The sequence below is a fragment of the Caulobacter sp. GW821-FHT10E02 genome, from assembly GCF_059415225.1.
Window position 1 is genome coordinate 1257808 of the sequence record NZ_JBWKMV010000001.1, and the last position, 111322, is coordinate 1369129.

The following is a 111322-nucleotide window of genomic DNA, read 5'->3' on the forward strand; positions in this document are numbered from 1 at the left end:
CGCATATCCCTTCGCCGAAGCGAAAGTGCGACCCGCCCTGCGGCGAGGGGCGTCTGATATGTCGGCCGAAGACTCGTGTCAACGGCGATATCGAAGAAGCGTCAAATAGCCCGCCAGGGCTGAGCTATTTCATGTGGATGGAGCAGAGCAGGGCAGTCGCGCCGGTCCTTTCAGGCACAGAGGAAAGCGTTCGTGTGCAATCGATCGCCGTTAGCGGAAACAGCTCTAGTTGCGATCGTTTCTCAATGTGGTCTGGGGTGTTTGAAGCGCTGGCGACAGTGGGCTACAACCCGCTCGATTCAAGCCAAGGGCTGTCATGACCGCCTTCCTTCTCCAGTATCTGCCGATCGTGATCTTCCTAGGGATCGCGGCGGCTATCGGCATCGTCTTCATTCTGGCGGCAGCCGTGTTCGCGCCGAAGGCGCCGGACCCGGAAAAACTGTCCGCGTACGAATGCGGCTTCAACGCCTTCGACGACGCGCGCATGAAGTTCGACGTCCGGTTCTATCTGGTGTCGATCCTCTTCATCATCTTCGACCTGGAAGTGGCGTTCCTGTTCCCGTGGGCGGTCACGCTGATGAAGCTGCCGCACGACGCGGCCCAGTTCGCCTTCTGGTCGATGATGACCTTCCTGGGCGTGCTGACCGTCGGCTTTATCTACGAATGGAAGAAGGGCGCCCTCGAATGGGAGTGATCGTTCCCGCCACCACCGTTCCGGCGCTTTCGGGCGGCCGCTCGACGGTCGAGGGCTATGACCCCAAGCTGCACGACCCGTTCTTCGACGGCGTCTCGCAACAGCTGGCCGACAAGGGCTTCATCACGGCCGCCGCCGACGACCTAATCACCTGGGCCCGCACGGGCTCGCTGATGTGGATGACGTTCGGCCTGGCCTGCTGCGCCGTCGAGATGATGCACTCGGCCATGCCGCGCTACGACCTGGAGCGCTTCGGCTTCGCGCCGCGCGCCAGCCCGCGTCAGTCGGACGTGATGATCGTCGCCGGCACGCTGACCAACAAGATGGCTCCGGCCCTGCGCAAGGTCTACGACCAGATGCCGGAGCCGCGCTACGTCATCTCGATGGGCAGCTGCGCCAACGGCGGCGGCTACTACTATTACAGCTACAGCGTCGTGCGCGGCTGCGACCGTATCGTGCCGATCGACATCTACGTGCCGGGCTGCCCGCCCACGGCCGAAGCCCTGGTCTACGGCGTGCTGCAGCTTCAGAAGAAGATCCGTCGCACGGGGACGATCGAGCGATGACCGACGTGGCTCCGACTGAAATCACTATTTCGCCGCTCGAGGCCCTGGGCCTGGACATCGTCGCCCGCGCGCCCGGCGTGCTGGGTCATTCGGTGGCGTTCGGCGAGCTGACGATCGTGGCCAAGGCCGCGACCGTGGTCGAGACCCTGCTGTTCCTGCGCGACGACGCCGCGACCCGCTTCCATCAGCTGGTCGACCTGACGGGCGTGGACTATCCGGAGCGCGCCGCGCGCTTCGACGTGGTCTACCACCTGCTGTCGATGGTGAAGAACACCCGCATCCGCCTGAAGGTGATGACGGACGAGGACACCCCGGTGCCCAGCGCCACGCCGGTGTTCCCGGTCGCGGACTGGTTCGAGCGCGAGGCGTTCGACATGTACGGCATCTTCTTCGAAGGCCATCCGGACCTGCGCCGGATCCTGACCGACTACGGCTTCCACGGCCATCCGCTGCGGAAGGACTTCCCCATGACGGGTTATGTGGAAGTTCGCTACGACGACGAGCTCAAGCGCGTCGTGTACGAACCCGTCAAGATTACCGAGTTCCGTGCGTTCGATTTCCTCTCGCCCTGGGAAGGCGCCAAGTACGCGCTCCCCGGTGACGAGAAGGCTCAATAGCGAGCAGGGGATGACTAACCATGGGTTTGCGACGGCCGACGTTCCGTTCCGCCACCTCGTTCTTTCTGGTCGCCTTTTCGACCGCGTTCCTGATGACCATCGGGATGCGGCTGACGGGGTGGTTCACGAAGGCGCCGGTGATCAGCGCGGATCAGAACAAGTCGTTGGGCGTCGCGATCATGGTTTCGGTGATCATGCTGGCCGTCGGCGCCAGCATCCGGCGGATGGAAGTGGCCGAGCTGCGCAGCGCGCTGCTCGGAGCGGCTTCCGTCCTGTTGGCTCTGCCGCTCTCACAGGCCGCGATTTCCCAGAGCTGGGACGTCGCGACCACCATCATCACCTTGCTGGGCGTGGTTCTGCTGATCGCAGGACTGCTTGTGTCGCTCAGCATCGAGCAGCGTAACGAAGGTCCGTAGCCATGACCGGCACGAACTCGCCCGCCGCGGCGACCGACTTCTTCCGTGACGAACCGACGACTCCGGCCATCCCGGAGACGCCCGTCCGCAAGTTCAACATCAACTTCGGCCCGCAACACCCGGCCGCGCACGGCGTGCTGCGCCTGGTGCTGGAGCTGGACGGCGAAATCGTCGAACGCGTCGATCCGCACATCGGCCTGCTGCACCGCGGCACCGAGAAGCTGATGGAAGCGCGGACCTATCTGCAGAACATCCCGTACTTCGACCGCCTCGACTACGTGGCGCCGATGAACCAGGAGCACGCGTTCTGCCTGGCCATCGAGAAGCTGCTGGGCGTCGAGGTGCCGCGTCGCGGCCAGATCGTGCGCGTGCTGTTCTGCGAGATCGGCCGGGTCCTCAATCACCTGCTGAACGTGACGACCCAGGCCATGGACGTCGGCGCCCTGACGCCGCCGCTCTGGGGCTTCGAGGAGCGCGAGAAGCTGATGATCTTCTACGAGCGCGCCTGCGGCGCTCGTCTGCACGCCAACTACTTCCGTCCGGGCGGCGTCCACCAGGATCTGACGCCCGAGCTGATCGACGACATCGAGACCTGGGCGAAGGCTTTCCCCAAGATCTGCGACGACATCGAAGGCCTGATCACCGACAACCGCATCTTCAAGCAGCGCAACGTCGACATCGGCGTCGTGAGCAAGGAAGACGCCTGGGCCTGGGGTTTCTCGGGCGTGATGGTGCGCGGTTCGGGCATCGCCTGGGACCTGCGCCGCAACCAGCCGTACGAGAACTACAACGAGTTCGAGTTCGACATCCCGCTGGGCAAGAACGGCGACTGCTACGACCGCTATCTCTGCCGCATGCAGGAAATGCGTGAGTCCACCAAGATCATCCTGCAGGCCGTCGCCATGCTGCGCGGCACGCCGGGCCCGGTGCTGACCGAGGACAACAAGGTCAGCCCGCCGCGTCGCGCCGAGATGAAGCGCTCGATGGAAGCCCTGATCCACCACTTCAAGCTCTATACCGAGGGCTTCAAGACGCCGGAAGGCGAGGTCTACGCGGCCGTCGAGGCGCCCAAGGGCGAGTTCGGCGTCTACGTCGTCAGCAACGGCACCAACAAGCCGTACCGCTGCAAGATCAAGGCGCCGGGCTTCTCGCACCTCGCGGCCATGGACTGGATGAACCGCGGCCACCAGCTGGCCGACGTCTCGGCCATCCTGGGCTCGCTCGACATCGTGTTCGGCGAGGTCGACCGGTGAGCCTGGAAGCTATCGCCCAAGCTCAGCTGGACGCCTACAACGCCCAGGATCTGGACGCGCACTGCGCCCACTTCGCCGACGACGTGGTCGTGGCGGGGCTGAACGGCGATGTGGCGCGTACGGGCCTGGACGCCTATCGCGCCTTCTACGAGAAGACCTTCGCCGAGTTCCCCAGGAACAAGGCGGAGCTGCTGAACCGCATCGTGGTCGGTGCGAACGTGATCGACCACGAGCATGTCGACCGCGGCAACGGCGATGCGCCGTTCCAGGTCGCCGCCATCTACACTTTCAAGGGCGACAAGATCGTCCGCGTGGATTTCGCCCGATGAGCGTACGTCGTCTCGCCAAGGAACAGCCCGCCAGCTTCGCCTTCTCGGCTGACAGCCAGGCCAAGGCCGACTGGTGGAAAGCCAAGTATCCCGCCGCCCGCAAGCAGTCGACGGTGATCCCGATGCTGTGGCTGGCCCAGAAGCAGGAAGGCTGGATCTCCGAGCCGGCGATCCAGGAGATCGCCAAGCAGCTCGAGATGCCGGTCATCCGCGTGCTGGAAGTCGCCACCTTCTACGTGATGTTCCAGCTGCAGCCAGTCGGCAAGGTCGCCTTCGTCCAGCTGTGCGGCACCACGCCGTGCCAGCTGCGCGGCGCGCTGGACCTGAAGGCCGTGCTGAAGGCCAAGATCGGCGACGCCAACCACGTCTCGGCCGACGGCAAGTTCAGCTGGGAAGAGGTCGAGTGCCTGGGCGCGTGCTGCAACGCCCCGATGGCCGCGATCAACGACTACTACTACGAGGACCTGACGCCGGAGAGCCTGGCCCAGATCCTCGACGACTTCGCGGCCGGCAAGGACCCGAAGCCGGGCAGCTACGACGGCCGCGGCGCCTCGGAGCCGAAGGGCGCGATCCACACGCTCACGGACCCGAAGCTGTACGACGGCTCGTACGCCAAGAAGATCAAGATCCCGAACCTGCCCGAGAAGCCGAAGGCTACGAAGGCAAAGCCGGAGCCGACCGCCTGACATGAGCGCCGACGCCACCCTGCAGAAGAAGCGCCTGACCACGATGCTCGCCATCGATGTGGTCTGCTTCCTGCTGGCTGGCGTGGCGATCTATGGCGCGGTGTCGCTGGGACTGGGATGGGCCAAACCCGTCTTCATCCTGGCCATCGTGGCGGGCCTTGGGGCGCAAGTCTGGTTCATCCTGGGCTGGATGCGCGCGACCAAGGGGGAGGGCGCTTCGTCATGATCGACGACAGCGAACTCAACACCCGCCGCGCGGCCTATGCCGACACCATCCGGGGCCTCTACCGCCGTGAACGCGGTATCGGCTTCGTGGCGTGCCTGCTCGGCGCGATCCTGCTGATCTGGGGTCGCACCGTGGCTGGAGCGCCGTTCCTGGCGGTCGTCGCCGGTCTCGTCACGATTGGCGCAGGCTGGCTGCTTTTCGCCTATGTCATCATTCGTCGGACGCGCTATGTGCGCGCCCATCCATTCGATCCGCAAAGCTGAGTCATGGTCGGTATCCTCGAAGACAAGGACCGCATCTTCACGAACCTCTACGGTCTCCATGATTGGGGCCTTGAAGGTGCGAAGAAGCGCGGCTGCTGGAATGGCACCAAGGACATCCTGGACGCGGGTCGCGACTGGATCATCGACAACATGAAGAACTCCGGCCTGCGCGGCCGGGGCGGGGCGGGCTTCGGCACCGGCCTGAAGTGGTCGTTCATGCCCAAGGAAGTGAAGGACGGTCGTCCGCACTACCTGGTCGTCAATGCCGACGAGTCCGAGCCTGGCACCTGCAAGGACCGGGAGATCATGCGGCATGACCCGCACCTCCTGATCGAAGGCTGCCTGATCGCCTCGCGCGCCATGCTGGCCCACGCCTGCTACATCTACATTCGCGGCGAATACGTCCGTGAGCGTGAAGTGCTGGAAGAGGCCATCAAGCAGGCCTACGAGGCCAAGCTGGTCGGCAAGAACAACGTCCACGGCTGGGACTTCGACATCTACGTCCACCACGGCGCCGGCGCCTATATCTGCGGCGAAGAGACGGCCCTGCTGGAAAGCCTGGAAGGCAAGAAGGGCCAACCGCGCCTGAAGCCGCCGTTCCCGGCCGGCGCGGGCCTCTACGGCATGCCGACCACGGTCAACAACGTCGAGAGCATCGCCGTCGCCGGCACGATCCTGCGTCGCGGCGCCGCGTGGTTCGCCGGCTTTGGCCGCCCGAACAACGCCGGCACCAAGCTGTTCTGCGTCTCGGGCCACGTGAACCTGCCCTGCAACGTCGAAGAAGCCATGAGCATCCCCTTCCGTCAGCTGATGGAAGACCACTGCGGCGGCATCCGCGGCGGCTGGGGCAACCTCAAGGCCGTCATCCCGGGCGGCTCGTCCGTGCCGATGATCCCGGCCGAGCAGTGCGAAGACCTGCCGATGGACTTCGACGCCCTGCGGAACCTGAAGTCGGGTCTGGGCACGGCCGCCGTCATCGTCATGGACAAGTCCACCGACCTGGTCCGCGCCATCGCCCGCCTGTCGTACTTCTACAAGCACGAGAGCTGCGGCCAGTGCACGCCGTGCCGCGAAGGCACCGGCTGGATGTGGCGCGTCATGGAACGCATGGCGACCGGCGAGGCCGATCCGAAAGAGATCGACACCCTGCTGGACGTCACGACCCAGGTCGAAGGTCACACCATCTGCGCCCTGGGCGACGCGGCCGCCTGGCCGATCCAGGGTCTGTTCCGTCACTTCCGCCACGAGGTGGAAGACCGGATTGCTTCCTATCGTAGCGGTCGCCTGCACGTGCAGGGCGCCAAGCTGATCGCGGCGGAGTAACGATTATGGCTATCGCCAAGGTCAACGGCGTCGAAGTCGAGTTCGAGCCCGGCATGACGGTTCTGCAGGTCGCGGAACTGGCTGGGGAAGAGATCCCGCGCTTCTGCTACCACGAACGTCTGTCCATCGCCGGCAACTGCCGGATGTGTCTGGTCGAGGTGAAGCCCGGTCCGCCGAAGCCGCAGGCCTCGTGCGCCCTGCCGGCCGCCGAGGGCCAGGAGATCTTCACCAAGACTCCGATGGTCAAGAAGGCCCGCGAAGGGGTGATGGAGTTCCTGCTCATCAACCACCCGCTGGATTGCCCGATCTGCGACCAGGGCGGCGAGTGCGACTTGCAGGACCAGGCCGTCGGCTACGGCCGCGACGACAGCCGCTACGACGAGAACAAGCGCGCGGTCGAAGAGAAGGCCATGGGCCCGCTCATCAAGACCGTGATGACGCGCTGCATCCAGTGCACGCGCTGTGTCCGCTTCATCACCGAAGTCGCCGGCTCGCCGGAAATCGGCCTGATCTCGCGCGGCGAAGACGTTGAAATCACGACCTATCTGGGCGCGGCGGTGACGTCGGAACTCAGCGCCAACGTCATCGACCTTTGCCCGGTCGGCGCGCTGACCTCCAAGCCCTACGCCTTCGAAGCCCGTCCTTGGGAACTGAAGAAGACCGAGAGCGTCGACGTCATGGACGCCCTGGGCTCGTCGATCCGTATCGACAGCCGCGCCGCCGCCGTGCTGCGCGTGCTGCCGCGCATCAACGAGGACGTCAACGAAGAGTGGATCTCGGACAAGACGCGCTATGCCGTCGACGGCCTGGGCCGTCAGCGCCTGGACCGTCCCTATGTCCGCGTCGGCGGCAGCCTGAAGCCGGCCACCTGGGCCGAGGCTTTCGCCGCCATCGCCGGCAAGATCAAGACGACCGCGCCTGAGCGCATCGGCGTCATCGCCGGCGACCTGCAGGACGCCGAGAGCCTGAAGGCGACCAAGGACCTCTTCACCGCCCTGGGCGTGAAGAACCTCGACGCCCGCCAGGACGGCGCCGCCCTGGGCGCCGGCCCGCGCGAGAGCTGGCTGTTCAACTCGACGATCGCCGGCATCGAGAACGCCGATGTCGTGCTGTTCGTCGGGGCCAATCCGCGCACCGAGGCGCCGGTCCTGAACGCCCGCTTCCGCAAGCAGTGGATCGCCGGCAAGACCCGCTTCGGCGTCATCGGCGAGCAAGCCGACCTGACGTTCGACTACGACTACATCGGCGCCGGCGCCAAGACGCTGTCGGGCCTGGCCAAGAGCAAGAGCGACTTCGTCGCCGCCCTCAAGGCCGCCGAGCGTCCCGCGATCATCATCGGTCAGGGCGCTTTGGCCCGCGCCGACGGCGCGGCGATCCTCAAGGCCGCCGCCACCCTGGGCAAGACCATCAAGGTCGTGCGCGAAGGCTGGAACGGCTGGAACATCCTGCACACCGCCGCCGCGCGCGTCGCCGGCCTCGACATGGGCTTCGTCCCGGCCGAGGGCGGTCTGGCCGCTGGCGACATGCTGAAGCCGGGCGCCCTGGACGTCCTGTTCCTGCTGGGCGCCGACGAGTGCGAGGCCTCGGCCTCGGACGCCTTCAAGATCTATCTCGGCACGCACGGCGACAACGGGGCCCACAAGGCCGACGTGGTCCTGCCGGGCGCGGCCTACACCGAGAAGAACGGTCTCTACGTGAACCTCGAAGGCCGCGTGCAACAGGGCCGTCGCGCCGTGTTCCCGAAGGGCGAGGCCAAGGAAGACTGGTCGATCCTGCGCGCCCTGTCGGAAGTGCTGGGCCATAAGCTGCCTTATGACAGCCTGGACCAACTGCGCGCCAAGCTGTTCGCCGACCACCCGACCTTCGGTCAGATCGACTATGCGCCGGGTTCGGTCGCGACCTCGTTCGATGTGGGCGCCCTGGGCGCTGACGGCGAAGTCTCGGACGCGCCGTTCGAAAGCCCGATCAAGGCTTTCCACCTGACCAACCCCGTCGCGCGCGCCAGCGTGACCATGGCCGAATGCGCGGCCGTGGCTTCCGGCGCCGCCAAGATCGCTGCGGAGTAAATCGTGGGCTCGACTTCTCCGCTTCTCTGGTTTGGCCTGACGACCGGCGGCATCCTGCTGGTCGTGATCTGGGTCCTGCTGAGCCTGGCCTTCCTGCTGCTGGCCGACCGCAAGATCTGGGCCGGCGTCCAGATGCGCAAAGGCCCCAACGTGGTTGGCCCGTTCGGCCTGCTGCAGTCCTTCGCCGACTTCCTGAAGTTCGTTCTGAAGGAAATCGTGATCCCCGCCGGCGCCGACAAGGTCGTCTTCATGCTGGCGCCGCTGCTGAGCCTGGTCCTGGGCTTCGTCGGCTGGGCCGTGGTGCCGTTCGCGCCTGGCTGGGTCGTCTCCAACCTCAACGTCGGCATCCTGTACCTGCTGGCCATGAGCTCGCTCGGTGTCTACGGCATCATCATGGGCGGCTGGGCTTCGAACTCGAAGTATCCGTTCCTGGGGGCGCTGCGTTCGGCGGCGCAGATGGTGTCGTACGAAGTCTCGATCGGCCTGATCATCATCACGGTGATCCTGCTGGCCGGTTCGATGAACCTGTCGACCATCGTCGAGAAGCAGTCGGGCTGGTTCTGGAACTGGAACGTCTTCGGCGGCGGCCTGAAGAACATCATCCTCGTGCCGATCATGATCGTCTCGATGGGCATGTTCTACATCTCGGCCCTGGCCGAGACGAACCGTCCGCCCTTCGACCTTCCGGAAGCCGAATCCGAACTCGTGGCCGGTTACCAGGTCGAGTACAGCTCGACCCCGTACCTGCTGTTCATGGTCGCCGAGTATTCGAACATCGTCCTGATGTGCGCCATGATCAGCGTGCTGTTCTTCGGCGGCTGGAATCCCGGTTTCCCGACCGACTTCCTCAAGAGCTGGGGCTGGTGGGGCAATCTGTTCCTGGCCTTGGTGTTCTACGCCAAGATCTGCTTCTGGTTCTTCATGATCGCCATGGCCAAGGCCATCGTGCCTCGCTACCGCTACGACCAACTGATGCGCCTGGGTTGGAAGGTGTTCCTGCCGACCTCGCTGGTGCTGGTCGCGCTGGTCGCCGCCTGGCGCGTGTTCGGTCCGGGGGCGTGATGCGCCGCGCCGCGATCCTTGCGCTGGGTTTGTCCGGCCTTGCCCTCACGGCCTGCGCCGTGGCGGCGCAGGACAAGTCCTATTCGCTGGGCGACGGGACCGTCAGCTATGACGACCTCCGTCGCGAAGGCGACAAGTGCAAGGCTTCGGGCGGCGTGATCCGGGCCAAGCAGGACGGGGGCGACCCCGCTCAGCTGTCGAACTACACCTGCGTGATCCCACGCGAGGCGAAATAGGGGCTTTTGGCCCGATCGAGACGGGGAGGGGCCAACGCACCTCCTCGGAAGTATAGGTTTTAGGAGAGCTCTGGTGTTCCAGCGCATCACTCAAGCGGTCAAGGGCGCTGCCCTTCTGGACTTCGCCGGCGCCTTCGGCCTGGCCATGAAGTACATGATCGCGCCGAAGAAGACGGTGATCTACCCGAACGAGCGCGGCCCGCAGTCGCCGCGCTTCCGGGGCGAGCACGCCCTGCGCCGCTATCCGTCGGGTGAGGAGCGCTGCATCGCGTGCAAGCTCTGCGAGGCCATCTGCCCGGCCCAGGCGATCACCATCGAGGCCGAACCGCGCGAGGACGGCAGCCGCCGGACGACCCGCTACGACATCGACATGGTCAAGTGCATCTACTGCGGTCTGTGCCAGGAGGCCTGCCCGGTGGACGCCATCGTGGAAGGTCCGAACATCGAGTTCGCGACCGAGACCCGCGAAGAGCTCTACTACGACAAGGAACGTCTTCTCGATAACGGCGACCGCTGGGAGCGCCTGATCGCGAAGAATCTGGAGTTGGACGCGCCCTACCGCTAAGAGACGGGCGAATCCGAAGCAGGCGTTGCGCCGTAAGGCGTCGACGTCATCGAACGTAAGATTTCAGGGGAGCCCTGGGCCAATGCCCTTGCAGGCGATCGCTTTCTATCTGCTGGCATTCACGACCATCGCGGCGGGTCTTCTCGTCGTGTCGGCGCGGAATCCCGTGCACTCGGTGCTCTTCCTGATCACCGCCTTCTTCTCGGCCGCCGGCCTCTTCGTCCTGCTGGGCGCTGAGTTCCTGGCGATGCTGCTCATCGTCGTCTACGTGGGCGCCGTCGCGGTGCTGTTCCTGTTCGTCGTCATGATGCTGGACGTGGACTTCGCCGAGCTTCGTCAGGGCTTCGTGCAGTACCTGCCGTTCGGTGGGGCGATCGCCCTGGTCATCGCCACCGAGATGGTGATGGTCGTGGCCGCGGTCGCCACCAACGGCGCGGCCTCGCGGAACGCTCTGCCGAACGCCTCGCCGGGCGGCGTGCCCAACACCGAAGCGATCGGCCAGGTGCTCTACACCGATTACGTCTTCTTCTTCCAACTGGCGGGCCTGGTGCTGCTGGTCGCCATGATCGGCGCCATCGTCCTGACCCTGCGCCACAAGCCGGGCGTCAAGCGCCAGGACATCGGCAAGCAGGTGGCCCGCACCCCCAAGACCGGCATGGAGCTGGTCCAGATCAAGCCGGGCGAGGGGATCTCCGAATGATCGGGCTGTCGCACTATCTCGTCGTCGCCGCGATCCTGTTCACGATCGGCGTCTTCGGCATCTTCGTGAACCGCAAGAACGTCATCGTCATCCTGATGTCGATCGAGCTGATCCTGCTGGCGGTGAACATCAACCTCGTGGCGTTCTCGGCCTTCCTGCACGATGTGGCGGGGCAGATCTTCGCCATGTTCGTGCTGACCGTCGCCGCCGCCGAGGCGGCCGTGGGTCTGGCCATCCTTGTGACCTTCTTCCGAAACCGCGGCGACATCGCGGTTGACGACGCCAGCATGATGAAGGGCTAAGCGACGTCATGCAGACGCTTGTCACCATTCTCGTTTTCGCGCCGATCATCGCCGCGGCCATCGCCGGCCTGTTCGGCCGCCGCATCGGCAACGTCGCGTCGCAGTCGGTCACCACCGGCGCGCTGATCCTGGCCTGCGGCCTGTCCTGGTACACGTTCAGCCAGTGGACCTGGGGGCACATGGAGGCCTTCACCGTCCACCTGCTGCCGTTCATCAGCATTGGCGACTTCCAGGCCAACTGGTCGATCCGCATCGACGCCCTGTCGGCGACCATGCTGATCGTGGTCACGACGGTCTCGGCCCTCGTGCACATCTATTCCTGGGGCTACATGGCCGAGGACGACAGCAAGCCGCGCTTCTTCGCGTACCTGTCGCTGTTCACCTTCGCCATGCTGTCGCTGGTCACCGCCGCCGACTTCATGCAGCTGTTCTTCGGCTGGGAAGGCGTGGGTCTGGCCTCGTACCTGCTGATCGGCTTCTGGTTCAAGAAGCCCTCGGCCAGCGCCGCGGCCATCAAGGCCTTCGTGGTCAACCGCGTCGGCGACTTCGGTTTCGCCCTCGGCATCATGACCACCTTCTGGGCCTTCGGCACGATCCAGTTCGCCGAGCTGTTCCCGATGATCGCCAGCCACGCCGGCAAGACCTGGGAATTCGCGGGCCACACCTGGCCGCTGATGGATATCGCCTGCTTCCTGCTGTTCATCGGCGCGATGGGCAAGTCGGCGCAGTTCTTCCTGCACACCTGGCTTCCGGACGCCATGGAAGGCCCGACCCCGGTGTCGGCCCTGATCCACGCGGCCACCATGGTGACCGCCGGCGTCTACATGCTGTGCCTGCTGTCGCCGATGTTCGAATACGCCCCGGTGGCCAAGAACATCGTCACGGTGATCGGCGCGGTGACGGCCCTGTTCGCCGCCACGGTCGGCCTGACCCAGAACGACATCAAGCGCGTGATCGCCTACTCGACCTGTTCGCAGCTGGGCTACATGTTCTTCGCGGCCGGCGTCGGCGCCTATCAGGCGGCCATGTTCCACCTGTTCACGCACGCCTTCTTCAAGGCGCTGCTGTTCCTGGGCGCCGGTTCGGTGATCCACGGCATGCACCACGAGCAGGACATGCGTCGCTACGGCGCCCTGGCCAAGCTGCTGCCGGTGACCTTCATCGCCATGACGATAGGCACGATCGCCATCACGGGTCTGGGCCTGCCGCCGCTGCACCTCGGCTTCGCCGGCTTCTATTCGAAGGACACCATCATCGAAGCGGCGTTCGCCGCCGGCCAGCACAACGGCATCGGCATGTTCGCCTGGGTGATCGGCGTGCTCGTCGCGGGCCTGACCTCGTTCTACTCGTGGCGCCTGGCCTTCTTCACCTTCAACGGCAAGGCGCGCTGGGGTCATGACGACCACCACGCCCATGGCGACGCGCACGCGGCCCATGGTCACGACGACCATGCGCACGAGACGCACGACGAGCCGCTCGCGGACGACCACGCTCACGACGATCACGGCCATGGTCACGACCACAAGCCGCACGAAAGCCCGTGGGTGATGCTGTTCCCGCTGGTGGTGCTGTCGCTGGGCGCGATCTTCGCCGGCTTCGTGTTCACCGACTACTTCGTCGGCCACCACCAGGAAGAGTTCTGGCGTGGCGCGATCTACAACGCCCCGACCAACCACGTCCTCCACCAGGCGCACGAAGTGGCCGAGTGGGTGAAGTGGAGCCCGCTGATCGCCTCGATCCTGGGCCTGCTGGTCGCGGTCTATGTCTATCTGCTGAAGGGCGACGAGCGCCTGGGCCTGAAAATGGCCGAGCGCAAGGGTCCGCTGTACGTCTTCTTCTACAACAAGTGGTTCTTCGACGAGCTTTACGACGCCACCTTCGTGCGCTTCGCCAAGTTCCTCGGCGACCTGTTCTGGAAGGGCGGCGACCAGAAGATCATCGACCGGCTGGGCCCGGATGGCGTCTCCAACCTCTCGTATGAGGTCGGCAAGCGCACCGGCAAGCTGCAGACCGGCTATCTCTACCACTACGCGTTTGTCATGCTGCTCGGCGTAGCCGGTCTGCTGACCTTCGCCCTGTACGCCTTCCGTTGAGGGGGACGGAGCTAATGAGCGGCCTTCTCAGCCTTACGACCTTCGCGCCGATCGTCGGCGTCGCGGTGATCCTCGCCGCGCGCGCCTTCAACGGCGAGAGCGCCAAGACCGACACGCTGGCCAAGTGGATCGCGCTCGTGACCACGCTGGTCACGTTCGGCCTGTCGATCGTCCTGACCCTCCAGTTCGACCCGAAGAACGCGGGCTTCCAGTTCGTGGAAGACTTCGCCTGGTTCGCGGGCATCCACTACCGCATGGGCGTGGACGGCATCTCGGTGCTGTTCGTCCTGCTGACCGCGTTCCTGCTGCCCATCTGCATCATCGCCAGCTGGAAGTCGGTCGAGAAGCGCGTCGTCGAGTACCTGATCGCCTTCCTGGTCCTGGAGACCCTGGTGATCGGCGTGTTCTGCGCGCTGGATCTGATCCTCTTCTATCTCTACTTCGAGTTCAGCCTGGTCCCGATGTTCCTGATCATCGGCATCTGGGGCGGCAAGCGCCGGATCTACGCGGCCTACAAGTTCTTCCTCTACACGCTGCTCGGCTCGATCCTGATGCTGGCCGCCATCCTGGCCATGATCAACATCGCAGGCACCTCGTCGATCCCGGCGCTGATGACGTTCAAGTTCGCGCCGTGGCTGCAGACCTGGCTGTGGCTGGCCTTCTTCGCCTCGTTCGCGGTGAAGATGCCGATGTGGCCGGTGCACACCTGGCTGCCCGACGCCCACGTGGAAGCTCCGACGGCCGGTTCGGTCATCCTGGCCGGCATCCTGCTGAAGCTGGGCGGCTACGGCTTCATGCGCTTCAGCCTGCCGATGTTCCCCAACGCCTCGGAGATGTTCCAGCCGCTGGTGTTCGCGATGTCGGCCATCGCCATCGTCTACACCTCGCTGGTCGCCTTCCGTCAGACCGACATCAAGAAGCTGATCGCCTATTCGTCGGTCGCCCACATGGGCTTCGTGACCATGGGCATCTTCTCGGGCAACGCGGCCGGCGAGCAGGGCGCCCTGTTCCAGATGCTGAGCCACGGGGTGATCTCCGGCGCGCTCTTCCTCTGCGTCGGCGTCGTCTACGATCGCATGCACACCCGCGAGATCGCCTTCTACGGCGGCCTGACCAACCGCATGCCGCACTACGCTTTCGTGTTCCTGCTGTTCACGATGGGCAATGTCGGTCTGCCGGGCACCTCGGGCTTCGTCGGTGAAATCCTGACCATGACCGGCGTCTACAAGGCCTCGACCTGGACGGCGATCGTGTCGGCCACCGGCGTGATCCTGTCGGCCATGTACGCCCTGACCCTGTATCGTCGGGTCATGTACGGCGAGATCACCAATCCCGAGCTGAAGACCATCACCGATCTGGACGCGCGCGAGATCCTTCTCTTCGTGCCGCTGATCGCGATGACCCTGCTGCTGGGCATCTACCCCAATCTCGTGTTCAACCTGACCGCGACGTCCGTCGACGCGCTCGTCGGCGCCTGGCGCGCCGCCGTGGGCGGGTGAGGAGCCTATGACCTTTTCCGCCCACTTCACGCTCGTCCTGCCTGAGATCGTTCTCGCGATCGCGGCGCTGGTTCTGCTGGTCGCCGGCGCCTTCCGGGGCAAGGTCGGGGCCATCTTCACCCTGGCCGCCGTCGCGGCGCTGATCGCGGCCGCCGCTACGGCCGTCCTCGGTCCGCACGGCCGCGCCTTCGGCGGCGTCTACGCGGCCGACGCCGCGGCGACCTACGCCAAGGTGGCCATCTATCTGTCGAGCGCCATCGCCGTGGTGCTGGGCGACCGCTGGCTGGCCCAGCGCGACGACCAGAAGTTCGAATACGCCGTGCTGGTGATCCTGGCCGCTCTGGGCATGGGCGTCACCGCCTCGGCCGGCGACCTGATCAGCCTCTATGTCGGCGTCGAGCTGCAGTCGCTGGCCCTTTACGTTCTGGCCGCCATGCGCCGTGACGACGCCAAGTCGTCGGAAGCGGGCCTGAAGTACTTCGTGCTGGGCGCGCTGTCGTCGGGCTTGCTGCTGTATGGCAGCTCGCTGATCTACGGCTTCACCGGTTCGACCCACTTCAGCCAGATCGCCATGGCCGCCGCCCACGGCGGTTCGCACGGCACGGGCCTGCTGTTTGGCCTGGTGTTCCTCATCTGCGGCCTGGCGTTCAAGGTCTCGGCCGCGCCGTTCCACATGTGGACCCCGGACGTCTACGAAGGCGCCCCGACCCCGGTCGTCGGCTTCTTCGCCGCCGCGCCGAAGCTGGCGGCCATGATGATGTTCGCTCGCGTGCTGGGCGACGCCTTCCCGACCGCCACCGACCAGTGGCGCCAGATCCTGGTGATCGCGGCCCTGCTGTCGATCTTCGTCGGCGCCTTCGCGGGCCTGGCCCAGACCAACCTCAAGCGCCTGTGGGCCTATTCCTCGATCGCCAATGTCGGCTATGCCCTGCTGGGCGTCGCGGCCGGCGGCGAGGTGGGCCTGCATGCGATGCTGGTCTTCATGGTGCTCTACATGGTCGACGTCACCGGCTTCTTCGCCTGCCTGCAGGCGCTGAACCGGAACGGCAAGCCGATGGAGACCATCGAGGACATGGCGGGCCTGATCAAAGAACGCCCGGGTGTCGCCCTGGCCATGACCGCGTTCTCGCTGTCGGCCCTGGGCCTGCCGCCGTTCTCGGGCTTCTGGTCGAAGTACTATGTGTTCAAGGCGGCCATGGGCGCAGGCGACGTGGTCCTGCAATGGGCCGCCGTGCTGGGCTTGGTCGGTTCGGTCGTCGCGGCGTTCTATTACCTGCGCCTGATCAAATCGATGTGGTTCGACGCGCCGGCCGGTTCGGTGGACGCCCCGTCGCCTTCGGCTCGCGCCGTCGGCATCGCGGCCGCGTTCTTCTCGTTCCCGATCGTGCTCGTGGCGCTGGTCTGGCTGGATCCCGCCGCCAAGGCCGCCGCGGCCGCCTTTGGTCACGCGTGACGTGACGGGCGTTCCGCCCGTCGTCGTCCTCGACGAGATCGACTCCACCAACGCCGAAGCCCGTCGTCGGGCCGAGGCGGGCGAGGCCGGCCCCGTGTGGCTGGTCGGCCTCTGCCAGACCGCCGGCCGCGGACGTCGCGGCCGGGCCTGGGAAACGGGCGAGGGCAACCTCGCCGCCACGCTGCTCCTGCGCACCGACAAGCCGCCGGGCGAGGCCGCCCAGCTCTCGTTCGTCGCCGCCCTGGCCGTCGCCGACATGCTGGGCCACTACGTGCCCGCGTCCCTCGTCAGCCTGAAATGGCCCAATGATCCGCTGTTGGGCGGCCTGAAGGTCAGCGGCATACTGATCGAGTCCGGCGCGTCGCCGTTGGGCGGCCTGTGGCTGGCCGTCGGCATCGGGGTCAACCTGGCCCGCAAGCCGATCGACAGCGAGCGCCCCGGCACCTCGATCGCCACCTATCGCGAAGTCCCGCCGCCGACGGCGCCTGAAGCCGCCCAATGCTTGGCCGAGGCCTTCGAGCGCTGGCAGCGCGTCTGGAGCTCGCTGGGCTTCCCCGCCATCGCCGACGCCTGGACGGCTCGAGCCCATGGCCTGGGCGAGACCTGCATAGCCCGCCTGGGGACCGAGACGGTCGAGGGGATCGCCGAGGGGCTGGACGGCGACGGGGCCTTGCGCCTGCGTCTGGACGACGGCCGTGTCCGCCGGATCACCGCCGGCGATGTCTTCTTTGGAGCTGCCTGATGCTTCTCGCCATTGAACAGGGCAACACCAACACCATGTTCGCCATCCACGACGGTCAGTCGTGGCTGGCCCAGTGGCGCGCGGCGACCGAGAGCACCCGCACGGCCGACGAATACGTGGTCTGGCTCTCGCAGCTGCTGTCGATGCAGGGCATCGGCTTCCGGGCCATCGACGCGGTGATCATCTCCAGCGTCGTGCCGCAGTCGATCTTCAACCTGCGCAACCTCAGCCGTCGCTACCTCAACGTCGAACCGCTGGTGATCGGCGAGAACGCCAAGCTGGGCATCGACGTCCGCATCGAGAAGCCGTCCGAGGCCGGCGCCGACCGCCTGGTCAACGCCATCGGCGCGGCGATGGTCTATTCCGGCCCGCTGATCGTCATCGACAGCGGCACGGCCACCACCTTCGACATCGTGGCGGCCGACGGCGCGTTCGAGGGCGGGATCATCTCGCCCGGCATCAATCTTTCCATGCAGGCCCTGCACGAGGCGGCGGCCAAGCTGCCCCGGATCGCCATCCAGCGGCCGGCCGGTAACAGGATCGTGGGGACGGACACCGTCTCGGCCATGCAATCGGGCGTCTTCTGGGGGTATATCTCCCTGATTGAGGGCCTCGTCTCGCGCATCAAGGCCGAGCGCGGCGAGCCCATGACCGTAATCGCCACCGGCGGCGTCGCCTCGTTGTTCGAGGGCGCCACCGACAGCATCGACCACTTCGACTCCGACCTGACGATACGGGGTCTTCTCGAAATCTATCGTCGAAACACCATTTCCGAGACCTGATGAAAAAATCCAAGAGCGACGAGCTCGTCTTCCTGCCGCTGGGCGGGTCGAACGAGATCGGCATGAATTTCAATCTGTACGGCTTTGGCCCGTCGCACGATCGCAAGTGGATCGTGGTCGACCTGGGCGTGACCTTCGGTGACCAGACGACGCCCGGCGTCGAGATCATCCTGCCGGACCCGTCCTATATCGAGCCCTACGCCAAGGACATCATCGGCATCGTCCTGACCCACGCCCACGAAGACCACCTGGGCGCGGTGCACTGGCTGTGGCCGCGCCTGAAGGCGCCGGTCTACGCCACGCCGTTCACCGCCTTCCTGCTGCGCGAGAAGCTGCGTGACGCGGGCATCCTGGACGACGTGCCGATCACCGAGGTGCCGCTGGGCGGCAAGTTCTCGCTGGGTCCGTTCGACCTGGAACTGATCACCCTGACGCACTCGATCCCCGAGCCGAACGGCCTGGCGATCAAGACGCCGCTGGGCACGATCCTGCACACCGGCGACTGGAAGATCGATCCCGAGCCCCAACTGGGCGCCCCGACCGACGACGCTGCCCTCCGCCGCCTCGGCGACGAGGGCGTGCTGGCCATGGTCTGCGACAGCACCAACGTCTTCGTCGAGGGCGAGGCCGGTTCGGAAGCTGACGTCCGCGAGGCGCTGGGTGGCCTGATCAAGAGCCTGTCGGGCAAGATCGCCGTGGCCTGCTTCGCCTCGAACGTGGCGCGCATGGACACCGTGATCCGCGCCGCCCAGGCTTGCGGCCGCAAGGTCTGCCTGGCCGGCCGCTCGATGCACCGCATGGCCGCCGCCGCGCGGTCGGTGGGTCTGCTGCAGGGCCTGGAGCCGTTCGTCAATGACGACCAGGCCAAGCACCTGCCGGAGGATCAGGTCCTGTTCCTCTGCACCGGCAGCCAGGGCGAGGCCCGCGCGGCCCTGTCGCGCATCGCCGACGGCAGCCACCCGCACGTAAAGCTGGGGCAGGGCGACCACGTGGTCTTCAGCTCGCGCGTCATCCCGGGCAACGAGATCCCGATCCGCAACCTGCAGAACAAGCTGGCCGACCGCGGCGTGCGCCTGCACACCGAGCGCGATACGCCCGGCATCCACGTCTCGGGCCACCCGTGCCGTGAAGAGCTGCGCCAGATGTATGCTTGGGTGCGTCCCACGATCGCCGTGCCGACCCATGGCGAGCGCCGCCACCTGATCGAGCACGCCGCCTTCGCCAAGGATCTGCAGGTCCCGCACGCCGTTAGCCCGCGCAACGGCGACATGGTGCGCCTGGCGCCGGGCCATCCGGAGATTATCGACGAGGTGCCCGCTGGTCGCCTGTACGTCGACGGCGGCGTGGTGACGCCCGAGAACGGCGACGCCCTGCGCGAGCGCCGTCACGCGGCGTTCAACGGCATGCTGGCCGTGTCGATCGTGCTGGACGGCCGCAACCGCATCGTCTCGGGCCCGCAGGTCCGGGGCATCGGCCTGACCGGCGACGAGGAGTACAGCCTCGACGACGCCCTGGACGACCTCGCCGAGGAAGCCGAGACCGCCTACAAGAAGCTCGCCGGCGACACCCGCGAGCAGGACGAGGCGATCGAGAGCGCCATCTCCCGCGCCGTGAAGAAGGCCGCGTTCCGCATCTGGGAACGCAAGCCGGTCGTGGAAACGACGGTCCTGCGCCTGTGATCTTCCGCCGTAGCCGTTCCGCCGAGCCTCAGACGTCGGCCCCGCCGATCGAAGCGGCCGGCGAGAACGGCTACGCCGGCCAGATCGTCCGCCACCTCTACCAGGACCTGCTCAAGCGCGAGCCGGATCCCGACGCCCTGGCCGCCTGCGTGGCCTGGATGGGGCGGGGCGCGACGATCGAGGACATCAAGGCCGAGATCATCAGCTCGCCGGAATATCGCGAGCGCGTCTCGGGCCACCCGATCGCCAAGTTCCCGGCCATCTATCGGCCCGAGCGGATCTCGTACTTCACCCACCGGGGCCGCTTCCGTCCGCTGGCGATCAGCATCGAGACGGTCAATATCTGCAACAACGACTGCGTGATCTGCCCGTACTCGATCCAGACCCGCAAGAAGCAGGGCATGGACATGGCGGTGTTCGCCAAGGTCGTGGCCGACTACGCGGCGCTGGGCGGCGGGCCGGTGACCCTGACGCCGATGGTCGGCGAGATGCTGCTGGACAAGCAGCTGCTGGAGCGCCTGAAGCTGCTGCGCGCCACGCCGGCGATCTCACGCGTCTCGGCGATCACCAACGCCACCATGGCCTATCTCTATACGGACGAAGAGCTGGCCGAGCTGGCCGGCTATTTCGACCGCATCACGGTGTCCGTGTACGGATTGGACGCCGAAGAGTTCGCGCTGATGACCCGCAAGGACCAGTACGACCAGTTCATGGAGTCGCTGGGCCGGCTGATCCGCATCTTCGGCGTGGCCAAGGTCGGCCTCGGCGCGCGGCACCTGCGCGACCGTACGGCTGACGAGGTCGAGGCCTGGCTGGCCGATGTGGCCGAGCGCGCCGGCGTCGAACCCGGCCAGTTGTCGCTGCCGGGCACCAAGACCTATGCCAACTGGACCGTCTTCGACACGTCCAAGCCGCTGCCGCTGGACGCCGAGTGGATGCCTGCCCAGCAGAACACCGAGCAGTGCGCCCTGCCGCTGATCAGCCTGCAGGTGCTGTCGAGCGGCAAGGTGTCGTTCTGCGGCTGCGCCGACTTCGACGGCAAGACGGCCCTGATGCTGGGCGATATCCGCGAGGCCAGCCTGGCCGAGCTGCTGGGCTCGGAGCGCGTGAAGGCGCTGTGGGATTGGCAGGGCTGCGGCGTGCCCGAGCCGTGCAAGGGCTGCAGCTTCTACATGCCGATCAGCCGGCTGAACGATCTGCACTCGGCTTTCAGCGACCCGATTGGTACGTTCGGCGGCTAGGGAGAAGACACCATGATCGGCAAGCTCAATCACGTCGGCGTCGCCACGCCCTCGATCGACGACTCGGTGAAGATGTACCGCGACCTGCTGGGCGCCACCTCGGTGACCGAGAAGTGGGCGATGCCGGAGCAGGGGGTCTGGGTCTGCTTCGTCAATCTGCCCAACAGCCAGATCGAACTGATCGAGCCGTATGGCGAGAGCTCGCCGATCCACGGCTTCCTGGCCAAGAACCCGAAGGGCGGCCAGCACCACATTTGCTTCGAGGTCGAGAACATCTACGAAGCCCGCGACGATCTGGTGGCCAAGGGCGCGACCGTGCTGGGCGAGCCCCGCATCGGCGCCCACGGCACGATGATCATCTTCGTTCACCCCAAGGACATGGGCGGCCTCTTGGTCGAGCTCATGGAAACCCCCAAGGAAGCTCACTGATGAGCCCGATCACCTGGTTCGCGATCTACCTGACCATCTGGTGGACGGTGCTGTTCGCCGTTCTGCCGCTGGGCTCGCGCAGCTACCACGAGGCCGGTATCAAGCCGCCGGGCGGCGGCGACCCGGGCGCGCCGATCAATCCGAACCTGAAGCGCAAGTTCATCACCACGACCTGGGTCTCGGCCGTCGTGTTCGTGCTGCTGTTCCTGACCATCCACTTCAACCTGATCAACTTGCCCGACCTGCCGGACTGGAAGTGACCACGGCGCAGGCGTGCGGATGCACAAGCCTTGGGCGCGAGGTGGGCAATCTGCCTTCAATCGCCCAAGGCTTGGGCGAACGGCCTCATTGTTAGCGCTTCCCTCGCAGGATCGTGCCCCAACACATGTTCGGTTGGTAAGGTGACTTCAGGAGATCGGCCTTGCCGGTCTCGCTCTGTGGCGTCTTCCCCGACGATGACTTGAAAGGCCGCGCGGCGATCCGCGCGGCCTCTCTTTTATTCAGGCTCGGAGCCTTACTTTAGCCTCGCGCGTTGCCAAGCTGTCGGACGAGAGGCTATCTCAGGCCTCCTTGAATTCCCCGGAGTTTCCACGCGCATGCGCATGTCGCGCTATTTCCTGCCGGTGCTGAAGGAAGCACCGTCCGACGCCCAGATCGTCTCGCACCAGCTGATGCTTCGCGCCGGCATGATCCGCCAGGAAGCGGCGGGCATCTATGCCTGGCTGCCACTGGGCTTCCGCGTGCTGAAGAAGATCGAACAGATCGTCCGCGAGGAAATGGATCGCGCCGGCGCCATCGAACTGCTGATGCCGACGCTCCAGCTGGCCGACCTGTGGCGCGAGTCGGGGCGTTACGACGCCTATGGCCCGGAGATGCTGCGCATCACCGATCGCCACGAGCGCGAGCTGCTGTACGGGCCCACCAACGAGGAAATGATCACCGAGATCTTCCGCGGCTCGGTGCGCAGCTACCGCGACCTGCCCAAGAACCTCTATCACGTGCAGTGGAAGTTCCGCGACGAGACCCGCCCGCGCTTCGGCGTGATGCGCGGCCGCGAGTTCCTGATGAAGGACGCCTATAGCTTCGACCTCGACGCCGAGGGCGCGCGTAAGGCCTACAACCGCATGTTCGTGGCCTATCTGAACCTGTTCGAGCGCATGGGCCTGAAGGCCGTGCCGATGCGCGCCGACACCGGTCCGATCGGCGGCGACCTCAGCCACGAGTTCATCGTCCTGGCCGAGACGGGCGAAAGCGCCGTCTTCTGCCACAAGGACCTGGTCGAGATGCCGGCCCCGGGTCCGGACGTCGACTGGTACGGCGACCTGCAGCCGCTGGTGAACCAGCGCACGGCGCTCTACGCCGCGACCGAGGAAATGCACGACGAAGCCGCCTTCGGCGCGCTGCCGGAAGGCGATCGCCTGTCGGCTCGCGGCATCGAGGTCGGCCACATCTTCTCGTTCGGCACGAAGTACTCCGAGCCGATGAAGGCCGTGGTCACCGGTCCGGACGGCAAGGACGTGCCGGTGCAGATGGGCAGCTACGGCGTCGGCGTTTCGCGCCTGCTGGGCGCGATCATCGAGGCCAGCCATGATGACGCCGGCATCATCTGGCCGGAAGGCGTCGCGCCGTTCGATGTCGGCATCGTCAATATGCGCCAGGGCGACGCCGCCTGTGACGCGGCCTGCGAGACGGCCTACAACGCGCTCAAGGCCGCCGGCAAGGACGTGCTCTACGACGACACCGACGCCCGCGGCGGCGCCAAGTTCGCCACCATGGATCTGATCGGTCTGCCCTGGCAGCTGGTCGTCGGTCCCAAGGGCATCGCCGAGGGCGTGGTCGAGATCAAGAACCGCAAGACCGGCGAGCGTCACACCGCCTCGCTGGAATCGGTCCTCGACGGCCTGACCAAGAGCAAGACCGCCTGATGCCAGACATCCGCGCCGCCGGTCCCTTCAGTCGCTGGGAGCGCTCTGTCGCTGCCCGGTACCTGTTCGCCAAGCGCAAGAACGGCGGCGTGGCGCTGATCGCGGTCATCTCGTTCTGCGCGGTGATGCTGGCGGTCTTCGCCCTCATCACCGTGATGAGCGTCATGAACGGCTTCCGGGCCGAGCTGCTGGGCCGCATCGTCGGCTTCAACGGCCACCTCTACGCCCAGTCGCCGCTGATCAATGGGCCGGATCGCGACACCATCATCCGTCGCATCAAGGCCGCGCCGGGGGTCACCCAGGCCGCGCCGATGGTCGAGGCCCAGGCCATGGTCATCGGCCCCACGCAGGTGACCGGCGCCATCGTGCGCGGCGTGACCGCGGGCGACCTGCGCCACATGTCGTTGATCTCCAGCAACATCAAGAAGGGCTCACTGCAGGGCTTCGGCCAGGGCGAGTACGGCGGCGACATCGTCCTGATCGGCGACCGCATGGCCCAGACCCTGGGCGTGCAGCCCGGCGACCCGATCACCCTGATCTCGCCCTCGGGCCCGGCCACGGCGTTCGGGACCTCGACCCGCGAGAAGAACTACATCGTCGGCGGCCTGTTCAGCGTGGGCATGAGCCAGTTCGACGAGGCCTTCATCTACATGCCGCTGGAGCAGGCTCAGCTTTTCTTCGGTCGCGACACCTCGGTCGACTATGTCGAGATCAAGGTCGACGACCCGGACAAGGCCAAGGAATACAAGCACGACGTCGAGGTCGCCTCCGGCCCCGGCGCGCTGGTCAGCGACTGGCAGGACAAGAATCACAGCTATTTCACCGCGCTCCAGGTCGAGCGGAAGGTGATGCGGCTGATCCTGTTCTGCATCGTCGCCATCGCCACCCTGAACATCATCTCCAGCCTGGTCATGCTGGTGAAGAACAAGGGCAAGGACATCGCCATCCTGCGCACCATGGGCGCCAGCCAGGGCGCTGTGCTGCGCATCTTCGTCATGGCCGGCGCCTCGATCGGCGTCGCCGGCACCCTGTGTGGCCTGGCCCTGGGCGTGGTGTTCTGCGCCTACATCACCCCGATCCAGAACTTCGTGGAATGGGTCAGCGGCACCGCCGTGTTCAGCGCCGACGTCTACATGCTCTCGCACATCCCGGCGAAGATCGACTGGACCGAGGTCGGCGGCATCGTCGCGCTGTCGGCCCTGATGAGCATCCTGGCGACCCTGCCGCCGGCCATGCGCGCCTCGCGCCTCGATCCGGTGGAGGCGCTTCGCTATGAGTGATCCCATCCTGGCCCTGCGCGGGGTCGAGCGCGTCTACAAGACCGAGGCCGGTCCGCTGCCCGTGCTGCGCGGCGTCGATATCGACGTCTATCCGGGTGAAGTCGTCGGCCTGATCGGGCCCTCGGGCTCGGGCAAGTCGTCGCTGCTGCACTCGGCGGGCTTGCTGGAGCATCCCGACGCCGGGCTGGTGGCCCTGGAAGGCCGCGACTGCTCCAAGCTCTCCGAGCGCGCCCGCACCCGCATCCGCCTCGGCACGGTCGGCTTCGTCTACCAGTTCCACCATCTCCTGCCCGAGTTCTCGGCCCTCGAGAACGTGGCCATGCCCCTGACCATCGCCGGCAAGAGCCGCCGCGAGGCCGAGGCGCGCGCCAAGGAACTGCTGGAGGGCCTGGGCCTGGGTCATCGCATGACCCACCAGCCGGCCCAGATGTCCGGCGGCGAACAGCAGCGCGTCGCCATCGCCCGGGCGCTGGCCAATCGCCCCAAGCTGCTGCTGGCCGATGAACCGACCGGCAACCTCGATCCGGCAACCTCCTCGGCGGTGTTCCAGGCGCTGTACCAGACCTGCCGCGAGCAGGGCGTCGCGGCCCTGATCGCCACGCACAACATGGAGCTGGCCCGCTACATGGATCGCGTGCTCGCCCTCAAGGACGGGCACCTGGAAGCTCAGCGGTTCAGCTAGAACTGATGGCGGAAGGCCGTCTGCAGGACCGTCTGGTCCTGGGCGGGCGCCAGGCCCAGCCGCGCGCGGTCGCGGCGGAAGCTGTCGATATACAGCGCCTCGACCACGATCTGGGCGTTGGGCCGCACATCCCAGCGATAGGCCGCCAGGGCCGACCAGCCGTGCTCGGCGTTATTGTCCGTCGCCTTGTTGGTGCGGTCGGTCGTCGAGAAGTGGTCGTAGCGCACGGTCGCAGACCCTGGTCCCAGCGCCTTGGTCGCCGAGACATAGGCCGCCTCGAACCCCATGTCGGCCCACAGGCCCAAGGCGTTCGAATAGCCCATCAGGGTCTCGCCGGTCATGACCTGGGCCTTCACGGCGACGGAGTCGAGGTCCAAGCGCATGCCCAGGTTCCAGAACCGCGTCTCCCATGACCACTCACGGCGGTCGTCGACGCTGGTCCGGTCGCCTTCGTTCTCGTAGCGGAAGAGATCGAAGGCCAGCCGCGACGACGGCCGCCACTCGATGCGGCCATAGTAGCCGAGCCGTCCATCGATCTCGGCCAATGGCGTGGTCGACGGCGCCTGGCGCATGGCCATGCGGGGGCTCAGCGGCGGCAGCGGGAAGCGGCCGAACACCGGCGATTTCAGGTCGTGCAGCGCCCAGCCGCGGAAGGTCAGTTCGGTGCCCGAGGTGTCGCCGTTCTTGAAGCCGCCGGCGGTCAGGCTGAAGGTCTGGCCAGCGATCGTGCGCCGGAGCGTGGCTTCGATCCCGACGACCTTGGTCTCCTCGGCCACCCAGGTGTTGATCGCCGAGGGCGTGATGGTGTCGGGCACGGACCAGTCCAGGCCGTCATGCTCCAGCGAGATCGGCGGGTAGAACACGCCGGCGCGGGCCGATAGCCGCAGGGCCGAGCCGGGGCGGGAGCGGTAGGCCAGATAGCCTTCGCCAAGGTCCACCAAATGCCGCTGGCCGTCCTGGCTTTCGCCGACGACCACGGCCGAGACGGTGTGAGAGAAGCGCGGGTTCCAGACCAGGGCGGCCTCACCCAGCCGCGGGCCCTGATGGCCGTCGCCGAACCGAGCCTTGCCGACCGCGCCGTCGACCCAGGAGGTTTCGCCATTCGCCGCGACGAGACGCAGATCGACTAGGCCGGAGATGGTGTCGCGAGAGAACAGGTCGGCTTCGCCGTGCGCCGTACCGGCGCCCGCCAAGCTCAGCCATAAGACCAGAAGTGATACGCCGTTCCGTCCCATGGCCCGAAATCTGGGCCGAAGCGCCTTCGATAAGGTTAAAGCAGCGCGCTCTTCATGGCCTCGAAGAAACCGGCATGGTCGATCTTCTTGATGACCCTTGCGTTGGGTAGTCGACGTTTCAGGGCCGGGTCCGCGATCTCGATATCCGGCAGGATCGAGTGCGAGACACTCAAATAGCCCCGCGTCAGTTCGCCCATCGTCTCGACATCGACCACGCAGTCCTCGGCTTCCAGGATCAGGCTTTCGTCCAAGGCGATGGCGCAGGTGAGGGCGTCCGGGTGCAGGCTGCCGTCCAGCCCCTCGGTTTCGCGGGCGAAGGCGAGGGAGGCGCGGTTCACGTCGGTGAAGAACCTGGCCTTGTCGGTGCCCAGGGCTTCCAGCTCAGCCAGTTGCGCCGTGTTCCACAGGCCGTCCTGAAGAGTAAGGGTCCAGGTGGCGATCGACAGGTTGAAGCCGGCGTTGACGACGATCTTGGCCGCCTCCGGATCGACATAGAAATTGTACTCGGCCGCCGGGGTGACGTTGCCGACGCCGTTGTCCGTGCCGCCCATGACCCAAAGGTGCTTCAGCGCCTTGGCGATGCGCGGCTCGCGCAGGTAGGCGAGGGCGATATTGGTCAGCGGGGCCTGCGCGATCAGGGTGATCTCGCCGGGCGCAGCCATGATCCGTCGCACCAACTCGTCGACCGCGTGGCCGTCGGCGGGACGCTGGGCGGCCTTGGCGAACCCGCTGTCGCTCATGCCGTCGTGGCCGAAGACATAGGCCGCGTCGAGCGGCGCGCGGGTGAACGGGGCCTGGGCGCCCAGATAGACCGGAACCTCTCCGGCCTTGCCGCACATCTCCAGCGTCACCAGCGCGTTTTCGGCGTGCTGGACGAAGCCGACATTGCCATGGGCGATCGTGATCGCCTCGACCGTAACGTCGGGGCGGGTGAGGGCGAGCATCAGCGAGAAGACGTCGTCGCCGGCGGTGTCGGTGTCGATGATCAGGCGCATGGGCCCGGTCTGAACCGATCCGCGCGCCTTGGCCATATCGATTATCGCTGCGGCTGGCGGCCTATCGAGTGACTCGGCTCAAGAAAATGCGGTGGAACGTCGCGGAACATCTTGTGAACAGAACAAAAGCGGAATATGGAACAAAACAAGAAATCTGTGGAGGCTCCTATGATCCGTATCGCCCGTGAGTCTTTGGCCCTTGTGTCGGTCGCCAGCTTCGTCTGGATGATGTGTACGGTCGCCAACCTGGTGGCTTGAGTCGTGTAGCGGAGGTCGGTCAGATGGCGGAGGGGGAAGGACAAGGCTTCGTCCACCTGCGGGTCCGGTCGGCCTATTCGCTGCTGGAAGGCGCCATCAAGGCCGATCAGATCGGCAAGCTGGCCGCCGGGATCGGCATGCCGGCAGCGGCTATCGCCGACCGCGCCAACCTGTTCGGGGCGCTTGAATATTCGTCCTACGCCAAGGACGCGGGGGTCCAGCCGATCATCGGTTGCGCCATCCCGATCACCGGCATCGGCGGCGGCCCGACCGAGCGCTGGGCCCGGGCCCCGACGATCATGCTGCTGGCCCAGAACGAGCGGGGCTATCTGAACCTCTCGGAACTGTCGTCGATCGCCTATCTCGACAGCGCCGAACTGCCCGAGCCGATCGTGCCCTGGGCCAAGGTCATCGAATACAGCGAAGGCCTGATCCTGCTGTCGGGCGGCACCGACGGTCCGGTGGACGCGCTGTTCGCCGCCGGCAAGACGGCCGAGGCCTCGGCGGCCCTGGCCGAGATGCAGCGGGTGTTCGGCGACCGCTTCTATGTCGAGCTCCAGCGCCATGGCCTGCCCAAGCAGGCGGCGGCCGAGCCGGGCCTGGTCAACTGGGCCTACGAGCACGACGCGCCGCTGGTCGCCACCAACGATGTCTATTTCGCCAAGGAAAGTTTCTACGACGCGCACGACGCGCTGCTGTGCATCTCCGACGGCTCGTTCGTCGGACAGGACGAGCGTCGCCGCGTTACGCCCGAGCACTGGTTCAAGCCGGCGGCGGACATGCGCAAGCTGTTCTCCGACCTGCCGGAAGCCTGCGACAACACCCTCGATATTGCCCGCCGCTGCGCCTTCATGGTGCACAAGCGCGACCCCATCCTGCCCAGCTTTCCGACCGGCGATGGCCGCAACGAGGCTGAGGAGCTGACGCACCAGGCTGAGGAAGGCCTGAGGATGCGTCTTGAGGGCCTGACCCTCGCGGCACCTGAGGAAGAGTACTGGAAGCGGCTCGCGTTCGAGCTCGACATCATCAAGAAGATGGGTTTCCCCGGCTACTTCCTGATCGTGTCGGACTTCATCAAGTGGGGGAAGAACCACGGCATCCCAGTCGGTCCCGGGCGGGGTTCGGGCGCTGGTTCGCTGGTCGCCTGGGTGCTGACCATCACCGACCTCGATCCGCTGCGCTTTGGCCTGCTGTTCGAGCGCTTCCTCAATCCCGAGCGGGTCTCCATGCCCGACTTCGACGTCGACTTCTGCCAGGAGCGGCGCGAAGAGGTGATCGTCTACGTGCAGGAGAAGTACGGCCGCGACCGCGTGGCCCAGATCATCACTTTCGGTTCGCTACAGGCGCGGGCCGTGCTGCGCGACGTCGGTCGCGTGATGCAGCTGCCGCTGGGTCTGGTCGACCGCCTCTGCAAGATGGTGCCCAACAACCCGGCCGCGCCGGTGACCCTGGCCCAGGCCATCGATCTTGAGCCGCGTCTCAAGCAGGCCAAGAAGGAAGACGCCAACGTCTCGGCCTGTCTGGACGTGGCCCTGCAGCTGGAAGGCCTGTTCCGCAACGCCTCGACCCACGCCGCCGGCGTGGTCATCGGCGACCGGCCGCTGACCCAGCTGACCCCGCTCTACAAGGATCCGCGCTCGGACCTGCCAGCCACCCAGTTCAACATGAAGTGGGTCGAGAGCGCCGGCCTGGTGAAGTTCGACTTCCTGGGCCTGAAGACCCTGACCGTGCTGGACCGCGCGGTGAAGCACCTGAAGAAGCGCGGCTTCGAGATCGATCTGGGCAAGCTGGCCTTCGACGACACCAAGACCTACGAACTGCTCGCCTCCGGCCAGACGGTCGGCGTGTTCCAGCTTGAAAGTCAGGGCATGCGGGACACGCTGCGCAAGATGCGCTGCGGCTCGATCGAGGAGATCACCGCGCTGATCTCGCTCTATCGCCCTGGCCCGATGGATAACATCGACACCTTCGTCGACTGTAAGTTCGGCCGCAAACCCGTCGATACCCTGCACCCGTCGCTGGAGACGGTGCTGAAGGAGACCTACGGCGTCATCGTCTACCAGGAACAGGTGATGCAGATCGCCCAGATCCTGGCGGGCTACAGCCTGGGTGAAGCCGACCTTCTGCGTCGCGCCATGGGTAAGAAGAAGAAGGAGGAGATGGATCTCCAGAAGATCCGTTTCGTCTCCGGGGCCAAGGAAAAGAACGTCCCCGAGGAACAGTCGGGCTCGATCTTTGAACTGGTGGCCAAGTTCGCCGGTTACGGCTTCAACAAGTCGCATGCCGCCGCCTACGCCTTCATCTCGTACCAAACGGCCTGGCTGAAGGCCAACACGCCGGTCGAGTTCTTCGCCGCCTCGATGAGCCTCGATCTGTCGAACACCGACAAGCTGGCCGTCTTCCACCAGGACGCCCGCAAGTTCGAGATCAATGTCCGGGCCCCGGACGTCAATGTCTCGGGCGCCGACTTCGAGGTCGAGAACGGCGAGGTGCTCTACGCCCTGGGCGCCATCCGCAACGTCGGCCTCGAGGCCATGAAGCATCTGGTGGCGATCCGCGAAGAGGGCGGGCCGTTCCGCGACATCTTCGACTTCGTCGAACGGATCGACCCCAAGCAGGTCAACAAGCGCGCCATCGAAAACCTGGCCCGGGCCGGAGCCTTCGACCAGATCCACAAGAACCGCGCCCAGATCGTGGCCTCGGCCGACGTGCTGATCGCCCACGCCCAGAGCTGCCACGCCGACCGCCAGGGCGGGCAGGGCGGGCTGTTCGGCTCGGACCCCGGCGCGGGCCGTCCGCGCCTGGCGAAGACCGAGAACTGGAACCAGGTCGACCTGCTGGACGAGGAACTGTCGGCCGTCGGCTTCTACCTGACCGGTCACCCGCTGGAGGACGTGGTCGGCATGCTGCGCCGCAAGCGCGTGGCGCTGGTGACCGAGGCCATGGGTCAGGCCGAGGCCGGCATGGAAGCCCTGCGCATGTGCGGGGTCGTCCGTCGTCGCCAGGAGCGCGCCTCGCAGAGCGGCGAGAAGTTCGCCTTCGTCTCGCTGTCGGACCCGTCCGGCGAGTACGAGGTGCTGTTCCCCCCCGAGAGCCTGCGCAAGTGCCGTGAGGTGCTGGAGCCGGGCAAGGCCGTGGTCATCAAGGTCCGCGCCAAGGCCCGCGACGGCGAGGTCCGCTTCTTCGGTGACGACGCCGAGCCGCTCGAGAAGGCCATCGAGAACGTCGTGGCCGGCCTGCGCGTCCACCTGTCGCCGTCGGCGACCGAGATCGAAGCGCTCCGGCGCCGCCTCGAACCCGCCCAGGGTCAGAAGGGCGGGGAGGTGACCTTCATCGCGGCTATCGGCGGCGGCCGCGAGGTCGAGCTGCGTCTGCCAGGTCGCTACACGCTGGATGCCGCTCTGCGCGGGGCGCTGAAGACCGCGCCGGGCGTGGCGCTACTGGAAGACGTTTAGGAATATATTCCTATTTCGGTAAGTGAGAGCCCGAAGCGGGCCGATGTGGGAGAGAACGATGGCCAAGCATGAAGGCGGTTGCCAGTGCGGGCGCGTGCGCTATGCGGTCGATGTGTCGCTGGACAATGTGATCAGCTGCAACTGCTCGCGCTGCGGCAAGCTGGGCGCGATCATGGCGTTCGCGCCGGAGAGCGCCTTCGAGCTCCAGAGCGGCCAGGACGCCCTGACCGAGTACCAGTTCAACACCCACAAGATCTCACACCTGTTCTGCGAGACCTGCGGCATCCAGTCGTTCGGCCTGGGTACGGCCCCGAACGGGGACAAGATGGCGGCCATCAATGTCCGCTGCCTGGACGGTGTCGACGTCTTCGCGCTGAAGCCGCAACAGGTGGACGGTAAGTCGTTCTAGGAGCTGGCGGCCGGCGCTGTCTGAGAGCGCGGCCGGTTCAGAGGATGCTCGCCGTCGTTCAGTGCGCCGCTCTAGGCGTCCCGGTAGGCGTCGAGCGCGGCCCTGAGCTCGGACTGCTCCTCGTGCTCGAGTTGCGTGGTGACGGCGTCAACCGCATCGACCAACGCCCTGAAGCGCTGGGCCAGAGCGGGTTGACCGCTCCAGAAGTCCAGCGGGAGTCGCAGTGCGCTCGCCAGGACGTCGCCATGGTGGAAGTCGCCGGAGCGGAACGGATCTTCCTCCAGGCGCAGCATCGCGAGTTCCGCGATCCAGGGTAGGCCTAGGCTCTGGCTCAAGGCTAGGCGCAACTCTTCGTCGGAAAGAGCGCTAAGGGGCTTCTTGCGCAGAGCGTGGGCCGTACGAACCACATAGGATCCATACTCCGGCTCGCCCCATGTTTCTCCATCGAGCTGCTCAAGCGTTTTGTCCAGATAGCTTGGACCTGTCCCAGGGCTGGTCCTTGATCGCTTCTTGCTCATCCGTTGAATAGAGCGGGCGCAAGGATGACAGGCAAGTTCGGCATGGGGTGAGGGGGAAGGTTCGTTAGGGCGATCAACCTTACCGCCTGATCACCAAGCCGCCGCCCGTCCATTGGCCAACCCCGCCCGGAACAGCCGCCGCTCGGCCTTCTTGCCGCCCTTGACGATCACCGGCGTCTCCGCGCCACGCAGCAGGGGCAGGTCGTCGAGGCTGTCGGTATAGGCATAGGCCCAGCGCGCGCCGTGGCCGGCCTCGGCCAAGGCCTGGCACTTGCGCTGGTTGCGGCAGTGGACGTCGGCGACCCAGCCGCCGCCGCGGCGCTTCAAGGAGGTGCCGATCACCTGGATCGGATGACCCAGCGGCCCGATCAGCGCTTCGGCCAGAATGACAGGCGCGGCGGTGACCACCACGACCCGGTCGCCGGCGTCCAGATGGTCCTTCAGGGCCGTGAGGCCGCCGGCGCGCCAGGCCAGAGCGCTGTCGCCCGCCCGGAAGGCCTCTCCGAACCGCGCGCACGATTCGCGTAGGGCCCGCTCGCCGAGACCGGCCGTGGCGATCCATAGCAGGATGGAGGCGCCGAGCCGGCGCGTGCGCGGGATGATCACCAGGGGCGCGGCGATCGGCGCCACGGCCAAGACCGCCAGGGCGCGTAAGGGCGAGCGCTTGACCCGACCCCAGAGCCACAGGCCCGTGGAATCACCGTCCAGCAAGGTTCCGTCCAGGTCGAAGACCGCGAGCATGAGGCGTCCTCCAGCTATGCCGTGGTAACGACGTCGCCAGATCGAGCGGGCCACATCAGTATGTCGGAATGGCGACAGCCTTCCGGCCTGTCTGTGGAACGTCGGTGGATGGCCCCAGGTTTCGGGGGATGGATCTTGCGATCGACGGTCCGGCGGCGGATCAACCGTGCCGGCGACGCGAGCGATCACGCCGAGGGCTTGCTTTTTCTCCGCTGAGAGACTATCTGCGCGGCCATTCCACACGTGGACGTTCGGTTGCATCGGGGAGACATCCCGGCGTCGCCGTTCCGGTCCCGCTCCAGAATGGTCTGGAACGGGGGTGTCCGCGGAGGTTCAACCGGAAAAAGGATATAGGCCCGATGGCTCTTCCCGAATTCTCCATGCGTCAGCTCCTGGAAGCCGGCGCCCACTTCGGTCACCAGACGCACCGCTGGAACCCGAAGATGGACCGCTACATCTTCGGTTCGCGCTCGAACATCCACATCATCGACCTGTCGCAGTCGATCCCGCTGCTGCACCAAGCCCTGGTGAAGGTCCGTGAAGTCGCCGCCGCCGGCGGCCGCGTGCTGTTCGTCGGCACCAAGCGCCAGGCCAGCGACCCGGTCGCCACGGCCGCCAAGCGCTGCGCCCAATATTATGTGAACCACCGTTGGCTGGGCGGCACGCTCACCAACTGGCGCACCGTCTCGGGCTCGATCGCGCGTCTGCGCGAGCTGGAAGGCGTCCTGGCCGGCGAAGGTCAAGGTCGTTCCAAGAAGGAACTGCTGCAGCTGACGCGCGAGCGCGACAAGCTGGAACTGTCGCTGGGCGGCATCAAGGACATGGGCGGCATCCCCGACATCATGTTCGTGATCGACACCAACAAGGAAGCGATCGCGATCCTGGAAGCCCGCAAGCTGAACATCCCGGTCGTCGCCATCCTCGACACCAACTGCGATCCGGACGGCATCACCTACCCGATCCCGGGTAACGACGACGCCGCCCGCGCCCTGCAGCTGTACTGCGACCTGATCGCCGACGCCGTCCTGGACGGTCTGGCCGCTGGCCAAGCCGGCTCGGGCGTCGACCTGGGCGCCGCCGTGAACCCGACCGAGCCGGCCCTGGCTCGCGCTCTGGCTCCGGAACCGGTTGCCGAAGCCGCCCCGGAAGCTGCTGTTGAAGCCGCTCCGGAAGCGCCGGTTGAAGCCGCCGCCGAAGCTGCTCCGGAATCGGCCGAAGGCTGATTTCCCACGCGTCCCCACCGGGCCTGGCCCGGGACCGGGGACCGTCGCGACCCTGACATGCGACCGGGCTAACAAGCCCGGTCGCTTACGCATTAGAGATTACGACTGGGTGCAGGCTCGGTCGCTAACCGTTTGAATATGGAGATTTTCCATGGCTGAGATCACGGCTGCGCTGGTCAAAGAACTGCGCGAAAAGTCCGGCGTCGGCATGATGGACTGCAAGAAGGCGCTGTCGGAGAACAACGGCGACATCGAAGCGTCCATCGACTGGCTGCGCGCCAAGGGCCTGTCCAAGGCCGCCAAGAAGGCTGACCGCGCCGCCGCCGAAGGCCTGGTGGCCGTCGCCACCGCCGACCAAGGCGCTGGCGAAACCGCCACGGCCGTCGAAGTGAACGCCGAAACCGACTTCGTGTCGCGTAACGACCTGTTCCAGGGCGCTGCCCGTCAGATCGCCGGCGCCGCCCTGGCCACCGACGGTTCGGTCGACGCCATCACCGCCGCCAAGCTGGCCGGCGGCGAAAGCGTGCAGGACCACCTGACCAACCTGATCGCCACGATCGGCGAGAACATGATGGTGCGTCGCGCCGCCAAGTGGACGGTCGAGAACGGCGTCGTCGCCTCGTACATCCACAACGCCACCGCGCCGGACCTCGGCCGCATCGGCGTGCTGGTGGCCGTCGAGTCGACCGGCGACAAGGCCGCCCTGCGCGAGCTGGGCCGCAAGATCGCCATGCACGTCGCCGCGACCGCCCCGCTGTCGCTGTCGCCGGACGATCTGGACCCGGCCGCCATCGAGCGTGAAAAGGCCGTGTTCACCGAGCAAGCTCTGGAGTCGGGCAAGCCGGCCGCCGTCGTCGAGAAGATGATCGAAGGCCGCATCCGCAAGTTCCTGGAAGAAGTCGTGCTGCTGAAGCAAGCCTTCGTCATGAACCCGGACCAGACCGTCGAGCAGCTGGTCGCCGAGACCGGCAAGACCCTGGGCGCGCCGATCACCATCAAGGGCTTCACCCGTCTCGCCCTGGGCGAAGGCGTGGAAAAGAAGCAAGACGACTTCGCTGCTGAAGTCGCTTCGATGACCGGCCAGGCCTAAGGCTTGACCGCTGGGGCCTTAGGGGCCCAGCAGACAATCAGGGCGCGGCGCGTCTAGACGCGCGCCGCGCCCTTTTTGCGCCTACCGTTCGACAGCCCCGGCAGAGGGCGAGGACGGTTGGCAAAACCCACCCCACTTCTGTAGAACGCACGTAATGTGCGTGCCGACGACTCAGGAATAGCGGTCCCATGTCCGATACCAACGCACCTCAGAAATACCGCCGCATCCTGCTGAAAGTGTCGGGCGAGGTCCTGATGGGCGATACGCCCTACGGCATCGACACCAACACCGTGCAATCCGTCGCCCAGGACGTGGCCGAGATCGTCAAGTCGGGCGTCGAGCTGTGCCTGGTGATCGGCGGCGGCAACATCTTCCGCGGCATGGCCGGCGCGGCCAAGGGCATGGAGCGCTCCAGCGCCGACTACATGGGCATGCTGGCCACCGTGATGAACGCCTTGGCCATGCAGGACGCCCTGGAGCGCATCGGCGTCGAGACGCGCGTGCAGTCGGCTATCCCGATGGCCACGGTCTGCGAGCCCTACATCCGTCGCCGCGCCCAGCGTCACCTGGAAAAGGGCCGCGTCGTGATCTTCGCCGCCGGCACCGGCAACCCGTTCTTCACCACTGACACCGCCGCGGCCCTGCGCGCCGCCGAGATGCAGTGCGACGCCCTGTTCAAGGGCACCAGCGTCGATGGCGTCTACACGGCCGATCCCAAGAAGGATCCGTCGGCCGAGCGCTACGACCGCCTGACCTATATGGACGTGCTGGCCAAGGACCTGCGGGTCATGGACGCCTCGGCCGTGGCGCTCATGCGCGACAGCAACATTCCGATCGTGGTCTTCTCGATCAAGGGGCGCGGCAACCTGCTGACCGTCCTGCGAGGCGAGGGGACCCACACCGTGGTCGCCGCCGACCGCGCCGCCTGAAGATAGAGAACCGCGAGGAGAGCCCGCCATGGCCGCCGCCGAGAAACCCGTCCTGCAGCGCTACCGCGACCGCATGGACAAGACCATCGCCGCCCTGAAGGACGAGTTCGCCAGCCTGCGCACCGGTCGTGCGTCGGCCAGCCTGCTGGACCAGGTCATGGTCGAGGCCTATGGCTCGACCACGCCGCTAAACGCGGTGGCCTCGGTCAGCGTGCCCGAGCCGCGCCAGATCAATGTCAGCGTATGGGATCGCGGCGTCGTCGTCTCGGTCGAGAAGGCCATCCGCGCTTCGGGCCTGGGCCTGAACCCGGTCGTCGAAGGCCAGAACCTGCGCATCCCGATCCCGCCGCTGACCGAGGAGCGCCGCAAGGATCTCTCCAAGATCGCCGGCAAGTACGCCGAGCAGCAGAAGATCGCCGTGCGCAACGTCCGTCGGGACGCCAACGACGACCTGAAGAAGGCCGAGAAGGACGGCGCCATCGCTGAGGACGAGCGCAAGAAGATGGAAACCGAGGTGCAGAAGATCACCGACGAGGCCATCAAGCGGGTCGACGAGGCCTTGAAAATCAAAGAGCAAGAGATCATGCAGGTTTAATCGCCCCCTCTTCGAGTGGGTGGGGAGCGATGAGGGAAGGTTGAAGCGAATGCCGGCGACCACCGGTCCGCAGAACGTGTCGGGGCGCGCCGGGGGCGAAGCGACCGACCAACGTCTGCACGTGGCCATTATCATGGATGGTAACGGCCGCTGGGCGAAGCAGCGGGGGATGCCGCGCGTCCTCGGCCATCGCGCCGGCGTCAACGCGCTGAAGCGCACCGTTGAAGGCGCGCAGGCTCAGAACGTCGGCGTGCTGACGGTGTTCGGCTTCTCGACCGAGAACTGGCGCCGGCCGGCGCACGAGGTCTCCGAGCTGATGAGCCTGCTCAAGGCCTATGTGGAATCGGACCTGGAGCGCCTGGCCAAGGCGGGCGTCCGCGTCCGCATCATCGGTCGTCGCACCGGGCTCTCGGCCGACATCGCCGAGGTGATCGAGCGGGCGGAGAAGCGCACCGAGGGCAATACCCAGTTCACCCTGCAGGTGGCCTTCAACTATGGCGGCCAAGCCGACATCACCGACGCGGCCCGCGCCTTCGCCGAGAAGGTCGAGCGCGGCGAGGCCAAGGCCTCGGACCTGACCGAGCAGACCTTCGAGCGCTTCCTGTCGACGGCTTCGGCTCCCGCGCCCGACCTGATCGTGCGCACCAGCGGCGAGCGCCGCATCTCGAACTTCCTGCTTTGGGAATGCGCCTACGCCGAGCTCGTCTTCCAGGACGTGCTGTGGCCCGACTACGGCCCCGAGGCCCTGGCGGCGGCCATCGCCGAATATCGCCGTCGGGATCGACGCTACGGAGGGGTCGCTGCCGATGACGTCGCCGTCGCCGGCTAAGCGCTTCAACTGGGGTAATCTGAAGACGCGCGTGGTTTCGGCCACCGTGCTCGTACCTATGGTCGTGGCCGCCGTCTGGCTGGGGAACTTCTGGTTCCTGGCCCTGGCCCTGGTCTGCACGGCGCTGCTGGCCCGTGAGTGGGGCAAGATCAGTGCGCCCAAGTCGCCCAACGCCGTTGGCACCGTGGTTGGCCTGTTCTGCGCGGTCGCGGTCGTCGCCGCCTATCTGCATCAATTTCTCATCGCCTGGTCGGTTGTGCTGGCCGGCGCCTTCCTGGCCGGCCTGATCGCGCGCGGCGCGGTCGAGCGTCGGGCCGATGCTGCCTATGGCGTGGTCTATATCGCTCCGGCGGTCATAGCCCTGGTCTGGGTCCGCTCGCTGCCCACCGACGGGCTTTACTGGACGCTGCTGCTGTTCGTGGTGACCTGGTTCGCGGACATCTTCGCCTATGTGACGGGAAGCCTGCTGAAGGGGCCCAAGCTGTGGCCCCAGATCTCGCCCAACAAGACCTGGTCCGGCTTCATCGGCGGCCTGGTGGCGGCGACCATCGGCGCGGTCCTGGTAGCCCACTTCGCGCACCTGAGGCTGGTGTGGCCGGCCGCGGCCCTGGTCGGCTTCCTGGGCGGCCTGGCGACCATGGCCGGCGACCTGTGGGAATCGATCCTCAAGCGTCGCTTCGGCGTGAAGGACAGCGGCGACATCATCCCGGGCCACGGCGGCCTGCTGGATCGCGTCGACGGCCTGATGTTCGCGGCGATCGTCATCGCCGCCGTCCGGCTGATCGACCACGTGGGATGGGCGCATTGACCTTACCCCGCAAGGTGGTGGTGCTGGGCTCGACAGGTTCGATCGGCCTTTCGACCCTGAGCCTTTTCGAAGTATCCGGCGTCGACGTCGAGATCCTGGCCCTGACGGCCGGACGCAATGTCGAGCGCCTGATCGAACAGGCCAAACGCTGGACGCCGCAGGTCGCGGTGATCGAGGACGAGAGCAAGCTCCAGAGGCTGAAGGACGGCCTGGCCGGCACCGGCGTGCGCGCCGCCGCCGGCGCGACCGCCGTGGCCGAGGCCGCCGCCATGGGCGCGGACTGGGTGATGTCGGCCATCGTCGGCGCGGCGGGCCTGCCCCCCACGGTCGCGGCCGCCCGCACCGGCGCGATCATCGCCCTGGCCAACAAGGAAAGCCTCGTCTGCGCCGGACCGGCGCTGCTGGCCATCGCCAAGGCGGCCGGCGGCACGGTGATCCCGGTCGACTCCGAGCACTCGGCCATCTTCCAGGCGCTGCAGCCCGACTGCGCCCACCGCGTGGCGCGCCTGATCCTGACGGCCTCGGGCGGTCCGTTCCGCACCTGGGACAAGGCGGCCATGGCCACCGCGACCCCGGAACAGGCCATCGCCCATCCCAACTGGAGCATGGGCGCCAAGATCTCGGTCGATTCCGCGACGATGATGAACAAGGGGCTCGAGATGATCGAGGCCTCGTACCTGTTCAACACGCCCGAGGATCGCATCGACGTGGTGGTCCACCCGCAATCGGTGATCCACAGCCTGGTGGAGTATGTCGACGGCTCGACCCTGGCCCAGCTGGGACCGCCCGACATGCGCAGCCCGATCTCGTGCGCCTTCGCCTGGCCGGACCGTCTGCCGTGGCCCGCGCAGCGCCTGGACCTGGCCGCCTATGGTCAGCTGACCTTCGAATCGCCCGACCTGGATCGCTTCCCGCTGATCGGAGTCGCCCGCGAGGCCCTGCGCCTGGGCGGGGGCGCGCCGACGGCGATGAATGCGGCCAATGAGGTCGCCGTGGCCGCTTTCCTTGACCGGGGGATTGGCTTTCTCGATATTGCCGCCGCGGTGGCGGGAACCCTTGAGCGTATGAACAGTCTTGGCAACCTGGCCGTCGATGAAAACGACGCTGTCGAAAACGCGATGATGATCGACGCCAGCGCTCGCCGCATTGCGGCCGAGGTTGTCGCGCAAAAGCATCGCCGGCTCTGATCCGGGGGACCGGCCAACCTTATGACTGACGTCTTGATCTTCATCCTGTCCACGGCCTTCGTGCTGTCCGTCGTGGTGACCATCCACGAGCTGGGGCACTACTGGGCCGCGCGCGCGTGCGGGGTGGCCATCGACTGCTTCTCGATCGGCTTCGGCCCGCCGCTGCTGTCGTGGACCGACAAGCATGGCGTTGAGTGGCGCCTGGCTTCGATCCCCCTGGGCGGCTATGTCCGCTTCTCCGGTGACGAGAACGCCGCCAGCGTGCCCGACCAGGACAACCTGGCCGCCATGCGCGACTCGATCGTCCGGCGCGAGGGCGAGGAGGGGGTCTCCAAGTACTTCCATTTCAAGCCGGTGTGGCAGCGAGCGATCATCGCCGTGGCCGGCCCGGTGTCGAACTTCGTCCTGGCCATCCTGATCATGGCCGTCTTCCTGGTGCTGATCGGGACGCCGCAGCGCGCGGCCAGCGTCAATGGAGTCGTGCCCGGCGGCGCGGCCGAGGCGGCGGGCTTCAAGAAGGGAGACGTCATCGTCGCTGCCGACGGCCGCAAGATCGGCACGTTCCAGGACCTGCAGGGCTATGTCTCGCTGCGCGCCAACCTGCCGATCGACTTCACGGTCAAGCGCGCCAGCCAGGAAGTCCACCTGACGGCCACGCCGCGCCTGGTGGAGATCAACGACAAGATCAGCGGCCGCATGAAGACCGGCCAACTGGGCATCGAGAACGCCGGGGTCACCCAGTTCAAGCGCTCCAACGTGCTGACCGCCATCCCCGACGCCACGGTCGAGGTGTGGGGCATGATCAAGACGATCGGCTTCTATCTGGGGCGTCTGGTCACCGGCCAGCTGCCCGCCGACCAGATCAGCGGCCTGATCGGCATCGGCCACACGGCTGGCGCGGTGACCAAGGCCAGCGCCGCCGGCGCGCCCGACGTGGCCACCATGGCGCTGCGCGTCTTCATCTCGTCCATGCTGCTGATCGCCAGCCTGTCGGTCAGCATCGGCTTCATGAATCTGCTGCCGATCCCGGTCCTCGATGGCGGACATCTGCTGATGTACGCCTATGAGGCCGTGGCCAAGCGGCCTCTACGGGCGGATTTCCAGGCGGCCGGCTTCCGTGCGGGGCTTGCCTTGATCCTGGGTTTCATGCTGTTCGCGGCGTGGAACGACCTCAACCGCTACGACGTGTTCAAATTCATCGGCGGCCTGTTCACGTGAACGCCCGCTCTTCGTCCATGATTGGTCCCATGAACAAACTTCGCGCCCATAGCGCCGCGTTCGCCACGGGTATGGCGCTGCTCCTCGGCTCGACGGCCCTGGTGGCTCCGCAGCAAGCCTTCGCCCAGGCGTCCCAGACCGGTGTGGTCTCGCGCATCGTCGTGCAGGGTAACGAACGCATCGAGCAGGGCACGGTTCTGTCCTATCTGCCGATCCAGCCGGGCGACACGGTCGACTCCCAGCGCCTTGACCTTGCGCTGAAGACCCTGGCCCGCACGGACCTGTTCGCCGACGTGAAGATCGAGATGCAGGGCGGCGACCTGGTCGTGAAGGTCGTCGAGAACCCGATCATCAACCAGGTGGTCTTCGAGGGGAATTCGTCCCTGAAGGAAGACAAGCTGAAGGACGAAGTGCAGATCCGCCCGCGCGGCATCTTCACCCGCGCCAAGGTGCAGGCCGACGTCCAGCGCATCATCGAACTGTATCGTCGTTCGGGCCGCATCTCGGCGACCGTGACGCCGAAGGTGGTCGAGCTGCCGCAAAAGCGCGTCGACCTGGTGTTCGAAATCGCGGAAGGCCCCAAGAGCGGCGTGCTGGGGATCAACTTCCTGGGCAACAGCGAGTACTCGGACAACGACCTGCGTGACGTGGTCGTGACCAAGGAAAGCCGCTGGTACAAGATCCTGACCAGCAACGACAATTACGACCCTGACCGGATCGAGTACGACCGCGAGCAGCTGCGCAAGCACTACCGCAACCGCGGCTTCTTCGACTTCCGCGTCGTCTCGTCAGTGGCCGAACTGGCCCCGGACAAGAACGGCTTCGCCGTCACCTACACCCTCGACGAAGGCCCGAAGTACAAGTTCGGCAAGGTCACCGTCGAAACCGAGCTGAAGAAGCTGGACGGCAACCTGCTGGCCCAGATCCTGCCGATCCGCGCCGGCCAGCTGTACGAGGACGAGCGCATCGAGCAGGCCACCGACGCCCTGACCTTCGCGGCGGGCGCGGCCGGCTTCGCCTTCGTGGACGTGCGTCCGCGCTATGTCCCGAACCGCGAGACCAAGACCGTCGACGTGGTGTTCTCGGTCCGCGAAGGCCCGCGCGTCTATGTCGATCGCATCGACATCGTCGGCAACACCCGTACGCTGGACTACGTCCTGCGCCGCGAACTGGAAGTGGCCGAAGGCGACGCCTACAACCGCGTGCTGGTCGACCGCTCGAAGAACAACATCCGTCGCCTGGGCTTCTTCAAGGAAGTCGACATCGAGGACACCCCCGGCTCGGCCCCGGACCGCACCAGCCTGAAGGTGAAGGTCGAGGAGCAGCCGACGGGCGAACTGTCGTTCAGCGCCGGCTACAGCTCGGTCGACAAGCTGGTGCTGGACGTCGGCATCACCGAGCGGAACTTCCGCGGCCGCGGCCAGAACCTGCGCGCCCGCGCCTCGGTCGGTTCGCTGCGCCAGCAGATCGACTTCGGCTTCAGCGAGCCGCGCTTCCTGGGTCGTAACCTGGTGGCGGGCGTGAACCTGTACACCTTCCGCTACGACCTGTCGGACTACGCGGCCTACGACACCAAGTCGGTCGGCGGCGATGTCCGCCTGGGCTTCCCGCTGACCAACGACTCGTCGATGAGCCTGCGCTACACGATCCGTCAGGATAACGTCAGCGTGGCCGACAGCCTCTGCACCAGCGGCTCGGTCTCGCAGATCCTCTGCCTGCAGCGCGGCGCCTACATCACCTCGCTGATCGGCTACGGCCTGCGCATCGACAAGCGCAACGACCCGATCAACCCGACCCGCGGCTGGTTCGCCGACCTGAATCAGGACCTGGCCGGCATCGGCGGCGACGTGAAATACCTGAAGACCGAAGCCGACGCCGGCTGGTACTGGGGCTTCACCAAGGACCTGGTGTTCAGCGCCACCGGCTCGTTCGGCTATATCGAGGGCTGGGGCGGCGACAACGTCCGCATCAACGACCGCTTCTATCGCGGCGGCACCTCGTTCCGCGGCTTCGAGATCGCCGGTATCGGTCCGCGCGACATCTCGAGCACCAACAACTCGATGGGCGCCAAGCTCTACGCCATCAGCACCTTCGAGTTGACCGTCCCGACCTTCCTGCCCGAGCAGTACGGCATCAAGGCCGCCCTGTTCAGCGACGTGGGTACGGCCGGTCTGCTGGATGATGTGGATCGTCAGAAGTCGCCCGGCGTCTTCGATCCGAACATCAAGGATAACCTCGGCCTGCGTGCGACGGCCGGTATCTCGATCGACTGGAAGTCCCCCATGGGTCCCATTCGATTCGATATCAGCCGCATTTTGGCCAAGGAAGACTACGATCGAACCGAAACCTTCCGGTTCTCCACCTCCACAAGGTTCCAATAAACATGTCCAAGTTCCTGTCCGCGGCCGCGTCCAGCGTTGTCGCTCTCGCCATCGCGACCAGCGCCTCGGCCCAGACGGCTCCCGCCGCTGCTCCGGCCGCCCCGGCCGTCACGCACGGCCCGGCCCTGACCGGCGTCTGCATCTTCTCGAGCCAACGCGCTGTCGCCACCTCGGCGGTGGGTAAGGCCGTCGACGCCCGCCTGAAGACCATCATCCAGCAGGTCAACGCCGAGCTGACCGCCGAGCGCACGGGCCTCGACAACGAAGCCAAGGGCCTCGACGCCAAGAAGGCCACCCTGGCCCAGGACGCCCTGGAGCAGCAGGCCTCGGCTCTGCAGGTCAAGGCCAACGCCTGGCAGCGCAAGGGCCAACTGCGCCAGAAGGAAGTCGAAGCGACCGAGCAGAAGGCGCTGGCCCGCGTCTATCAAGAGCTGGATACGCCGATCCGTCAGGTCTACCAGACCCAGAAGTGCAGCATCCTGCTCGACCGCGAGTCGGTGATGCTGGCCAACCCGTCGATGGACATCACCGACGGCGTGGTCGCCGCGCTTGACGCCCGCATCAAGACCCTGACCTTCGATCGCGAACGTCTGGACCAAGGCGCTCCGGGCGCCGCGGCTCTGCAACCGACGAACAAGTAAGCGAATCGTCTCCTTTGGGTTTACCTAAGGGAACGTTTTTGCCGTGAGGAGCCATGCCGGACCCGCGTTTCTTCGACAGCCTGGGTCCGGCTTCGCTTTCCGAGTTGGCCCGGGCCGGCGCCGCCGAACTGGCGGACGCCGCCCTGGGTGACCGGGCTATCGCCCGCGCCGCGCCGCTGGATAGCGCCGACGCGCAAGGCGTGGCTTTCTTCTCCGACGCCAAGCGCAAGGACGCCGCCGGTGCCACCCCGGCCGGCGCCTGTTTCGTGCGTCCGGAGCACAAGGATTTCCTGCCGCCGACCTGTGCGGCGCTGGTCACCAAGCACCCGCAGGCGGCCTGGGCTGCCGCCGCTAGTCGCCTGCACGCCCCGCGTCGTCATGAGCCTTCGGCGCCCGCCATCCATCCGGAAGCGGAGCTGGAGGAGGGCGTCCTGCTGTCGCCCAACGTGGCGATCGGGCAGGGCGCGCGCATCGGGCGCGGCACGCGGATCGGCCCCGGGGCCGTCATCGGTCCGGGCGTCCTGATCGGCCGTGACTGCGTGATCGGCCCCAACGCCGTGATCGGCTTCGCCTTGCTGGGCGACCGGGTGTCGGTCTCGGCCGGCGCGGTGCTGGGCGAGGCTGGCTTCGGCGCCGCCGTCGGTCCGCGCGGCATGGTCGACATGCCCCAGCTGGGCCGGGTGGTGATCCAGGACAACGTCACGATCGGCGCCAACAGCTGCGTCGACCGCGGCGCCTTCACCGACACGACGATCGGCGAGAACACCAAGATCGACAACCTGGTGCATGTCGCGCACAACGTCCGTGTAGGACGCAATTGCGTGCTGGCGGCCTATACCGGGCTGTCGGGCAGTACGATCGTCGGCGACGGTGTCGCCTTCGGCGGCAAGGCCGGCGTCGCCGACCATTTGAACATCGGCTCGGGCGCGAGCATCGGGGCGGCCGCTTCGGTGTTCAAGGACGTGCCGGAAGGCGAAACTTGGACGGGATTCCCGGCGCGACCGCTGAAGCGGTGGCTTCGGGAGACCGCATGGCTGTCGCGCATGGCGGGCGGCCGAGGGGCGAAGGGCAGATCATGAGCGAGAACACCGAGCAAACGGTGCAGACCGACATCGACATCGCGGAAATCCTGGCGCGCATCCCGCACCGCTATCCGTTCCTGCTGGTCGATCGCGCCGAGGCCTATAACCCCGGCCAGTCGATCGTCGGCATCAAGTGCGTGACGATCAACGAGCCGTTCTTCCAAGGCCACTTCCCGGGCAATCCGGTGATGCCCGGCGTGCTGATCGTCGAGGCCCTGGCCCAGACGGGCGCGGTGCTGATGAGCAAGACGCTGGAAGTCGATACCGAGGGCAAGACCATCTTCTTCATGTCGATCGACGGCGTGCGCTTCCGCAATCCCGTGCGTCCCGGCGATGTGATCCGCATGGAAGTCGAGGTCGTGCGCGCGCGTTCGTCGATCTTCAAGTTCAAGGGCGTGGCCAAGGTCGGCGACAAGGTGGCCGCCGAGGCCGAGTTCGCCGCCATGGTCGTGGAGACCCCCACGAAATGACCGCGATCCACCCCACCGCCATCGTCGCGCCCGAAGCCAAGATCGCCTCGGACGTCGAGATCGGGCCCTACAGCATCGTCGGCCCGGACGTGACCCTGGAAGCCGGCGTTCGCCTGCTGTCGCACGTGGTGGTGGAAGGCGCGACGACCCTGGGCGAAGGCTGCACCGTCCATCCGTTCGCCAATCTGGGCGGTCCGCCCCAGCATCTGGGCCACAAGGGCGAGAAGACCGAACTGCTGATCGGTCCGCGCAACATCATCCGCGAACACGTGACCATGCACACCGGCACCGCTTCGGGGCGTGGCGTGACGACGATCGGCTCGGACGGCCTCTACATGGTCGGCTCGCACATCGCCCACGACTGCATCGTCGGCGATTTCGTGGTGCTGGCCAAGGGCGCGACCCTGGGCGGTCACGTGTCGATCGGCGACTATGTGTTCATGGGCGGTCTGGCCGCCGCGCACCAGTTCTCGCGCATCGGCCGCTACAGCTTCATCGGCGGCCTGGCCGCGGTGACCAAGGACGTGATCCCCTACGGTTCGGTGTGGGGCAACCACGCCCACCTCGAGGGCCTGAACCTGGTCGGCCTCAAGCGCCGGGGCTTCTCGCGCGAGACGATCAACGCCCTGCGCGCGGCCTATCGCCTGATGTTCGCCGACGAAGGCACCTTCCAGGAGCGTCTGGACGACGTCGCGGAGATCCACGCCGGCAATCCCGAGGTGATGGAGATCGTCGACTTCATCCGCGCCGACGCCAACCGGCCGCTTTGCTTGCCCGAGCGCGAGGTTTAGTCTCTCTTGATGCGTAAGCTTGGCCTGATCGCCGGCGGCGGCGCGCTGCCCGTCGAGTTGGCGGCCCATTGCGAGGCCGCCGGACGCGCCTTCGCGGTCATGCGGCTGAGGAGCTTCGCCGATCCGGCCCTGGCCCGCTATCCGGGGATCGAGGTCGGCCTCGGCGAGTTCGGCAAGGCCTTCAAGGCGCTGCGGGCCGAGGGCTGCGAGGTCGTCTGCTTCGCCGGCAATGTTAGTCGCCCCGACTTCGGCGCCCTGATGCCTGACGCGCGAGGCCTCCTGATCGTACCCAGTCTGATCAAGGCCGCGCGCCAGGGCGACGACGCCCTGCTGCGCCGGGTGCTGGACGAGTTCGAGAAGGAAGGCTTCGAGATCGAGGGCGCGCACGAGGTCGTCGGTGAGATGACCTTGCCGCGCGGACGCCTGGGCAAGTTCTATCCGCGCGACGAGCACATGGCCGACATCGAGAAGGCCCTGATGGTGGCTCGCGAGATCGGCCGGCTGGACGTGGGGCAGGGCGCCGTGGTCTGCAACGGCCTGGTCCTGGCCGTCGAGGCCCAGGAAGGCACCGACGCGATGCTCCGGCGGGTGGAGCAACTACCCCAGGCCATCCGGGGCACGGCCGAAAAGCCGCGCGGCGTACTGGCCAAGGCTCCAAAGCCGATCCAGGAGACCAAGGTCGACCTGCCGACCATTGGTGTCGCCACCATCCAGCGCGCCGCCCGCGCGGGCCTGGCCGGCGTGGTCGGCGAGGCCGGCCGTCTGCTGGTCGTCGATCGCGACGCGGTGATGGCCTGCGCCGACGATCTGGGCCTCTTCGTGCTGGGGGTCGATCCGCAGGGGCGGCCCTGATGTCTCTCAAGATCATGCTGGTGGCCGCCGAGGCCTCGGGCGACGCCCTTGGCGCCAGCCTAGCCAAGGCGCTGCGGGCGCGGTTGGGCGACAAGGTCACCTTCGTCGGCGTCGGCGGGGCCAAGATGGCCGAGCAGGGGGTGGAGAGCCCCTTCGACATCGCCCAGCTGTCGATCCTGGGCATCGTAGAGGGCCTGAAGGCCTATCCGACGGTCTTGGCCCGCCTGAAGGACTCCGTGGCCCTGGCGGCCCGGGAAAAGCCCGACGTGGCCGTTCTGATCGACAGTTGGGGCTTCAACATCCGCTTGGCTCACGCCTTGCGGAAGCTGGATCCCAAGCTGCCGCTGGTGAAATACGTCGCGCCACAGGTCTGGGCCTATCGCGCCGGCCGCGCCAGGAGCCTCGCCAAGTCGGTCGATCTGCTGCTGTCGATCCAACCGATGGACAAGCCGTATTTCGACGCCGTGGACCTGCCCAGCGTCTTTGTCGGCAACTCGGCCTTGGCCAAGCGCTTCGACCATGCCGACGGCGCCAGGCTGCGCGCGGCGGTCGGGGCTTCGGCGACCGATCCGATCCTGCTGGTCCTGCCCGGCAGCCGCCCCTCGGAGATCGAGCGCGTGCTGCCCGCCTTCGAAGACGCCGTGCGCCGCCTGAAGGCCGAGCGGCCCGAACTGGTGGTCGTCATCCCCGCCGCCTACACCGTGGCCGAGGCCGTCAAGGCCCGGGTCGCCGGCTGGCCGTTCCGCGCCCACGTGATCGAGGACGAGGCGCTGAAGGACGACGCCTTCGTCGCCGGCGACGTCGCCCTGGCCTGCAGCGGCACGGTGACCACCGAGCTGGCCCTGGCCGGCCGGCCGATGGTGGTCGGCTACAAGACCGCGCCGCTGACCTACGCCATCGTCAAGCGCCTGATGAAGCCGCGCTGGGTCACGTTGTTCAACATCGCCGCCGGCCGCGAGATCGCGCCCGAATTGCTGCAGGACGCTTGCGAAGGCGAGGCCCTGGCGCGCGAGGTCGGCAAGCGGCTGGACGATCCGGGGTTGCGGGAACGACAGGCGGCGGAACAGAGCGCGGCCCTGGACAAGATGGGGCGCGGCATGCCCGATCCGTCGGAAGCCGCCGCCGACGCCCTAATCGACTTCCTGAAGGCGCGGGGCCTGGTCGCGGCCTGACACAGCCCGGTCGAGCGCGCCCAGCAGCTTGGCGACGTCGATCGGCTTGCCGACATGGTCGTCCATGCCGGCTTCCAGCAGCAGCTCGACCTGGTGACGCATGGCGTTGGCCGTCAGGGCGATCACCGGCGTGCGCGGCCGGCCTTCCTCGGCTTCCAGGCGGCGGATTTCCTTCAGCGCCGTCAGGCCGTCCATGACCGGCATGTGGATGTCCATCAGCACCGCGTCCCAGCGGCCTTCGCGCCAGGCGACCAGGGCCTTGGCGCCGTCGTCGACGATGACCGGCTCGACGCCGGCCTGGCTCAGTACAGAGCGCAGGACGAGCTGATTGGTCGGGTTGTCCTCGGCCGCCAGGATGCGCAGTCCCGGCGCGGCGTCGGGCAGGGTCTCATCCTCGATCTTGGTGGGCGCGGCGACCTTGGCCAGCGGCAGGACGACGGTGAAGGCGCTGCCTTCGCCTGGACGGCTGAACAGGGTGACGTCGCCATCCATCCGGCGGGCCAGCTCGCGGCAGATGGCGAGGCCCAGGCCCGCCCCGCCGTGCCGGCGCGTGGCGATGTCGTCCAGCAGCACGAAGCGGCCGAACAACTGCTCCTGCTCCTCGGGCGCGACGCCGGGGCCGGTGTCGGCGACGGTCAGCTCCAGCCGGCCGGCCTCGTAGTCGGCGACGATCGAGACGCCGCCGCGTTCGGTGAACTTCACGGCATTGGACAGCAGGTTGTGCAGGATCTGCCGCAGCCGTCCGGCGTCGCCCAGATAGGCGCCTTCGGCGGCTGGGGCGATCGACAGATCGTGGCTCAGGCCCTTGCCCTGGGCCAGGGCGGCGAAGGTCTGGCCACAGCCGACCAGCAGCTCGCGCAGGTCGAAGGGCTCGGGGCGCAGCTCCAACTGGCCGGCCTCGATGCGGGCCAGGTCGAGCACGTCATTGAGGATCTCGGTCAGGGCCTTGCCCGACTGGCGGACCACGCCCAGGCGTTCACGCTGGGCCGGCGACAGTTCGTCGGCCTGCATCACCTGGGTCATGCCCAGGATGCCGTTCAGCGGCGTGCGGATCTCGTGGCTCATGGTCGCCAGGAAGGCGGTCTTGGCGCGGTTGGCGCTGTCGGCCTCGGCCTCGCGGGCCTGGGCCAGGGCGGTGGCCTCGGCCATCCGCGCCACGGTCTGTTCGCGCTGGATCGCGTAGCGCAGCACATAGGCGAAGAAGCACAGCACCGCGACCAGCGAGAGGACTAGCTGAGCGGGGCCGGTCGACAGCGCCGCGAAGGCGGTTCCGACGAAGACCTGCAGCAGCACGGCCGACAGGGCGGCCAGGCCGATGCGGCGCGAGATCACGAACTCGGCGGTGCAGCTCAGCGCGACGGCGGCCATCATCGCCCCGCCGGTCAGCACCGAGGCGCGCGTGCCCAGCAGCACCAGGGCCGAGGGCAGGCTGGCATAGATGAAGGTGTAGACCAGGGTATAGGCCGCCAGCACCGTCTCCAGGAACGGCTTGGCCTGGCCGTGCCTCGCGACGACGCCGCAGAGCAACTGGCTGATGGCGATCAGCGCCGCGACCGCGACCAGCCATCCGATACAGATCTTGGGATCAAGCCAGGCGCAGGAGCCGGCGGCGGCCAGCAGGGTCATCGGCACGATGGACAGCAGATCGCGGCGCCGGTGCTCGACGATACTCAGCCACCGCGTATCCAGAACGCACCTCACACGCCGTAGCGAAACTCACCCGGCGAGTTCATATGGCGAAGGTTAACCAGCGATTTACGGCCGGGGCCTAGAGTACCCGGAACTGTCGCCGTGGAGCCGTTGTCGTGGCCATCGACCCGACTACGCCCGTGACTCCCATCCTTCCAACTCCCACGATTGGGACTGGACCGGAATCTGTCGCCGTCATCCAGGCCCTGGCGCGCCAAGCGATCGCCAATACGACCGCCCAGTTAGGCGAGATCGTCGGTCGCCCGACCAACCCGCAGGTCAAGCCCGGGGCGCCTGTTGAGCAGGTCGGACAAGCCGCGACTCAGGACGCCGGCCACGCCGCCGATGCGCCTGGCGCCAAGAACGTTCCGCCCGCGCTGCAGCAGGCCGCCCTGGCTCGCCCCGAGACGCGCCTTGTCCGCGCCGTGCGCACCGCCACCGCCGAGGCCGTGCCGCGCCAGACGGGTCTTGCGCCGCTGATGGCCAATGTCCGCGCCGTCGTCGCGCGTCCCGACATGCCGCCCGAGGTGCGCGAGGCGGGCAGGGCGCTGCTGGCCAAGGCGGCTTCGGCCGCCGAGATCGCCACGCCCCAGGGCCTGCGCCAGGCTGTCGAGCGCTCCGGCGTGTTCCTGGAGGCCAAGATGGCGCGCGCGGCCGCCACGCCGCCCCCGGAGGGCCAGCCGCGCCTTCCCGAGGCCACCGACATGAAGGCCGCGCTGCTGGTGTTTCGCGGCGCGCTGTCGGCCTGGCTGGCCAAGGCGCCGCCGCAGGCGTCGGAAGCTCCGGCCGCGGAGCCGGCGTCCGTGCCAACCGAGGAGGGGGCTGAGGCGCCTTTGACTGCGACGCCGCGCGCCGCTGCGTCGGCGACGGTGACGTCACAACCGCCGCTCAGCGCCAATCCCGCGCCCATGGCTCAGCCTGATCTCAAGGCCGCGCCGACCGTCGCATCGCCGCTGCCGCAAGCGGAGGCCTCCGAGGTCGCCGCGGAAGCCTCGCAATCGCTCACCAAGGCCCCCGAGTCGTCATCCGAGGATGACGGCCTCGCCGCTCGCTTCGGCGCCTTCGTGGCCACGCCCAAGCCGTCCGCGTCCGTCGCCACGCCGGTGCGCGCGGCGCTGTCGGCTCTGGTGCAACTGGGCCTGATCGCAGAGGAAGCTCTTCAAGAGGAGCCGACGACCGCACTGCCGGCCGAGCCCAAGGCCCTGACGCCGCGCGGCTATGGCGCCGTCCCGGCCGAAGCCGCGCGGTCCAAGGTCCCGCCGCCGCCCTATGCCGGTGGCCCGATGGCCGGCCAGAAGCCCGCGGCGCCCGAACTGTCCATGAACCAGTCGCCGGCCGATCTGGTGCGCGGCTTGCTGAGGGGGACCAACGGCGCCCTGGCCCGCCAGGACCTGATGCAGATCGCCTCGCTGCCCGACAGCGTCCCGCACGAGGCCGAGACCGTCGAAGCCCGTCCGCAGCAGGCCGGCCGCCTGAACCTCGACCTGCCGTTCATGACGCCCCAGGGCCTGGCCGTCGCCCAGTTCGAGATCAGCCACGACGGCGGCGGTTCCGGCGGCGGCGCGGTCGGTCCGGCCGAGCGCACCTACAGGGCCCGGTTCTCGATCGACCTGGAGCCGCTGGGCCCTGTCCACGCCCTGGTCACCCTGACCGGTTCGCGCACCCGCGTGTCGCTGTGGGCCGAACGGGCCGAAACCATCGCCCGCCTCCGCGCCGGCGAGGAGAGCCTGGGCGCGGCCCTGCGCCAGGCCGAGCTGTCACCTGAGGTCGCCGTCCATTCCGGCGCGCCGACCAGTCCAGGCGGCGTCAGCCCGCTGGGTCATTTCGTGGACCAGGCCTCATGAGCGGGATCACCGGACCCTCGGCGCGGCCGCGTATCGCTGTCGCCTTGCTCTACGAAGAGCCCAACGCGCCCAAGGTCGTGGCCTCGGGCCAGGGCTGGCTGGGCGAGAAGATCATCGAGACGGCCCGCGAGCACGGCGTGCCGATCGAGGAGGACCCGGTCCTGGCCCAGGCCCTGTCGAGCCTTGAGATCGACGAGGAGATCCCCGAGGCGCTCTATCGCGCCGTCGCCGAGGTCCTCAGCTTCCTGCTGAAGCGCTAAACGAAAAAGGCCCCGCCGAAGCGGGGCCTGATCCTTGGTCTCCGAGGAGAAAAGCGCTTAGCGCTTTTCCACCGGCACGTAGTCGCGTTGCGTAGCGCCCGTGTAGAGCTGGCGCGGACGACCGATCTTGCGGGTGGGGTCCTCGAACATTTCCTTCCACTGGCTGATCCAGCCGACGGTGCGGGCCAGGGCGAACAGCACGGTGAACATGTTGGTCGGGAAGCCCATCGCGCGCAGGGTGATGCCCGAATAGAAGTCGATGTTCGGGTACAGCTTGCGGTCGATGAAGTACGGATCGCTCAGGGCGACCTTTTCCAGTTCCTGGGCGACCTGCAGCAGCGGGTCGTTGTTGTGGCCCAGTTCCGCCAGCACTTCGTGGGCGGTCTTCTGCATGACCTTCGCGCGCGGGTCGAAGTTCTTGTACACGCGGTGACCGAAGCCCATCAGCTTGTACTTACGGTCCTTCACGCCCTGGACGTAGTCCGGGATGTTCTCGACCGAGCCAATGGTTTCCAGCATCTCCAGGGCTTCCTGGTTGGCGCCGCCGTGCGACGGGCCCCACAGGCAGGCGATGCCGGCGGCGATGCAGGCGAACGGGTGCGCGCCCGACGAACCGGCCAGGCGGACGGTCGAGGTCGAGGCGTTCTGCTCGTGGTCGGCGTGCAGGATGAAGATCCGGTCCATGGCGCGGGTCAGCACCGGGTTCGGCTTCCAGTCCTCGGCCGGCACGGCGAAGCACATGCGCAGGAAGTTTTCCGAGTACGACAGGTCGTTGCGCGGCGACACGAACGGCTGGCCGACCGTGTACTTGTAGGCGCGGGCGGCGATCGTCGGCATCTTGGCGATCAGGCGATGGGCGCTGATCTCGCGCTCACGGGCGTCGTCGACATTGATGCTGTCGGCGTAGAAGGCCGACAGGGCGCCGACGGCGCCGGTCATCACGGCCATCGGGTGCGCGTCGCGGCGGAAGCCTTGGAAGAAGGCGTCGAACTGCGCGTGCAGCATGGTGTGATATGTGATGTTCTTTTCGAACTTGGCGAATTCGTCGGCCGACGGCAGTTCGCCGTTCAGCAGCAGGTGGCAGACCTCGAGGAACGAGGACTTCTCGGCCAGCTGGTCGATCGGATAGCCGCGGTGCAGCAAGATGCCCGCGTCGCCGTCGATATAGGTGATCTTGCTCTCGCAAGAAGCGGTCGAGGTGAAGCCGGGGTCGAACGTGAAGTGGTCGCTCTCGGCATAGACCTTTCGGATGTCCAGGACGTCAGGACCCGTGCTGCCCTTGAGGATCGGCAGGTCATAGCTCTTGTCGCCAATCGTCAGCGTGGCTTTATCGGTCATACTTAGACCTCTCCATAAATTGGAACGAGCAGTCCAACTTTCGTTTTCGCACGTGCGTTATAGCGCCTCATGCGCGCGGCGCCAGGGCGTCGTCAAGGCGCCCCAAACTCTCTTCGCGGGAGAGCGCGGCCATGGTCTTGTTCAGGTCCGGAGCCGGCGCGCCGCCGGTCAGGATCCCGCGCAGGGCCGGGCCGAACTTCCCGAAGCCGACGCCCTCGGATTCCGCGAACGTTTTCAACACCGTTTCCAGGGTCGGAGCGTCGAAGGCCGGGGCGGCGGCCAGCTGATCGCGCAGGCGCTTGAGGCGCTCGACGGTTTCTTCGGTCAGCTGCTTTTGGGTTTTCTCTTCCAGCGCGAACGGCCGGACCTTCAGTGCGAACGCACAGTGATCCACCAGTTCCAGGATGGTCTTGGCGCCTTCCTTCACTTCCGGGACCGTGCGGGCGATGCGCTCGCGGGCGTCGGCGGGCAGGGGCTCGCCGCGCTTCTCGGCGGCCGTCAGGGCCAGTTCGGTCAGGCGGTCGTCGTCGGCCTTGCGCAGGTGCTGGGCGTTGATGTGGTTCAGCTTGGCCCAGTCCAGGCGCGCGGGCGCCTTGACCACGTCGGCCACGTCGAACCAGCTGATCGCCTGCTCGTCGTTGAACACCTCGTCGTCGCCATGGCCCCAGCCAAGACGCGCCAGGTAGTTGCGCATGCCTTCGGGGATATAGCCGAGGTCGGCGAACTCGCCGACGGCCTGTGCGCCGTGGCGCTTGCTCAGCTTGGCGCCGTCCGGGCCGTGGATCAGCGGGATGTGGGCGAAGGCCGGCACGTCCCAGTCCAGCGCCTGATAGATCAGGCTCTGGCGGGCGGCGTTGTTCAGGTGGTCGTCGCCCCGGATCACGTGGGTGACGCCCATGTCGTGGTCGTCGACCACCACGGCGAGGTTGTAGGTCGGCGCGCCGTCGGCGCGCAGCAGGACGAGATCGTCCAGCTCGATGTTCTTGAAGGTCACCGGACCCTTGACCAGGTCGTTGACCACGGTCTCGCCGTCCAGCGGGCCCTTGAAGCGGATCACGTGCGGAACCGTCAGGTCGCCTTCCGGCGCGTCGCGCCAGGGCGAGCGGATGGCGCGGCCTTCGGCGCGGGCCTTCTCGCGGGCGACTTCCAGTTCCTCGACGGTCATCCAGCAGCGATAGGCGCGGCCGGCGTCCAGCATCTGCTGCACGGCCTCGACGTGACGCGGGGCGCGGGTGTGTTGGAAAACGACCTCGTCGTCCGATTCCAGGCCCAGCCAGTTCAGGCCTTCGAAGATCGCGGCGACGGCCGCCTCGGTCGAACGCTCACGATCGGTGTCTTCGACGCGAACAAGGAACTTCCCTCCCGTATGGCGTGCATATAACCAGTTGAACAGCGCCGTGCGGGCGCCGCCGATATGCAGGAAACCGGTGGGCGAGGGGGCGAAGCGCGTGACGACGCCGGAAGAGATGGGGTTCGACATGAGCTTCAAAACTGTGGGGCTGGAGGCCGAGATGGCGTCGACAAGCGCGAACCGCAAGGTGGCTCGGGCGGCGCGTCTTAGCACGCCGCTTCACGCCGGGCCTAGCGGTTTTCCGCATCGCGGCGAACTTGGCTTAACCGTCAAAAATACAGTGGTTTCGGTATGTTAGGCGCGGAACTTGCCGAGCCGGCATTGTCCGCGCCCGCACCCCGCCTGTCGTGGTCGACCTTGAAGGCCGGGCTGCTGGCGGAAGGGCGAGTCAATCTGGATCGGGCGTTCCTGTGGACGCCGGTGGCGTTCGGTCTCGGCGCGGCGGGCTATCTGGAGGCCGGGGTCGAGCCGAAGCTCTGGATGCTGGCGCTCGTAACCGGGCTGCTGGCGTTGGTGTGGTGGACCGGCCAGCGCTGGAACGCGCCGCGCGGCCTCGTCGTGCTGGCCAGTCTGATGGCGTTCGGGGCGGCAGGCGGCTTGGCCGCCAAGGTCCGCAGCGACCGCGTGGCCGCGCCGATCATGGCCGGCGAGCGGGTCGTGCGGCGGGTGGATGGCTTCGTCGTCGACGTCGTCAGTCCCGGCGCGGGCGGACCACGGCTGCTGATCGCGCCGGTGGCGGTCTCGGGCCTCTCGCCAGAGCGCACGCCGCGCCGGATCCGGGTGACGATCGGCGAGAACGAGACGCCGGCGCCGGGCCAAATGTTGAGGCTGCGGGCCATGCTGGGACCGCCACCGCCTCCGGCCGCGCCGGGATCCTACGACTTCGCCCGCGACGCCTGGTTCGACTCGATCGGCGGCGTGGGATTCGTGATCGGCGAGCTTTCGACGACGCGTCTCGATCCGCCGCCGCTGCGGCTGCGGTTGATCATGGCGATCAACGCCTTCCGCTGGAGTCTGGCCCAACGGATCCTGGCGCGGATGGGCCCCAGCAGCGGCGGCATCGGCGCGGCCATGGTCACCGGCCACGAAGCCTGGATCACCGAGGACCAAACCGAGGCCATGCGGGCCTCGGGCCTGGCGCATATCCTGTCGATCTCGGGCCTGCACATGGCCATCGTCGGCGGCTTCGTGTTCGGCGCGGTGCGGCTGGGCGTCGCCGCCTGGCCCTGGCTGGCGCTGCGAGCGCCGGGCAAGAAGATCGCCGCCGTCGCCGGTTTAGTTGCTGTGCTGGCCTATCTGGTCATCTCCGGCGCGCCGCCGCCGGCCGAGCGCTCGGCGATCACGGCCAGCGTCGCCTTCCTGGCCATCCTGTTTGATCGCCGGGCCATCACCCTCCATGGCTTGGCCGTGGCGGCCCTGATGATCCTGGCGATGAAGCCGGAGACCGCTGGCGAGCCGGGCTTCCAGATGTCGTTCGCCGCCACCGCCGCCCTGGTGGCCCTGGCCGAAAGCTGGCCGCAGCCGGTCAAGGAAATCTCGACGCCGTGGTGGATCCGCTGGCCGCAGGCGGGCTTCACCTGGCTGGCGGCTTCGGTCGCGGCCAGTCTGGTGGCGGGCCTGGCCACCGCGCCGTTCGCCATGCAGCACTTCAACCGCGTCGCCGTCTGGGGCCTGCCGGCCAATTTGGCGGTCGCGCCGCTGTCTTCGTTCGTGATCATGCCGTTCCTGGCGATCGGCACCTTGCTGGAGCCTTTCGGCCTGGGCGCGCCGTTCCTGGCCGTGGCGGGCTGGGGCGTCGACGGCATGGTCGGGATCGCCAACGGCTTCGCCGACGCCCATGGCGCGCAGAGGATCGTCGCCAGCGCGCCCCCACAGGTGCTGGTGGTCGCCTTCCTGGGGCTGATGCTGCTGTGTCTGTGGCGCGGCCGTCTGCGCTGGATCGGCGCGCCTTTGGCCCTGGCGGTCGCCCTGTGGCCCAGGCCCGCCGCGCCGGACGCCTGGATCGCCGCCGACGGGGCGACGGCCGCCGTCCGCTCAGGCGACGCGGCCGTGCTGCTGCGCACCGACGCCAAGCGGTTCGGGGCCGAGCTGTGGGCGCGGCGACGGGGCCTGAGGCCGGCGACCTGGAGCCTCTATGCCTGCGACAAGCGGATCTGCGCGCCGGAACCGGGCGCGCCCGTGCGGCTGTCGCTGGTCTGGGGCCGCAAGACGCCCGACGCCGAGACGCTGTCGGGCCTGTGCGTCCGCAGCGAGGTCGTGGTGATCAGAGGGCCGATGCCACCTCGAACGCCGCCGCTGTGCGCCGAAACCGTGCTGCTGGCGGCCGAGGATTTCGCCAAGGGCGGAGCCGCCGAGCTCTATCGCCGGTCCGACGGCTGGCGCATCGTCTGGGCTCAGCCGTTGCGGGGCGATCGGCCGTGGAGCCTGCTGACAGCCGATGTCACCAGCGGAGGCTAAGGCTTCAGCAGCACCACAGGAGTCTCCGCCATGTCGAACCCGTTCGCCGCCCGCCGCGCGGCTTTCCGCGCCCTGCACGCCGAGGGCTGCTTCGCTCTGCCCAATCCGTGGGACGCCGGCAGCGCCAAGCGCCTGGAAAAGCTGGGCTTCAAGGCTCTGGCCTCGACCAGCGCGGGAGCGGCCTGGGCCATGGGCAAGGACGACGGCGAGATCACCCGCGACGAGGTCATCGAACATCTCAAGATGCTGTGCGCCGCCACCGACCTGCCGGTGAACGCGGACTTCGAGGCCGGTTTCGCCGATACCGCTGAAGGCGTCGGCGAAAGCGTCACCCTGGCCATCGAGGCCGGCGTCGCGGGCCTGTCGATCGAGGACTGGTCGGGCTCGGCGCTCTACGATCTGCCGGTCGCCGTCGAGCGCCTGAAGGCCGCCCGCGCCGCCATCGACGCCTCGGGCCAGGACGTGATCCTGGTCGGCCGCACCGAGGGCTATCTGCGGGGCGTCCGCGACCTGGCCCCGACCCTGGAGCGTCTGAAGGCCTATGCCGCCGCTGGCGCCGATTGCCTCTACGCCCCGGCCGTGACCGATCCGGATGAGATCAAGGCCATCGTCGAGGCCGTGGCCCCCAAGCCGGTCAACATCCTGTTCTGGGGCAATGACATGTCGGTCGAGAGCCTGGGCGCGCTGGGCGTGCGCCGGGTCAGCACCGGCGCGGGTCTGGCCGTCGCCGCCTGGGCCGGTTTCGATGCCGCCGCCAAACGCCTGGCGGAGGAGGGGCGGCTGTAGTCCCGATACGAAAAGGCCCCAATCCTCAAGCGAGGTCGGGGCCAATTCTCAAGTCGCCAGAGCAGCTTAGTGGTAGCGGCGGATCAGGCCCACCAGCTTACCCTGCACCTCGACCTGGTCGGGGCCGAAGATGCGGGTCTCGTATTTCGGGTTGGCGGCTTCCAGGGCGATCGAGCCGCCCTTCTTGCGCAGGCGCTTGAGCGTGGCTTCCTCGCCGACCAAGGCGACGACGATCTCGCCCGAGGTGGCGGTGTCGCCCTTCTTGATGATCACATAGTCGCCGTCGAGGATGCCGGCCTCGATCATCGAGTCGCCCTGCACCTCGAGGACATAGTGCTCGCCATTGCCCAGCATGGCCTCGGGCACCGGCAGGCGCTCGCGCTCGTGCTGGATGGCGTCGATCGGGGTGCCGGCGGCGATCTTGCCCAGGATCGGCAGCTCGCGGCTGTCATTGGCCGGGGCGGACGAGGCAGCCGGCGAGGGCGGGGGCGAACCGCCGCCTTCGAACACCTGCGGGCGGAACGCGCCACGACCCTTGGGCGGCGCGGCCGTCGTGGCCTGTTGCGGCAGCTTCACCACTTCCAGCGCCCGGGCCCGGTGGGCGAGACGGCGGATGAAGCCGCGCTCCTCCAGGGCCGTGATCAGCCGGTGGATGCCCGACTTGGACGCCAGGTCCAGGGCCTCCTTCATCTCGTCGAACGAGGGGGAGACGCCGGTCTCCTTGATCCGCTCGTGGATGAACATCAGCAGTTCGTGCTGCTTGCGCGTGAGCATGGCGACCTCGGCTGGAGCGCGGAACAAACCGCAAACCTTGCGAATGTTCTCTAGGCGTTCCGCGTTAAAGTCAAGTCGGGGCGTCGTCGCTCGGAAAAGCTTTGCAGAATCAAGGGTTAGGCTCGGCGACGAGGTAAATGTCGCCCAGAATCAAAAGCTTAACGAAAGCTTTCAGGCGCGCTTGCGGGCGATGATGATGTCCTGGTCCTGCATCGGTTGGCGACGCCAGACGCCCAGGGCCTGGTTCAGCACATCGAGGCCCAGGGTCTCGTACTGCGCCAGGATCGGCTCCAGGTCGTAGCCGATCACCGCTTCGGGCAGTTCCGGCGTCGCGGTCCAGCAGCCGTCCAAGGCGTGGACGAAGTCGAACGCGATCTGGCCGTTGCCCGTGTTGGCGCGGGCTTCCTCGTCGATCAGGTACCAGGAGATGATGCTGGTCCCGCCGGGCTTCAGCACCCGGGCGATCTCGCGGGCGAACTGGGCCTGGTCAGCGGCCAGCAGATGGGTGAACACCGAGCCCAGCCAGACATAGTCGAAGCTGGCGTCGGGATAGGGGAAGACGAAGGCGCTGGCCGGCTGCGAGCCGCCCGGATTGTACCGGTCGCTGTGCATGTCGGCGTGGGTGAATTCGAAGCGCGGGTCGCCGACGGCGATGTTGGCTTTGCACCAGTCGATGGCCTGGGCCATGACGTCGAAGCCGGCATAGCGGCCGTTCTCGTCGAGGTAGTCGACTAGCGGGGCGGCGGCGCGACCGATGCCGCAGCCGACGTCGAGGATGGCGTGGTGCGGTTGCAGGCCGGCGGCGACGAACAGCTCCTTGAACTGCTGGCCCACGCGGATGAAGTCGGCGTCGGCGGCGCCGACCAGGTGCCAGAGCTCCTGAGGCGCGGTGACGGCGTCGGTGGCCGGCGGAGGCGTCGGCGTCAGGGACAGAGCGCGACGAAGCTTGGACAGGAACGCCCGCATCCGATTCCTTTCAGGGAAGAGCGGCGCGGACCCTAGCGGCCGATCAGGCTTCAGCCAACCTAGAGGACGGTCTTCAATTCCGGATGCTTGGGCGTAACCGGCGCGTAGAAGGCCGCCAGCACCGCCAGGTCCTTCTCGTAGTCGCCGCTGGGCATCATCGCCGGACCCAGGCCCACGACCTTGCGCTTGTAGTCCATGAAGCCGGGCACCATCGGTACGCCGGCCTTCAGGGCGATGTTGTAGAAGCCGGTCTTCCAGCCGCCGGCCTTGCCGCGCGTGCCCTCGGGCGCGATCGTCAGCATGAACTCGTCGCGGCGGGCGAACTCGTCGGCCATGGCCTGGACCGTGTCGCGCGACTGCGAGCGGTCGATCGGCACGCCGCCCAGGTCCTTCATCAGCTTCTCGAACGGCCAGCGGAACAGCGAGGCCTTGCCCATGAAGCTGAGCTTCAGGTTCAGCGCGTCGGCCGCGCCCAGGAAGTAGACGAAGTCCCAGTTGCTGGTGTGCGGCGCGGCGATGATCACGAACTTGCGGGTCGTGGTCGGGGCCGAGCCCTCGATCGTCCAGCCCTCGCGCTTGAAGAAGGCGACGAGGGACCAATTCACCACGCGGGCGACCCAATGCATGCGCGCTTCCTCGCGTGGCCGTGTTCTTGTTGGGAGACTGTGAGCGGGCGAGGGGGAAAACGCCAGATGGTGCGTACCCGATCCGTCAGCCCAGCAAGGCCTTGGTGGCGGCCGTGACGTCGGCCTGGCGCATCAGGCTTTCGCCCACCAGCATGGCCTTGGCGCCGGCGGCTTCCATCCGCACGACGTCGTCGTGGGTGAAGAGGCCGCTCTCGGTGACCAGCAGGGCATCCTTGGGGGCCTGGGCCGCCAGCCGTTCGGTGACGGCCAGGTCGACAACGAAGCTCTTCAGGTCGCGGTTGTTGATGCCCACCAGGTCCGAGCCCAGGGCGCCGGCGCGCTCCATCTCGGCCTCGTCGTGGACTTCCACGAGGGCGTCCATACCCAGGCGCTTGGCCTCGGCCATCAGTTCGGCGGCCACGACGTCGTCGATCATCGCCAGGATGACCAGGATGGCGTCGGCGCCCAGGGCGCGGCTCTCGGCCACCTGCCAGGGATCGACCAGGAAATCCTTGCGGATGCAGGGCAGGGCGGTCGCCGCGCGGGCGTCGATCAGATAGGCGTCGGCGCCCTGGAAGCTGGGACCGTCGGTCAGCACCGACAGGCAGGCCGCGCCGCCGGCTTCGTAGTTACGGGCCAGGGCCGGCGGATCGAAGTCGGCGCGGATCAGGCCCTTGGACGGCGAGGCCTTCTTGATCTCGGCGATCAGGGAAAGCTTGCCGGGCGCGTGGCCGTGGACCAGGGCGCGCTTGAAGCCGCGCGGCGACGAGGCGTTCTGGGCGGCGTTCTCAAGGGCGCCCAACGTACGCCGGCGCTTGCGGTCGGTGACCTCGTCACGCTTGTAGGCGGCGATCTTGGCGAGGATGTCGGTCACGCGTTCACTTCCGTATTCGTAGCGGCCACGAGGCCAGCCAGGGCGGCCTTGGCGCGGCCTTCGTCGATGACGTCGGCGGCCAGTTCGATGCCCTCGACCAGGGTCTCGACCTTGTCGGCGACCAGGAAGGCGGCGGCGGCGTTCAGCAGCACGATGTCGCGATAGGCGCCCTTTTCGCCGTCGAACAGGCGGGTGAGGGCGGCGGCGTTGAACTCGGGATCACCGCCGGTGAGGTCCGACAGCGAGGCGCGCGGCAGGCCGACGGCCTCGGGCGTGATCTTGAACAGGTGGATGCGGCCGTCGCGCCATTCGGCGACCTCGGTCTCGCCCGTGGTGGTCAGCTCGTCCATGCCCGAGCCGTGCACCGACCAGGCGCGCTCGGCGCCCAGGGCTCCAAGCGCCTTGGCGATCGGTTCGACGAAGCGCGGGGCCGAGACGCCGACCACCTGCCGCTTGGCGCCGGCCGGATTGGTCAGCGGGCCCAAGAGGTTGAAGATGGTGCGGAAGCCCAGTTGCTGGCGGATCGGCGAGACGTGCTTCATCGCGCCATGGTGGGCCTGGGCGAACAGGAAGCAGATACCGGCCTCGTCCAGGGCCCGGCGCTGCTGCTCGCGCGTGGCGTCGATATTGACGCCCAGGGCGGTCAGGACGTCGGCGGTGCCGGACTTCGACGTGATGGCGCGGTTGCCGTGCTTGGCGACCTTTAGCCCCCCGCCGGCGGCCACGAAGCCCACGGCGGTGGAGATGTTCAGCGTATGCAGGCCATCGCCGCCGGTGCCGCAGACGTCGATGACCTCGTACGGATGCTCCAGCTGGACCGCCGCGCGGCGCATGGCGCGGGCGCAGGCGGCGATCTCGCCCACCGTCTCGCCGCGCAGGCGCATGGCGGTGACGGCGGCGGCCACCTGGGCCGGTGTCGGCTCACCGCGCAGGCAGGCGGCGAAGAAGATCTCGGCGTCGGCGTCGTCCAGGGTCTGGCCGTCGGCCAACTTGGCCAGCAGCGGCTTGAAAGCGTCGGACATGCTTCGACTTTTCCTAAACCCAGACCTGCGCGTCGCGCTTGACGCCGGCCAAGTCCATGAAGTTGGCCAGCATCTGGTGGCCGCCCTCGGTGGCGATCGATTCCGGGTGGAACTGGACGCCGAACACCGGGCGGGTCTTGTGCTGCACGCCCATGATCTCGCCGTCGTCGGTCCAGGCGGTGACCTCCAGCTCGGCGGGAAGGTCTTCGCGGCGGACGGCCAGCGAGTGGTAGCGGGTAGCGGTGAACGGGTTGGGCAGGCCCTTGAAGATGCCCTTGTCGTCGTGGCGGACCTTACTGACCTTGCCGTGCATGACGGCCTTGGCGCGGATCACCTCGCCGCCATAGGCCTGACCGATGGCCTGGTGACCCAGGCACACGCCCAGGATCGGCAGGTCGGCGGGGGCGCTGGTCAGCAGCGGCAGGCAAATGCCGGCCTGGTCGGGGGCCTTGGGGCCCGGCGACAACAGGACGGCTGCTGGCTGCAGGCCCAGGGCCTCGCCCACGGTCAGGGCGTCGTTGCGGTAGACGACCGTCTCGGCACCCAGCTCGTTCAGATAGTGGACGAGGTTGTAGGTGAAGCTGTCGTAGTTATCGATGACGAGGATCATGACGCCGCCTTTCGAAGTGCGGTTCTAGCCTGCGCGGGCCTGATGTGTAGCGGCATTTTCGCGCGCGGCCTTCAGTTACGGTTACAGCGGTCACGGAGTTTGCGCATCATGCGCTCATGGACCCGAGTGATTCCGCCCTGGACCCTGTCGCCGTCGCCTATGTCCGCGCGCTGCTGCGGCCGAAGCGTCGCGCCCAGAAGATGGCGCCGGTGCTGGCCGCCGCGGCCTTCGCCGCGTTCTGCGCGCTGAGCTTCGCCACGGTGATGGTGCTGGCGCCGCCCGCGGTCACACAGCACCTTCCTGACGACCGGCTCGGCGGTCCCTAGAAACAGCCCTAAGGCTCAGCTGAATCGCCAGGCTTCCTCGGCCGCGCGCTTGAGGGCGCGGGACTTGTGCAGGGTCTCGTCGTATTCGGCGTCGGGATCGCTGTCGGCGACGATGCCGCCGCCGGCCTGGACGTACATCATGCCGTCCTTGACCAGCGCCGTGCGCAGCACGATGCAGGTGTCGACCGAGCCGTCGGCGCCGAAATAGCCGACCGCGCCGGCGTAGCCGATGCCGCGCTTCTCGACTTCCAGCTCGTCGATGATCTCCATGGCCCGCACCTTGGGCGCGCCTGACAGCGTGCCGGCGGGCAGGGCGGCCATCAGCACGTCGACCGGGTCGACGCCGTCGGGCGCGGTGCCCTCGACGTTCGAGACGATGTGCATCACGTGGCTGTAGCGCTCGATCTTGAAGCTCTCGGTCACGCGGACGTTCGGGCCCTTGGGACGCTCGGCCGGGGCGTTGCGGCCCTGGTGGTTGAGCATGGCCACGCGACCGACGTCGTTGCGGCCCAGGTCCAGCAGCATCAGGTGCTCGGCGCGCTCCTTGGGATCGGCCAGCAGCTCGGCTTCCAGCGCCGCGTCCTGCTCGGGCGTCGCGCCGCGCGGACGGGTGCCGGCGATCGGCCGGATGGTGATCTTGTTGTCGCGCAGGCGGACCAGGATCTCGGGGCTGGAACCCACCAGGTTGAAGCCGTCCAGGTTCAGGAAGAACAGGAACGGCGACGGGTTGGTCCGGCGCAGCGAGCGGTACAACGCGAACGGCGGCAGGTCGAACGGCGCGCGGAAGCGGTGGCTGGCCACGACCTGGAAGATATCGCCGGCGGCGATGTACTCCTTGGCCTTGGCGACCACGTCAGCGTAGTCGGCGCGGCTGACCGGCGTCGTGAACTCCATCGGATCACGGGCGGGACGCGGCGCGTCGTGGCCCAGCGGCCGGTGCAGGTCGGCCATCACCGCCTCGATCCGCGCGCGGGCGGCGTCGTGAGCCTGCTTGGCCGAAACCCCTGCCTGCGGGCGCACGGCCGTGGTCAGGATGATCTCCTGGGCGATGGCGTCGAAGATCGCCACGATCTGCGGGCGGGTCATGATCCCGTCCGGCAGGCCCAGCTTGTCCTCGTTGATGTCGGGCAGGCGCTCGACCAGGCGGACCAGATCGTAACCCAGGGCCCCGAAGACGCCGGCGGCCATGGGCGGCAGGCCCTTGGGCAGCTCCATGCGCGAACGGGCGACCAGGTCGCGCAGGCTATCCAGCGCGCCGCCCGGCTGGGGCGTGTAGCGGCCGGCGGCGATGTCGTCGCCTTCCGCGATCTCGGCCTGGTCGCCGCGGCAGCGCCACACCAGGTCCGGGTTCATGGTCACGATCGAGTAGCGACCGCGCCAGGCCCCGCCTTCGACGCTCTCGAACAGGAAGCTGTACGGACGCGCCTGGGCGATCTTCAGATAGGCCGAGACCGGGGTCTCGAGATCATCGATCAGGCGGGTCCAGACGACCTGTTGCCGTCCGGAATCATAGGCTTCCGAGAAGGCGTCGAACGCGGGCTCCAGACTCATTACTCGGCTTTCTTTCCGGCCTTGGCGGCGTCGGCCTTGGCCAGGGCCTCAGTGTCGACGCCGATGGCCTGGCGGGCCAGGGTCAGGTTGCTCTTGGTCTTCAGCTGGGCCTTGGCGGCGCCGCGGGCGGCCTCGCCGAGGTCACGCATCAGGCCGTCACCGGCCTGGGCGCCGGCCATGGCCGCGATCTGGGCGATGGCGGCGGTCGGAGCCGGGCGGATGGCTTCCAGCTTGGCGACGACATAGGCCTCGCCCTGCGGACCGGCGCGAGTGGCGAAGGCTTCGCCGTTCTTGGCCTGGAAGGCCGCGCCCAGGAACTCTCGGCCCAGACCCATGTGCTGCTGGGCGTTCTGGCGCGACAGACCCGGAACCTTCTGGACCTTGGACTGCACCGAGGCGGCAACGGCGTCGATCGACTCGCCCTTCTTGACGCGGGCGACCAGCTCATCGGCCTTGGCCTTCAGGCGCTTGGTCAGCTCCTGGCCCATCCAGACGGCGGTCAGCTGCGGCTTGATCTCGGCCAGCGGCGGCATCGAGGCCGGCACGACCTTCTCGACCTTCACGGCGTAGTATTCGCCCTTGCCCAGCTCGATCAGGTCGCTTTCGCCGCCTTGCGACAGGCCGAAGGCGGTCTTGACGATGTCCGGTGTCAGGCCGGCGACCGGCTGGCCGGTCTGGTCCGTGCCTTGGGCCGTCAGGGGAGCGGTCGTCAGCACCAGGGCGCCGGCCTTGCTGGCCGCGGCGACCAGGTCAGCGCCGCCGTCATGGGCGTCCTGATAGGTCTGGGTCTGGTCGTAGGCCTTGGTCTGGGCGGCCTGGGCGCGGACTTCCGCTTCGATCTGCGGACGGACGCTGTCCAGCGTGGCGGTCGAGCCGGCGGTGATCTTGGCGACCTTGACGACCGAGACGCCCAGCTCGCCCGTGATCGGGCCGCTGACCTGGCCGGCGGCCAGCGCGAAGGCGGCGTCGGCGACCTTGCGGTCCGGGATGGCGGTCTTGGGCTTGTCGGCCAGGACCAGCGGGGTCTTTCCGAACGCCTTGGCGACGACGGCAGGGTCTTCACCCTTGGCCAGGCGCTGCGAGATCGTGGCGGCGGCCTTGGCGTCCGGGGCGACGATCTGGATGAGGGTGCGGGTCTCCGGCTTGGCCAGGCTGTCCTTGCGGAAGTCGTAGGCCTTCTGCACGGCGGCCTGGTCGACGGCGACGGTCGGCTCCAGGGCCTTGGCGCTGACGCGCATGATCGACAGGACGCGGGTTTCCGGACGCGTCAGACGGTCGGCGTTCTCCTTCATGAAGGCGGTCAGCTGGGCGTCGGTCGGCGGGGCCGGACGCTCGACCGAGGCCGGGTTCACGGCGAAGGCGGCGACGTCGCGGGCTTCCAGGATGTAGCCGCCTTGCAGCGCGCCGTAGATGCGCGGGGCCTTCAGGCCGCCGGCGACGGCCGAGAAGAAGTGAGCGTTGGCGATCTCGTCGCGCAGCGAGGACTCGTAGGTCGCCGGCGTCAGGTTGTTCTGGGCCAGGAGGGCCGCATAGGCCTGCTGGTCGAACTTGCCGGTGATCGGGTTGAACGGACGCTGGGTGGGCGGCAGCTGGCTCATCTGCTCGTGGACGATGTCGCCGACCAGCTTGTCCGACGGCTTCACGCCCATCTTGCTGATGGCGGCGGCCATCGATTCCTGCAGGGTCAGCTCGGCGACGATCTGGCGATCGATGCCGCGCTCGACCGCCAGGTCGGGCGTCAGGGCTTCACCGCCGCGCTGCTCCATCGCCTTGCGATAGTTGTCGAAGCGCACCTTGAAGTCCTGGGCGGACACCGAGCGCGAGCCGGCGCTGATCACGCCCGAGCCTTGCGGGCCCTTGAAGACGTCGCTGATGCCGAAGATGGCGAAGCTGACGATCAGCAGGCCAAACAGCAGCACCGCGAACGGCGATTTGGCGAAGGAGCGGAAACCGGCGAGCATGCGTTCGAAAACCTTCCAGTCGGGTCGGCGACGCGCTCGCGCACCGACCAAGAGCAGCGGGTATAGTAGAGCCGTGGGCGCGTGGGCAAGCACGCGGGCTTGACTTCCCAGGCGAGCGTGACGCCAAGAAGGCGTCCATGACCCTTTCCAGCACGACTCCCCGGCCGCTGATCGCCGGAAATTGGAAGATGAACGGCCTGAGCGCCGCTCTCGACGAGGCCCGCGCCGTCGCCGCCGGCCTGGACGGCCAGCCGGCCGCCGCCCGCGTCGCCATCTTCCCGCCCGCCACCCTGCTCCACCGCCTGGCCGAAACGGTGGAGGGCTCGTTCGTCCTCGCCGGCGGCCAGGACTGCCACGGCAAGGCCAGCGGCGCCCATACCGGCGACACCTCGGCCGCGATGATCGCCGACGCCGGCGGGACGATGGTGATCCTCGGTCACTCCGAGCGCCGCACCGACCATGGCGAGACCTGCCAGCTGGTGGCCGGCAAGGTCGAGGCCGCCCTTGCCGCGGACCTGGAGCCCATTATCTGCGTCGGCGAGAGCCTGGAGCAGCGCGAAGCCGGCGAGGCCGTGGCCTTCGTCGTCGGCCAGTTGCACAATTCCCTACCGTCCAGCCTGGCCGGCAAGGCCTTCAACGTCGCCTACGAGCCCATCTGGGCCATCGGCACCGGCCACGTGGCCTCGATCGACAACATCGTCGAGATGCACGCGGCCATCCGCGCCGAGCTGATCGCCCTGTTCGGCGAGCAGGGCAGGGTGGTGCCGATCCTCTATGGCGGCTCGGTCAAGCCCGACAACGCCCACGAGATCCTGGCCGCGCCCGACGTCGGCGGGGCCCTGGTCGGCGGCGCGTCGCTGAAGGCCAAGGACTTCCTGGCCATCATCGCGGCGGCGTGAGGGGCTACAAAAGCCCCCAGAATCCTTGACATCCGGGCGCCCACGTGCGCCTTACCGCGCCTTGCAAATCACCGCGTATTCAAGACTTTCATGACCTCCATGCACGCCTATCGCACCCACAACTGCGGCGCCCTGCGCGCCTCCGACACCGGTTCCTCGGTGCGCCTGTCGGGCTGGATCCATCGCAAGCGCGACCACGGCGGCCTGGTCTTCATCGACCTGCGCGACCACCACGGCCTGACGCAGTTGGTCCTGCACCCGGAGACCCCGGGCTTCGCGATCGTCGAGCGTCTGCGCGCCGAGAGCGTGATCAAGATCGATGGCGAGGTCGTCGCCCGTGACGCCAGCGTCGTGAACGCCAACCTGCCGACCGGCGAGATCGAGATCCGCGTCTCGGCCGTCGAGGTGCTGTCGGAAGCCGCCGAGCTGCCGCTGCCGGTCTTCGGCGAGCCGGACTATCCGGAAGAGATTCGCCTCAAGCACCGCTATCTCGACCTGCGTCGCGAGACGCTGCACAAGAACATCGTCCTGCGCTCGCGCGTGATCCAGTCGATCCGCAACCGCATGTTCGCGCAGGGCTTTAACGAGTTCCAGACGCCGATCCTGACGGCCAGCTCGCCGGAAGGCGCGCGCGACTTCCTGGTGCCCTCGCGTCTGCACCCCGAGAAGTTCTACGCCCTGCCGCAGGCGCCCCAGCAGTTCAAGCAACTGCTGATGGTCTCGGGTTTCGACCGCTACTTCCAGATCGCCCCGTGCTTCCGCGACGAGGACCTGCGCGCCGACCGTTCGCTGGAATTCTACCAGCTCGACGTCGAGATGAGCTTCGTCACCCAGGAAGACGTGTTCGCGGCCATCGAGCCGGTGATGCACGGCGTGTTCGAAGAGTTCTCAAGCGGCAAGCCGGTCTCGCCGATCAGCGGCACGCACACCTTCACCAACGACCTGGGTGAATCGTTCGAGCACCAAGGCTTCGAGCGCCTGACCTATATGCAGTCGATGGCCTGGTACGGCAGCGACAAGCCGGACCTGCGCAACCCGATCAAGATGCAGAACGTCTCGGAGCACTTCCGTGACGGGGGCTTTGGCCTCTTCGCCAAGATCCTGGGCGCGGACGCCAAGAACCAGATCTGGGCGATCCCGGCTCCGACCGGCGGCAGCCGCGCCTTCTGCGACCGCATGAACAGCTGGGCGCAGGGCGAAGGCCAGCCGGGCCTGGGCTACGTGTTCTGGTCGGAAGACCAGGGCGGCTGGGGCGGCCCGATCGCCAAGAACCTGGGCGAGCCGACCCAGGCGCTGATGGAATCGCTGGGCCTGGGCCAAGGCGACGCCGCCTTCTTCGTGGCCGGCGACCCGGCCGTGTTCGCCAAGTTCGCGGGTTTGGCCCGCACCCGCGTCGGCGCCGAGCTGAAGCTGGTCGATGAGAACCAGTTCAAGTTCTGCTGGATCGTCGACTTCCCGATGTTCGAGTGGAACGAGGACGAGAAGAAGGTCGATTTCTCGCACAACCCGTTCTCGATGCCGCAAGGCGGTCTGGAGGCCCTGGAGACCCAGGACCCGCTGACCATCCGCGCCTATCAGTACGACATCGTCTGCAACGGCTACGAGCTGTGCTCGGGCGCGATCCGGAACCACAAGCCCGAGATCATGCTCAAGGCCTTCGCCACCGCCGGCTATGGCCCGGAAGTGGTCGAGGAGCAGTTCGGCGGCATGCTGAACGCTTTCCGCTATGGCGCCCCGCCGCACGGTGGTCTGGCTCCCGGCATCGACCGCATCGTGATGCTGCTGGCCGACCAGGTCGCCATCCGCGAAGTCATCGCCTTCCCGCTGAACCAGCAGGGCCAGGACCTGCTGATGAACGCGCCGGCCAACGTGCTCGACAAGCAGCTCAAGGAGCTTCACATCCGCACCGCGCCGCCGATCAAGGTGTAGGGGCGAAAGCCTGGAAACAAAGAAGCCCTCCGGTCTCGCGATCGGAGGGCTTTTTCTTGGTCGGTCTAGGAGCCGACTACCACTTCTTCGGCGGCGCCGGAGGGGCAGGGGGCGCGGGCGGGGCGGGCGGCGCCGTCGGGGGCTTGGGCATGTCGCGCAGCAGCATGATGCGCGTGCCCTTGAGGCCGTTGCACGAACGGATCGAGAGGCCCGCCGGCAGGCGGACAGAGTCGCCGCACGCCTCGTCCAGCTGGTCCTGGTCCAGGCCCCGGGCGCCGGTCAGGTCGGCGCCACTGAGGAAGGCGCCGCTGAGGTCGGCGTTGCGGAAGTCCGCGCCGTTGAACGTCGCGCCGCGCAGGGTGGAACCCGTCAGTTCGGCATTGCGGAAGCTGGCGCCGTCGAAGCGGCCGCCCTGCAGGTTGGCGTGGTTGATCTCGGCGTTCGAGAAGTCGGCGTCCTTGGCGTAGACGCTCTGCAGGTTGGCGCCGGTCAGCTCGACATTGGCCAGCTTGGCGCGCTGCAGGTTGGCGTTGGGCATCTGCACGCCATTCAGCTCGGCCGAGGACAGGTCGACGCGGACCAGGGTGGCCGACTGGAAGTTGGCGCCGCTGCTCTCGATGCCGGACATGCGGGCGTCGGTGAAGTTGGCGCTGGCGAAGTTGGCGCCGCGCATCTCGGCGCCGCGCAGGTCGGCCCGGCTGAGGTCGGACGACTGGAAATTGCTGCCGTAGAACATCGCGCCGCGCAGGTCGGCGCCGATCAGGATGGCCTTGGCGAAGTTGGCGCCCATGAACTTGGCGTTCATCAGCTTGCGGCCGGCCAGGTCGCAGTTGGCGCACATCCCGCCGAAGGAGGTCAGCTTGGCGACATCCTTGTCTTCGGTCGAAGCGTGAGCCTGGCCGGTGATGGCCAGCAGGCTCAGCGTCAAGGCGGCGATGGAAACGCCCAAGCGGGACATCGACTTCTCCGTTCCAGTCCATACGCGACTGTGTGAGTTACGGTTTGAACCGGCCCTCGGGTAGAAGCCACTTAAATTGCGGTAATGACGGGGATTTAACGGCAAAGCGGGATGCGCAGGCCCCGCGGCAGATAGGTCGAACCGTCGCCGCAGGCCTGGTCCAGTTGGTGCTGGTTGAGGCCGATCGCACGATCCATCTCGGCCCCCGAGAAGTTGGCGCCCGATAGTTTGGCTCCGGAGAAATTTGCACCCTGCAGGTAGGCGCCGACGAAGCTGGAATTGGTCAGGTCGGCCTTGGCGAAGCTGGCGCCGGTCAGCACCGCGCCATAGGCGTTGACGTCACGCAGGTCGCCGCCGGTGAAGCGGGTGCGGTTCATGATCGCCGTCGAGAAGTCGGCTTGGCGCAGGCGCGCGCCGGCCAGGTTCTTGTTCTTCAGCTCCAGGTTCGACAGGTCGGCCTGGAAGAGGTTGCAGTGGGGGCAGCTGGCGCCGTTGCGAACGGCCGAGATCTGGCCGGCGTTCTGGGCGCTGGCGGGGACGGCGCAAACCAGGACGGCGAGAGCCGAAAGAAGGGCGATCGGTTTCATTCTGGCGCAGGTCCTACGCGAAAGGGTCTTGTTCACCCTGCCGCAGCAAGCTTAACGCCAGCCGAACGCGCCTACGACGAAGCCATGGGCCCGGGGCGGTCCGACTGGGCCCCGCAGGTGTCGCAGACCGTCATGCCGCCCCGCTTGGTCAGCGAGAGGTCACCGCAGGCCGGACACATTTCGCCTTCCGCGCCCGGACGATCCTGGCCCTCCACGCGGCGACGGCCGAACGAGGCGAACACCAGGTTGTCGTGCGAGGCGCCGCGCGAAAAGCCCTTGGAAATGAACAGGCTGGCCGGAACGGGCTCGGGCTCGACGTCGTCGATCTCGAGGTTCTTGCCGGAGCCCAGGCCATCGGCGTTGAACTCGCCGGGATCGCCATTGGCCAGGTCATCGCGGCCCAGATACGACACGCCCAACTCGCGGAAGACGTAGTCTAGGATCGAGGTCGCCGACTTGATCGAGTCGTTGCCGGTGACCGGGCCCGCCGGCTCGAACTTGGTGTAGACGAAGGCGTCGACGAACTCGTGCAGCGGCACGCCGTGCTGCAGGCCCAGCGACACGGCGATGGCGAAATTGTTCATCAGGCTGCGGAAGGCCGCGCCTTCCTTGTGCATGTCGATGAAGAGCTCACCCAGCTCGCCGTCCTCGTACTCGCCGGTGTGCAGATAGACCTTGTGGCCGCCGACGGCCGCCTTCTGGATGTAGCCCTTGCGGCGGTCGGGCAGGCGGCGGCGCGAGCGGTCGCGCTCGACGATCTTCTCGACCACGCGCTCGGTGACGACGGGCTCACGAGCCGGCGTGGCCGCGCGCGGCGCCTCGGCGGCCTCCTCGGGCAGATCGAGCTTGAAGTCGATCGGCGCGGCGGCGCGTTGCAGGCGCAGGGCCCGGACGCCCGAGCGGGCGGCGGCGGCCTGGGCGCGGACGGCGTCGGCCGGGCGGCTGTCGAAGGCCACCGGGATGGCGACCGGGGTCGGCAGGCAGGCGAAGGCCTCGACGGCGGCCAGCATGGCCAGGCGGTCAGCGAAGGCCGGGGCCTCGACCGATTTGAAGGCCTCGCGCAGTTCCGGGTTCAGGGCGTCGCAGTCGCCCAGCGATCCCGCGCCCAAGGCGTGGCGCTCGGCGGCGGCGATCTCGGTCGGCGAGAAGTCGGCGAAGGCCAGGGTATCGAAGTCGCGGCGGGCCACGTCCTCGGCCGAGGCGCCCAGCACGTCGCGCAGGAAGCCTGCGCCGATCACCGCCGGGGCGAAGGCGGCGCGCAGGCCCTGGTTCTCCCGCAGCGCCTGCTCGGCCTTCTCGATCTCGTGGGCGGTGAAGCCGCGTGCCTGCAGCATGGCGTGGTCGATCGCCGGGCTCTCCATCAGCGAGCCGTGACCCAGGGCGTGGCGGCGGGCGGCGTCCAGGTCGACGCCCTCGCTGGACAGGGCCTCGAAGGCCGCCGCGCTGAAGGTCGGCAGCAGGAAGCCGTCGGCGGTCTGGGCCACCGACACCGGCGACATCGCGCCGGCCGGGCCGATCGGGGCGCCGCCGAGGCGCAAGGTCGCTTCCGGATCCTCGAACGGTCCGACCAGAGCGGCCGAGCGCAGGCCGTGCTTGCGCGCCAGGGCGTGGGCGGTGGCGAGCGAGGCGGCGGCCTCGGTGGCCAGGGCCGAGCGCAGAGCGGCGGCGCGGACGCGGCGTTCGGCCAGGGTCTTGAGCACGCCCTGCTTGTCCTGGGCGAAGATCGCGTCCGGACCCAGCGCGGCGGCGGCCTCGGCGCTGGCCGACAGGGCCGCGCCGACGGCGAGAGCCCACAGGACGGCGGCGCCGTCACGGCCCTCGATGCTGGTCTGGGCCCAGCCTTGGCTGAGCAGGCAGTCGCCGACGCCGGCCAGGCTCAGGCGGGCCGGGCGCTCGCCGCGCTCCAGCTCCAGAGCCGTGCCCCACAGATGGCAGACATAGGTGAAGCGCTCGACGTCGAAGCCGTCGACGTCGAGGAAGGCGCTGGCGTCAATCGCCGCGCTGACGCCCACGCCGCGCGCCAGGATCTCGGCGTCGGTCGGCGACAGGGCCAGGGTGAGGGCGCTGGTTTCCCAGCCGACCTGTGCGGCGAAGGCGGCGGCGTCGTTGCCGGCGGCCACGTCCTGACGCGAGGCCGACGTGACCATGGCCAGGTCGCGCTCGGCAGACGGCTCAACCAGCGGCGCGCGCTGGGCGTCGGCCGTGGCGATGGCGTCGAGGATGGTGCGGTCGTCGGCGCCCAGCTCGCGGGCCTTGCGGGCGGCGCGGGCCAGGGCCGGGTTCTTGCGGACGTCGCCACAGGCGCGCGGATCGCCCGAGCAGCGGCGGACGGCGTCGGCCACCTGGGCTAGGGCGGCGTCGAGGCGCGCGGCGGCCTGGGAGGCGAGGGCGCGGCTGCGGCGGCGGCCCAGGCTGTTCTTGACGATGCTCTGGAATTCGAACTCGGCGATCTCGGGCAGCAGCTCCAGGCCGCCTTGGCCGCCCGCCGGCGTGGCGATGCCGCTCAGCATGGTGGCAAGCAGGGCGTCCTTGAAGGCGCTGGCGTCGGCCTTGTCGCCGAACAGGCCGCGCGTCAGGCCCGCCTTGGCCACACGCTCGGCATAGCGGGCCGGACCACCGCCCAGTGCGGCCTTGGGCTCGATCTCGCCGGCCCAGTCCAGCCAAGCCTCGACACGGGCGTCGCTCCAGGCGCTGGGAGCCGAGACCACGACGATCTCGTCCGCGCGCTCGAGGTCGCGCCACTCCATCGCGGGAACACTTCCGGCGGCTTTGGCAGGGGTGCGCATGGGCGAGTTCCGGATCTGGTCGGCCAGTCTGATATCTTACCAAATTCCTAACGGCTGATTCCGTGCCGCCGGGATGCGCGTAAGGTCGCACCTCAAGTTAGAACCTCGATCGCCGAGCCTCAATAGATGTTGCGGGTCTAAGGGCTCTAATCCACAAGATGTTGAAGTTGCGACCCGCCGAGCGGCGCTGGACGCTGAGGGCGCGAAACCCTATAGTCCGGCCGCTTCGCCGTGCGTGTCGCGGCGCGCAAAGCCTTATGAAATCGGGTGCGAACGTAGTGCTGAAAGCGATCTTCACGTGGTGGAACGGCGCGACCCTGGGTCAGCGCTTCCATATCGGCCGCCGCGGCGTGCTGGTGGGCAAGGACGATTACGGCAACACCTATTTCGAAGCCCGCGACAACAGCGACAGCTATGACGCCCGCAAGCGCCGCTGGGTGATCTACAGCGGCTACGCCGAAGCCTCCAAGGTCCCGCCGGACTGGAGCGGCTGGCTGCACTACACCTTCGACGAGGTCCCGACCCAGACCCCGCTGAACCGTCGCGACTGGGAGAAGGATCACATCCCGAACCTGACCGGCACCGTCCACGCCTGGCGTCCCAAGGGCGCTCTGAGCCGTGGCGGCGAGCGCGCGGCCGCGACCAGCGACTACGAAGCCTGGAAGCCGGAATAGTTCCGATGGCCCGCCGGGCGTTCCTGGTCGCCACTGTCGCGGTCCTGTCCGGTCTGACCGTGACGGGCGCCGCGCTGGCGCGCCAGAACAGCGCCCCGCAGGCCCAGACCCCGCCAGCGGCCGCCCAGGCCCCGGTCGCGTCGGCTCCGCGTCCCGTGGCGCCCGCGCCGGCTCCGAGCGAACTACGTCCGGCCCAGCCGACGACGGTCTCGCCCGCGATCGCCAATCCCAATCCGCCAGCCTCGCCCGCGCCGACCGCCCAGACCGCGCCGCCCAAGCCGGCGGCGACGGTTCCGGTCAAGCCGCCCGAGCCGGCCAAGCGCCTGCGCTACCAGATCGCCATCATCCAGGCCCTGGACAAGGTCACGACCGAGACCATGCGGTTCGAGGTCCCGATCGGCCAGCCGATCCGCTACAAGACCCTGATCTTCACCGTCCGCGCCTGCGAGACGGCGGCCTCGGACGAGGTGGCCCCGGAGACGGCGGCCTATGTCGTGGTCGACACCCAGCCCAAGGCCCAGGCCGGTCGCGCCGCGCCGCCGGGACGTCAGGTCTACAAGGGTTGGATGTACGCCAGCTCGCCGGGCCTGAACCCGCTGCAGCATCCGGTCTATGACGCCTGGCTGATCGCCTGCAAGCAGTCGATCCCGGTCGCGCCGCCCGCCAAGCCGTAGAAGTCGCCCTGCACGGTCAGGGCCTTGGCCAGCCGGCGGCGATAGTCCGCGCGGCTGATCTCGATCGTCCCGAACTGCGTCAGGTGCTCGGTCAGGAACTGGGTGTCCAGCAGCTGGTAGCCGCCGGCCAGCATTCGCGCGACCAGGTGCACCAGCGCCACCTTGCTGGCGTCCCGCGCGGTCGAGAACATGCTCTCGCCGAAGAACGCCCCGCCCAGCGACACGCCATAGAGGCCGCCGACCATCTCGTCGCCCAGCCAGGTCTCGACGCAGTGGGCCAGGCCTCGCGCGTAGAGCTGGCCGTAGAGGCGTTGGATGGGGTGATTGATCCAGGTCTCGACCCGGCCGGGGCGTGGCGCCGCGCAGGCCTCGACGACCGCGTCGAAGGCGGTGTCGATCCGGATCTCGTACGGCCCGTTGCGGACCGTGCGCGCCAGGCGCTTGGGGACGTGGAAGTCCCCGAGCGGCAGGACGCCCCGCCGCTCGGGATCGATCAGGAAGAGGCTTTCGTCCTCGCGGGCGTCGGCCATGGGGAAGACGCCACGCGCGTAGCAGGCGATCAGGTCGTCGACCGTGAAGGCGTCTTCCATGTTGCAGCCTGGACTTAGGCTTCCTGGGCTTTGATCCAGCGTTCCAGCCAGTGGATGTCGTAGTCGCCGGCCAGGATGTCGGGCTGCACCAGGAGGTCCTGGAACAGCGGGATCGTGGTTTCGATACCGCCGACCACCATCTCGCCCAGGCAGCGCTTCAGGCGAGCGATGCACTCGGCGCGGTCGCGGCCGTGCACGATCAGCTTGCCGATCAGGCTGTCGTAATAGGGCGGGATCGCATAGCCGGTGTAGATCGCCGAATCCAGGCGAACGCCCAGGCCGCCAGGGGCATGGAAGTCCGTGATGGTGCCGGGCGAAGGCGTGAAGGTTCGCGCGTTCTCCGCATTGATCCGGCACTCGATGGCGTGGCCCTCGAAGACGACGTCTTCCTGGGTGAACGACAGCGGCAAACCAGCGGCGATGCGGATCTGTTCCCGCACCAGGTCGATGCCGGTGATGGCTTCGGTGACCGGGTGCTCGACCTGCAGGCGGGTGTTCATCTCGATGAAGAAGAACTCGCCGTTCTCCCACAGGAACTCGATGGTGCCGACGCCGAGGTAGCCGATGGCCTTGACGGCATCGACGACGATCTTGCCGATCTTGGCGCGGTCGGCCGCGCCCAGGGCGGGCGAGGGGGCTTCTTCTAGCACCTTCTGGTGACGGCGCTGCAGCGAGCAGTCGCGTTCGCCCAGGTGGACCACGTTGCCGTGGCTGTCGGCGATGACCTGCAGCTCGATGTGACGCGGCTTCTGGAGGTAGCGCTCCATATAGACCGTGTCGTCGCCGAACGCGGCGCGGGCCTCGGCGCGGGCCGTCGAGACGGCTTCGGCCAGGTCTTCACGCGTCTGGGCGACCTTCATACCGCGACCGCCGCCGCCGGAAGCGGCCTTGATCAGCACGGGGAAGCCGATCTTGTCGGCGGCCTCGAAGGCCTCTTCCTCGGTCGAGACGCCGCCGTCCGAGCCGGGGACGACCGGGATGCCGGCGTCCTTCACGGCCTGCTTGGCGGTGATCTTGTCGCCCATCATCCGGATGTGCTCGGGCTTCGGGCCGATGAAGGTGAAGCCGTGCGCGCCGACGATCTCGGCGAAGCGGGCGTTCTCCGACAGGAAGCCGTAGCCCGGGTGGATGCCCTGGGCGCCGGTGATCTCGGCCGCCGCGATGATCGACGGGATGTTCAGGTAGCTCTTGGCGGCCGGAGCCGGGCCGATGCAGACGCTCTCGTCCGCCAGGCGCACCCACATGGAATTACGGTCGGCCTCGGAGTGGACCGCCACGGTGGCGATGCCCATTTCCTTGCAGGCGCGGTGAACCCGCAGGGCAATCTCGCCCCGGTTCGCGATCAGGATCTTGTCGAACATGATCGTTACTCGATGACGACGAGCGGCTCGCCGAACTCGACGGGCTGGGCGTCGGCGACCAGGATCTCGACGACCTTGCCGGCCTTCGGAGCCGAGATCGGGTTCATGGTCTTCATGGCTTCGACGATCAGCAGGGTCTGACCGGCCGAGACCGTGTCGCCAACCTTGATGAAGGCGTCGGCGCCCGGCTGGGGCGACAGATAGACGGTGCCGACCATCGGCGACTTCACGGCGTCGCCACGGGCGGCGGCCGGGGCCGGAGCGGCTTCAGCGGCGGGCGCGGCGGCGACCGGGGCCGGAGCGGCGGCAGGCGCTGGGGCGTAGGCCGGGGCGGCGGCCTGGACGTAGTTGACCGGCGCGGCGTGCAGTTCGCGGGCGACGCGGATCTTCAGACCGGCGTGCTCGACTTCGATCTCGGACAGGCCCGTGTCCTTCAGGATGTCCGCCAGCTTGCGGACCAGACGGGCGTCGATGGCCGGAGCTTCGACCGGATCGGCGGGGGCCTTGGGGTTCGACATGGAAGCTTACCTTGTTCTTGAAACGCCCTGGCGAGCGGAAAACGCCGGGCGATGTTCTTGTTAAACGCGGATCAGGCCGAAAGCGGCCTCGAGCGCCAATTCATAACTCGCTGCGCCGAAGCCGGAGACGATCCCGGTGGCGGCCAGCGAAACGAAGGTGTGGCGGCGGAATTCCTCCCGCGCCGCAGGGTTGGACAGATGGCACTCGATCACCGGGATGCTCAAGGCCTTGAGCGCATCCAGAAGCGCGATCGAGGTGTGGCCGTAGCCGGCCGGATTGATAATGAGCGCCGAGGCCGACTCACGCGCCTCGTGCACCCAATCGATCAGCACACCCTCATGGTTGGACTGGCGGAAGACCACCGAAACGCCACGCGTAGCCGCCCGCGCCTCACAGCGCGCACGGACATCGTCGAGCGTGTCCTTGCCATAAATCTCGGGCTCGCGGGTCCCCAACAGGTTGAGGTTGGGCCCGCTCAGCACGTGGATCGGTTTTACCATGCGGCTCCGCCGTCGATTCCGGGAGGTCTTGTATAGCCGGTTCCGCCGGGTCACAAGCACGGCTCGCTTCGGAGGTGAGATGAGGCTTTTGCTGAACGGGGAAGAGCGGGACGTGGCCGGCGTCGTCACGATCGCCGATCTGGTGGGCGCCCTGGGCCTGGACGCCCGCAAGGTGGCGGTCGAGCGCAACCTCGAGATCGCGCCGCGCTCGACCTATGCCGACACGGCGCTGGCCGACGGCGACCGCATCGAGATCGTCACTTTCATCGGCGGCGGTTGATCATCCGCATTTGAAACGGCGGCTTCCGGGGCGTAAACCGACCCCATGAACGCGCACGTTTCCCCCGACTCCGTTTCGGCTGACACCGAAGAAACCTGGACCGTCGCCGGCCGCACCTTCCGCTCGCGCCTGATCGTCGGCACGGGCAAGTACAAGGATTATGCGACCAACGCCGCCGCCGCCCGCGCGGCCGGGGCCGAGATCGTCACCGTGGCTGTGCGCCGGGTGAACCTGACCGATCCGACTCAGCCGCTGCTCGTCGACTACGTCAAGCCGAGCGAATTCACCTATCTGCCCAATACGGCGGGCTGCTTCACCGGCGAGGACGCCGTGCGCACCCTGCGCCTGGCCCGCGAGGCCGGCGGCTGGGACCTGGTCAAGCTGGAGGTCCTCAGCGACCCCAAGACGCTGTTCCCGGACATGGAAGAGACTCTGCGCTCGCTGAAGCTGCTGGTCGCCGATGGTTTCCAGGTCATGGTCTACTGCTCGGACGACCCGGTCTACGCCCGCAAGCTGGAAGAAGCCGGCGCCGTGGCGATCATGCCGCTGGGCGCGCCGATCGGTTCGGGCCTGGGCATCCAGAACCGCGTCAACCTGCGGATCATCGTCGAGAACGCCAAGGTCCCGGTCCTGGTCGACGCCGGCGTCGGCACGGCCTCGGACGCGGCGATCGGCATGGAACTGGGTTGCGACGCCATCCTGATGAACACCGCCATCGCCGAGGCCAAGGATCCGATCCGCATGGCCAAGGCCATGAAGCATGCGGTCATCGCTGGGCGTGAGGCCTATCTGGCGGGGCGGATGCAGAAGCGGCTGTATGCGGACCCGAGCTCGCCGCTGGCGGGGCTGATCTAGGATCAACCCCGCTTGGGTCCCCGCTTTCGCGGGGATGAGCGGTATAGGGCCTCAGCCCGCCTTCGCCTTGCTCGCCCGCGTCTGGTCGATCGCCAGCTTCAGCGCGTTGATGTCCGCGCCGGGCACCAGGGTGTCGCCGACGATGAAGGCGGGCGTGCCCGTGAGGGCCAGGGTCTTGGCCAGGGTGTCGGTGTCGGCCAGGTGCTGGGTGACGGCTTCGCTCTCGCCGGCGGCCTTGGCCTTGGTCAGGTCAATGCCCAGACCGGCCGCGATACGCAGGGCGGCGGCGGCGTCTAGGGCGTTTTCGGCCATCAGCGCCTTGTAGAGCTCAAGGCTCTTGCCCTGGTCCTTGGCGCCCAGGGCGATGCGGGCGGCGGCTTCGCTATCGTGGCCGAAGATCACGAAGTCCTTCAGCACCAGACGCACGTCGGGGTTCTTCTGGACCAGGTCGACGATCTCGGGCGCGGCGTGACGGCAGTAGCCGCAGCGATAGTCAAAGAACTCGGTGACGGTGATCGAGCCGTTCGGATTGATGACGATGTCGCGCGGGTCGCGCTCGATGGCCTGGCGGTACTGGCCAATGGCCTTCTGGGCCGAAGCGGCCTGCTGCGAGGCCTGCTTCTCCTGCAGCTTCTGGCTGGCCTCCATCAGCACCTCCGGGTGCTCCAGAAGATAGGCGCGGACCTTCTCGCCGAAGGCCTTGTCGGGCTTGGCGGGGCCGCAGCCGGCGAGGACCATGCCGGTGACGGCCAGGGGAAGGGCGAGGGTCGCGGCGCGACGGAGCAGGGTCATACAGATCTCGAAAGTGGGTAAGGGTTAGTGCTGGACGACGCTGTCCTTGGCCAGGTCCTTCAGGTCCTGGTTCGTCGGGCGGGAGGCCAGGATGATGTCGGTGGCGCGGCGCCAGTCGGGGGTGTTCTTGGTCAGGAGCTCCCGGGCCCGCATGGCGAAGACCTTGGCTTCGCGCACGGCGCCTAGCGAATAGTACTGTTCGGCCGTGGCCAGACGGGCCTCGCCGTCTTTCTTCTGGGTGTCGTAGGCCTGGGCCAGCAGGCGCCAGGTGACGGCGTTCTCAGGGTCGTTCAGCAGGCTGCGCTTCAGCTCCTGGACGCCTTCCTCGATCTTCTTGGGATCGTTCAGGCTGATCAGGGTCTGGCCCAGATTGATGCGCAACAGGGCCGCGTCGGGCTTCAACTGCACCGACTTGCGCTGCGGCTCCTCGGCCAGGGCCACGCGGTTGAATTCGAACAGGATCTGGCCCTTCAGCTCCCACAGATAGGGATTGTCGGGGTGTTCGGTGATCATCGGCTCCAGCAGAGCGAGGGCCCGGTCCGGATCCTTCATCTGGTAGTAAGCGATGGCCCGGGCGTAGCGCGCCGGGAAGCCGGTGTCGGTTTCCTTGTACTTCATCAAGGCGACCTGTGGGTTCAGGAAACCCTCCAGCTTGGCCTTCATGACCTCGTGCTGGGCCAGGTCCTCGGGCGTGTCGACGGCGCTGTAGTGTGGCTGACGCTCGACGCGGCTGCGCAGCACCTCGATCCGTTCGGACGACAGGGGGTGGCTGCGGAAATAGGCGAAGCGGCGGGCCTGATCGAAGACTTCCTGGTAGCGGAAGTTGTCGAAGAACTCGACGAGACCGCGGCCCGACTGGCCAGTGGCTTCCAGGAAACCAGCTCCGGCCTGGTCGGCGCGCGATTCCTGCTCACGGCTGTAGCCCAGAGCGCCCAGGGCGCCGGCATATTGCGCGTTGCCTAGCAGCATGGCCGCGCCGTCGGCCGAGCCGGCCAGGGCCGCCAGGACGCCCAGGCCCATGGTCAGGATCATCGGCTTGAGGCCGGCCTTCATCATCTCGTCGGAGCGAATCGGGTGGCCACCGGCCAAGTGCCCGGTTTCGTGGGCGATGACGCCGCGCAGCTGGTTGGGATTCTCGGTCTGCAGGATCAGGCCGGTGTTGAGGCCCATCTGCAGGCCCTGGGTCGCGAAGGCGTTCAGCGACCGATCGCCGACGATCAGGATGCGGACGTTGCGCGCATCGAGTCCGGCGGCGTTGAAGATCGGGTCGGCGTCGTGATGAAGGATTTCCTCGATCTCGGTGTCCCGGATCAGGGAGGGGCCGCCGTCGTCCTGGGCCAAGGCGACCTGGGGAACGCTGGAGGCGAGCACGGCCAGCGCGGACAGAGCCACGCCGAGTCGCTTTCCAACACGCCCGCTACGCGAGGTCATCGATTGATCTCCAGATCGCGCCCCCGCGAACCACGACCAGTCTAACTTGGAACGTGAAGGCGAGGGAACAAGGGTCTCGCATCGGCTCCACAACGATTTCGGCCCGCGTGTCTTTCGACACGCGGGCCGTCATCAGGTCAGCCTACCGGCGCCACCAGCCCTTGCGGGGCTTTTCGGGCGGGGTGGTGATCTCGTTCGGGTCCGGCTCGGCCGGAGCGGCCGGGGCCTCTTCGGCGACGAGCTCGGGAACCGGGGCCGGTTCGGGCGCGGCTTGGACGACCGGTTCCGGAGCCGCTTCGACCACTGGTTCCGGCGGGACGATGGCGACGCTCTCGGTCACGGCTTCGGCGACAGCCTCGACGGCGGCTTCCGGCGCCGCTTCCGCGGTCTCTTCAGCAGCAGCCTTCTTGCCGCGCGAGCGGACGCGCTTGGGCTTCTTCGGCGCTTCCTCGGCCTCGGGCAGTTCGACCCAGACGTCGGCCGGCGGCGCCAGGATCACCGGCGGGGCCAGGATCGGGGCTTCGAACGGCTCGGCCGGTTCGGCGGGGCTCACGGCCTCGACGACGGCGCTCGCCTCGGCGACCACGGGCTCGTCACGACGGCGACCACGGTCGCGACCGCGACGGCCGCGTTCGCGGGCCGGGCGTTCCTCGCGCTCGGGGCGCTCGGCGCGTTCCGGACGCTCGACGCTCTCTTCACGTTCGGCGCGGGCTTCCGGCGCCGGGCGGCGCGGTTCGCTGTTGCCGCCGACCAGAGCGGCCGGGTCGTGCCAGGTGAAGACGTTCTCGCCGAACGGGACGCGCGGACGGATCCAGACGAAGGCGTCGGTCGGGCGATCGCCGTCCTCGCGACCACCACGACGGCCGCCGCGACGGCCGCGACGGCGACGACGGCGGCTGCCGTCATCGTCATCGCCGAACTCGGCGCGGTCGTCGGCGTCGCCTTCGACCTCGTCTTCGTCGCTCTCGGCTTCGGCCGGAGCCTCGCCCTCGGTCTCGCGCTCGTCGCGACGACCACGGCCACGGCCGCGATCACGACGGCCACGACGGCCCTTGCGGTCGCCGCGATCGTCGTCGCGGGCCTGCTTGCGGGTCGAGGCCTCGTCGTCGTCGGTGTCCTCGCGCTCGACGTCTTCCTCGTCCTCGTCGTCGAGGATCTCTTCGTCTTCTTCTTCGTCCTCGAACGCCGACGGATCGAAGTCGTCATCTTCCTCGACGTACGGGGCCGGGGCGACGGCGATGCGGTCGCCCAGCTCGGTGCGCTCGATCTCCTGGTCGCCGGCGTGCAGGCTGTCGTCGACCATGACGGTGACGTGCAGGCCGTGGGTCTGCTGCAGGCGCTGCAGATAGGCGCGCTTTTCGTTGAGGATATAGAGGCCGACCGAACGCGAGACCTTCAGGATCACGGCGCCGGAGCCCTTCAGGGCCTCGACCTCGACCGCGCGCAGGGCGGCCAGGGCGCTGGACTCGACCGAGCGGACGCGGCCGGTGCCTTCGCAGTGTTCGCAGACGTGGGTCGTGCCTTCCAGGACGCCGGTGCGGCGACGCTGACGGCTGATCTCCATCAGGCCGAAGCCCGAGATCTTGCCCATCTGGATGCGGGCGCGGTCGTCCTTGAGAGCGTCCTTCAGGACCTTCTCGACCGTGCGGTTGTTCTTGCCTTCATCCATGTCGATGAAGTCGATGACGATCAGGCCGGCCAGGTCGCGCAGGCGCAGCTGGCGAGCGGCTTCCTCGGCAGCCTCGACATTGGTCTTGAGGGCCGTGGCCTCAATGTTGCGCTCGCGCGTGGCCTTGCCCGAGTTGACGTCGATGGCGACCAGGGCCTCGGTCTGGTTGATCACCAGATAGCCGCCCGAACGCAGCGGCACGACCGGCGAGTAGATCTGGGCCAGATGGTCCTCGATCTTGTTCTTGACGAACAGCGGGGTCGGGTCGCGGTAGTTGAAGACCTTCTTGGCCTGGCTCGGCATCAGCATGCGCATGAAGTCGCGCGCTTCTTTATAGCCGGCGTCGCCCTCGACCCAGATGCCCTCCAGGTCCTTGTCGTACATGTCGCGGATGGCGCGTTTGACGAGGTCTTCTTCCTCGTAGATCAGCGCCGGGGCGACCGAGTGCAGCGTGTTCTCGCGGATGTTTTCCCACAGACGCAGCAGATATTCGTAGTCGCGCTTGACCTCGGCCTTGGTCCGCTTGGCGCCGGCCGTGCGAACGATCAGGCCCATGCCCTGCGGCACGTCCAGGCTGTTGACCACGCTCTTCAGGCGACGGCGGTCGGACACGGCCGTGATCTTGCGGCTGATGCCGCCGCCCCGGGCGGTGTTGGGCATCAGGACGCCGTAGCGGCCGGCAAGCGACAGGTAGGTGGTCAGGGCCGCGCCCTTGTTGCCACGCTCTTCCTTGACGACTTGGACCAGCATGATCTGCCGGCGGCGGATCACTTCCTGGATCTTGTACTTGCGCATCAGCCGGCGCTTGCGGCGCGCCAGCTCTTCTTCGACGTCATCATCGTCGTCGTCCACCGCGTGGCCGCCGTTGACGTCGTCCTCGTCGTCGCCGCCCGAGGCGCGACGCGAGACCGGGGTGTCGTCCTCGTCGTCGCCCGAGTCGTCGCGCATCAGCGCTTCGCGGTCGGCGACCGGGATCTGATAGTAGTCCGGGTGGATTTCGTTGAACGCCAGGAAACCGTGGCGGTTACCGCCGTATTCGATGAACGCAGCCTGGAGGCTGGGTTCAACGCGGGTCACCTTGGCGAGATAGATGTTCCCGCGGAGCTGTTTGCGGGTTTTGCTTTCGAAATCGAACTCTTCAACCCGGGTTCCGTCCACGACGACCACACGCGTCTCTTCGGCGTGTGCTGCGTCGATCAGCATCTTCTTCGACATTAAGGAAGTCTCCACGGCGCGCGGCGGGCGCGAGGCCCGGTCGCCGTTCTGAATGAAGGGCGCGCGCGTCGCCGACCGTCGCACCGTCACTGCGGTTGCGAAGGGTCAGGTGCCAAAGGCGGTCGGGTGCGGCGCAGCCCATTGGGGGTTTCGTTGTCCTCACCGCGCGAAGCGCGGACTGGATGGTTTTGCCTGCCGCGCCATTTGTGGCGCGGAGCGGGAAAGTTGTTCGAACCACAAGTGGCCCGAGGAGGTGTCAGTTGTCGCGCCGGATGGCGCGGATCGGATGGCGCGTCGTCGCCAGAAGGGCGTTAGAGCCCGACGCAAGCCCCGCGACCCGGCGTCTCGGTAGGCGTCTTGCCCGCCAGATCGGCCGTGTCTCGAAACACTATCTAGTCTGCCGTCTCCGCACCGGAAGAGGTTCAGGACCACTTTCGAGGCTGGGACGGCCCGCACGGAGTCGTGACGATCACGGCATTCGCACGCGGCGCGACTGTAGCCACATCAACGCACAAAAGAAAAGCTTTCGACGGACGATCTGGACTTAACCCTTTGGCTACCGCCGCTCAGCGATATTGACGTTCGGTTCACCAGTTTCGGACTACGCGGGCGGGGATGCGTAAGCTTCTTATCAGTTTGGCCCGCATGGGTTGGGTCAGGGCGGCCCTGATCGTCGGCGGTCTCACGACGGCCGGCCTCGCCGTGGCCACCGCCCAAGGCCCCGCCGCGCCCGCTGGCGTGCAGAAGGTCCGCTTCGGCGGCGACCGCAACGAAACGCGCGTGGTCATCGACCTGGATCGCGCCGCGGCCGGCAAGCTGATCTCCGACGGCATGAGCGACCAGCGCCTGGTCATGGCTTTGCCGAACGTCCTGGTGTCCGGCGATCTGCAAGGTTCGGGTCAAGGCCTGGTCAAGCGCTGGGTGATCGATGAGGCCGCCGGCGGCGCCCGTCTGCGTTTGGACCTAGTCGGCAAGGCCGAGGTCCGCCGCCGCTTCCTGCTGCCGCCCGGCGACGGCGCCAGCGCCTATCGCTATGTCATCGATCTGAAGGCCGTGGACAACGCGCCGCTGGTCAACGCCCCGCAGGCCCCGCGCCTGACCTTCGCCAGCGGCCCGGTCAAGGCCGCGCCGCTGCGCCTGAAGAAGGTCATCGTCATCGACGCCGGCCACGGCGGCAAGGATCCCGGCTCGCTGGGCGCCAATGTCTTCGAGAAGGACGTCACCCTGGCCGCCGCCAAGGCGCTGAAGGCGCGCCTGGAGCGCACCGGCCGGTTCCAGGTCGTGCTGACCCGCGAAACCGACACCTTCATTCCGCTGGAAGGCCGCGTGCAGATCGCCCGCCGCGCCGACGCCGATCTCTTTATCTCTCTGCACGCCGACTCGGGACCCGACGTCAGCACGCGTGGCGCGTCGGTCTACACCGTGTCGGACAAGGGCGCGGAGCGCGTCGGCCTGGTCCTCGACAAGGACGACTGGCTGATGAAGGCCAACATGCCGGGTCGTGACCGCGCGGTAAGCCAGATCCTGCTGGACCTGAGCCAGCGCGCCACCAAGAACCGCTCGGCCGCCTTCGCCCAATTGCTGCTGGCCAGCGTCGGCGAGGAGACCACGCTGCTGCGCCGCAGCCATCGCGACGCCGGCTTTATAGTCTTGCTGGCGCCGGACGTGCCGGCCGTGCTGCTGGAGATGGGCTTCATCACCAATCCGGAAGACGAAGCGTTCCTGACCACCAAGGCTAGCCGCAACCGCCTGGTCGACGCGGTCGGCGACTCGATCGAGGCCTATTTCTCGGCGGGTCTGCGCAAGTCCTAGGGGCAGCCGCTTCCCCTTTTCACCGCGTCACTCTAATCACAGGGATGATCGTTCGTGCTTCGCCTCGCGAGGTGCGACCGCAAAACCGCTTACGGTTCGGCGCCAAGCGATCTAGTGAAGGGTGTGTGGCAGGCGAGGGGGTCTGCCCGACGGAGGTCGCGTGGATCTGAAACCCACCGAACGATGGATGGCCATCGCGGGCGTGGCGGTGCTTTCGGCCATTGCGGTCGCGGGTTTCGCGATCGCGATCTACGCCGCCTGGCTGTTCCATGACATGCCCGACGCCGGTGAGCTGCAGGACTATCGTCCGCCGACCGCGACGCGCGTCTATGCCTGGGACGGCACGCTGATCGGCGAGTACTCCAAGGAGCGCCGGATCTTCATTCCCTACGACCAGATTCCGCCGCAGCTGGCCCAGGCCTTCCTGGCGGCCGAGGATCGCAACTTCTTCCAGCACGGCGGCGTCGATGTGTCGGGCCTGTCGCGGGCCATGCTGAAGAATGTCGGCAACGCCATCCGGGGCCGCCGCCTCGAAGGCGGCTCGACCATCACCCAGCAGGTGGCCAAGAACGTCCTGCTGACCAGCGACGCCACCGTCGGCCGCAAGTTCAAGGAAGCGATCCTGGCCCACCGCCTGGAGCAGTCGCTGACCAAGCAGCAGATCCTCGAGCTGTATCTGAACGAAATCTGGCTGGGCTATCGCTCGTTCGGCGTCGGCGCGGCCGCCTACAACTATTTCGGCAAGTCGCTGCCGGACCTGACCCTGGCCCAGTGCGCCTTCCTGGCCTCGCTGCCCAAGGGGCCGGACAACTACCACCCGATCCGCAACAAGGCGAAAGCCATGATCCGGCGCAACTGGGTGCTGGGCCAGATGGCCGAGCAGGGCTGGGTGTCCAAGGCCGAGGCCGAGAAGGCCCAGGCCGAGGACCTGGTCGTCCAGTCCGCGCCCAAGCGCGCCGCCTATCGCGACGCCGACTACTTCGTCGAGGAAGTGCGCCAGCGTGGCATGGCCACGCTGGGCCCGCGCCTGAACGAGGGCGGCTATTACATGCGCACGACCCTGGACCCGCGCCTGCAGACCGCTGGCCGCGAGGCCCTGATGGACGGCCTGGAAAAGTATGACCGCCGCCACGGCTGGCGCGGGGCCTGGGGCCATGTCGAATCCACCGACCTGACCTGGGAGAAGAGCGCCCTGGCCAAGGCCGCGCCGTCCGAGCGCGGCAAGTGGCGCCAGGCGCTGGTGGTCTCGAACGACGGCCGCGTCCGCCTCGTCAAGAACGAGGGCGAGGGCCAGATCGTCGGCGAGGACATCACCTGGGCCAAGAACGGCAAGGGCCTGAAGGCCGGCGACCTGGTGTTCGTCGAGAAGACCGACGCCGGCTATCGGCTGCGCCAGGTTCCGGCGGTCAACGGCGCCCTGGTGGCCATGGAGCCCTATACGGGCCGCATCGTGGCCCTGGTCGGCGGCTACAGCTTCTCGCTGTCGAACTTCAACCGCGCCACCCAGGCGATGCGCCAGCCGGGCTCGTCGTTCAAGCCGTTCGTCTACGCCACGGCCCTGGAGAACGGCTACACGCCCGCCAGCGTCGTCGTCGACAGCGCCATCACCTTCAAGGGCGCGAACGGCGAGGACTGGAGCCCGGAGAACTACCACAAGGAGTTCTACGGGGCTCAGCCGCTGCGCAAGGGCCTGGAGCAGTCGATCAACGCCATGACCGTGCGCCTGGCCCAGGGCGTCGGCATGAAGAAGATCGTCGACTTCGCCCAGCGCGCCGGCGTGGTCAAAAGCATGGACCCCGTCCTGGCCATGGCCTTGGGCGCGGGCGAGACGACGCCGTTCAAGCTGACCGCCGCCTATGCCGCTTTCGTCAATGGCGGTCGCCGCATCGATCCGCACCTGATCGAGCTGGTGCAGGACCGCGAAGGCAAGGTGATCTTCCGCGCCGACAAGCGTGACTGCGAGCGCTGCGACGCCGGCTTCAACGGTGACGAGAGCCCGCGTTTCGCCGCGCCGGGCGACCAGATCATGGATCCGGTCACCGCCTACCAGATCACCTCGATGCTGCAAGGCGTGGTCCAGCGCGGCACCGCCGCGGCCGTCAGCTCGCTGGGCCGTCCGCTGGCGGGCAAGACGGGCACCACCAACGAGTACCGCAGCGCCTGGTTCGTCGGCTATTCGCCCAACCTGGTGGTCGGCGTCTTCGTCGGCTTCGACGACAACCGCTCGCTGGGCGAGGGCGAGACGGGCGCCACCGACGCCGTGCCGGTGTTCATCGACTTCATGAAGGTGGCGCTGGATGGCCAGCCGGCCGTCGACTTCAAGCCGCCGAAGAACGCCAAGTTCGCCATGGTCCGCGGCATCCGCGAGGCCTTCCGTCCGGGCACTGAGCCCAAGGTGGAGGCCGCGCCGACGGGACCGATCCCGTACGAGCAGATTTCGCCCGGCCTGCCGCAGCCGGTCCAGCAAGCGCCTCAGCCGGGCAAGCCGCCGCCACAGAAGGTCGATCCTCTGAGCGGTCTCTACTAAGTCTCATTGCGCGGGAGAGCGACGCGCGTTATCTCCCGCGCCCTTCAACACTGTCACGGAGTAACGTGATGCGACCGGATGTCGAGGCCGCCGCGGCCGACATCGAGCAGTCCGTAGGACTGCTCAGGAGGCGTCTTTGACTGGGATGTCTCCCTCCGAAAGCTCGATGAGCTGAACGCCCGGGTCGAAGACCCGACCCTCTGGGACCGCCCGTCGGAAGCCCAGGCCGTCTCGCGCGAACGCGCCAACCTGGCCGCCAAGGTCGAGGCGGTGCAGTCGATCGAACGCGACGTCAAGGACGCGGTCGAATACGCCGAGCTGGCCGACATGGAAGGCGACGAGGAGTCGCTGAACGACGCCCGGGCCCAGCTGAAGGCCATCCAGGAACGCGCGGGTCGCGCCGAACTCGAGGCCCTGCTGTCCGGCGAGGCCGACGGCAATGACGCCTATATCGAGATCAACTCCGGTGCCGGTGGCACCGAGTCGTGCGACTGGGCCGGCATCCTGCTGCGCATGTACACCCGCTGGGCCAACGCCCACGGCATGACGACGGAGCTGGTTGAAGAGACCGACGGCGACCAGGCCGGCATCAAGTCCGCGACCTTGCTGGTCAAGGGCCAGAACGCCTATGGCTGGCTGAAGACCGAGGCCGGGGTGCACCGCCTGGTGCGCATCAGCCCCTATGACTCGAGCGCCCGTCGCCACACCTCGTTCGCTTCGGCCTGGGTCTATCCCGTGGTCGACGACACGATCGAGATCGAGATCAACCCGGCCGACGTGCGGACCGACACCTACCGCGCTTCCGGCGCCGGCGGTCAGCACATCAACAAGACCGACTCGGCCGTGCGCCTGACGCACATCCCGACCGGCATCGCGGTGGCGTGCCAGGCCGGCCGCTCGCAGCACCAGAACCGGGATGAAGCCTGGAAGATGCTGCGCGCGCGCCTCTACGAGGCCGAACTGCAGAAGCGCGAAGCCGCTCAGCAGGCGCTGGAAGACCAGAAGACCGACATCGGCTGGGGTCACCAGATCCGCAGCTACGTCCTGCAGCCCTACCAGATGGTCAAGGACCTGCGGACCAACGTCGAGACGTCCGACACCGCGGGCGTGCTGGACGGCGACCTCGACGCCTTCATGGGCGCATCGCTGGCCCAGCGCGTCGGCGCCACGCGCGGCGCGGTCGAAGGCTAAAGTCTATTGCTCCCGCTGGCGCTTCCAAGGCGTCAGCGGGACATAGGTCGCCGCCTCGGTAGGGCCCGCGCGGCTGACCGAAACCAGTCCCCGACGTTTCAGACTATCCACCGCGTTCTGCACGGTGCGCCGCGACTGGCCGGTGCGCTCGGCCATTTCCGCGTGGCTGAAGCTGGCGCGGCCGTCGGCGTGCGCCGCCACGATCGCCAGATACACCAGGAACGACGACGGCTTGTGGTCGTGACCCACGAGGTCGGCCATCAAGGTGTCGAGCACATAGCGGTCGATGCTGTAGGTCTGGGTGCTCATTGCTATAGCAATGCCTGCACGGCTTCACGCTCGCAAGGCCGCCGCGCTACGCCCTTCGTCACGAGAAGGGACAATCCATGAGCGTGATCAGCAAAGTGAAGTTCGTCGGCATCCCGGTCAGCGACCAGGACCGCGCCCTGGCGTTCTGGACCGAGAAGGTCGGCCTGCGCGTGGCCACCGACCAGCCGATGGGCAATCAGCGCTGGATCGAGCTTTCCATTCCCGGCGCGGAGACAGGCCTGGTGCTGTTCACGCCGGAGGGGCATGAGGACCGCATCGGCACCTTCTTCAACGGCTCACTGGCCTGCGACGACGTTGAGCACGCGTATCGCAAGCTCTCCGAGAAGGGCGTCGAGTTTGAAGGCCCGCCGCAGAAGCAGCCGTGGGGAACCTTCGCCAAGTTCAAGGACCCGGACGGCAACACCTTCGTGCTGAGCAGCCGCTGATACGAAAACGCCCCGGAGCGATCCGGGGCGTTCTTGTATTCGGAAGGTCCGAGAGCCTTAGCCCGCGACGGGCTTGGCCTGGGCGATCGACAGCTGTTCCGGATGCGGCGCCGGCTGCTGGACCGGGGCAGGGCGCTGGAACTTCAGGCTGCGGCCCTGGAAGAAGGCGCCGGTTTCCATGGCCAGTTGCTCGTGGGTGATGTCGCCATCGACGTACGAGGTGCCGTACAGGCGGACCTGCTTGGAGGTGATCGCGCCGACCACGCGGCCACGCACTTCCACGGCCTCGGCATAGACGCCGCCTTCGACGTGGCCAGTCTCGCCGACGGTCAGGCGGCCGACGCGGACGTCGCCCTTGACCACGCCGTCGATCTGCAGCTCGCCTTCGCCGGTGACGCTGCCTTCGATGGTCAGGTCGGCCGACAGCAGGGAGGCCACCTTTGGCGGTCCGCGACGCGCGGCCTCGACAGGGGCGACCGCCATCGGGGTCGGAAGGGGTTCGATGCGGGCCGGGGTCTTGGAGCCCGACTTAGCTTGCTTGCTGAACATACTCACCAGCCTTCAAGTAGCGATTGGGATTCTGGGCCTTACCGTTGACCCAGACTTCGTAGTGGAGGTGCGGACCGGTCGAACGGCCGGTGGAGCCCATGGCGCCGACGCGGCTGCCGATGGCCACGCGCTCGCCGACGCGGACGCCGATGGTGGCCAGGTGGGCGTAGCGGGTCTTGAAGCCGCCGCCGTGGTCGATCTCGACCGTGTTGCCGTAGCCTGAGCGAACGCCGGTGAACGAGATGACGCCCGGGGCCGTGGCCATGATCGGGGTGTAGTAGGCGCCCGGGAAGTCCAGGCCCGAATGGAAGGCCGGCCGGTGCGTGAACGGGTCGAAGCGGACGCCGTAGCTGGACGACAGGGCCGGATTGCTGGTCGGGCGATAGAAGGGCAGCTTCTTGGCCGCCGCGCCTAGGCTGCGCATGTCCGACATGTCGTTGGCCGCGTGCTGGATGCGGCCGGCGAATTCCTCGTCGACGTCCAGGACGGCGGCGAGGGCGCGAGGATCCTTGGCCTCGATCAGCGGGCCGCCCAGCGACACGCCTCGGCCGGTGAAGTTGCCGGCGTCCAGACCCGCCATCCGCATGGCCAGGCGCAGGCGCTCGGCGCGGCTTTTGGCGAAGCTTTCGGCGGCGTCGATCAGGCGTTCCTGATCCATCCGGGTGGCTTGAATACGTTGGACCGGGCTGGCGGCCAGCAGGCGCGGCTTGGCGACTGTCAGGGCCTGGGCGGCGCCGGGCACGCCCTTGAAGTCGGAGACCAGCAGGGCAAGGGCGGCGTGGCGCTTCTCGACCGAGGTGGCCAGGTCGTCCAGATTGCCGTTGGTGGCCGACAGCTGGGCCACGGCGCTGTTCAGGCGAGCCTGGCGATCGGCGTTCAGGCGCTCGTAATAGGCCTTCTGCTTGATCACCTGCTGGTCGGTCGAGCTGACCGCCAAGGCGTTGACCGCCATAGAGGCGGTGCAGACGCCCATCCACAGCGCGGTCACGGCGACGGCGCCGGCGCCCAGCAGCTGCTTATTGGTGGAGAACACGTACCCGCGCATCTCGCCGCCAGAGCGGATATAGATGTGCCGTTCGGGAAATAGGGCTTCGAGAGATTGCCGCAGTCGCCGAAAGCGCTTGATCGCCATCGCCCAAGAAACCCCCCGTTTCAGGTCTGGGCGATATGCAACGAGAAAGCCGGAACGTGCAAGACTCTTCGCGCCCTAAGTGAGCGCGAGTCGCAAAATATGACCTTGCGGCACGATCCTTAACGTTTCCTGAGCGCTGCGGCCATGGCTACGGCGGCGCTTGCGCGAAAAGGTCACAGGGAGCGGCGCTGATACAACACATCGGCGACCAACAGGTTCCCTTTAGAGACGAAATTTTACTTGATGGCCTTGGCGGCGTTCATCACGGCCTTGATGTGGCCTGGGACCTTCACCTTGCGCCATACCTCGCGGACGACGCCGTCGCGGTCGATCAGGAAGGTCGAGCGGTCGATGCCCATGTACTTGCGGCCGTACATGCTCTTCTCGACCCAGGCGCCATAGGCCTCGACCACGTCGCCCAGCGGGTCGGCGGCCAGGTCGATGGTCAGGTCGTGCTTGAGGCGGAACTTGGCGTGCGAGGCGACGCTGTCCTTGGACACGCCGACGATCACCGCGCCCAGCTTCTGGAATTCCTCGACTTCCGACGAGAACTGCAGGGCCTCGGACGTGCAGCCGGCGGTGTCGTCCTTGGGATAGAAGTACAGGACGACGTTCTTGCCCTTCAGGCCGGCGAGGCTGACGCGGCCGGTGTCGGTCGGCAGGTCGAAATCGGGAGCCTTGTCGCCGGGTTGCAGCATCGAACGCTTCTCCACCTAGGAATGAACATCCCGGCCCTTGGCTACGCCAGGGCCGGGATAGGGATCAACCCATAACTAAACTGGCTTCACCAAGACGATCTTCTTCTTGCCGGCCGCCAGCTTGACCACGCCTTCGACAAGGTCCGCCGAGGTGATCACGCGGTCGGCGCTGGCCTCGGCCTTGTCGTTGACCTTCAGGCCGCCGCCCTGGGCCAGGCGACGAGCCTCGCCACGCGAACCGGCCAGGCCGGCGTCGGTGAACAGGGCGGCCAGAACAATGCCGGCCTCCAGGTCAGCCGCCGGAACCTCGAAGGTCGGCAGGTCGGCCGACAGCGCGCCCTGCTCGAAGGCCTTCTCGGCGGCGTCGCGGGCCTTGCGGGCCTCTTCGTCGCCGTGGGCCATGCGAGTAGCTTCGTCCGCCAGCACCTTCTTGGCGTCGTTGATCTGGGCGCCTTCGAGGGCCTCCAGTTCGGCGATCTTCTCCAGGGGCAGATCGGTGAACAGCTTCAGGAAACGGCCGACATCGGCGTCTTCCGTGTTCCGCCAGAACTGCCAGTAGTCGTACGGCGAGAGCTGCTCGGCGTTCAGCCACACCGCGCCGGCCATGGTCTTGCCCATCTTGGCGCCCGAGGCCGTGGCCAGCAGCGGCGTCGTCAGGCCGAAGGCGGCCTTCTGATCGACGCGGCGCGTCAGCTCGACGCCGTTCAGGATGTTGCCCCACTGGTCCGAGCCGCCCATCTGCAGAACGCAATTGTACTTGCGGTTCAGCTCCAGAAAGTCGGTGGCCTGCATCAGCATGTAGTTGAATTCAAGGAAGGTCATCGGCTGCTCGCGCTCAAGCCGCAGCTTGACCGAGTCGAAGGCCAGCATCCGGTTGACCGTGAAATGCACGCCGTAGTCGCGCAGGAACTGCACGTAGCCGAACTTGCTCAGCCATTCGTCGTTGTCGACCATGATGGCGTCGGTGGGCCCGTCGCCGAAGGTCAGGAACTTGGCGAAGACCTGCTTGATACCGGCGATGTTGGACGCGATGTCGGCGTCCGACAGCAGCTTGCGGCTCTCGTCCTTGCCGGTCGGGTCGCCGACCTTGGTCGTGCCGCCGCCCATCAGGACGATCGGCTTGTGACCGGCCTGCTGCAGGCGGCGCAGCATCATGATTTGGATCAGGCTGCCGACGTGCAGCGACGGCGCGGTGGCGTCGAAGCCGATGTAGGCCGTGACGATCCCGCTGGCGGCCGCGGCGTCCAGTTCATCCGGATGGGTGATCTGATGGATGTAGCCGCGCGCCTCCAGGGTTCGCAGGAACTCCGACTTGAAGGCAGACGCGGCGGACATGGTTCGACTCTCTGAATGGCTTGGCGGGCCGTCTAGCACGGCGAGGTCTGCCAAATCGAGGGAATGTGAGGGTTTCATTTCAAACTCCAGGCGGCGAGCCGGAGTGCATGATCGACTGGAATAGAGCGACCCCGGCGAGGCGGGGTGGCGACGTGGCTGATCGTCCTCCCGCTATGGCAGCGGGCGGTAATAGGGACGAGCCAGGACGTGAGCGTCGATCATGGGGCCTAGCTACCGTTTCGCGGGCATGGCAGTCAACGGCGCATGCGTATCCTTGGATTCATGACCGGCACCTCGCTCGACGCCGTCGATATGGCGGTGCTGGAAACCGACGGCGAAGAGATCCAGGGCTTCGGCCCGGCGGGCGAGCGCAAGCTGCGCGAGGCGACGCGCGATCTGCTGCTGCGGACCACCGACATCGCCCGCGCCTGGCCGCGCGGCGAACCCGAGCCGGCGATCTTCGAGGAAGCCCGACAGGCCGTCGCCGACGAGCATTTCCACGCCGCCGAGAGTTTCCTGGAGGAGCACGGCCTGTCTTGGGGCGAGTTCGATCTCCTGGGCGTCCACGGTCAGACGGTCCTTCACGAGCGCCCCAATGCCGAGCGGGTCGGACGGACGGTCCAACTGCTGGACGCCGAGCGCCTGGCCAAGGCCTGCGGTCGCCCGGTCGCCTTCGACTTCCGCACCGCCGACGTGGCGGCCGGCGGGGAGGGCGCGCCCCTGGCCCCGATCTACCACGCCGCTCGCGCCCGGGCCTCGGGCCTGGCCGCGCCGGTGGCGGCGCTGAACGTCGGCGGGGTGGCCAACATCACCCTGATCGGTTCGGACGGCGCCTTGCTCGCCTTCGACACCGGCCCCGGCAACGGCATGATCGACCTGATGCTGCAGGAGCGCGGCATCGCCCGCTTCGACCAGGACGGCAAGCTGGCCTCGGTTGGCCGCGTCGACGAGCTGGCCTTGAACGCCCTGCTGTCGAGCCCGTATTTCGACGCGCCCGTGCCGAAGTCGCTGGACCGCTACGACTTCTCGCTGGAGCCGGTGGCGCATCTGTCGCCCGAGGACGCCGCCGCGACCCTGGTGGCCTTCACCGCCGAGGGCGTGTTCCGCGCCTTCGCCCAAGGCGGCGAGACGCCCAGCGCCCTGATCGTCTGCGGCGGCGGCCGGCACAATCCGGCGATCATGAAGACCCTGGCCGAGCGCGCGCCTGTGCCGGTGAAGAGCGCCGAGGCCTACGGCTGGCGCGGCGACGCCATTGAGGCTGAGGCCTTCGCGTACCTGGCGGCGCGCACGGCTAAGGGGCTGCCGATCAGCTTCCCCGGCACGACGGGCGTGAAGGCCCCGATGACGGGCGGACGGATCGTCCAGCCCTAAAGGGCTAATGCAGCTTCAGCCGCCCCGATACCCGCTGCTGCAGCAACCGCGCCAGCGCCAGGGTCGCCGTGCGGCCCACGCCCAGGATCGCCCGGTGGTGGTCCAGGTGCAGCGACATGTAGGCCCACTTGGCGATCAGGCCCTCGACGAAGAAGTTCGGACCGCCCAGCCCACCCATCAGCGCGCCTACGCCCTTGTCATTGCCCAGCGACACCAGCGAGCCGAAGTCGCGATAGACGAACGGGTCCTTGACCCGGCCCTGGTGCAGCCGCGCGATCAGAGCGCGCTCCAGATAGCTGGCCTGCTGGTGGGCGGCCTGGGCGCGGGCCGGGATGGTCTTGCCGTCCTTCCACGGCGCGGCGGCGCAGTCGCCCAGCGCCCAGACGTCGGGGGCCGAGGTCTCCAGGTGGTCGTTGACCACGAACTGGTTGCCGCGATTGGTCTCCAGGCCAAAGCCCGTATTGACGTCGGCCGCCTTGATGCCGGCGGCCCAGACGATCAGGTCGGCCGGGATGTCGCCCTGGCTGGTCTCCAGCCGGTCGGCATGCACGGCCAGCACCTTGGCGTCGGTCTTCACCGCCACGCCCTTGCGCTCCAGCGCCAGCGTGGCCTTGTCGGCGATCTTCTGCGGCAGGCCACCCAGGATACGAGGCGCGGCCTCGACCACGCTGATGTCCAGGCGGAAGCGCTGTTCGTCGCCCAGGCTGTCCAGCAGTTCGCGATGGGCCTCGATCAGCTCGGCGGATAGCTCCACGCCCGTCGCGCCGCCGCCGACGATGGCCACGCGCATGATCTTCTCGGCCGAGAACGAGGCCTTGGTGAAGGCCGCCAGCAGCCGCACGTGGAAGGCCTCGGCGTCCTCGGTGCGCTCCAGCAGGTGGGCCTGCTCCGCACCCGGCGTGCCGAAGAGGTTCGAGCCGCTGCCGATCGCCAGCACGCCATAGGTGAAGGTGATCGCCCGCTCGGGCGCCAGGACCTGACCGGCCTCGTCGGTGATCGCCTTCAGGGTCAGGCGCTTGGCGGCCGGATCGAAGGTCAGAAGCTCGCCGAGCAGGAAGTTGAAGCCGTTCGAGCGGCCCAGGATCGAATAGGAGATGCCTTCCTGGTGGACGTCCAGCGTGCCGGCCGCCACCTCGTGCAGGGTCGGCTTCCAGATGTGGAAGCTGGAGCGGTCGATCAGCAGGACGCGGCGCTTGCCGTGTCGGCCGCCCAGGCGTCGGCCCAGCCGCGAGGCCAATTCCAGTCCGCCGGCGCCGCCGCCGACGATGACGATGTCGTAGTGCATCACCGTTCCCTTGATATTCATCAATCGGTGAAAATATAAGATCGAGACCCACGTTACGCCAGGGATCCGATCTCGCACTGCACAAACGAAAAGGCCTCCCGGAAGGGAGGCCTTTGAAACTTGTCTAGATCGGGTTTTCCGCCAGGCGCTTGTCGAGATATTCGCTGACGCTCTTCTCGACGCTGGGCAGGTGCTCGGTCCAGAAGTGGCTGGCCTTGTCGATGACCTCGTAGTCGATCGTGATGCCCTTCTGGGTCCGCAGCTTGGTGACCACGCGCTCCACCTCGACCGGCGGGGTGATGGTGTCGGCCGAGCCCGTCAGGAACAGGCCCGAGGCCGGGCAGGGGGCCAGGAAGCTGAAGTCGTACATGTTGGTTGGCGGCGAGACCGAGATGAAGCCGTCCGTCTCCGGGCGACGCATCAGCAGCTGCATGCCGATATAGGCGCCGAAGTCGAAGCCGGCGACCCAGGTCTGGCTGGCGGCCGGGTTCGAGGTCTGCAGCCAGTCCAGCGCGGTGGCCGCGTCGGCCAGCTCGCCGATGCCGGCGTCGAACTCGCCCTGGCTGCGGCCCACGCCGCGGAAGTTGAAGCGAAGGGTCGCGAAACCACGCTTCATGAACAGGTGATACAGCTGAACCGACACCGGGTGGTTCATGTGACCGCCGGCTTTCGGGTGGGGGTGCAGGATCAGCGCGATCGGCGCTGTCTCGGTCTTGCCCGGAGAATAGCGACCTTCGATCCGCCCGGACGCGCCGGTCAAAATCACATCAGGCATGTCGTTCCCTTGAGCTCGCCAGCGGTCCGTCCCCCGACGATTGGCTCGCCAGAATACTTGACTACTGCGCTTGGTCTTCCTAGATCGCAACCAGTTCGCGGGCTGGAGGGCCCGCGCGCGAAGTCGCGGCTTGTAGCACACGCAAAAGCCGATGCGCGCGGAATCTGCAAGGGGTAAGGCGATGCGCCTGAGCACCAAAGGTCGATACGCGGTCATGGCGATGACCGACCTGGCCAAGCGCCAGGACGAAAGCGAGGGCCGCGCCGTGGCCCTGGCCGAGATCGCCGCGCGCCAGCAAATCTCGCTGTCGTATCTGGAACAGCTGTTCGCGCGCCTGCGCCGCAAGGGGCTGGTGATCAGCGCTCGGGGCCCCGGCGGCGGCTATCGGCTGGCCAAGGCTTCGGCCGAGACCTTCATCTCCGACATCGTGCTGGCGGTCGACGAGCCGCTGCGCGCCACGCGCTGCAACTTCACCAAGGGCCAGGCCAAGGGCTGCATGGCCGGCGGCGAGCGCTGCATGACCCACGGCCTGTGGGAAGAGATGGGTCGCCAGATCCATGGCTACCTCGCCTCGGTCTCGGTGGCCGACGTCCTGGCCGGCAAGCTGCGTCCGACCGCGCCCATGGAGATCGCGGCCGAGTGAGCATCCCCCGCACATCGGTCTATCTCGACTACAACGCCACGGCCCCGATGCGGCCGGAAGCGCGTGAGGCGCTGCTGCGCGCCCTGGAGAGCCCGGCCAACCCCTCGTCGGTCCACGCCGCCGGCCGCGCCGCGCGTGACGTCGTCGAGCGGGCCCGCGCCGAGGTCGGGGGCCTGGTCGGCGTGCCGGCCGGGTCTGTGACCTTCGTCAGCGGCGGCACGGAAGCCAACGCTCTGGCCATCCAGAGCGCCAAGGTCGATCGCATTATCATCTCCGCCATCGAGCATGACGCCGTGACCGAGACGGCCAAGGCCTCTGGCCTGCCGGTCGAGGTGCTGCCGGTGAACAGCGACGGCGTCGCCGATCTGGCCTGGCTCGCCCAAGCACTTGAACAACCGGGCAAGGCCCTGGTCTGCCTGATGCTGGCCAACAACGAGACGGGCGTCATCCAGCCGGTGGCCGAAGCCTCGGCCCTGGTCCGCGCCCACGAGGGCCTGCTGCACGTCGACGCCGTCCAGGCGGCCGGCAAGATCGCCGTCGATTTCTCGGCCCTCGGCGCCGACACCATGGCGCTTTCGGCTCACAAGTTGGGCGGGCCGCAAGGCGTCGGCGCCCTGGTCGCCGGCACGCGCGCCAACGTCACCCGACGCCAGCACGGCGGCGGCCAGGAGCGCGGTCGCCGCGCCGGAACCGAGAACGTCGCGGGCATCGCCAGCTTCGGCGCGGCGGCCAAGATCGCCCAGGAAAGCCTTGCCTCGCTGGCCGAACAGGCCCATTGGCGCGACGCCTTGGCCCAGCGGCTCAAGGCGGAAGGCGCGGTCGTGCTCGGTGAGAGCGCTGATCGGTTGCCGCAAACCCTGTGTTTCGCGGGCGAGGGCTTCGGCTCCGAGGTCCAGGTTATGAACATGGACCTGGCTGGGGTCATGGTCAGCGCCGGCAGCGCCTGCTCGTCGGGCAAGGTCAAGGCCAGCCGCGTGGTGGAAGCCATGGGCCGGTCCGATCTGGCCCCGTTCGCCCTGCGTGTCAGCGGCGGCTGGGCCAGCACGGAAGACGATTGGATCAAGTGCGGCGACGCCTGGCTCGCCGCCTGGAAGCGTATCGGCGCCCGGCGCCGGGAGGTGGCGTAATGGCCGCGGTCAAAGAGACTGTCGAAACCGTCGCCGCGCTCGAGAAATACGAGCACGGCTTCACCACGGACATCGAACAGGAGTTCGCGCCAAAAGGGCTGTCAGAGGACATCGTCCGCTTCATCTCGGCCAAGAAGGACGAGCCGCAGTGGATGCTGGACTGGCGGCTGGAAGCCTATCGCCGCTGGCTTGAGCTGGAAGAGCCGACCTGGGCGAAGGTGAACTTCCCCAAGATCGACTACCAGGACAGCTACTACTACGCCGCGCCCTCGACCAAGGAAGGCCCCAAGAGCCTGGACGAGGTCGATCCCGAGATCCTGGCCGTCTACGCCAAGCTGGGCATTCCGCTGAAGGAACAAGAGGTCCTGGCCGGCGTCGAAGGCGCGCCGCGCTACGCCGTGGACGCTGTGTTCGACAGCGTCAGCGTCGTGACGACCTTCAAGAAGGAACTGGCCGCCGTCGGCGTCATCTTCTGTTCGATGAGCGAGGCGGTCCGCGAGCATCCGGAGCTGGTGCGCCAGTACCTCGGCTCGGTCGTGCCGACCTCGGACAACTATTTCGCCTGCCTCAACAGCGCGGTCTTCTCGGACGGCTCGTTCGTCTACATCCCGCCGGGCGTGCGCTGCCCGATGGAGCTGTCGACCTATTTCCGGATCAACGCCAAGGATTCCGGCCAGTTCGAGCGCACCCTGATCATCGCCGACAAGGGCGCCTACTGCTCGTACCTGGAGGGCTGCACGGCGCCGATGCGCGACGAGAACCAGCTGCATGCGGCCGTGGTCGAGCTCGTCCTGCTGGACGACGCCGAGATCAAATATTCGACCGTCCAGAACTGGTACCCGGGCGATCCGGAGACCGGCAAGGGCGGCATCTACAACTTCGTCACCAAGCGCGCCGACTGCCGTGGCGACCGCTCCAAGGTGTCGTGGACCCAGGTCGAGACCGGCTCGGCTATCACTTGGAAGTATCCGTCCTGCGTGCTGCGCGGCGAGGGCTCGTCGGGCGAGTTCTACTCGATCGCCGTGACCAACGGCCATCAGCAGGCCGACACCGGCACCAAGATGATCCACCTGGGCGCCAACACCCGCTCGCGGATCGTCGCCAAGGGCATCAGCGCCGGCAAATCGACCAGCACCTATCGCGGCCTGGTCTCGGCCCACCCGAAAGCCAAGGGCGCGCGCAACTTCACCCAGTGCGACAGCTTGCTGATCGGCAAGGACTGCGCGGCCCACACCGTGCCGTACATCGAGGCCCGCAACGGCCAGTCGGTGTTCGAGCACGAGGCCACCACCACGCGCCTGTCCGACGACCAGCTGTTCTACTGCCAGCAGCGCGGGCTTTCCCAAGAAGAAGCCGTGGCCCTGCTGGTCAACGGCTTCGTCAAGGACGTGCTGCAACAACTGCCCATGGAGTTCGCCGTCGAGGCCCAAAAGCTCGTGGCGATTTCTCTCGAAGGATCCGTCGGTTAAATGCTCGCTATCAAGAACCTTCACGCCCGCGTCGAGGACAAGCCGATCCTGAAGGGCGTCACGCTGGACGTGCCGGCCGGTGAGGTCCACGCGATCATGGGTCCGAACGGGGCCGGCAAATCGACCCTGTCGTATGTGCTGAGCGGCCGTGGCGGCTATGAGGTGACCGAGGGCTCGGCGAGCCTGAACGGCGACGACCTGTTGGCGCTGGAGCCCAACGAGCGGGCGGCCAAGGGGCTGTTCCTGTCGTTCCAGTATCCGCTTGAAATCCCGGGCGTTCCGGCCCTGACCTTCATCCGCACCGCCCTCAACGCCCAGCGCCGCGCGCGGGGCGAGGACGAGATCGCCGCGCCGGCCTTCCTGAAGCTGGCCAAGGAAAAGGCCGCGGCGCTGAAGATCGACTTCGAGATGCTCAAGCGCGGCCTGAACGTCGGCTTCTCGGGCGGCGAGAAGAAGCGGATGGAGATCTTCCAGATGTCCATGCTGTCGCCCAAGTTCCTGATCCTGGACGAGACGGACTCGGGCCTGGACATCGACGCCCTGAAGATCGTGTCGGAAGGCGTCAACGCCCTGCGCAGCCCTGAGCGCGGCATGCTGGTCATCACCCACTACCAGCGCCTGCTGGACTACATCAAACCCGACAAGGTCCACGTGCTGGCCGCCGGTCGCATCGTCGCCTCGGGCGGTCCGGAACTGGCGCTGCAGCTGGAAGCCGAGGGTTACGACAAGTACGCGAGCGTAGCGGCGTGACCCTTTCGACCGCCCTCAAGACCGGCGACGTCACCGCGCTGCCGTCGCGGCGCGACGAGGACTGGCGCTGGACCGACCTGCGGGGCCTGCTACGGACCCTGCCGCCGGCCGCGCCGGCGCATGACGGCGAGGTCCCGGCCGGCCCGTTCACCGGGCTGGCCAGCGCAGAGACCGTGTTCGTCAACGGCCACCGCGTCGCCGACGCCGAAGCCGCCTCGGGCGTCGTGGCCCTGCGCTTCGTCGCCCTGGCCGACAAGGCCTCGCAGACCGCCAGCCACAGCCTGGTCGTCAAGCCGGGCGAGACGCTGGTCCTGTTGGAAAGCCACGAAGGCCGCGCCGCTGGCTACGTGTCCGACGTCACGCTGGACATCGCCGTGGGCAAGGGCGCTTCAGTCGAGCGCATCATCCTGGTCGAGGACGACGCGGAAGCCGTCAACGTCGTCACCGCCGAGGTCGTCCTGGCCCCTGGCGCAACCTATGCCCAGACCGTCCTGACCTCCGGCGCCCGTCGCCAGCGGATCGAGACGCGGGTCAGCCATCCGGGCGCTCACGCCCAGGTCCGCCTCGACGGCGCATACCTGCTGGACGCCCAGCGCCACGCCGACCAGACCACGGTCGTCACCCACGCCGGCGTCGACGGGATCACCAGCCAGCTGACCAAGGGCATGGTCACCGACCAGGCGCGCGGTGTTTTCCAGGGGCGCATCGTCGTCTCGCCCGGCGCCGACCAGACCGACGCGCGGATGGGCCACCACGCCCTGATCCTGTCGGACAAGGCCGAGATCGACGCCAAGCCCGAGCTGCTGATTTTCGCCGACGACGTCTCCTGCGCCCACGGCAACACGATCGGCGCCCTGGACGAGGAAGCCATCTTCTACGCCCGCCAACGCGGCATCCCGGAAGTCGAGGCCAAGGCCATGCTGACCGTCGCCTTCGTCGGCGAAGTGGTCGAGCGCATCGAGCACGACGGCGCGCGCGCCATCGCCGCCGCCTGGGTCGCCCGCAAGCTGGGGAGCCCGGAATAATGGCGCTCGACATCGAAGCGATCCGCGCCCAGTTCCCGATCCTGCAGCGCACCGTCCACGGCAAGCCGCTGATCTATCTGGACAGCGCCGCCAGCGCCCAGAAGCCCGACGCGGTGCTGGACGCCATGACGGGCCTGGCCCGCACCTCGTACGCCAACGTCCATCGCGGCCTGCACACGCTCGCCAACGAAACGACGGAAGCCTATGAAAAGGCGCGTGAAACCGTCGCCAAGTTCATCAACGCCGAGCGTGACGAGGTCGTCTGGACCAAGAGCGCCACGGAAGCGGTGAACCTGGTCGCCAGCTCGTTCGGTCTGGGCCTGAACGCCGGCGACGAGATCGTGATCTCCGAGATGGAGCACCACGCCAACATCGTGCCGTGGCACTTCCTGCGCGAGCGCAAGGGCGTGGTCCTGAAGTTCATCCCGGTGCTGGACGACGGCCGCCTCGACATGGAGGCCTACAAGGGCCTGCTGTCCGAGCGCACCAAGATGGTCGCCGTCACCCACATGTCGAACGTGCTGGGCACGGTCAACGACGTCGCCGAGATCGTCCGCCTGGCCCACGCGGCCGGCGCGCCGGTGCTGCTGGACGGCTGCCAGGCCATCGTCCACGCCAAGGTCGACGTCAAAGCCCTGGACGTCGATTTCTACGTCTTCTCCGGCCACAAGCTCTACGGCCCGACCGGCATCGGCGTGCTGTACGGCAAGGCCGAGCGCCTGGCCGCCCTGCCGCCTTACCAGGGTGGCGGCGAGATGATCGGCTCGGTGTCGATGGACAAGATCACCTACGCCGATCCGCCACACCGCTTCGAGGCCGGCACGCCCGCGATCCTGGAGGCCGTCGGCCTGGGCGCGGCGATCGAATGGCTGAACGGCCTGGATCGCGACGCCGTCTTCGCCCACGAGCACGCCCTCTATGAGCGCGTCGCCGAGCAGCTGCGCGGCGTCAACGGCGTGCGGATCCTGGGTGAAGCGCCTGGCAAGGGCGCGGTGCTGTCGTTCACGGTCGAGGGCGCTCACGCCCACGACATCGCCCAGGTGCTGGATCGTTACGGCGTCGCCGTCCGCGCCGGCACCCACTGCGCCGAGCCCTTGATGCGCCGATTTGGCGTCACGTCGAGCGCGCGCGCTTCGTTCGCCCTATATAACACAGAGGCCGAGGCAGACGCGTTCGTCGACGCGCTGGCCAAGGCCCGCAGTTTCTTCAGTTGAGCCGCCCATGACCGACGCCGCCGCTTCTTCCGAACCTGTCTCGGCTCTTTCCAAGGAAGAGCTGAACAAGATCACGGACCAGCTGATCGAGAAGCTGAAGTCCGTCTACGACCCGGAAATCCCGGTCGACATCTATGAGCTGGGCCTGATCTACAAGGTCGATGTCAGCGACTCCAAGGACGTGGCCATCGACATGACCCTGACCGCGCCGGGCTGCCCGGTGGCCGGGGAAATGCCGGGCTGGGTCCGCGACGCGGTCATGGAGATCCCGGGCCTGAAGTCGTGCGCCGTCGAGCTGGTCTTCGAGCCGCCGTGGGATTCCTCGCGGATGAGCGACGAGGCCAAGCTGCAACTGAACATGTTCTGATCGGTTCGAACGCCATGGAAGCCACGATCACCGCACGTCCCCGCCGCCCACGCCCCAAGGTCGTCACCCTGACAGACGCCGCGGCCGCGCGCGTGAAGGAGATCATGGACCGGGCCGACAAGCCCTATGCGGGCCTCCGCGTCGGCGTGAAGAACGGCGGCTGCGCCGGTTCGGAATACATCTTCGAATACGCCGCCGAGCGCGGGCCGCTGGACGAGGTGGTCGAGGACAAGGATGTCACCATCCTGATCGAGCCGAAGGCCGTGCTGTTCCTGATCGGGACCGAGATCGACTACGAGATCACCAAGCTGTCGTCGAAGTTCGTGTTCCATAATCCGAACGAGACCGACGCCTGCGGCTGCGGCGAGAGCGTCACCATCCAGCCTGCCGCCGAAGCCCTCGACTGATGCTGGCCAAGACGCCGTCCTGCGTCGAATGCGGTCTGGCCTAGGGCGCGCCGCGCTTCAAACATGAGGACGAGGCGCCGCTCTACTGGTCGGACACCGGTCTGCTGTGCTCCTCGACCTGCGCCCAGACCCACTTCGCCAAGCGCCGCGCCGAGGGCACGTTCGCAGGTGTTCCGGCGGAGTGCCCGGTCGAGGTCTAGGGACAGGCCTGAGCCAGACCGCAGGCGCCGGCCCAGATCATCGTGTCGCCCGAAGCGGTCAGGACGATCATGAGACTGGGCAAGGTGATCAGTCCCCAGCCCTCATATTTCTCGAACGCCCAGACGACCGCCAGAAGCCAGGCAAAGCAGGCACCCCAAGACAGCGCTCGTAGCGTCCAGAACAGCGCGATGGTGTCGGCGCCGCCGAACCCTCCAGCGTGGAAGGCGAGCAGGAGCGCCAGATAGGCCAAGGCATACGGCAGGGCCAGGCGCGCGATCCGAACCGGGATGAGCGCTTTGCCCGTCATGACGTCGCCTGAGCCAGAACGGCCGGCACGTTCTTGCGCCCGTTCCACTCCACCAGCACTGACGGTTTCACCGGCTCGCCACGCGCCCGGGCGATCAGTTCGTTGGTGCGGCCTTCGATCGTCGTTTCCATCAGCTGCATGAAGGCGTCTTTCTCCAGGCCCTGGGGCAGGGCGGGCAGGAACTCGACGGCGGCCGTCCCGGGGGTCTTCAGCTTGTCGGTCTGCTTCCAGAAGCAGCCCAGGTTCGTGGCGACCGGCACGACCGGCAGGCCGAAGTCCTTGCTCATGTAGTAGACGCCCGTGCGGTAGCGGAACCGCTCGCCCGGCGCGGCCAGGTGGCCCTCGGGATAGATCAGGATCCGCCGGCCCTCGGCCGCGACCTGGGCGGCGCTGGCCGACAGGGCCTTGCGCGCCTCGGGACCACCGCAGCTGTCGACGACGATGGCCCCGAACTTCTTCAGGATCGCCCCGACCAGCGGGAACTTCTCCAGGTGGTCGCCGGTGACGAAGCTGAGGTTGTCGACATTGGCGAACATCACGAAGCCGTCGCCCCAGCTGTGGTGCTTGGCGGCGATGATGAACGGGCCTTTAGGCAGGTTCTCCTGGCCTTTCAGCTGCACCTTCACGTCGGCGAAGAAGCCCAGCGCCCACAGCATCCGCTGGCTGTAGAGCCGCAGGGCGAAGGCCACCGGCTTGCGTCCGGGCAGCAGGGCCGAGAGCGCCGCCGACAGGCCGTAGAAGATCGACAGGACCCAGTAGTAGGCGTTGAACAGCGCGCTGCGCATTTGTGTTCGATCCTTAGCGGGCGAAGAGCACGGCCTTGACGGCCGCCGTCATCAGGGGAGCGTGAGCCGACAGGGCGTCGTCGCCCAGGCGGCCATAGGCCTTGTTCTGCGCGGTCTGGGTGATGACCCCGATGGCCATGGCCGCCAGCACCCGGGGATCGCCCGGCGGCAGCTGCATATCCATCATGGCGCGCTTGATGATGTCCTCGACCAGGGTGACCGGGTCGCGGCCGTCCTCCTGGTAATAGGGCAGGAAGTGGTGCAGCTGCAGCAGGTGGAACGAGAACAGCAGCCAGTCCTCGTCGGCCACCGCGCAATAGGCGCGCACCAGCGCCTCGGCCTTGGCCTCGACGCCTTGGACCGCGCGGGCCTCGTCCTCGATGAGGGTCGAGAGGCGGCGGTGGCAGTCCATGAACAGCCCGACCGCCAGTTCGTCTTTGCTTTTCCAATGGCGATAGATCGCGCCTTCGGAGACACCCGCGCGGGCGGCGATGGTCTTGGTCGTGGTCGCATCGACGCCTTCAACCACGAAGGCCTCCAGGGCGGCGCGTTCGATGCGGGGTTTGGCGCTCATGAGGTGAGCTTCTCACGGCGCTCGAAATCCGCAAGTGAGTGTTCACTTACATTTTCGTGATGGACAGCCGCGGGCGGTCCGGCGACACACGGCCATGGTCCAGACGGTGCTTATCTATTCCATGGGCGAGGTCATCGGCGATGGCCTGATCAAGCTGCCCTTCATCGCCGGCCTGCGCGCGGCCTTCTCGGACGCGCGGATCAGCTGGTGCGCCGCAAAGGGCGAGACCGTTTACACCAGCGCACTGAAGGCCGTGGTCGCCGGCTATGTCGACGAGGTGATCCTGGACGGGCCCAACGGCGCGGGCGCGCTGGACAGCCTGCCGTGGTCCAAGCCGTTCGGCGGCCGCAAGTTCGACCTCGTCATCGACACCCAGGAGAACCTGCGCCGCAGCGGCGTCGCCAAGCGGGCCGCCTCGGGTCGCTTCGTTTCGGCCGCGCGCCACGCCCGCGACAAGGACTGGCCGGTGGCCGTCACCGATCGCCTGGCGCGACTGCTGGACCTGGCGACAGACGGGCAGGGCGGTTCGAAGCCGTTTGCCTTGACCAACCACGGCGTCCTGAAGGCCGCCGAGGTCCTGCTACCGGCCGGTCCCACCTATGTCGGTCTCGCGCCTGGAGCCGGCGGTCAGGACAAGCGCTGGCCGCTGGAGCACTATCTGGAGCTGGCGCGCCGGGTGGAGGCCAACGGTTGGATGCCGGTCTTCTTCTTCGGCCCTGACGAAGCCGAGGACGCCGCCGTGGCCGCGCGCGAGGTTCCGCAGGCCTTGCAGCCCGAACGTAACCGCACGGACGCCTTTTTGGCGGTAAGGGGCCCGCTGCTGGTCATCGCCCTGGCCAGCCGCTTGGCTGCAGGCGTCGCCAACGATGCCGGCCCCGGCCATATGCTGGCTGCCGGCGGCGCGCCGCTGCTGTCGCTGCAACAGGACCGCCGCAAGTCGGTGAAGTTCCGCCCGGCCGCCCAGCGGCTTGAGATGCTGGTCGCGGAGGACTACGGAAGCGGCATGGACGCCCTGCCGGTCGATGCGGCCTGGGACGCCCTCCAGAAGCTGGTCACCGGAGCCGCCTGAATGTCCATCCTCGCGCCGATCTCGGCGGGCGAACTGGTCGACAAGATCACCATCCTGCGGGTCAAGGCCCAGCGCATCGGCGATCCGGCCAAGGAAGCCAATGTCCGCAAGGAGCTGGCCCTGCTGGAAGCCACGGCGGCCCAGCACCTGCCCGACAACGCCGACATCGCCCGCCTGACCGAAGAGCTGACCACGGTCAACGCCGCCCTCTGGGACATCGAGGACGGCAAGCGCGACTGCGAGCGCCGCCAGGACTTCGGTCCGGACTTCGTGGCCCTGGCCCGCCGCGTCTATATCGACAACGACAAGCGCGCCGCGATCAAGCGCGCCATCAACGAAGCCGCCGGTTCGGAGATCATCGAGGAAAAGAGCTACAAGCCCTATCTTCAGACGTCAGAGAAATGAGCCAAGTCGTTCGCGACGCTCGCGAAATGGTCGCCGGCATGACGCCGGAGCTTCAGAGCGGCGACTACGTCTTCTGCGCCGCGGGCGACCGCGACTGGGCGACGCTCCAGCCCCTGGCCATGTTCCGCGAGGCCGAAGGCGTCAGCCTGATCCTGGAGCGGGGCGCGGCGGAGGCGGCGGGCTTCCCGGTCGAAGCGCCGATGGCCTTGATCACCCTGAGCGTCTACTCGGCCCTCGACGGCGTCGGCCTGACCGCCGCTGTCGCAACCGCACTGGCCCAGGCTGGCATCGCCTGCAACATGGTCGCGGCGCTGAACCACGACCATGTCTTCGTGCCGGCCGAACGGGCCGACGAGGCTGTTCGGATCCTGATCGACCTCCAGGGGTCCACTACCGCCCCTTGAACGCCGCCGCGCGTTTCTGGAGGAAGGCGCTGACGCCTTCGAGGAAGTCCTCGGTCTTGCCGGCGAACTTCTGGGCCTTGCGTTCGGCGTGCAGCTGGCCGGTCCAGTCGCTGTCGAGGCTGTCCCAGACCAGCTTGCGGATCGCGCCCAGCGCCGCCGGGCCCTTGGCCAGTTCGAGCGCGAGCGTGTGGGCGGTCGGGATCAGTTGGTCGTCGGGAACGCAACGGTTTACGAGGCCCCACTGCAGGGCTGTCGCGGCTGGGATCTTGTCGCCCAGCAGCATCATCTCCATCGCCCGCGCCTTGCCGATCAGGCGCGGCAGCAGGTAGGTCGAGCCGCCGTCGGGCACGAGACCGATGCGGCGGAAGGCTTGCAGGAAATAGGCGCTCTCGCCGGCCACGATGATGTCGCCCATCAGCGCGATCGAGCAGCCGACCCCAGCCGCCGGTCCGTTCACCGCCGTGACGATCGGCAGCGGGAAATCGCGCAGCAGGGTCATCAGCGGGTTGTAGGTGTTCTCCAGCGCCGAGCCGGCGTCGGGTTTGCCGTCGACGTCCAGCTCGCGCCCGGCCGCGCCGCCGCCCGAAAGGTTGGCGCCCGAGCAGAAGCCGCGGCCTTCGCCGGTCAGGATCACCGCCCGCGCCTCGACCTTGCCGGCGGCGATAGACGAGAAGGCGTGGATCAGTTCGCGGGCGATCTCCAGGCTGGCGGCGTTCAGCGTGGACGGATCGGCGAGGGTGACGGTGGCGACGCCGTCCTGGGTCGAGACACGGATCTTCTGATAGTCCACGGCCTTGAGCTCCCTAATGTCGATAGGGAGAGTCTAGGCGCCTTTGCCCTTTGGGAAGGCTAGCGGAATCTTCAAAAGGAAACGCCGCCGATCGTGAGACCGGCGGCGTCAAAGGTAGGTCTTCTGCTGAAGAAGTTAGGCCGCGTTGGCCGAGGCCGGCATGGATTCCGCCGCGGTCACCCGGTTGCGGCCGCCGCGCTTGGAGGCGTAGAGCGCCGCGTCGGCGCGTTCCATGACCGAGTGGCCGCTTTCGTTCGGCTTGCGCTCGGCGAAGCCCGACGAGATGGTGATGGCGCCCAGGTCCTCGTTGGTCGAGCGACGCTTGAGCATGCGCGAGGAGACCTCGACGCGGATCTCTTCCAGGGTGGTGGCCACGGTCGCGGCGGCTTCGCGCGGGAAGATCATGGCGAATTCCTCGCCGCCGTAGCGGGCCGCGAAACGCGGCGGGGCGGCGACGCGACCGATCACCGAGGCGACGTAACGGATGACCTGGTCGCCCGTCTGGTGGCCCCAGGTGTCGTTGAAGCCCTTGAAGTGGTCGATGTCGAGCACCGCCAGGCAGATGGTGCCGCCTTCGTCGTCGGCGTCGGAGCAGGCGCGCTCCAGCTCTTCGTCGAAGGCCTTGCGGTTGGCCAGGTTGGTCAGGCCGTCGGTGGTGGCGTCGCGGCGGACCTGTTCCAGGTGCTCGCGCAGGCGCTCGACCTCGGCGGTGGAGTCAGCCAGGCGCGTTTCCAGCGACTGGTTTTCCTTGTGCACGCGGCGGGTGGCGTCGGCCAGGCTGCCGACCACGGCCTTGATGGCTTCGACGTCGGTCGTCTTGTCCAGGCTCTTGCTGGCGCCGGCCAGTTCCTTGCCGAACGCGGCGTTGGACTTCTGGGCGTTCTGGATGGCCTTGGAGACCGCTTCCAGTTCCTTGGAGAGGATGTCGCCGGCGTCGCGGATCTGTTCGTTCAGGCGCGCCTTGGGCAGGTAGGTCGCGGCGAGCTCTTCGCTGACCAGCTCGGTCATCGGCTCGCCCAGCGAGATCAGGCGGGTCAGTTCACGGGCGAGAGCGCCATCGGGATCGGCCACATAGTGGGTCCACAGCTCGAAGTTCAGAGCGGTCGGCCACACCTGGTGGCGCTCCATGAGCTCCAGAGCGCGCGAAGCAATCTTGTACGCCTCGGGACCGCGCAGCGTGGTTTCGACGTCCGACATCTCTTCTTCCCCCGTGGGCGGTTCCCCTTGCGGAAACGCCGACGCTTGGAGCGCTACACTAGGGGGGAGAGTTCTTACGATGCGTTAAGAACGACGTTCTCTTGCGTAAGAAACGACCAGCGCTCATTGTGATCATCGATAAGATGAGCGCCGCGCCGCCATGGCCGGGCCAGGGGAGGGAGCCAGCATCATGAATGCGCCGGTGAATCTGTCGTCCGACGCCCACAAGGCGGCGATGAACGATGTTCTGCAGCGTCAGAAGGCCGCGCACCTGCGCGACGGCGCGCCCAGTGTCGAGAAGCGGATCGGCTGGCTGAACCGATGCATCGATCTCCTGGTCGGGCATCAGGCCGAGATCGCCAAGGCGGTGAACGCCGACTTCGGCTCGCGCTCTCCCGAGGCGACCTCGCTGACCGACGTGGCCGGCTCGATCGGCCCGTTGAAGTTCGCTCGCGAGAATGTCGCCAAGTGGGCTCGGCCCGAGAAGCGCAAGACGACCCCGGCGATCCTGGGTCTGTTCGGCGCCAAGGCCAGCGTGCAGTGGCAGCCCAAGGGCGTGGTCGGGGTGATCAGCCCCTGGAACTTCCCGGTCAACCTGACCTTCGCCCCGCTGGCCGGCGTGTTCGCGGCCGGCAACCGGGCGATGATCAAGCCGTCGGAATTCACCCCCGCCACCTCCGACCTGCTGAAGGCGATGTTCGCCAAGGCGTTCTCGGAGGAAGAGGTCGCGGTGTTCGTCGGCGGGCCGGAAGTGGGGCAGGCGTTCTCTGGGCTGGCTTTCGACCACTTGGTCTTCACCGGCGCGACCTCGGTGGCGCGTCACGTGATGCGGGCGGCGGCCGAAAACCTGGTGCCGGTGACCCTGGAACTGGGCGGCAAGAGCCCGGTGATCCTGTCGCGCGGCGCCGACATGGCCACGGCCGCGGCGCGGATCATGAACGGCAAGACCCTGAACGCGGGCCAGATCTGCCTGGCGCCGGACTATGTCCTGGCTCCGCAAGAGGACGTCGAGACCT

General features: G+C 67.5%; 114 protein-coding genes and 2 pseudogenes (1 of these 116 cut by a window edge). 77 read left to right on the forward strand and 39 right to left on the reverse strand.

The features are described 5' to 3' along the window. The 30 genes and pseudogenes from AC07NI_RS05575 to AC07NI_RS05720 all read left to right on the forward strand — a co-directional run. Positions 1–320, forward strand: a 320-nt coding sequence (locus tag AC07NI_RS05575; protein ID WP_494616708.1) for a hypothetical protein, incomplete at its 5' end; no start/stop codon positions are given. Further along, the gene (locus tag AC07NI_RS05580) at positions 317–694 is read left to right on the forward strand and encodes an NADH-quinone oxidoreductase subunit A (protein ID WP_494616709.1); all 378 of its coding nucleotides are present in this window, start codon (positions 317–319) and stop codon (positions 692–694) included. The genes AC07NI_RS05575 and AC07NI_RS05580, both read left to right, overlap by 4 nt. Beyond that, positions 664–1260, forward strand: coding sequence for a NuoB/complex I 20 kDa subunit family protein (locus tag AC07NI_RS05585; RefSeq protein WP_494616710.1), 597 nt, complete (start codon positions 664–666; stop codon positions 1258–1260). The genes AC07NI_RS05580 and AC07NI_RS05585 overlap by 31 nt, the downstream gene beginning before the upstream one ends. Then, entirely contained in the window at positions 1257–1877 is a 621-nt protein-coding gene (locus tag AC07NI_RS05590; RefSeq protein ID WP_494616711.1) for an NADH-quinone oxidoreductase subunit C, read from the forward strand. The genes AC07NI_RS05585 and AC07NI_RS05590 overlap by 4 nt, the downstream gene beginning before the upstream one ends. Positions 1878–1897: 20 nt before the next feature. Further along, positions 1898–2293 carry a hypothetical protein gene (locus tag AC07NI_RS05595; protein ID WP_494616712.1) on the forward strand — a complete coding sequence of 132 codons (396 nt, stop codon included), beginning with the start codon at positions 1898–1900 and terminating at the stop codon, positions 2291–2293. A gap of 2 nt (positions 2294–2295) precedes the next feature. After that, positions 2296–3546: an NADH-quinone oxidoreductase subunit D gene (locus tag AC07NI_RS05600; protein ID WP_494616713.1), complete on the forward strand. Its 1251-nt coding sequence runs from the start codon at positions 2296–2298 to the stop codon at positions 3544–3546. Further along, the gene (locus AC07NI_RS05605; protein ID WP_494616714.1) at positions 3543–3875 is read left to right on the forward strand and encodes a nuclear transport factor 2 family protein; all 333 of its coding nucleotides are present in this window, start codon (positions 3543–3545) and stop codon (positions 3873–3875) included. The genes AC07NI_RS05600 and AC07NI_RS05605 overlap by 4 nt, the downstream gene beginning before the upstream one ends. After that, the gene (gene nuoE / locus AC07NI_RS05610; RefSeq protein ID WP_494616715.1) at positions 3872–4561 is read left to right on the forward strand and encodes an NADH-quinone oxidoreductase subunit NuoE; all 690 of its coding nucleotides are present in this window, start codon (positions 3872–3874) and stop codon (positions 4559–4561) included. The genes AC07NI_RS05605 and nuoE overlap by 4 nt, the downstream gene beginning before the upstream one ends. Position 4562: 1 nt before the next feature. Next, on the forward strand, positions 4563–4787 hold the full coding sequence (locus AC07NI_RS05615; RefSeq protein ID WP_494616716.1) for a hypothetical protein: 225 nt from the start codon (positions 4563–4565) through the stop codon (positions 4785–4787). Then, on the forward strand, positions 4784–5050 hold the full coding sequence (locus tag AC07NI_RS05620) for a hypothetical protein (RefSeq protein WP_494616717.1): 267 nt from the start codon (positions 4784–4786) through the stop codon (positions 5048–5050). The genes AC07NI_RS05615 and AC07NI_RS05620 overlap by 4 nt, the downstream gene beginning before the upstream one ends. Positions 5051–5053: 3 nt before the next feature. Next, positions 5054–6373, forward strand: a complete 1320-nt coding sequence (nuoF, locus tag AC07NI_RS05625) for an NADH-quinone oxidoreductase subunit NuoF (protein WP_494616718.1) — start codon at positions 5054–5056, stop codon at positions 6371–6373. A gap of 5 nt (positions 6374–6378) precedes the next feature. Continuing rightward, the gene (gene nuoG, locus AC07NI_RS05630) at positions 6379–8439 is read left to right on the forward strand and encodes an NADH-quinone oxidoreductase subunit NuoG (protein WP_494616719.1); all 2061 of its coding nucleotides are present in this window, start codon (positions 6379–6381) and stop codon (positions 8437–8439) included. Continuing rightward, positions 8440–9501, forward strand: a complete 1062-nt coding sequence (gene nuoH, locus AC07NI_RS05635; RefSeq protein ID WP_494618285.1) for an NADH-quinone oxidoreductase subunit NuoH — start codon at positions 8440–8442, stop codon at positions 9499–9501. Continuing rightward, entirely contained in the window at positions 9501–9737 is a 237-nt protein-coding gene (locus tag AC07NI_RS05640) for a hypothetical protein (RefSeq protein ID WP_494616720.1), read from the forward strand. The genes nuoH and AC07NI_RS05640 overlap by 1 nt, the downstream gene beginning before the upstream one ends. Positions 9738–9810: 73 nt before the next feature. Next, the gene (gene nuoI / locus AC07NI_RS05645; RefSeq protein ID WP_056051151.1) at positions 9811–10302 is read left to right on the forward strand and encodes an NADH-quinone oxidoreductase subunit NuoI; all 492 of its coding nucleotides are present in this window, start codon (positions 9811–9813) and stop codon (positions 10300–10302) included. 82 nt (positions 10303–10384) lie between these two features. Continuing rightward, entirely contained in the window at positions 10385–11002 is a 618-nt protein-coding gene (locus AC07NI_RS05650) for an NADH-quinone oxidoreductase subunit J (RefSeq protein ID WP_494616721.1), read from the forward strand. Further along, positions 10999–11304: an NADH-quinone oxidoreductase subunit NuoK gene (gene nuoK / locus AC07NI_RS05655; RefSeq protein WP_494616722.1), complete on the forward strand. Its 306-nt coding sequence runs from the start codon at positions 10999–11001 to the stop codon at positions 11302–11304. Before AC07NI_RS05650 ends, nuoK begins: the two co-directional genes overlap by 4 nt. Positions 11305–11312: 8 nt before the next feature. After that, on the forward strand, positions 11313–13397 hold the full coding sequence (nuoL, locus tag AC07NI_RS05660; protein WP_494616723.1) for an NADH-quinone oxidoreductase subunit L: 2085 nt from the start codon (positions 11313–11315) through the stop codon (positions 13395–13397). Next, positions 13394–14896, forward strand: a complete 1503-nt coding sequence (locus AC07NI_RS05665; protein ID WP_494616724.1) for an NADH-quinone oxidoreductase subunit M — start codon at positions 13394–13396, stop codon at positions 14894–14896. Before nuoL ends, AC07NI_RS05665 begins: the two co-directional genes overlap by 4 nt. Positions 14897–14903: 7 nt before the next feature. Further along, positions 14904–16349, forward strand: coding sequence for an NADH-quinone oxidoreductase subunit NuoN (gene nuoN, locus AC07NI_RS05670; RefSeq protein ID WP_494616725.1), 1446 nt, complete (start codon positions 14904–14906; stop codon positions 16347–16349). After that, positions 16336–17091, forward strand: a complete 756-nt coding sequence (locus AC07NI_RS05675) for a biotin--[acetyl-CoA-carboxylase] ligase (protein ID WP_494616726.1) — start codon at positions 16336–16338, stop codon at positions 17089–17091. The genes nuoN and AC07NI_RS05675 overlap by 14 nt, the downstream gene beginning before the upstream one ends. Further along, on the forward strand, positions 17088–17873 hold the full coding sequence (locus AC07NI_RS05680; protein WP_494618288.1) for a type III pantothenate kinase: 786 nt from the start codon (positions 17088–17090) through the stop codon (positions 17871–17873). Before AC07NI_RS05675 ends, AC07NI_RS05680 begins: the two co-directional genes overlap by 4 nt. Continuing rightward, on the forward strand, positions 17873–19552 hold the full coding sequence (locus AC07NI_RS05685; RefSeq protein ID WP_494616727.1) for a ribonuclease J: 1680 nt from the start codon (positions 17873–17875) through the stop codon (positions 19550–19552). Before AC07NI_RS05680 ends, AC07NI_RS05685 begins: the two co-directional genes overlap by 1 nt. Next, positions 19549–20793 carry a radical SAM/SPASM domain-containing protein gene (locus AC07NI_RS05690; protein ID WP_494616728.1) on the forward strand — a complete coding sequence of 415 codons (1245 nt, stop codon included), beginning with the start codon at positions 19549–19551 and terminating at the stop codon, positions 20791–20793. Before AC07NI_RS05685 ends, AC07NI_RS05690 begins: the two co-directional genes overlap by 4 nt. Positions 20794–20805: 12 nt before the next feature. Then, positions 20806–21222 carry a methylmalonyl-CoA epimerase gene (mce, locus tag AC07NI_RS05695; RefSeq protein ID WP_454760122.1) on the forward strand — a complete coding sequence of 139 codons (417 nt, stop codon included), beginning with the start codon at positions 20806–20808 and terminating at the stop codon, positions 21220–21222. Further along, positions 21222–21482, forward strand: coding sequence for a DUF1467 family protein (locus AC07NI_RS05700; protein WP_494616729.1), 261 nt, complete (start codon positions 21222–21224; stop codon positions 21480–21482). The genes mce and AC07NI_RS05700 overlap by 1 nt, the downstream gene beginning before the upstream one ends. Positions 21483–21512: 30 nt before the next feature. Then, positions 21513–21720: pseudogene (locus tag AC07NI_RS05705) on the forward strand (hypothetical protein); the annotation flags it as partial. 98 nt (positions 21721–21818) lie between these two features. Beyond that, positions 21819–23147 carry a proline--tRNA ligase gene (gene proS / locus AC07NI_RS05710; protein WP_494616730.1) on the forward strand — a complete coding sequence of 443 codons (1329 nt, stop codon included), beginning with the start codon at positions 21819–21821 and terminating at the stop codon, positions 23145–23147. Further along, a complete protein-coding gene (locus tag AC07NI_RS05715) occupies positions 23147–24427 on the forward strand; it encodes a lipoprotein-releasing ABC transporter permease subunit (RefSeq protein ID WP_494616731.1) in 1281 nt (426 codons plus the stop codon). Before proS ends, AC07NI_RS05715 begins: the two co-directional genes overlap by 1 nt. Next, on the forward strand, positions 24420–25109 hold the full coding sequence (locus AC07NI_RS05720) for an ABC transporter ATP-binding protein (RefSeq protein WP_494616732.1): 690 nt from the start codon (positions 24420–24422) through the stop codon (positions 25107–25109). The genes AC07NI_RS05715 and AC07NI_RS05720 overlap by 8 nt, the downstream gene beginning before the upstream one ends. On the opposite strand, the gene AC07NI_RS05725 is transcribed toward AC07NI_RS05720, so the two are convergent. After that, positions 25106–26302, reverse strand: coding sequence for a hypothetical protein (locus AC07NI_RS05725; protein WP_494616733.1), 1197 nt, complete (start codon positions 26300–26302; stop codon positions 25106–25108). The two genes, AC07NI_RS05720 and AC07NI_RS05725, sit on opposite strands and share 4 nt — an antisense overlap. Before the next feature lie 77 nt (positions 26303–26379). Further along, complete coding sequence (locus AC07NI_RS05730; protein WP_494616734.1) at positions 26380–27339, reverse strand: nucleoside hydrolase; 960 nt, start codon at positions 27337–27339, stop codon at positions 26380–26382. Positions 27340–27507: 168 nt separating this feature from the next. Here AC07NI_RS05730 and sidA point away from each other — a divergent pair, with 168 nt between their 5' ends. The 3 genes from sidA to AC07NI_RS05745 are packed head-to-tail and all read left to right on the forward strand — an operon-like array spanning position 27508 to position 31461. Further along, positions 27508–27597 (forward strand): cell division inhibitor SidA, encoded by a 90-nt coding sequence (gene sidA, locus AC07NI_RS05735; RefSeq protein ID WP_099577629.1) that lies wholly within the window; start codon positions 27508–27510, stop codon positions 27595–27597. A 23-nt stretch (positions 27598–27620) separates the two neighbouring features. After that, the gene (dnaE, locus tag AC07NI_RS05740) at positions 27621–31052 is read left to right on the forward strand and encodes a DNA polymerase III subunit alpha (RefSeq protein ID WP_494616735.1); all 3432 of its coding nucleotides are present in this window, start codon (positions 27621–27623) and stop codon (positions 31050–31052) included. Positions 31053–31110: 58 nt separating this feature from the next. Further along, a complete protein-coding gene (locus AC07NI_RS05745) occupies positions 31111–31461 on the forward strand; it encodes a GFA family protein (RefSeq protein WP_494616736.1) in 351 nt (116 codons plus the stop codon). Between the two features lie 71 nt (positions 31462–31532). Here AC07NI_RS05745 and AC07NI_RS05750 read toward each other — a convergent pair whose 3' ends face one another. Beyond that, positions 31533–31979, reverse strand: a complete 447-nt coding sequence (locus AC07NI_RS05750; protein ID WP_494616737.1) for a contact-dependent growth inhibition system immunity protein — start codon at positions 31977–31979, stop codon at positions 31533–31535. Positions 31980–32069: 90 nt separating this feature from the next. Beyond that, a complete protein-coding gene (locus AC07NI_RS05755; RefSeq protein WP_494616738.1) occupies positions 32070–32720 on the reverse strand; it encodes a haloacid dehalogenase-like hydrolase in 651 nt (216 codons plus the stop codon). A 359-nt stretch (positions 32721–33079) separates the two neighbouring features. Here AC07NI_RS05755 and rpsB point away from each other — a divergent pair, with 359 nt between their 5' ends. From rpsB to lpxB, 15 genes are all read left to right on the forward strand, one after another. After that, positions 33080–33943 carry a 30S ribosomal protein S2 gene (rpsB, locus tag AC07NI_RS05760; RefSeq protein WP_494616739.1) on the forward strand — a complete coding sequence of 288 codons (864 nt, stop codon included), beginning with the start codon at positions 33080–33082 and terminating at the stop codon, positions 33941–33943. Positions 33944–34094: 151 nt separating this feature from the next. After that, positions 34095–35033, forward strand: a complete 939-nt coding sequence (tsf, locus tag AC07NI_RS05765; RefSeq protein WP_494616740.1) for a translation elongation factor Ts — start codon at positions 34095–34097, stop codon at positions 35031–35033. A gap of 188 nt (positions 35034–35221) precedes the next feature. Next, positions 35222–35962: a UMP kinase gene (gene pyrH / locus AC07NI_RS05770; RefSeq protein WP_494616741.1), complete on the forward strand. Its 741-nt coding sequence runs from the start codon at positions 35222–35224 to the stop codon at positions 35960–35962. 28 nt (positions 35963–35990) lie between these two features. Then, the gene (gene frr / locus AC07NI_RS05775) at positions 35991–36557 is read left to right on the forward strand and encodes a ribosome recycling factor (protein ID WP_492810893.1); all 567 of its coding nucleotides are present in this window, start codon (positions 35991–35993) and stop codon (positions 36555–36557) included. Positions 36558–36606: 49 nt separating this feature from the next. Continuing rightward, positions 36607–37386, forward strand: coding sequence for a polyprenyl diphosphate synthase (gene uppS / locus AC07NI_RS05780; protein ID WP_494616742.1), 780 nt, complete (start codon positions 36607–36609; stop codon positions 37384–37386). Beyond that, a complete protein-coding gene (locus tag AC07NI_RS05785; RefSeq protein ID WP_494616743.1) occupies positions 37364–38194 on the forward strand; it encodes a phosphatidate cytidylyltransferase in 831 nt (276 codons plus the stop codon). Before uppS ends, AC07NI_RS05785 begins: the two co-directional genes overlap by 23 nt. Further along, a complete protein-coding gene (gene dxr, locus AC07NI_RS05790) occupies positions 38182–39381 on the forward strand; it encodes a 1-deoxy-D-xylulose-5-phosphate reductoisomerase (protein WP_494616744.1) in 1200 nt (399 codons plus the stop codon). Before AC07NI_RS05785 ends, dxr begins: the two co-directional genes overlap by 13 nt. A gap of 21 nt (positions 39382–39402) precedes the next feature. Further along, positions 39403–40599 (forward strand): M50 family metallopeptidase, encoded by a 1197-nt coding sequence (locus AC07NI_RS05795; RefSeq protein ID WP_494616745.1) that lies wholly within the window; start codon positions 39403–39405, stop codon positions 40597–40599. A gap of 17 nt (positions 40600–40616) precedes the next feature. Beyond that, positions 40617–42980 carry an outer membrane protein assembly factor BamA gene (gene bamA / locus AC07NI_RS05800; RefSeq protein WP_494616746.1) on the forward strand — a complete coding sequence of 788 codons (2364 nt, stop codon included), beginning with the start codon at positions 40617–40619 and terminating at the stop codon, positions 42978–42980. Positions 42981–42982: 2 nt separating this feature from the next. Beyond that, positions 42983–43621, forward strand: a complete 639-nt coding sequence (locus AC07NI_RS05805) for an OmpH family outer membrane protein (protein ID WP_494616747.1) — start codon at positions 42983–42985, stop codon at positions 43619–43621. Between the two features lie 53 nt (positions 43622–43674). Next, entirely contained in the window at positions 43675–44700 is a 1026-nt protein-coding gene (gene lpxD, locus AC07NI_RS05810) for a UDP-3-O-(3-hydroxymyristoyl)glucosamine N-acyltransferase (protein WP_494616748.1), read from the forward strand. Then, the gene (fabZ, locus tag AC07NI_RS05815; protein ID WP_494616749.1) at positions 44697–45173 is read left to right on the forward strand and encodes a 3-hydroxyacyl-ACP dehydratase FabZ; all 477 of its coding nucleotides are present in this window, start codon (positions 44697–44699) and stop codon (positions 45171–45173) included. The genes lpxD and fabZ overlap by 4 nt, the downstream gene beginning before the upstream one ends. Next, positions 45170–45964, forward strand: coding sequence for an acyl-ACP--UDP-N-acetylglucosamine O-acyltransferase (gene lpxA, locus AC07NI_RS05820; RefSeq protein WP_494616750.1), 795 nt, complete (start codon positions 45170–45172; stop codon positions 45962–45964). Before fabZ ends, lpxA begins: the two co-directional genes overlap by 4 nt. Before the next feature lie 9 nt (positions 45965–45973). Beyond that, entirely contained in the window at positions 45974–46816 is an 843-nt protein-coding gene (lpxI, locus tag AC07NI_RS05825) for a UDP-2,3-diacylglucosamine diphosphatase (RefSeq protein WP_494616751.1), read from the forward strand. Continuing rightward, positions 46816–47988, forward strand: coding sequence for a lipid-A-disaccharide synthase (lpxB, locus tag AC07NI_RS05830; RefSeq protein ID WP_494616752.1), 1173 nt, complete (start codon positions 46816–46818; stop codon positions 47986–47988). Before lpxI ends, lpxB begins: the two co-directional genes overlap by 1 nt. On the opposite strand, the gene AC07NI_RS05835 is transcribed toward lpxB, so the two are convergent. Further along, the gene (locus AC07NI_RS05835; RefSeq protein ID WP_494616753.1) at positions 47947–49689 is read right to left on the reverse strand and encodes an ATP-binding protein; all 1743 of its coding nucleotides are present in this window, start codon (positions 49687–49689) and stop codon (positions 47947–47949) included. The two genes, lpxB and AC07NI_RS05835, sit on opposite strands and share 42 nt — an antisense overlap. Positions 49690–49817: 128 nt before the next feature. Here AC07NI_RS05835 and fliK point away from each other — a divergent pair, with 128 nt between their 5' ends. After that, complete coding sequence (fliK, locus tag AC07NI_RS05840; RefSeq protein WP_494616754.1) at positions 49818–51521, forward strand: flagellar hook-length control protein FliK; 1704 nt, start codon at positions 49818–49820, stop codon at positions 51519–51521. Then, complete coding sequence (locus AC07NI_RS05845) at positions 51518–51781, forward strand: EscU/YscU/HrcU family type III secretion system export apparatus switch protein (protein WP_494616755.1); 264 nt, start codon at positions 51518–51520, stop codon at positions 51779–51781. Before fliK ends, AC07NI_RS05845 begins: the two co-directional genes overlap by 4 nt. A 57-nt stretch (positions 51782–51838) precedes the next feature. Here AC07NI_RS05845 and gltA read toward each other — a convergent pair whose 3' ends face one another. Together gltA and gltX are read right to left on the reverse strand one after the other, a co-directional pair. Continuing rightward, entirely contained in the window at positions 51839–53119 is a 1281-nt protein-coding gene (gene gltA, locus AC07NI_RS05850; protein WP_252629790.1) for a citrate synthase, read from the reverse strand. Positions 53120–53186: 67 nt separating this feature from the next. Next, the gene (gene gltX / locus AC07NI_RS05855) at positions 53187–54599 is read right to left on the reverse strand and encodes a glutamate--tRNA ligase (RefSeq protein WP_494616756.1); all 1413 of its coding nucleotides are present in this window, start codon (positions 54597–54599) and stop codon (positions 53187–53189) included. A gap of 162 nt (positions 54600–54761) precedes the next feature. On the opposite strand from gltX, the gene AC07NI_RS05860 reads away from it, so the two are divergent. Next, positions 54762–56927, forward strand: coding sequence for a ComEC/Rec2 family competence protein (locus tag AC07NI_RS05860; protein WP_494616757.1), 2166 nt, complete (start codon positions 54762–54764; stop codon positions 56925–56927). Positions 56928–56957: 30 nt separating this feature from the next. Further along, positions 56958–57713 carry an isocitrate lyase/PEP mutase family protein gene (locus tag AC07NI_RS05865; RefSeq protein ID WP_494616758.1) on the forward strand — a complete coding sequence of 252 codons (756 nt, stop codon included), beginning with the start codon at positions 56958–56960 and terminating at the stop codon, positions 57711–57713. Positions 57714–57779: 66 nt separating this feature from the next. On the opposite strand, the gene lexA is transcribed toward AC07NI_RS05865, so the two are convergent. The 6 genes from lexA to AC07NI_RS05895 form a co-directional block, all read right to left on the reverse strand. Then, entirely contained in the window at positions 57780–58487 is a 708-nt protein-coding gene (gene lexA / locus AC07NI_RS05870; RefSeq protein WP_494616759.1) for a transcriptional repressor LexA, read from the reverse strand. Positions 58488–58658: 171 nt separating this feature from the next. Next, on the reverse strand, positions 58659–59507 hold the full coding sequence (locus tag AC07NI_RS05875; protein ID WP_494618290.1) for a class I SAM-dependent methyltransferase: 849 nt from the start codon (positions 59505–59507) through the stop codon (positions 58659–58661). Between the two features lie 5 nt (positions 59508–59512). Next, complete coding sequence (locus AC07NI_RS05880; RefSeq protein ID WP_494616760.1) at positions 59513–60079, reverse strand: lysophospholipid acyltransferase family protein; 567 nt, start codon at positions 60077–60079, stop codon at positions 59513–59515. An 85-nt stretch (positions 60080–60164) separates the two neighbouring features. Further along, complete coding sequence (gene trpC, locus AC07NI_RS05885; RefSeq protein ID WP_494616761.1) at positions 60165–60953, reverse strand: indole-3-glycerol phosphate synthase TrpC; 789 nt, start codon at positions 60951–60953, stop codon at positions 60165–60167. Beyond that, complete coding sequence (gene trpD / locus AC07NI_RS05890) at positions 60950–61975, reverse strand: anthranilate phosphoribosyltransferase (RefSeq protein WP_494616762.1); 1026 nt, start codon at positions 61973–61975, stop codon at positions 60950–60952. Before trpD ends, trpC begins: the two co-directional genes overlap by 4 nt. A gap of 13 nt (positions 61976–61988) precedes the next feature. Next, the gene (locus tag AC07NI_RS05895) at positions 61989–62585 is read right to left on the reverse strand and encodes an anthranilate synthase component II (protein ID WP_494616763.1); all 597 of its coding nucleotides are present in this window, start codon (positions 62583–62585) and stop codon (positions 61989–61991) included. Positions 62586–62701: 116 nt separating this feature from the next. Here AC07NI_RS05895 and AC07NI_RS05900 point away from each other — a divergent pair, with 116 nt between their 5' ends. Continuing rightward, positions 62702–62911: a hypothetical protein gene (locus AC07NI_RS05900; RefSeq protein ID WP_494616764.1), complete on the forward strand. Its 210-nt coding sequence runs from the start codon at positions 62702–62704 to the stop codon at positions 62909–62911. 15 nt (positions 62912–62926) lie between these two features. On the opposite strand, the gene trpE is transcribed toward AC07NI_RS05900, so the two are convergent. Continuing rightward, positions 62927–64462 (reverse strand): anthranilate synthase component I, encoded by a 1536-nt coding sequence (trpE, locus tag AC07NI_RS05905; RefSeq protein ID WP_494616765.1) that lies wholly within the window; start codon positions 64460–64462, stop codon positions 62927–62929. Then, positions 64462–66423, reverse strand: a complete 1962-nt coding sequence (locus tag AC07NI_RS05910) for a peptidylprolyl isomerase (RefSeq protein WP_494616766.1) — start codon at positions 66421–66423, stop codon at positions 64462–64464. The genes trpE and AC07NI_RS05910 overlap by 1 nt, the downstream gene beginning before the upstream one ends. A 137-nt stretch (positions 66424–66560) precedes the next feature. On the opposite strand from AC07NI_RS05910, the gene tpiA reads away from it, so the two are divergent. Next, the gene (gene tpiA, locus AC07NI_RS05915) at positions 66561–67322 is read left to right on the forward strand and encodes a triose-phosphate isomerase (RefSeq protein WP_494616767.1); all 762 of its coding nucleotides are present in this window, start codon (positions 66561–66563) and stop codon (positions 67320–67322) included. Positions 67323–67412: 90 nt separating this feature from the next. After that, on the forward strand, positions 67413–69251 hold the full coding sequence (gene aspS, locus AC07NI_RS05920) for an aspartate--tRNA ligase (protein ID WP_494616768.1): 1839 nt from the start codon (positions 67413–67415) through the stop codon (positions 69249–69251). A gap of 76 nt (positions 69252–69327) precedes the next feature. Here the strand turns inward: aspS and AC07NI_RS05925 are convergent, their stop codons facing one another. From AC07NI_RS05925 to AC07NI_RS05935, 3 genes are all read right to left on the reverse strand, one after another. Then, positions 69328–70209 carry a pentapeptide repeat-containing protein gene (locus AC07NI_RS05925; protein WP_494616769.1) on the reverse strand — a complete coding sequence of 294 codons (882 nt, stop codon included), beginning with the start codon at positions 70207–70209 and terminating at the stop codon, positions 69328–69330. 95 nt (positions 70210–70304) lie between these two features. Continuing rightward, positions 70305–70796, reverse strand: a complete 492-nt coding sequence (locus AC07NI_RS05930) for a pentapeptide repeat-containing protein (RefSeq protein ID WP_494616770.1) — start codon at positions 70794–70796, stop codon at positions 70305–70307. 71 nt (positions 70797–70867) lie between these two features. Then, complete coding sequence (locus AC07NI_RS05935) at positions 70868–73582, reverse strand: TSCPD domain-containing protein (RefSeq protein WP_494616771.1); 2715 nt, start codon at positions 73580–73582, stop codon at positions 70868–70870. Positions 73583–73860: 278 nt separating this feature from the next. Between AC07NI_RS05935 and AC07NI_RS05940 the strand changes: the two genes are divergently transcribed. Next, positions 73861–74256 (forward strand): NADH:ubiquinone oxidoreductase subunit NDUFA12, encoded by a 396-nt coding sequence (locus AC07NI_RS05940; protein ID WP_494616772.1) that lies wholly within the window; start codon positions 73861–73863, stop codon positions 74254–74256. Positions 74257–74261: 5 nt separating this feature from the next. After that, positions 74262–74930: a DUF2155 domain-containing protein gene (locus AC07NI_RS05945; protein ID WP_494616773.1), complete on the forward strand. Its 669-nt coding sequence runs from the start codon at positions 74262–74264 to the stop codon at positions 74928–74930. Here the strand turns inward: AC07NI_RS05945 and aat are convergent. Genes aat through aroQ form a run of 4 tightly spaced genes read right to left on the reverse strand, consistent with a single transcriptional unit; the run spans position 74867 to position 77900 of the window. Continuing rightward, the gene (gene aat / locus AC07NI_RS05950; RefSeq protein WP_494616774.1) at positions 74867–75520 is read right to left on the reverse strand and encodes a leucyl/phenylalanyl-tRNA--protein transferase; all 654 of its coding nucleotides are present in this window, start codon (positions 75518–75520) and stop codon (positions 74867–74869) included. The two genes, AC07NI_RS05945 and aat, sit on opposite strands and share 64 nt — an antisense overlap. Before the next feature lie 14 nt (positions 75521–75534). After that, positions 75535–76881: an acetyl-CoA carboxylase biotin carboxylase subunit gene (accC, locus tag AC07NI_RS05955; RefSeq protein WP_494616775.1), complete on the reverse strand. Its 1347-nt coding sequence runs from the start codon at positions 76879–76881 to the stop codon at positions 75535–75537. A 5-nt stretch (positions 76882–76886) separates the two neighbouring features. Continuing rightward, a complete protein-coding gene (accB, locus tag AC07NI_RS05960) occupies positions 76887–77399 on the reverse strand; it encodes an acetyl-CoA carboxylase biotin carboxyl carrier protein (protein ID WP_494616776.1) in 513 nt (170 codons plus the stop codon). Between the two features lie 60 nt (positions 77400–77459). Then, on the reverse strand, positions 77460–77900 hold the full coding sequence (aroQ, locus tag AC07NI_RS05965; RefSeq protein WP_494616777.1) for a type II 3-dehydroquinate dehydratase: 441 nt from the start codon (positions 77898–77900) through the stop codon (positions 77460–77462). A 79-nt stretch (positions 77901–77979) separates the two neighbouring features. Between aroQ and thiS the strand changes: the two genes are divergently transcribed. Both thiS and AC07NI_RS05975 read left to right on the forward strand, forming a co-directional pair. Further along, positions 77980–78180 carry a sulfur carrier protein ThiS gene (gene thiS / locus AC07NI_RS05970; protein ID WP_494616778.1) on the forward strand — a complete coding sequence of 67 codons (201 nt, stop codon included), beginning with the start codon at positions 77980–77982 and terminating at the stop codon, positions 78178–78180. A gap of 45 nt (positions 78181–78225) precedes the next feature. Then, on the forward strand, positions 78226–79035 hold the full coding sequence (locus AC07NI_RS05975) for a thiazole synthase (RefSeq protein WP_199743536.1): 810 nt from the start codon (positions 78226–78228) through the stop codon (positions 79033–79035). Between the two features lie 51 nt (positions 79036–79086). Here the strand turns inward: AC07NI_RS05975 and AC07NI_RS05980 are convergent, their stop codons facing one another. The 4 genes from AC07NI_RS05980 to AC07NI_RS05995 form a co-directional block, all read right to left on the reverse strand. Then, positions 79087–79827: a DsbA family protein gene (locus AC07NI_RS05980; RefSeq protein ID WP_494616779.1), complete on the reverse strand. Its 741-nt coding sequence runs from the start codon at positions 79825–79827 to the stop codon at positions 79087–79089. 24 nt (positions 79828–79851) lie between these two features. Continuing rightward, positions 79852–81258 carry a M48 family metalloprotease gene (locus AC07NI_RS05985; RefSeq protein ID WP_494616780.1) on the reverse strand — a complete coding sequence of 469 codons (1407 nt, stop codon included), beginning with the start codon at positions 81256–81258 and terminating at the stop codon, positions 79852–79854. Between the two features lie 142 nt (positions 81259–81400). Beyond that, complete coding sequence (locus tag AC07NI_RS05990) at positions 81401–84142, reverse strand: Rne/Rng family ribonuclease (RefSeq protein WP_494616781.1); 2742 nt, start codon at positions 84140–84142, stop codon at positions 81401–81403. Next, positions 84066–84284 carry a hypothetical protein gene (locus AC07NI_RS05995; protein WP_494616782.1) on the reverse strand — a complete coding sequence of 73 codons (219 nt, stop codon included), beginning with the start codon at positions 84282–84284 and terminating at the stop codon, positions 84066–84068. The genes AC07NI_RS05990 and AC07NI_RS05995 overlap by 77 nt, the downstream gene beginning before the upstream one ends. Positions 84285–84757: 473 nt before the next feature. Here AC07NI_RS05995 and AC07NI_RS06000 point away from each other — a divergent pair, with 473 nt between their 5' ends. The 3 genes from AC07NI_RS06000 (at position 84758) to prfB (ending at position 89672) form a co-directional block, all read left to right on the forward strand. After that, the gene (locus AC07NI_RS06000; protein WP_494616783.1) at positions 84758–85954 is read left to right on the forward strand and encodes an N-acetylmuramoyl-L-alanine amidase family protein; all 1197 of its coding nucleotides are present in this window, start codon (positions 84758–84760) and stop codon (positions 85952–85954) included. Positions 85955–86114: 160 nt separating this feature from the next. Then, a complete protein-coding gene (locus AC07NI_RS06005; RefSeq protein ID WP_494616784.1) occupies positions 86115–88481 on the forward strand; it encodes a penicillin-binding protein 1A in 2367 nt (788 codons plus the stop codon). 68 nt (positions 88482–88549) lie between these two features. Further along, a protein-coding gene (gene prfB, locus AC07NI_RS06010) for a peptide chain release factor 2 (RefSeq protein WP_494616785.1) occupies positions 88550–89672 on the forward strand; the annotation gives its coding sequence in 2 pieces (ribosomal slippage) (positions 88550–88618 and positions 88620–89672; 1122 coding nt in all). A 3-nt stretch (positions 89673–89675) separates the two neighbouring features. Here prfB and AC07NI_RS06015 read toward each other — a convergent pair. Continuing rightward, positions 89676–89981: a helix-turn-helix domain-containing protein gene (locus tag AC07NI_RS06015; protein WP_494616786.1), complete on the reverse strand. Its 306-nt coding sequence runs from the start codon at positions 89979–89981 to the stop codon at positions 89676–89678. A gap of 77 nt (positions 89982–90058) precedes the next feature. Here AC07NI_RS06015 and AC07NI_RS06020 point away from each other — a divergent pair, with 77 nt between their 5' ends. After that, positions 90059–90427: a VOC family protein gene (locus tag AC07NI_RS06020; protein WP_494616787.1), complete on the forward strand. Its 369-nt coding sequence runs from the start codon at positions 90059–90061 to the stop codon at positions 90425–90427. A gap of 57 nt (positions 90428–90484) precedes the next feature. Here the strand turns inward: AC07NI_RS06020 and AC07NI_RS06025 are convergent, their stop codons facing one another. The 5 genes from AC07NI_RS06025 to AC07NI_RS06045 all read right to left on the reverse strand — a co-directional run bounded on the left by AC07NI_RS06025 (position 90485) and on the right by AC07NI_RS06045 (position 94363). Continuing rightward, positions 90485–90976, reverse strand: a complete 492-nt coding sequence (locus AC07NI_RS06025; RefSeq protein WP_494616788.1) for a bactofilin family protein — start codon at positions 90974–90976, stop codon at positions 90485–90487. Further along, positions 90957–92108 carry a M23 family metallopeptidase gene (locus AC07NI_RS06030; RefSeq protein WP_494616789.1) on the reverse strand — a complete coding sequence of 384 codons (1152 nt, stop codon included), beginning with the start codon at positions 92106–92108 and terminating at the stop codon, positions 90957–90959. The genes AC07NI_RS06025 and AC07NI_RS06030 overlap by 20 nt, the downstream gene beginning before the upstream one ends. A gap of 236 nt (positions 92109–92344) precedes the next feature. Next, positions 92345–92806 (reverse strand): peroxiredoxin, encoded by a 462-nt coding sequence (locus AC07NI_RS06035; protein WP_494616790.1) that lies wholly within the window; start codon positions 92804–92806, stop codon positions 92345–92347. 75 nt (positions 92807–92881) lie between these two features. Further along, on the reverse strand, positions 92882–94219 hold the full coding sequence (gene tyrS / locus AC07NI_RS06040; RefSeq protein ID WP_494616791.1) for a tyrosine--tRNA ligase: 1338 nt from the start codon (positions 94217–94219) through the stop codon (positions 92882–92884). Between the two features lie 93 nt (positions 94220–94312). Further along, positions 94313–94363 (reverse strand): hypothetical protein, encoded by a 51-nt coding sequence (locus AC07NI_RS06045; protein WP_494618292.1) that lies wholly within the window; start codon positions 94361–94363, stop codon positions 94313–94315. 42 nt (positions 94364–94405) lie between these two features. Between AC07NI_RS06045 and AC07NI_RS06050 the strand changes: the two genes are divergently transcribed. Next, the gene (locus tag AC07NI_RS06050) at positions 94406–95512 is read left to right on the forward strand and encodes an anhydro-N-acetylmuramic acid kinase (RefSeq protein ID WP_494616792.1); all 1107 of its coding nucleotides are present in this window, start codon (positions 94406–94408) and stop codon (positions 95510–95512) included. 4 nt (positions 95513–95516) lie between these two features. Here AC07NI_RS06050 and AC07NI_RS06055 read toward each other — a convergent pair whose 3' ends face one another. Both AC07NI_RS06055 and AC07NI_RS06060 read right to left on the reverse strand, forming a co-directional pair. Then, positions 95517–96797 carry an NAD(P)/FAD-dependent oxidoreductase gene (locus tag AC07NI_RS06055; RefSeq protein WP_494616793.1) on the reverse strand — a complete coding sequence of 427 codons (1281 nt, stop codon included), beginning with the start codon at positions 96795–96797 and terminating at the stop codon, positions 95517–95519. 124 nt (positions 96798–96921) lie between these two features. Further along, positions 96922–97572 (reverse strand): alpha/beta hydrolase, encoded by a 651-nt coding sequence (locus AC07NI_RS06060; RefSeq protein WP_125158488.1) that lies wholly within the window; start codon positions 97570–97572, stop codon positions 96922–96924. A 181-nt stretch (positions 97573–97753) separates the two neighbouring features. Between AC07NI_RS06060 and AC07NI_RS06065 the strand changes: the two genes are divergently transcribed. From AC07NI_RS06065 to AC07NI_RS06105, 9 genes and pseudogenes are all read left to right on the forward strand, one after another. Further along, the gene (locus AC07NI_RS06065) at positions 97754–98215 is read left to right on the forward strand and encodes an Rrf2 family transcriptional regulator (protein WP_494616794.1); all 462 of its coding nucleotides are present in this window, start codon (positions 97754–97756) and stop codon (positions 98213–98215) included. Then, positions 98212–99342: a cysteine desulfurase family protein gene (locus tag AC07NI_RS06070; protein WP_494616795.1), complete on the forward strand. Its 1131-nt coding sequence runs from the start codon at positions 98212–98214 to the stop codon at positions 99340–99342. The genes AC07NI_RS06065 and AC07NI_RS06070 overlap by 4 nt, the downstream gene beginning before the upstream one ends. Beyond that, a complete protein-coding gene (sufB, locus tag AC07NI_RS06075) occupies positions 99342–100811 on the forward strand; it encodes a Fe-S cluster assembly protein SufB (RefSeq protein ID WP_494616796.1) in 1470 nt (489 codons plus the stop codon). The genes AC07NI_RS06070 and sufB overlap by 1 nt, the downstream gene beginning before the upstream one ends. Next, positions 100812–101561 carry a Fe-S cluster assembly ATPase SufC gene (gene sufC / locus AC07NI_RS06080; RefSeq protein WP_494616797.1) on the forward strand — a complete coding sequence of 250 codons (750 nt, stop codon included), beginning with the start codon at positions 100812–100814 and terminating at the stop codon, positions 101559–101561. Next, a complete protein-coding gene (gene sufD, locus AC07NI_RS06085; protein WP_494616798.1) occupies positions 101558–102586 on the forward strand; it encodes a Fe-S cluster assembly protein SufD in 1029 nt (342 codons plus the stop codon). Before sufC ends, sufD begins: the two co-directional genes overlap by 4 nt. Then, entirely contained in the window at positions 102586–103800 is a 1215-nt protein-coding gene (locus AC07NI_RS06090; RefSeq protein ID WP_494616799.1) for an aminotransferase class V-fold PLP-dependent enzyme, read from the forward strand. Before sufD ends, AC07NI_RS06090 begins: the two co-directional genes overlap by 1 nt. 7 nt (positions 103801–103807) lie before the next feature. Beyond that, positions 103808–104167, forward strand: coding sequence for an SUF system Fe-S cluster assembly protein (locus AC07NI_RS06095; RefSeq protein WP_494616800.1), 360 nt, complete (start codon positions 103808–103810; stop codon positions 104165–104167). 14 nt (positions 104168–104181) lie between these two features. Continuing rightward, the gene (locus AC07NI_RS06100) at positions 104182–104574 is read left to right on the forward strand and encodes a HesB/IscA family protein (RefSeq protein WP_494616801.1); all 393 of its coding nucleotides are present in this window, start codon (positions 104182–104184) and stop codon (positions 104572–104574) included. Continuing rightward, positions 104574–104774 (forward strand): annotated as a pseudogene (locus tag AC07NI_RS06105) (hypothetical protein). The gene AC07NI_RS06100 and the pseudogene AC07NI_RS06105 overlap by 1 nt, the downstream one beginning before the upstream one ends. Here AC07NI_RS06105 and AC07NI_RS06110 read toward each other — a convergent pair. Genes AC07NI_RS06110 through AC07NI_RS06120 form a run of 3 tightly spaced genes read right to left on the reverse strand, consistent with a single transcriptional unit; the run spans position 104771 to position 106441 of the window. Beyond that, on the reverse strand, positions 104771–105082 hold the full coding sequence (locus tag AC07NI_RS06110; RefSeq protein WP_494616802.1) for a hypothetical protein: 312 nt from the start codon (positions 105080–105082) through the stop codon (positions 104771–104773). The pseudogene AC07NI_RS06105 and the gene AC07NI_RS06110 sit on opposite strands and share 4 nt — an antisense overlap. Next, positions 105079–105867 carry a lysophospholipid acyltransferase family protein gene (locus AC07NI_RS06115; protein WP_494616803.1) on the reverse strand — a complete coding sequence of 263 codons (789 nt, stop codon included), beginning with the start codon at positions 105865–105867 and terminating at the stop codon, positions 105079–105081. The genes AC07NI_RS06110 and AC07NI_RS06115 overlap by 4 nt, the downstream gene beginning before the upstream one ends. Before the next feature lie 13 nt (positions 105868–105880). After that, positions 105881–106441, reverse strand: coding sequence for a TetR/AcrR family transcriptional regulator (locus tag AC07NI_RS06120; RefSeq protein WP_494616804.1), 561 nt, complete (start codon positions 106439–106441; stop codon positions 105881–105883). Positions 106442–106535: 94 nt separating this feature from the next. Here AC07NI_RS06120 and AC07NI_RS06125 point away from each other — a divergent pair, with 94 nt between their 5' ends. Genes AC07NI_RS06125 through AC07NI_RS06135 form a run of 3 tightly spaced genes read left to right on the forward strand, consistent with a single transcriptional unit; the run spans position 106536 to position 108319 of the window. Continuing rightward, positions 106536–107510, forward strand: a complete 975-nt coding sequence (locus tag AC07NI_RS06125) for a glycosyltransferase family 9 protein (RefSeq protein WP_494616805.1) — start codon at positions 106536–106538, stop codon at positions 107508–107510. Next, positions 107511–107915: a DUF6165 family protein gene (locus AC07NI_RS06130; RefSeq protein WP_494616806.1), complete on the forward strand. Its 405-nt coding sequence runs from the start codon at positions 107511–107513 to the stop codon at positions 107913–107915. Then, positions 107912–108319, forward strand: a complete 408-nt coding sequence (locus AC07NI_RS06135; protein WP_494616807.1) for an ACT domain-containing protein — start codon at positions 107912–107914, stop codon at positions 108317–108319. Before AC07NI_RS06130 ends, AC07NI_RS06135 begins: the two co-directional genes overlap by 4 nt. Here the strand turns inward: AC07NI_RS06135 and AC07NI_RS06140 are convergent. Further along, on the reverse strand, positions 108306–109109 hold the full coding sequence (locus tag AC07NI_RS06140) for an enoyl-CoA hydratase/isomerase (protein WP_494616808.1): 804 nt from the start codon (positions 109107–109109) through the stop codon (positions 108306–108308). The two genes, AC07NI_RS06135 and AC07NI_RS06140, sit on opposite strands and share 14 nt — an antisense overlap. Positions 109110–109244: 135 nt before the next feature. Then, complete coding sequence (locus AC07NI_RS06145; protein ID WP_494616809.1) at positions 109245–110306, reverse strand: GGDEF domain-containing protein; 1062 nt, start codon at positions 110304–110306, stop codon at positions 109245–109247. A 190-nt stretch (positions 110307–110496) separates the two neighbouring features. Between AC07NI_RS06145 and AC07NI_RS06150 the strand changes: the two genes are divergently transcribed. Next, on the forward strand, positions 110497–111322 hold the 5' portion of the coding sequence (locus AC07NI_RS06150; protein WP_494616810.1) for a coniferyl aldehyde dehydrogenase. 632 nt of this gene lie beyond the right edge of the window; 826 of the gene's 1458 nt are visible here — the first part of the coding sequence; it begins with the start codon at positions 110497–110499; its stop codon lies beyond the right edge, outside the window.

Bases quoted from the DNA above. Each gene is read 5' to 3' on its own strand.
- AC07NI_RS05580 (WP_494616709.1), top strand. From the start codon at position 317: ATGACCGCCTTCCTTCTCCAGTATCTGCCGATCGTGATCTTCCTAGGG.
- AC07NI_RS05585 (WP_494616710.1), top strand. From the start codon at position 664: ATGGAAGAAGGGCGCCCTCGAATGGGAGTGATCGTTCCCGCCACCACC.
- AC07NI_RS05590 (WP_494616711.1), top strand. From the start codon at position 1,257: ATGACCGACGTGGCTCCGACTGAAATCACTATTTCGCCGCTCGAGGCC.
- AC07NI_RS05595 (WP_494616712.1), top strand. From the start codon at position 1,898: ATGGGTTTGCGACGGCCGACGTTCCGTTCCGCCACCTCGTTCTTTCTG.
- AC07NI_RS05600 (WP_494616713.1), top strand. From the start codon at position 2,296: ATGACCGGCACGAACTCGCCCGCCGCGGCGACCGACTTCTTCCGTGAC.
- nuoE (WP_494616715.1), top strand. From the start codon at position 3,872: ATGAGCGTACGTCGTCTCGCCAAGGAACAGCCCGCCAGCTTCGCCTTC.
- AC07NI_RS05615 (WP_494616716.1), top strand. From the start codon at position 4,563: ATGAGCGCCGACGCCACCCTGCAGAAGAAGCGCCTGACCACGATGCTC.
- AC07NI_RS05620 (WP_494616717.1), top strand. From the start codon at position 4,784: ATGATCGACGACAGCGAACTCAACACCCGCCGCGCGGCCTATGCCGAC.
- nuoF (WP_494616718.1), top strand. From the start codon at position 5,054: ATGGTCGGTATCCTCGAAGACAAGGACCGCATCTTCACGAACCTCTAC.
- nuoG (WP_494616719.1), top strand. From the start codon at position 6,379: ATGGCTATCGCCAAGGTCAACGGCGTCGAAGTCGAGTTCGAGCCCGGC.
- AC07NI_RS05640 (WP_494616720.1), top strand. From the start codon at position 9,501: ATGCGCCGCGCCGCGATCCTTGCGCTGGGTTTGTCCGGCCTTGCCCTC.
- AC07NI_RS05650 (WP_494616721.1), top strand. From the start codon at position 10,385: ATGCCCTTGCAGGCGATCGCTTTCTATCTGCTGGCATTCACGACCATC.
- nuoK (WP_494616722.1), top strand. From the start codon at position 10,999: ATGATCGGGCTGTCGCACTATCTCGTCGTCGCCGCGATCCTGTTCACG.
- nuoL (WP_494616723.1), top strand. From the start codon at position 11,313: ATGCAGACGCTTGTCACCATTCTCGTTTTCGCGCCGATCATCGCCGCG.
- nuoN (WP_494616725.1), top strand. From the start codon at position 14,904: ATGACCTTTTCCGCCCACTTCACGCTCGTCCTGCCTGAGATCGTTCTC.
- AC07NI_RS05685 (WP_494616727.1), top strand. From the start codon at position 17,873: ATGAAAAAATCCAAGAGCGACGAGCTCGTCTTCCTGCCGCTGGGCGGG.
- mce (WP_454760122.1), top strand. From the start codon at position 20,806: ATGATCGGCAAGCTCAATCACGTCGGCGTCGCCACGCCCTCGATCGAC.
- AC07NI_RS05700 (WP_494616729.1), top strand. From the start codon at position 21,222: ATGAGCCCGATCACCTGGTTCGCGATCTACCTGACCATCTGGTGGACG.
- proS (WP_494616730.1), top strand. From the start codon at position 21,819: ATGCGCATGTCGCGCTATTTCCTGCCGGTGCTGAAGGAAGCACCGTCC.
- AC07NI_RS05715 (WP_494616731.1), top strand. From the start codon at position 23,147: ATGCCAGACATCCGCGCCGCCGGTCCCTTCAGTCGCTGGGAGCGCTCT.
- AC07NI_RS05720 (WP_494616732.1), top strand. From the start codon at position 24,420: ATGAGTGATCCCATCCTGGCCCTGCGCGGGGTCGAGCGCGTCTACAAG.
- AC07NI_RS05730 (WP_494616734.1), bottom strand. From the start codon at position 27,339: ATGCGCCTGATCATCGACACCGACACCGCCGGCGACGACGTCTTCTCG.
- sidA (WP_099577629.1), top strand. From the start codon at position 27,508: ATGATCCGTATCGCCCGTGAGTCTTTGGCCCTTGTGTCGGTCGCCAGC.
- dnaE (WP_494616735.1), top strand. From the start codon at position 27,621: ATGGCGGAGGGGGAAGGACAAGGCTTCGTCCACCTGCGGGTCCGGTCG.
- AC07NI_RS05745 (WP_494616736.1), top strand. From the start codon at position 31,111: ATGGCCAAGCATGAAGGCGGTTGCCAGTGCGGGCGCGTGCGCTATGCG.
- AC07NI_RS05750 (WP_494616737.1), bottom strand. From the start codon at position 31,979: ATGAGCAAGAAGCGATCAAGGACCAGCCCTGGGACAGGTCCAAGCTAT.
- AC07NI_RS05755 (WP_494616738.1), bottom strand. From the start codon at position 32,720: ATGCTCGCGGTCTTCGACCTGGACGGAACCTTGCTGGACGGTGATTCC.
- rpsB (WP_494616739.1), top strand. From the start codon at position 33,080: ATGGCTCTTCCCGAATTCTCCATGCGTCAGCTCCTGGAAGCCGGCGCC.
- tsf (WP_494616740.1), top strand. From the start codon at position 34,095: ATGGCTGAGATCACGGCTGCGCTGGTCAAAGAACTGCGCGAAAAGTCC.
- pyrH (WP_494616741.1), top strand. From the start codon at position 35,222: ATGTCCGATACCAACGCACCTCAGAAATACCGCCGCATCCTGCTGAAA.
- frr (WP_492810893.1), top strand. From the start codon at position 35,991: ATGGCCGCCGCCGAGAAACCCGTCCTGCAGCGCTACCGCGACCGCATG.
- uppS (WP_494616742.1), top strand. From the start codon at position 36,607: ATGCCGGCGACCACCGGTCCGCAGAACGTGTCGGGGCGCGCCGGGGGC.
- AC07NI_RS05785 (WP_494616743.1), top strand. From the start codon at position 37,364: ATGACGTCGCCGTCGCCGGCTAAGCGCTTCAACTGGGGTAATCTGAAG.
- dxr (WP_494616744.1), top strand. From the start codon at position 38,182: ATGGGCGCATTGACCTTACCCCGCAAGGTGGTGGTGCTGGGCTCGACA.
- AC07NI_RS05795 (WP_494616745.1), top strand. From the start codon at position 39,403: ATGACTGACGTCTTGATCTTCATCCTGTCCACGGCCTTCGTGCTGTCC.
- bamA (WP_494616746.1), top strand. From the start codon at position 40,617: ATGATTGGTCCCATGAACAAACTTCGCGCCCATAGCGCCGCGTTCGCC.
- AC07NI_RS05805 (WP_494616747.1), top strand. From the start codon at position 42,983: ATGTCCAAGTTCCTGTCCGCGGCCGCGTCCAGCGTTGTCGCTCTCGCC.
- lpxD (WP_494616748.1), top strand. From the start codon at position 43,675: ATGCCGGACCCGCGTTTCTTCGACAGCCTGGGTCCGGCTTCGCTTTCC.
- fabZ (WP_494616749.1), top strand. From the start codon at position 44,697: ATGAGCGAGAACACCGAGCAAACGGTGCAGACCGACATCGACATCGCG.
- lpxA (WP_494616750.1), top strand. From the start codon at position 45,170: ATGACCGCGATCCACCCCACCGCCATCGTCGCGCCCGAAGCCAAGATC.
- lpxI (WP_494616751.1), top strand. From the start codon at position 45,974: ATGCGTAAGCTTGGCCTGATCGCCGGCGGCGGCGCGCTGCCCGTCGAG.
- lpxB (WP_494616752.1), top strand. From the start codon at position 46,816: ATGTCTCTCAAGATCATGCTGGTGGCCGCCGAGGCCTCGGGCGACGCC.
- AC07NI_RS05845 (WP_494616755.1), top strand. From the start codon at position 51,518: ATGAGCGGGATCACCGGACCCTCGGCGCGGCCGCGTATCGCTGTCGCC.
- gltA (WP_252629790.1), bottom strand. From the start codon at position 53,119: ATGACCGATAAAGCCACGCTGACGATTGGCGACAAGAGCTATGACCTG.
- gltX (WP_494616756.1), bottom strand. From the start codon at position 54,599: ATGTCGAACCCCATCTCTTCCGGCGTCGTCACGCGCTTCGCCCCCTCG.
- AC07NI_RS05860 (WP_494616757.1), top strand. From the start codon at position 54,762: ATGTTAGGCGCGGAACTTGCCGAGCCGGCATTGTCCGCGCCCGCACCC.
- AC07NI_RS05865 (WP_494616758.1), top strand. From the start codon at position 56,958: ATGTCGAACCCGTTCGCCGCCCGCCGCGCGGCTTTCCGCGCCCTGCAC.
- lexA (WP_494616759.1), bottom strand. From the start codon at position 58,487: ATGCTCACGCGCAAGCAGCACGAACTGCTGATGTTCATCCACGAGCGG.
- AC07NI_RS05880 (WP_494616760.1), bottom strand. From the start codon at position 60,079: ATGCATTGGGTCGCCCGCGTGGTGAATTGGTCCCTCGTCGCCTTCTTC.
- trpD (WP_494616762.1), bottom strand. From the start codon at position 61,975: ATGTCCGACGCTTTCAAGCCGCTGCTGGCCAAGTTGGCCGACGGCCAG.
- AC07NI_RS05895 (WP_494616763.1), bottom strand. From the start codon at position 62,585: ATGATCCTCGTCATCGATAACTACGACAGCTTCACCTACAACCTCGTC.
- AC07NI_RS05900 (WP_494616764.1), top strand. From the start codon at position 62,702: ATGGACCCGAGTGATTCCGCCCTGGACCCTGTCGCCGTCGCCTATGTC.
- trpE (WP_494616765.1), bottom strand. From the start codon at position 64,462: ATGAGTCTGGAGCCCGCGTTCGACGCCTTCTCGGAAGCCTATGATTCC.
- AC07NI_RS05910 (WP_494616766.1), bottom strand. From the start codon at position 66,423: ATGCTCGCCGGTTTCCGCTCCTTCGCCAAATCGCCGTTCGCGGTGCTG.
- tpiA (WP_494616767.1), top strand. From the start codon at position 66,561: ATGACCCTTTCCAGCACGACTCCCCGGCCGCTGATCGCCGGAAATTGG.
- aspS (WP_494616768.1), top strand. From the start codon at position 67,413: ATGACCTCCATGCACGCCTATCGCACCCACAACTGCGGCGCCCTGCGC.
- AC07NI_RS05925 (WP_494616769.1), bottom strand. From the start codon at position 70,209: ATGTCCCGCTTGGGCGTTTCCATCGCCGCCTTGACGCTGAGCCTGCTG.
- AC07NI_RS05930 (WP_494616770.1), bottom strand. From the start codon at position 70,796: ATGAAACCGATCGCCCTTCTTTCGGCTCTCGCCGTCCTGGTTTGCGCC.
- AC07NI_RS05935 (WP_494616771.1), bottom strand. From the start codon at position 73,582: ATGCGCACCCCTGCCAAAGCCGCCGGAAGTGTTCCCGCGATGGAGTGG.
- AC07NI_RS05945 (WP_494616773.1), top strand. From the start codon at position 74,262: ATGGCCCGCCGGGCGTTCCTGGTCGCCACTGTCGCGGTCCTGTCCGGT.
- aat (WP_494616774.1), bottom strand. From the start codon at position 75,520: ATGGAAGACGCCTTCACGGTCGACGACCTGATCGCCTGCTACGCGCGT.
- accC (WP_494616775.1), bottom strand. From the start codon at position 76,881: ATGTTCGACAAGATCCTGATCGCGAACCGGGGCGAGATTGCCCTGCGG.
- accB (WP_494616776.1), bottom strand. From the start codon at position 77,399: ATGTCGAACCCCAAGGCCCCCGCCGATCCGGTCGAAGCTCCGGCCATC.
- aroQ (WP_494616777.1), bottom strand. From the start codon at position 77,900: ATGGTAAAACCGATCCACGTGCTGAGCGGGCCCAACCTCAACCTGTTG.
- thiS (WP_494616778.1), top strand. From the start codon at position 77,980: ATGAGGCTTTTGCTGAACGGGGAAGAGCGGGACGTGGCCGGCGTCGTC.
- AC07NI_RS05975 (WP_199743536.1), top strand. From the start codon at position 78,226: ATGAACGCGCACGTTTCCCCCGACTCCGTTTCGGCTGACACCGAAGAA.
- AC07NI_RS05980 (WP_494616779.1), bottom strand. From the start codon at position 79,827: ATGACCCTGCTCCGTCGCGCCGCGACCCTCGCCCTTCCCCTGGCCGTC.
- AC07NI_RS05985 (WP_494616780.1), bottom strand. From the start codon at position 81,258: ATGACCTCGCGTAGCGGGCGTGTTGGAAAGCGACTCGGCGTGGCTCTG.
- AC07NI_RS05990 (WP_494616781.1), bottom strand. From the start codon at position 84,142: ATGTCGAAGAAGATGCTGATCGACGCAGCACACGCCGAAGAGACGCGT.
- AC07NI_RS05995 (WP_494616782.1), bottom strand. From the start codon at position 84,284: ATGGGCTGCGCCGCACCCGACCGCCTTTGGCACCTGACCCTTCGCAAC.
- AC07NI_RS06000 (WP_494616783.1), top strand. From the start codon at position 84,758: ATGCGTAAGCTTCTTATCAGTTTGGCCCGCATGGGTTGGGTCAGGGCG.
- AC07NI_RS06015 (WP_494616786.1), bottom strand. From the start codon at position 89,981: ATGAGCACCCAGACCTACAGCATCGACCGCTATGTGCTCGACACCTTG.
- AC07NI_RS06020 (WP_494616787.1), top strand. From the start codon at position 90,059: ATGAGCGTGATCAGCAAAGTGAAGTTCGTCGGCATCCCGGTCAGCGAC.
- AC07NI_RS06025 (WP_494616788.1), bottom strand. From the start codon at position 90,976: ATGTTCAGCAAGCAAGCTAAGTCGGGCTCCAAGACCCCGGCCCGCATC.
- AC07NI_RS06030 (WP_494616789.1), bottom strand. From the start codon at position 92,108: ATGGCGATCAAGCGCTTTCGGCGACTGCGGCAATCTCTCGAAGCCCTA.
- AC07NI_RS06035 (WP_494616790.1), bottom strand. From the start codon at position 92,806: ATGCTGCAACCCGGCGACAAGGCTCCCGATTTCGACCTGCCGACCGAC.
- tyrS (WP_494616791.1), bottom strand. From the start codon at position 94,219: ATGAAACCCTCACATTCCCTCGATTTGGCAGACCTCGCCGTGCTAGAC.
- AC07NI_RS06050 (WP_494616792.1), top strand. From the start codon at position 94,406: ATGCGTATCCTTGGATTCATGACCGGCACCTCGCTCGACGCCGTCGAT.
- AC07NI_RS06055 (WP_494616793.1), bottom strand. From the start codon at position 96,797: ATGCACTACGACATCGTCATCGTCGGCGGCGGCGCCGGCGGACTGGAA.
- AC07NI_RS06060 (WP_125158488.1), bottom strand. From the start codon at position 97,572: ATGCCTGATGTGATTTTGACCGGCGCGTCCGGGCGGATCGAAGGTCGC.
- AC07NI_RS06065 (WP_494616794.1), top strand. From the start codon at position 97,754: ATGCGCCTGAGCACCAAAGGTCGATACGCGGTCATGGCGATGACCGAC.
- sufB (WP_494616796.1), top strand. From the start codon at position 99,342: ATGGCCGCGGTCAAAGAGACTGTCGAAACCGTCGCCGCGCTCGAGAAA.
- sufC (WP_494616797.1), top strand. From the start codon at position 100,812: ATGCTCGCTATCAAGAACCTTCACGCCCGCGTCGAGGACAAGCCGATC.
- AC07NI_RS06090 (WP_494616799.1), top strand. From the start codon at position 102,586: ATGGCGCTCGACATCGAAGCGATCCGCGCCCAGTTCCCGATCCTGCAG.
- AC07NI_RS06095 (WP_494616800.1), top strand. From the start codon at position 103,808: ATGACCGACGCCGCCGCTTCTTCCGAACCTGTCTCGGCTCTTTCCAAG.
- AC07NI_RS06100 (WP_494616801.1), top strand. From the start codon at position 104,182: ATGGAAGCCACGATCACCGCACGTCCCCGCCGCCCACGCCCCAAGGTC.
- AC07NI_RS06110 (WP_494616802.1), bottom strand. From the start codon at position 105,082: ATGACGGGCAAAGCGCTCATCCCGGTTCGGATCGCGCGCCTGGCCCTG.
- AC07NI_RS06115 (WP_494616803.1), bottom strand. From the start codon at position 105,867: ATGCGCAGCGCGCTGTTCAACGCCTACTACTGGGTCCTGTCGATCTTC.
- AC07NI_RS06120 (WP_494616804.1), bottom strand. From the start codon at position 106,441: ATGAGCGCCAAACCCCGCATCGAACGCGCCGCCCTGGAGGCCTTCGTG.
- AC07NI_RS06125 (WP_494616805.1), top strand. From the start codon at position 106,536: ATGGTCCAGACGGTGCTTATCTATTCCATGGGCGAGGTCATCGGCGAT.
- AC07NI_RS06130 (WP_494616806.1), top strand. From the start codon at position 107,511: ATGTCCATCCTCGCGCCGATCTCGGCGGGCGAACTGGTCGACAAGATC.
- AC07NI_RS06135 (WP_494616807.1), top strand. From the start codon at position 107,912: ATGAGCCAAGTCGTTCGCGACGCTCGCGAAATGGTCGCCGGCATGACG.
- AC07NI_RS06145 (WP_494616809.1), bottom strand. From the start codon at position 110,306: ATGTCGGACGTCGAAACCACGCTGCGCGGTCCCGAGGCGTACAAGATT.